At 44.9% G+C, this 115,343-nt stretch carries 98 protein-coding genes and 1 pseudogene (2 of these 99 only partly in view); 38 read left to right on the top strand and 61 right to left on the bottom strand.

The window, feature by feature from the left end; all coding sequences use genetic code 11:
- Positions 1 to 776 carry the 5' portion of a GntR family transcriptional regulator gene (locus C170_RS21410; protein ID WP_017688249.1) on the bottom strand. Its footprint begins 289 nt before the window's first position, so the window shows 776 of its 1,065 coding nt (coding positions 1-776); its start codon is at positions 774 to 776; its stop codon lies beyond the left edge, outside the window.
- A 260-nt stretch (positions 777 to 1,036) separates the two neighbouring features.
- Between C170_RS21410 and C170_RS21405 the strand changes: the two genes are divergently transcribed.
- From C170_RS21405 to ilvD, 12 genes are all read left to right on the top strand, one after another.
- Positions 1,037 to 2,374 (top strand): ABC transporter substrate-binding protein, encoded by a 1,338-nt coding sequence (locus tag C170_RS21405; RefSeq protein ID WP_036613888.1) that lies wholly within the window; start codon positions 1,037 to 1,039, stop codon positions 2,372 to 2,374.
- 84 nt (positions 2,375 to 2,458) lie between these two features.
- Positions 2,459 to 3,355, top strand: coding sequence for a carbohydrate ABC transporter permease (locus C170_RS21400; RefSeq protein WP_036613887.1), 897 nt, complete (start codon positions 2,459 to 2,461; stop codon positions 3,353 to 3,355).
- Positions 3,356 to 3,386: 31 nt separating this feature from the next.
- Complete coding sequence (locus C170_RS21395) at positions 3,387 to 4,205, top strand: carbohydrate ABC transporter permease (RefSeq protein WP_415841495.1); 819 nt, start codon at positions 3,387 to 3,389, stop codon at positions 4,203 to 4,205.
- Positions 4,206 to 4,233: 28 nt separating this feature from the next.
- Positions 4,234 to 5,217: a glycoside hydrolase family 43 protein gene (locus tag C170_RS21390; RefSeq protein WP_155985112.1), complete on the top strand. Its 984-nt coding sequence runs from the start codon at positions 4,234 to 4,236 to the stop codon at positions 5,215 to 5,217.
- Positions 5,218 to 5,907: 690 nt separating this feature from the next.
- Positions 5,908 to 7,884 carry a sigma-70 family RNA polymerase sigma factor gene (locus tag C170_RS21385; protein ID WP_036613885.1) on the top strand — a complete coding sequence of 659 codons (1,977 nt, stop codon included), beginning with the start codon at positions 5,908 to 5,910 and terminating at the stop codon, positions 7,882 to 7,884.
- Positions 7,885 to 7,981: 97 nt separating this feature from the next.
- Entirely contained in the window at positions 7,982 to 8,182 is a 201-nt protein-coding gene (locus C170_RS21380) for a hypothetical protein (RefSeq protein ID WP_036613883.1), read from the top strand.
- Positions 8,183 to 8,461: 279 nt separating this feature from the next.
- Positions 8,462 to 9,220, top strand: coding sequence for a formylglycine-generating enzyme family protein (locus tag C170_RS21375; protein ID WP_036613881.1), 759 nt, complete (start codon positions 8,462 to 8,464; stop codon positions 9,218 to 9,220).
- A 476-nt stretch (positions 9,221 to 9,696) separates the two neighbouring features.
- Complete coding sequence (locus C170_RS21370; protein WP_036613879.1) at positions 9,697 to 10,311, top strand: DUF2239 family protein; 615 nt, start codon at positions 9,697 to 9,699, stop codon at positions 10,309 to 10,311.
- 57 nt (positions 10,312 to 10,368) lie between these two features.
- Positions 10,369 to 10,569, top strand: coding sequence for a hypothetical protein (locus tag C170_RS31400; protein WP_051447336.1), 201 nt, complete (start codon positions 10,369 to 10,371; stop codon positions 10,567 to 10,569).
- Positions 10,570 to 10,735: 166 nt separating this feature from the next.
- Positions 10,736 to 11,365, top strand: coding sequence for an alpha/beta fold hydrolase (locus C170_RS21360; protein WP_036613877.1), 630 nt, complete (start codon positions 10,736 to 10,738; stop codon positions 11,363 to 11,365).
- Positions 11,366 to 11,877: 512 nt separating this feature from the next.
- Entirely contained in the window at positions 11,878 to 12,543 is a 666-nt protein-coding gene (locus C170_RS21355; protein WP_036613875.1) for a GntR family transcriptional regulator, read from the top strand.
- Positions 12,544 to 12,558: 15 nt separating this feature from the next.
- On the top strand, positions 12,559 to 14,250 hold the full coding sequence (ilvD, locus tag C170_RS21350; RefSeq protein WP_017688240.1) for a dihydroxy-acid dehydratase: 1,692 nt from the start codon (positions 12,559 to 12,561) through the stop codon (positions 14,248 to 14,250).
- 1,548 nt (positions 14,251 to 15,798) lie between these two features.
- On the opposite strand, the gene C170_RS21345 is transcribed toward ilvD, so the two are convergent.
- On the bottom strand, positions 15,799 to 16,707 hold the full coding sequence (locus C170_RS21345; protein ID WP_036613873.1) for an EamA family transporter: 909 nt from the start codon (positions 16,705 to 16,707) through the stop codon (positions 15,799 to 15,801).
- Between the two features lie 669 nt (positions 16,708 to 17,376).
- Here C170_RS21345 and C170_RS21340 point away from each other — a divergent pair.
- From C170_RS21340 to C170_RS21325, 4 genes and pseudogenes are all read left to right on the top strand, one after another.
- Positions 17,377 to 19,317, top strand: a complete 1,941-nt coding sequence (locus tag C170_RS21340) for a beta-glucoside-specific PTS transporter subunit IIABC (protein ID WP_036613871.1) — start codon at positions 17,377 to 17,379, stop codon at positions 19,315 to 19,317.
- A 14-nt stretch (positions 19,318 to 19,331) separates the two neighbouring features.
- The gene (locus tag C170_RS21335; RefSeq protein ID WP_036613869.1) at positions 19,332 to 20,780 is read left to right on the top strand and encodes a 6-phospho-beta-glucosidase; all 1,449 of its coding nucleotides are present in this window, start codon (positions 19,332 to 19,334) and stop codon (positions 20,778 to 20,780) included.
- Between the two features lie 877 nt (positions 20,781 to 21,657).
- Positions 21,658 to 22,234: pseudogene (locus C170_RS21330) on the top strand (helix-turn-helix transcriptional regulator); the annotation flags it as partial.
- A gap of 456 nt (positions 22,235 to 22,690) precedes the next feature.
- Positions 22,691 to 23,671, top strand: coding sequence for a patatin-like phospholipase family protein (locus C170_RS21325; protein ID WP_047843258.1), 981 nt, complete (start codon positions 22,691 to 22,693; stop codon positions 23,669 to 23,671).
- Positions 23,672 to 23,764: 93 nt separating this feature from the next.
- On the opposite strand, the gene C170_RS21320 is transcribed toward C170_RS21325, so the two are convergent.
- On the bottom strand, positions 23,765 to 24,058 hold the full coding sequence (locus C170_RS21320) for a hypothetical protein (RefSeq protein WP_162158985.1): 294 nt from the start codon (positions 24,056 to 24,058) through the stop codon (positions 23,765 to 23,767).
- Between the two features lie 94 nt (positions 24,059 to 24,152).
- On the opposite strand from C170_RS21320, the gene C170_RS21315 reads away from it, so the two are divergent.
- Positions 24,153 to 25,361: a hypothetical protein gene (locus C170_RS21315; protein WP_051447335.1), complete on the top strand. Its 1,209-nt coding sequence runs from the start codon at positions 24,153 to 24,155 to the stop codon at positions 25,359 to 25,361.
- Positions 25,321 to 25,599 carry a hypothetical protein gene (locus C170_RS21310; protein WP_036613867.1) on the top strand — a complete coding sequence of 93 codons (279 nt, stop codon included), beginning with the start codon at positions 25,321 to 25,323 and terminating at the stop codon, positions 25,597 to 25,599. Before C170_RS21315 ends, C170_RS21310 begins: the two co-directional genes overlap by 41 nt.
- Before the next feature lie 112 nt (positions 25,600 to 25,711).
- Here the strand turns inward: C170_RS21310 and C170_RS21305 are convergent, their stop codons facing one another.
- The 5 genes from C170_RS21305 to C170_RS21285 all read right to left on the bottom strand — a co-directional run bounded on the left by C170_RS21305 (position 25,712) and on the right by C170_RS21285 (position 31,638).
- Positions 25,712 to 26,110, bottom strand: coding sequence for an RDD family protein (locus tag C170_RS21305; protein WP_081746009.1), 399 nt, complete (start codon positions 26,108 to 26,110; stop codon positions 25,712 to 25,714).
- A gap of 314 nt (positions 26,111 to 26,424) precedes the next feature.
- Entirely contained in the window at positions 26,425 to 26,613 is a 189-nt protein-coding gene (locus C170_RS30865) for a hypothetical protein (protein ID WP_162158984.1), read from the bottom strand.
- A gap of 431 nt (positions 26,614 to 27,044) precedes the next feature.
- Positions 27,045 to 28,007 carry an ABC transporter substrate-binding protein gene (locus C170_RS21295; protein WP_235200811.1) on the bottom strand — a complete coding sequence of 321 codons (963 nt, stop codon included), beginning with the start codon at positions 28,005 to 28,007 and terminating at the stop codon, positions 27,045 to 27,047.
- Positions 28,008 to 28,093: 86 nt separating this feature from the next.
- Positions 28,094 to 29,842 (bottom strand): ABC transporter ATP-binding protein, encoded by a 1,749-nt coding sequence (locus C170_RS21290; RefSeq protein WP_036613862.1) that lies wholly within the window; start codon positions 29,840 to 29,842, stop codon positions 28,094 to 28,096.
- The gene (locus tag C170_RS21285) at positions 29,839 to 31,638 is read right to left on the bottom strand and encodes an ABC transporter ATP-binding protein (protein WP_036613861.1); all 1,800 of its coding nucleotides are present in this window, start codon (positions 31,636 to 31,638) and stop codon (positions 29,839 to 29,841) included. Before C170_RS21285 ends, C170_RS21290 begins: the two co-directional genes overlap by 4 nt.
- A gap of 431 nt (positions 31,639 to 32,069) precedes the next feature.
- Here C170_RS21285 and C170_RS21280 point away from each other — a divergent pair, with 431 nt between their 5' ends.
- Together C170_RS21280 and C170_RS21275 are read left to right on the top strand one after the other, a co-directional pair.
- Complete coding sequence (locus C170_RS21280) at positions 32,070 to 32,627, top strand: helix-turn-helix domain-containing protein (protein ID WP_036613859.1); 558 nt, start codon at positions 32,070 to 32,072, stop codon at positions 32,625 to 32,627.
- 55 nt (positions 32,628 to 32,682) lie between these two features.
- Complete coding sequence (locus tag C170_RS21275) at positions 32,683 to 33,156, top strand: YbaK/EbsC family protein (protein WP_036613858.1); 474 nt, start codon at positions 32,683 to 32,685, stop codon at positions 33,154 to 33,156.
- A 153-nt stretch (positions 33,157 to 33,309) separates the two neighbouring features.
- On the opposite strand, the gene C170_RS21270 is transcribed toward C170_RS21275, so the two are convergent.
- The 10 genes from C170_RS21270 to C170_RS21225 all read right to left on the bottom strand — a co-directional run bounded on the left by C170_RS21270 (position 33,310) and on the right by C170_RS21225 (position 50,039).
- Complete coding sequence (locus C170_RS21270; protein ID WP_036613857.1) at positions 33,310 to 35,817, bottom strand: WG repeat-containing protein; 2,508 nt, start codon at positions 35,815 to 35,817, stop codon at positions 33,310 to 33,312.
- Between the two features lie 172 nt (positions 35,818 to 35,989).
- Positions 35,990 to 37,405, bottom strand: a complete 1,416-nt coding sequence (locus C170_RS21265; RefSeq protein WP_036613856.1) for a DUF4179 domain-containing protein — start codon at positions 37,403 to 37,405, stop codon at positions 35,990 to 35,992.
- A 13-nt stretch (positions 37,406 to 37,418) separates the two neighbouring features.
- Positions 37,419 to 37,961 carry a sigma-70 family RNA polymerase sigma factor gene (locus C170_RS21260; RefSeq protein WP_036613854.1) on the bottom strand — a complete coding sequence of 181 codons (543 nt, stop codon included), beginning with the start codon at positions 37,959 to 37,961 and terminating at the stop codon, positions 37,419 to 37,421.
- 236 nt (positions 37,962 to 38,197) lie between these two features.
- Positions 38,198 to 38,476 carry a hypothetical protein gene (locus C170_RS21255; RefSeq protein ID WP_036613852.1) on the bottom strand — a complete coding sequence of 93 codons (279 nt, stop codon included), beginning with the start codon at positions 38,474 to 38,476 and terminating at the stop codon, positions 38,198 to 38,200.
- Positions 38,463 to 40,295 (bottom strand): hypothetical protein, encoded by a 1,833-nt coding sequence (locus C170_RS21250; RefSeq protein ID WP_036613851.1) that lies wholly within the window; start codon positions 40,293 to 40,295, stop codon positions 38,463 to 38,465. Before C170_RS21250 ends, C170_RS21255 begins: the two co-directional genes overlap by 14 nt.
- A 4-nt stretch (positions 40,296 to 40,299) precedes the next feature.
- On the bottom strand, positions 40,300 to 43,857 hold the full coding sequence (locus C170_RS21245; RefSeq protein ID WP_036613850.1) for a DUF4132 domain-containing protein: 3,558 nt from the start codon (positions 43,855 to 43,857) through the stop codon (positions 40,300 to 40,302).
- A gap of 19 nt (positions 43,858 to 43,876) precedes the next feature.
- Complete coding sequence (locus tag C170_RS21240) at positions 43,877 to 45,100, bottom strand: VWA domain-containing protein (RefSeq protein WP_235200810.1); 1,224 nt, start codon at positions 45,098 to 45,100, stop codon at positions 43,877 to 43,879.
- Positions 45,085 to 47,553 carry a DUF5682 family protein gene (locus C170_RS21235; RefSeq protein WP_036613849.1) on the bottom strand — a complete coding sequence of 823 codons (2,469 nt, stop codon included), beginning with the start codon at positions 47,551 to 47,553 and terminating at the stop codon, positions 45,085 to 45,087. The genes C170_RS21240 and C170_RS21235 overlap by 16 nt, the downstream gene beginning before the upstream one ends.
- A complete protein-coding gene (locus C170_RS21230; protein ID WP_036613847.1) occupies positions 47,541 to 48,641 on the bottom strand; it encodes an ATP-binding protein in 1,101 nt (366 codons plus the stop codon). Before C170_RS21230 ends, C170_RS21235 begins: the two co-directional genes overlap by 13 nt.
- Positions 48,642 to 49,061: 420 nt before the next feature.
- Positions 49,062 to 50,039, bottom strand: coding sequence for an aldo/keto reductase (locus C170_RS21225; RefSeq protein ID WP_036614009.1), 978 nt, complete (start codon positions 50,037 to 50,039; stop codon positions 49,062 to 49,064).
- Between the two features lie 189 nt (positions 50,040 to 50,228).
- Between C170_RS21225 and C170_RS21220 the strand changes: the two genes are divergently transcribed.
- The 4 genes from C170_RS21220 (at position 50,229) to C170_RS21205 (ending at position 53,679) form a co-directional block, all read left to right on the top strand.
- Entirely contained in the window at positions 50,229 to 51,428 is a 1,200-nt protein-coding gene (locus C170_RS21220; protein ID WP_036613845.1) for a cytochrome P450 family protein, read from the top strand.
- Between the two features lie 40 nt (positions 51,429 to 51,468).
- Positions 51,469 to 51,810, top strand: a complete 342-nt coding sequence (locus tag C170_RS21215) for a ribosomal protein L7/L12 (RefSeq protein ID WP_036613844.1) — start codon at positions 51,469 to 51,471, stop codon at positions 51,808 to 51,810.
- Between the two features lie 170 nt (positions 51,811 to 51,980).
- The gene (locus C170_RS21210) at positions 51,981 to 52,265 is read left to right on the top strand and encodes an ArsR/SmtB family transcription factor (RefSeq protein WP_036613842.1); all 285 of its coding nucleotides are present in this window, start codon (positions 51,981 to 51,983) and stop codon (positions 52,263 to 52,265) included.
- 229 nt (positions 52,266 to 52,494) lie between these two features.
- Entirely contained in the window at positions 52,495 to 53,679 is a 1,185-nt protein-coding gene (locus C170_RS21205; RefSeq protein WP_036613840.1) for an MFS transporter, read from the top strand.
- Positions 53,680 to 54,260: 581 nt separating this feature from the next.
- Here the strand turns inward: C170_RS21205 and C170_RS21200 are convergent.
- A complete protein-coding gene (locus tag C170_RS21200; RefSeq protein WP_036613838.1) occupies positions 54,261 to 55,568 on the bottom strand; it encodes a hypothetical protein in 1,308 nt (435 codons plus the stop codon).
- Positions 55,569 to 55,790: 222 nt separating this feature from the next.
- Between C170_RS21200 and C170_RS21195 the strand changes: the two genes are divergently transcribed.
- Complete coding sequence (locus tag C170_RS21195) at positions 55,791 to 56,429, top strand: hypothetical protein (RefSeq protein WP_036613836.1); 639 nt, start codon at positions 55,791 to 55,793, stop codon at positions 56,427 to 56,429.
- Complete coding sequence (locus C170_RS21190; RefSeq protein WP_036613835.1) at positions 56,429 to 57,412, top strand: HEPN domain-containing protein; 984 nt, start codon at positions 56,429 to 56,431, stop codon at positions 57,410 to 57,412. The genes C170_RS21195 and C170_RS21190 overlap by 1 nt, the downstream gene beginning before the upstream one ends.
- 695 nt (positions 57,413 to 58,107) lie before the next feature.
- Here the strand turns inward: C170_RS21190 and C170_RS21185 are convergent.
- From C170_RS21185 to C170_RS21145, 9 genes are all read right to left on the bottom strand, one after another.
- Positions 58,108 to 58,863 (bottom strand): SDR family NAD(P)-dependent oxidoreductase, encoded by a 756-nt coding sequence (locus C170_RS21185; protein WP_036613834.1) that lies wholly within the window; start codon positions 58,861 to 58,863, stop codon positions 58,108 to 58,110.
- Positions 58,864 to 59,186: 323 nt separating this feature from the next.
- Entirely contained in the window at positions 59,187 to 60,914 is a 1,728-nt protein-coding gene (poxB, locus tag C170_RS21180) for a ubiquinone-dependent pyruvate dehydrogenase (RefSeq protein ID WP_036613833.1), read from the bottom strand.
- A 257-nt stretch (positions 60,915 to 61,171) separates the two neighbouring features.
- Positions 61,172 to 61,933: an SDR family NAD(P)-dependent oxidoreductase gene (locus C170_RS21175; RefSeq protein WP_036613832.1), complete on the bottom strand. Its 762-nt coding sequence runs from the start codon at positions 61,931 to 61,933 to the stop codon at positions 61,172 to 61,174.
- Between the two features lie 152 nt (positions 61,934 to 62,085).
- A complete protein-coding gene (locus C170_RS21170) occupies positions 62,086 to 62,391 on the bottom strand; it encodes a Dabb family protein (RefSeq protein WP_036613831.1) in 306 nt (101 codons plus the stop codon).
- A 149-nt stretch (positions 62,392 to 62,540) separates the two neighbouring features.
- Positions 62,541 to 62,792 (bottom strand): type B 50S ribosomal protein L31, encoded by a 252-nt coding sequence (locus C170_RS21165; RefSeq protein ID WP_036613829.1) that lies wholly within the window; start codon positions 62,790 to 62,792, stop codon positions 62,541 to 62,543.
- 144 nt (positions 62,793 to 62,936) lie between these two features.
- Complete coding sequence (locus tag C170_RS21160) at positions 62,937 to 63,203, bottom strand: HPr family phosphocarrier protein (RefSeq protein WP_026081056.1); 267 nt, start codon at positions 63,201 to 63,203, stop codon at positions 62,937 to 62,939.
- 166 nt (positions 63,204 to 63,369) lie between these two features.
- The gene (locus C170_RS21155; RefSeq protein ID WP_036613826.1) at positions 63,370 to 64,437 is read right to left on the bottom strand and encodes an NAD(P)-dependent alcohol dehydrogenase; all 1,068 of its coding nucleotides are present in this window, start codon (positions 64,435 to 64,437) and stop codon (positions 63,370 to 63,372) included.
- Between the two features lie 86 nt (positions 64,438 to 64,523).
- Positions 64,524 to 66,671 (bottom strand): alpha-glucuronidase family glycosyl hydrolase, encoded by a 2,148-nt coding sequence (locus C170_RS21150; RefSeq protein ID WP_036613824.1) that lies wholly within the window; start codon positions 66,669 to 66,671, stop codon positions 64,524 to 64,526.
- Complete coding sequence (locus C170_RS21145) at positions 66,668 to 68,857, bottom strand: glycoside hydrolase family 52 protein (RefSeq protein ID WP_036613823.1); 2,190 nt, start codon at positions 68,855 to 68,857, stop codon at positions 66,668 to 66,670. The genes C170_RS21150 and C170_RS21145 overlap by 4 nt, the downstream gene beginning before the upstream one ends.
- Positions 68,858 to 69,076: 219 nt before the next feature.
- Here C170_RS21145 and C170_RS21140 point away from each other — a divergent pair, with 219 nt between their 5' ends.
- Positions 69,077 to 69,988, top strand: coding sequence for an AraC family transcriptional regulator (locus C170_RS21140; protein WP_036613820.1), 912 nt, complete (start codon positions 69,077 to 69,079; stop codon positions 69,986 to 69,988).
- A 79-nt stretch (positions 69,989 to 70,067) separates the two neighbouring features.
- On the opposite strand, the gene C170_RS21135 is transcribed toward C170_RS21140, so the two are convergent.
- The gene (locus C170_RS21135) at positions 70,068 to 71,471 is read right to left on the bottom strand and encodes an aldehyde dehydrogenase (RefSeq protein WP_051447334.1); all 1,404 of its coding nucleotides are present in this window, start codon (positions 71,469 to 71,471) and stop codon (positions 70,068 to 70,070) included.
- Positions 71,472 to 71,561: 90 nt separating this feature from the next.
- The gene (locus C170_RS21130; protein ID WP_017688208.1) at positions 71,562 to 71,864 is read right to left on the bottom strand and encodes an ArsR/SmtB family transcription factor; all 303 of its coding nucleotides are present in this window, start codon (positions 71,862 to 71,864) and stop codon (positions 71,562 to 71,564) included.
- Between the two features lie 271 nt (positions 71,865 to 72,135).
- Between C170_RS21130 and C170_RS21125 the strand changes: the two genes are divergently transcribed.
- The 5 genes from C170_RS21125 to C170_RS21105 all read left to right on the top strand — a co-directional run bounded on the left by C170_RS21125 (position 72,136) and on the right by C170_RS21105 (position 76,113).
- A complete protein-coding gene (locus C170_RS21125) occupies positions 72,136 to 72,813 on the top strand; it encodes a GntR family transcriptional regulator (RefSeq protein ID WP_026081054.1) in 678 nt (225 codons plus the stop codon).
- A 40-nt stretch (positions 72,814 to 72,853) separates the two neighbouring features.
- On the top strand, positions 72,854 to 73,921 hold the full coding sequence (gene uxuA, locus C170_RS21120) for a mannonate dehydratase (RefSeq protein ID WP_017688206.1): 1,068 nt from the start codon (positions 72,854 to 72,856) through the stop codon (positions 73,919 to 73,921).
- A complete protein-coding gene (locus C170_RS21115) occupies positions 73,918 to 74,781 on the top strand; it encodes an SDR family oxidoreductase (RefSeq protein ID WP_036613819.1) in 864 nt (287 codons plus the stop codon). Before uxuA ends, C170_RS21115 begins: the two co-directional genes overlap by 4 nt.
- A 205-nt stretch (positions 74,782 to 74,986) precedes the next feature.
- Positions 74,987 to 75,715, top strand: coding sequence for a DUF421 domain-containing protein (locus C170_RS21110; protein ID WP_051447333.1), 729 nt, complete (start codon positions 74,987 to 74,989; stop codon positions 75,713 to 75,715).
- Between the two features lie 26 nt (positions 75,716 to 75,741).
- The gene (locus C170_RS21105) at positions 75,742 to 76,113 is read left to right on the top strand and encodes a DUF4363 family protein (RefSeq protein WP_036613818.1); all 372 of its coding nucleotides are present in this window, start codon (positions 75,742 to 75,744) and stop codon (positions 76,111 to 76,113) included.
- Positions 76,114 to 76,228: 115 nt separating this feature from the next.
- On the opposite strand, the gene C170_RS21100 is transcribed toward C170_RS21105, so the two are convergent.
- The 6 genes from C170_RS21100 to rpmG all read right to left on the bottom strand — a co-directional run bounded on the left by C170_RS21100 (position 76,229) and on the right by rpmG (position 80,471).
- Entirely contained in the window at positions 76,229 to 76,930 is a 702-nt protein-coding gene (locus C170_RS21100; protein ID WP_036613817.1) for a M50 family metallopeptidase, read from the bottom strand.
- A gap of 42 nt (positions 76,931 to 76,972) precedes the next feature.
- A complete protein-coding gene (locus C170_RS21095; protein WP_036613816.1) occupies positions 76,973 to 77,455 on the bottom strand; it encodes a hypothetical protein in 483 nt (160 codons plus the stop codon).
- A gap of 165 nt (positions 77,456 to 77,620) precedes the next feature.
- Complete coding sequence (locus tag C170_RS21090) at positions 77,621 to 78,739, bottom strand: metal ABC transporter solute-binding protein, Zn/Mn family (protein WP_036613815.1); 1,119 nt, start codon at positions 78,737 to 78,739, stop codon at positions 77,621 to 77,623.
- On the bottom strand, positions 78,726 to 79,619 hold the full coding sequence (locus tag C170_RS21085; protein WP_036614002.1) for a metal ABC transporter permease: 894 nt from the start codon (positions 79,617 to 79,619) through the stop codon (positions 78,726 to 78,728). The genes C170_RS21090 and C170_RS21085 overlap by 14 nt, the downstream gene beginning before the upstream one ends.
- Positions 79,565 to 80,272, bottom strand: coding sequence for a metal ABC transporter ATP-binding protein (locus C170_RS21080; protein ID WP_036613814.1), 708 nt, complete (start codon positions 80,270 to 80,272; stop codon positions 79,565 to 79,567). The genes C170_RS21085 and C170_RS21080 overlap by 55 nt, the downstream gene beginning before the upstream one ends.
- A gap of 49 nt (positions 80,273 to 80,321) precedes the next feature.
- Entirely contained in the window at positions 80,322 to 80,471 is a 150-nt protein-coding gene (rpmG, locus tag C170_RS21075) for a 50S ribosomal protein L33 (protein WP_036613813.1), read from the bottom strand.
- Between the two features lie 234 nt (positions 80,472 to 80,705).
- On the opposite strand from rpmG, the gene C170_RS21070 reads away from it, so the two are divergent.
- The gene (locus tag C170_RS21070) at positions 80,706 to 81,740 is read left to right on the top strand and encodes a permease (protein WP_036613810.1); all 1,035 of its coding nucleotides are present in this window, start codon (positions 80,706 to 80,708) and stop codon (positions 81,738 to 81,740) included.
- Positions 81,741 to 81,823: 83 nt separating this feature from the next.
- Positions 81,824 to 82,807 carry a TIGR03943 family putative permease subunit gene (locus C170_RS21065; protein ID WP_051447332.1) on the top strand — a complete coding sequence of 328 codons (984 nt, stop codon included), beginning with the start codon at positions 81,824 to 81,826 and terminating at the stop codon, positions 82,805 to 82,807.
- 123 nt (positions 82,808 to 82,930) lie between these two features.
- Here C170_RS21065 and C170_RS21060 read toward each other — a convergent pair whose 3' ends face one another.
- The 6 genes from C170_RS21060 to C170_RS21035 all read right to left on the bottom strand — a co-directional run bounded on the left by C170_RS21060 (position 82,931) and on the right by C170_RS21035 (position 89,735).
- A complete protein-coding gene (locus tag C170_RS21060) occupies positions 82,931 to 84,232 on the bottom strand; it encodes a pyrimidine-nucleoside phosphorylase (protein ID WP_036613808.1) in 1,302 nt (433 codons plus the stop codon).
- A 241-nt stretch (positions 84,233 to 84,473) separates the two neighbouring features.
- Positions 84,474 to 85,181 carry a purine-nucleoside phosphorylase gene (gene deoD, locus C170_RS21055; RefSeq protein WP_017688193.1) on the bottom strand — a complete coding sequence of 236 codons (708 nt, stop codon included), beginning with the start codon at positions 85,179 to 85,181 and terminating at the stop codon, positions 84,474 to 84,476.
- 96 nt (positions 85,182 to 85,277) lie between these two features.
- Positions 85,278 to 86,456 carry a phosphopentomutase gene (deoB, locus tag C170_RS21050; protein ID WP_036613806.1) on the bottom strand — a complete coding sequence of 393 codons (1,179 nt, stop codon included), beginning with the start codon at positions 86,454 to 86,456 and terminating at the stop codon, positions 85,278 to 85,280.
- A 29-nt stretch (positions 86,457 to 86,485) separates the two neighbouring features.
- A complete protein-coding gene (locus C170_RS21045; RefSeq protein WP_036613804.1) occupies positions 86,486 to 87,673 on the bottom strand; it encodes a NupC/NupG family nucleoside CNT transporter in 1,188 nt (395 codons plus the stop codon).
- A 259-nt stretch (positions 87,674 to 87,932) separates the two neighbouring features.
- The gene (deoC, locus tag C170_RS21040) at positions 87,933 to 88,583 is read right to left on the bottom strand and encodes a deoxyribose-phosphate aldolase (protein ID WP_036613998.1); all 651 of its coding nucleotides are present in this window, start codon (positions 88,581 to 88,583) and stop codon (positions 87,933 to 87,935) included.
- Positions 88,584 to 88,796: 213 nt separating this feature from the next.
- Entirely contained in the window at positions 88,797 to 89,735 is a 939-nt protein-coding gene (locus C170_RS21035) for a sugar-binding transcriptional regulator (RefSeq protein ID WP_036613997.1), read from the bottom strand.
- Positions 89,736 to 89,975: 240 nt separating this feature from the next.
- Between C170_RS21035 and C170_RS21030 the strand changes: the two genes are divergently transcribed.
- Positions 89,976 to 90,602: an FMN-dependent NADH-azoreductase gene (locus tag C170_RS21030; protein ID WP_036613802.1), complete on the top strand. Its 627-nt coding sequence runs from the start codon at positions 89,976 to 89,978 to the stop codon at positions 90,600 to 90,602.
- Positions 90,603 to 90,883: 281 nt separating this feature from the next.
- Here C170_RS21030 and C170_RS21025 read toward each other — a convergent pair whose 3' ends face one another.
- From C170_RS21025 to C170_RS20965, 13 genes are all read right to left on the bottom strand, one after another.
- Positions 90,884 to 91,234, bottom strand: a complete 351-nt coding sequence (locus tag C170_RS21025) for a hypothetical protein (RefSeq protein WP_036613800.1) — start codon at positions 91,232 to 91,234, stop codon at positions 90,884 to 90,886.
- Between the two features lie 85 nt (positions 91,235 to 91,319).
- Entirely contained in the window at positions 91,320 to 92,507 is a 1,188-nt protein-coding gene (locus C170_RS21020) for an MFS transporter (RefSeq protein WP_036613798.1), read from the bottom strand.
- A gap of 82 nt (positions 92,508 to 92,589) precedes the next feature.
- Positions 92,590 to 93,807: a M24 family metallopeptidase gene (locus tag C170_RS21015; protein WP_036613796.1), complete on the bottom strand. Its 1,218-nt coding sequence runs from the start codon at positions 93,805 to 93,807 to the stop codon at positions 92,590 to 92,592.
- Entirely contained in the window at positions 93,800 to 94,645 is an 846-nt protein-coding gene (locus tag C170_RS21010; RefSeq protein WP_036613795.1) for an ABC transporter permease, read from the bottom strand. The genes C170_RS21015 and C170_RS21010 overlap by 8 nt, the downstream gene beginning before the upstream one ends.
- Positions 94,638 to 95,555, bottom strand: coding sequence for an ABC transporter permease (locus C170_RS21005; RefSeq protein WP_036613794.1), 918 nt, complete (start codon positions 95,553 to 95,555; stop codon positions 94,638 to 94,640). The genes C170_RS21010 and C170_RS21005 overlap by 8 nt, the downstream gene beginning before the upstream one ends.
- Positions 95,552 to 96,682, bottom strand: coding sequence for an ABC transporter ATP-binding protein (locus C170_RS21000; protein ID WP_036613793.1), 1,131 nt, complete (start codon positions 96,680 to 96,682; stop codon positions 95,552 to 95,554). Before C170_RS21000 ends, C170_RS21005 begins: the two co-directional genes overlap by 4 nt.
- 72 nt (positions 96,683 to 96,754) lie before the next feature.
- A complete protein-coding gene (locus C170_RS20995) occupies positions 96,755 to 97,891 on the bottom strand; it encodes an ABC transporter substrate-binding protein (RefSeq protein WP_036613792.1) in 1,137 nt (378 codons plus the stop codon).
- A 68-nt stretch (positions 97,892 to 97,959) separates the two neighbouring features.
- Positions 97,960 to 99,933 carry a hydantoinase B/oxoprolinase family protein gene (locus C170_RS20990; RefSeq protein ID WP_036613791.1) on the bottom strand — a complete coding sequence of 658 codons (1,974 nt, stop codon included), beginning with the start codon at positions 99,931 to 99,933 and terminating at the stop codon, positions 97,960 to 97,962.
- Complete coding sequence (locus tag C170_RS20985; protein WP_036613790.1) at positions 99,930 to 101,978, bottom strand: hydantoinase/oxoprolinase family protein; 2,049 nt, start codon at positions 101,976 to 101,978, stop codon at positions 99,930 to 99,932. Before C170_RS20985 ends, C170_RS20990 begins: the two co-directional genes overlap by 4 nt.
- 41 nt (positions 101,979 to 102,019) lie before the next feature.
- Entirely contained in the window at positions 102,020 to 102,754 is a 735-nt protein-coding gene (locus tag C170_RS20980) for an FCD domain-containing protein (RefSeq protein ID WP_235200809.1), read from the bottom strand.
- A 289-nt stretch (positions 102,755 to 103,043) separates the two neighbouring features.
- Positions 103,044 to 103,706 carry a class II aldolase/adducin family protein gene (locus C170_RS20975; protein ID WP_036613789.1) on the bottom strand — a complete coding sequence of 221 codons (663 nt, stop codon included), beginning with the start codon at positions 103,704 to 103,706 and terminating at the stop codon, positions 103,044 to 103,046.
- A gap of 69 nt (positions 103,707 to 103,775) precedes the next feature.
- Positions 103,776 to 105,266 (bottom strand): rhamnulokinase, encoded by a 1,491-nt coding sequence (locus tag C170_RS20970; RefSeq protein WP_036613788.1) that lies wholly within the window; start codon positions 105,264 to 105,266, stop codon positions 103,776 to 103,778.
- Between the two features lie 124 nt (positions 105,267 to 105,390).
- Positions 105,391 to 107,181, bottom strand: coding sequence for an L-fucose isomerase (locus C170_RS20965; RefSeq protein ID WP_036613787.1), 1,791 nt, complete (start codon positions 107,179 to 107,181; stop codon positions 105,391 to 105,393).
- 412 nt (positions 107,182 to 107,593) lie between these two features.
- Between C170_RS20965 and C170_RS20960 the strand changes: the two genes are divergently transcribed.
- Positions 107,594 to 108,610 (top strand): LacI family DNA-binding transcriptional regulator, encoded by a 1,017-nt coding sequence (locus C170_RS20960; protein WP_036613786.1) that lies wholly within the window; start codon positions 107,594 to 107,596, stop codon positions 108,608 to 108,610.
- Between the two features lie 228 nt (positions 108,611 to 108,838).
- Here the strand turns inward: C170_RS20960 and C170_RS20955 are convergent, their stop codons facing one another.
- The 3 genes from C170_RS20955 to C170_RS20945 are packed head-to-tail and all read right to left on the bottom strand — an operon-like array spanning position 108,839 to position 111,526.
- A complete protein-coding gene (locus C170_RS20955) occupies positions 108,839 to 109,732 on the bottom strand; it encodes an NAD-dependent epimerase/dehydratase family protein (protein WP_036613785.1) in 894 nt (297 codons plus the stop codon).
- Between the two features lie 21 nt (positions 109,733 to 109,753).
- Complete coding sequence (locus C170_RS20950) at positions 109,754 to 110,515, bottom strand: SAM-dependent methyltransferase (protein WP_081746007.1); 762 nt, start codon at positions 110,513 to 110,515, stop codon at positions 109,754 to 109,756.
- Positions 110,516 to 110,545: 30 nt separating this feature from the next.
- Entirely contained in the window at positions 110,546 to 111,526 is a 981-nt protein-coding gene (locus C170_RS20945; RefSeq protein ID WP_036613784.1) for a Gfo/Idh/MocA family protein, read from the bottom strand.
- 190 nt (positions 111,527 to 111,716) lie between these two features.
- Here C170_RS20945 and C170_RS20940 point away from each other — a divergent pair, with 190 nt between their 5' ends.
- Both C170_RS20940 and C170_RS20935 read left to right on the top strand, forming a co-directional pair.
- Positions 111,717 to 112,301, top strand: coding sequence for a bifunctional transcriptional activator/DNA repair enzyme AdaA (locus tag C170_RS20940; protein ID WP_200868514.1), 585 nt, complete (start codon positions 111,717 to 111,719; stop codon positions 112,299 to 112,301).
- Complete coding sequence (locus C170_RS20935) at positions 112,298 to 113,116, top strand: SPL family radical SAM protein (RefSeq protein ID WP_036613783.1); 819 nt, start codon at positions 112,298 to 112,300, stop codon at positions 113,114 to 113,116. Before C170_RS20940 ends, C170_RS20935 begins: the two co-directional genes overlap by 4 nt.
- Before the next feature lie 168 nt (positions 113,117 to 113,284).
- Here C170_RS20935 and C170_RS20930 read toward each other — a convergent pair whose 3' ends face one another.
- The 3 genes from C170_RS20930 to C170_RS20920 all read right to left on the bottom strand — a co-directional run.
- Complete coding sequence (locus tag C170_RS20930) at positions 113,285 to 114,391, bottom strand: Gfo/Idh/MocA family protein (RefSeq protein WP_036613782.1); 1,107 nt, start codon at positions 114,389 to 114,391, stop codon at positions 113,285 to 113,287.
- A 96-nt stretch (positions 114,392 to 114,487) separates the two neighbouring features.
- Positions 114,488 to 115,213, bottom strand: a complete 726-nt coding sequence (locus C170_RS20925; protein ID WP_036613781.1) for a ThuA domain-containing protein — start codon at positions 115,211 to 115,213, stop codon at positions 114,488 to 114,490.
- A gap of 69 nt (positions 115,214 to 115,282) precedes the next feature.
- Positions 115,283 to 115,343, bottom strand: the final stretch of a protein-coding gene (locus tag C170_RS20920; protein ID WP_036613779.1) for a Gfo/Idh/MocA family protein. It continues 1,112 nt past the right edge of the window; the window shows 61 of its 1,173 coding nt (coding positions 1,113-1,173); its start codon lies beyond the right edge, outside the window; its stop codon occupies positions 115,283 to 115,285.

Raw genomic sequence — 115,343 nt, 5'->3', positions numbered from 1 at the left:
TGCTCGCTGCGTAGAATGTCGAGAGGGATGTGACACCACAAGCTCTTGTCAATCGAGATGCCTTGATCTGTGTACGCCTGCTCAAAGCCGAGCGTGCGATCCTCGACGGCTGTATTGGCATTTTCAGGTGAGATGAGCGCAATCTGCTGATGACTCTTGGATAACAAATGGGATACAGCTTTATACGCACCGCCGTAATTGTCGGATGTAATGGTGTACGTCTCAATGTTGCGCAGATAGCGGTCGATGAACACACACGGGAATTTATCGAGCGACAGACGCAGTAATGATTCGTTATACTTCTCATCTTCTGTTGGAAAAACGATCAACCCCTTCACACCGAGCTCCGTTAGTGTACGAATGACGTTTGATTCGATAGAGGAGGACTCGCGCGTGATGCTTAGTACCATGCTGAGGCAGGCTTCTTGTAGGAAGTGTTCCGTGTAGTCAACGAGCTTCTGAATGACACGGGTTCTCATCGTCGGAATGATGAAGCCGATGAGCGGCATGGAGCACGCGCTGCTTGGGGATGGCGAGAAATTGATGCTAGAAACAACAAGACTAGAAGAGACGAATGAGCCTTTGCCTTGTACGCGTATAATTAATCCTTCGTCAGCTAGTAGGGTTAGGGCGTTCCTGACGGTTATTTTACTTACTCTGAATTCGTCCATTAGTTCTTGTTCAGAAGGAATGCGGTCCGTTGGCCGAAGCTGCCCTGATTTAATTTTCTGTATAATATTTTCTCGAATTTGTTTGTAGAGCGCCAGCTTTTTCAAAGAGTAGCATCTCCCCATAAACTTTATGATTTTATAATCAATTGGTTATATAAAGCTTATTTCATATATATTATAATACGGCATGTAAAGCGCTTACAATATGGAATCTGAAAATTGTTGCGAAGGGGTCTTTTCTTTGAAAGGTTAGAATTATGTTAAGGATGGTGGTGCCAAGATGGATTGTAACCGCTTAAATTAACAGAACTAACTAGTCAGCCGACTTTTCAAATGCATAACAAAAAAGAGAGGATGACGAACAAATGAAAAAACGTAGTGCTTTAATCTCCATCGTTACTCTCCTGATTATGTCACTTGTTTTTACTGCATGTGGTAATCCTTCTGGTTCAAAAACGGAAACACAGCAATTAGGCGCTAATGCCGGTGAGAATGCAACAGAATTATCATTTTGGACATTCGCAGATTTGCACGGCAAGCATTTGGATAAAATGCTGGGGTTATGGAACCAACAGAACCCAGACAAACAGATTAAGTTGAATGTAACGGTTATGCCTTACGATGATATGCACAACAAGCTCTTATTGGCAGTTACAAGCGGAAAAGGTGCTCCTGATATCGCGGATATTGAGCTTGGTCAATTCCCTAAATTCTTGGAAGGTGACAACGTTCCCCTGGAATCTTTGAATGATGTATTTGCACCATACAAAGACGTTGTTGTTCCTTCACGTGTCGAGATTTACTCCAAAGCCGATCAGGTTTATGGCTTTGATTATCACGTAGGTGCTACGCTTGCTTTCTACAACACTGAAATTCTCGAACAAGCAGGTGTTGACTACAAGACAATCAAAACGTGGGAAGATTACAAACAAGCAGGTATTAAGGTTTACGAAAAGACTGGCAAGTACTTAGGTACTGCTGATACATCAGCTTCGTGGCAAGCATCGCTGCTACTAGCTCAGCAAAATGCCGATTTTACAGATGAAAATGGTAATCCAAAAGTGAACTCGCCTGAAATGATTAAAGCGTATGAAATGTTAGTCGATCTGCAGAAGAACAATGTTATTCATACGATCCCTGGCGGACAACCCGACACAGAAGAAGCAAAAGGTGAATATAACAAAGGCAACTACGCAAGTGCATTGATGCCTGAGTGGTACATGTCCCGCTTTGTAAACGAAATGAAAGACCTTAAAGGTAAGTATGCAATAGCTCCATTGCCTGTATTCGAAGAAGGTAATCCTCGTTCCGTTGGTTTAGGCGGTACTGGCACAGTTGTTACTAAGAATGGTAAAGACGTTCTGTTGGCAAAAGAATTTGTAGCCTTTGCTAAGCTTTCGAAAGAAGCTACTACAGAAATCTGGAATACACTTGGATTTGACCCAATCAACATGGAAGTATGGAAAGATGATGCAGTTACGAAAAACCCTGAAAATGAATACGTCCAATACTTTAAAACAAATGCATTTGATACTTTGAATGAAATCAAAGACGAAATTAGAGCGATTAAGTCCGTTAAAGCTTCACCAACCATCGGCAATATATTCAATACGGTTACTTTGAATGCTATCTTTGAAGATGGCCAAGACGTGAAGGAAGCGTTGGATGAAGCACAAGCAGCAATTGAACAAGAATTGAAATAAATATAATAAGTAAATGATTTGATTAAACCTGTCGGCAGGTACAGTGGTCGGCAGGTTTAACCATAGTCAAGGGAGATTGAGAATATGATAAAGAAATTTGTATACTCTCAAAAAGTTGCACCTTATGTTTTTGTATTGCCATTTATACTCATATTTTTGATATTCTGGTTTTTTCCGCTTGTAAATTCATTCGTAATGAGCTTTCAAGATAGGATGCTGGGACAGGATCCTAAATGGATTGGTGAAGCAAATTATTCGAAATTACTTACTGATAAAGTGTTTTTGACATCTATTAAAAATAGCGTTGTGTACATGTTAGGAACCTTAGTGCTGTTGATTCCTTTTCCCATGTTATTCGCCGTTATGATCAACAGTAAGTTAATGATGGGAAGAGAGTTTTTTAAATCTTCTTTCTTTCTCCCTGCATTGACATCTGTCGCAGTTGCGGGTACCATTTTCCGCCTTACATTTGGTGAGATGGAAGGTTCATTAATGAACAGTTTCCTAGGTATATTTGGTGTAGAGCCTATCAAATTTTTGAAAGACGGAAATTGGAGTATGGCAGCACTGTTAATCCTCGCATGTTGGAGATGGACAGGCGTTAATATGCTTTACTATCTATCGGGTTTGAAAAGCATTGACAATGAATATTATGAGGCTGCTTCAATTGACGGTGCATCTGCTTGGCAGAAGTTTAGAACGATCACAATGCCATTATTGAAGCCGACCACGGTATATGTTACCACAATTAGTGTTTATGCAGGTTTAGCAATGTTTACTGAGAGCCTGATGATGTTCAACGGTAACAAATCACCCCAAAATATTGGCTTAACCATTGTTGGATACCTGTATAGACAAGGGATTGAGCAGAATAAGCTGGGTTACGCAGCAGCAGTTGGTATCGTTCTGTTAGTCATTGCTATGGTTATCAATTTAACGCAGTTGAAATTTAGTGGAATGTTCAAAAAGGAGGAGGATTAAAGTGGGCAGAAGTCAGACGAGGAGTGATTTCATCTCTAGAATAGTAATTATTTGTTTATTCATTATACTATTCGTTATAATTATGATCCCATTCTACGCAGTGGCCCTATCTTCCTTTAAACCAGGTGAATCATTAGTTAGATATGGTCTTAACCTAAGTTTGGATTTTGAAATCATGAGTTTTGATAATTTCATCTTTCTGTTTACTGGAGAACATGATTATTTTGTGTGGTTTTGGAACAGTATGATTTTAACAATCGTTCAAGTGGTTTTAACACTTTTTGTAAGCGCATTTGTTGCATATGGTTTTGCAGCATATCATTTTAAAGGTAAGAACTTCCTCTTTATATGTGTTTTACTCATTATGATGGTGCCTTTCGAAATACTGCTGGTTCCTTTGTACAGCCTAATTAATGATTTGGGAATGGTGAATAGCTATACGGCAATCATTCTGCCCGGTATAGCCAATGCCGCGACAATATTTTTCTTCAGGCAATATCTACGAAGCATACCCAAAGAGATTATTCAATCTGGGCGGGTTGATGGCGCAAACGAGTATGCGATTTATTTCAGACTAATTATGCCGATTATGAAGCCATCGTTTGCAGCAATGGCCATATTGAATGGTATGAATAGCTGGAATAATCTATTGTGGCCATTCATGGTGCTCGGAGATCAGAGTAAATATACACTTCCAATCGGTTTGAAAACGTTGTTAACTCCTTATGGCAATAACTATGACTTATTGATCGTGGGCTCCTTCTTCTCCATCATTCCAATTTTCATACTATTCATTGCTTTTCAGAAATATTTCATAGACGGTATGACTGCAGGCGCTGTTAAAGGGTAATCTATATTATGATGAAACAGGTGATAAGATGGAAATCCAACAACGAGCGTCACACGACATTCAACCATTAATTGAACAGAGAGCTGATCCTTTTATTTACAGACATTCGGATGGTTATTATTACTTCGTAGCATCCGTTCCGGAGTATGATCGGATTGAAATCCGTAGAGCCCAGAACCTTGAGAAGCTTGTTACATCAACTCCTGTAGTGATCTGGAGAAAGCGCGAGAATGGTATCCTTAGTACCAATATTTGGGCACCCGAACTGCATTTTATTGATGACAAATGGTACGTGTATTTCGCTGCCGCATACACGACGGAAACGAATGAAGGCTTGTTCGACCATCGGATGTACGTGCTAGAGAATGAAAATGACAATCCGCTCGAAGGCAGTTGGATGGAAAGAGGGCAGGTTCGTACCGAATGGGAAAGCTTTGCCCTCGATGCCACTACCTTTGAGCATAATGGCAGCCGTTATTACGTATGGGCACAAAAGGATCCGAACATCGGAGGTAACTCTAATCTGTATATATCTAAAATGAGCAATCCGTGGACGCTGACTGGGTCGCAAACGATGATTTCGATGCCGGAATATGACTGGGAGATCATTGGTTATAAAGTGAACGAAGGCGCGGCATTTCTTCGCAAGGGTAATCGGGTATTCCTCTCTTACTCGGCTAGCGCCACCGATTTCAATTATTGCATGGGCCTACTTGAAGCCGATGCGGATGCTGATTTGCTCGATGCCACCTCATGGCGCAAGTCGCAAACAGCGGTTCTCTCGACAGATGAGATCATCTCAATGTATGGTCCCGGTCATAATTCCTTCACGGTGTCAGAGGACGACGAAGAGACGCTATTTGTGTTTCACGCAAGAACGTACAAGAACATTATAGGAGATCCGCTGTACGATCCGAATCGCCATACATTTGTGACAGCGCTTTTGTGGACGGCTGACGGCAGACCCGATTTCCGCGGTTCTGTTGCAGCACTTGCACATTCTTTACAATGAACGAGTGTCCCAACAAGGTTGGTTGATGGATTTGAGTTCGTTTATCCAACTTGCCACAGAGAGACAGTAAGAACATCGAAGGCACCCTACTGGGTGCCTTCGATTTCGCTCTACAGGTAATACGACGAACCGTATCATAAGGGCAGGATAGTTTAACAAATAAGTCGAAGAGTTGAGTGGGACTAACCTTGCTTAAAGAGGAAAGAGATAACGTTAAATTATAAAAATGTTGTTCACACTTAAATTAACCATGAATTAACCAAAAGTGAGGAAAAAATACTTGTGATACTTTCGGGTTTTATCGAACAAATGGCTTTAAGTAATGATGTTGATGTTCGAAATGTTGTAAGTGTATCAGTTATGGCTCGGTTAGGCGACGATACAACAGTTCTGACTAACGAGTTGAAATATCTAGGGGAACAAACAAATGTATTGTCTAAAGAAATTGAGGCGAGTTGTCGAGGGACAAGAACATATTCCCATTGAAGTCGCTATTTTAGCGGCTTTTTTATTTTATCGGTACAAGTTCTTGTCCCAAGCTAAGGATAAGAACTTGTACCGATTGCCGAGTAGGTGTATATCTAAATAATCAGCATATGCACTTATTTGGGAACAACTATAAGAATAATGTTACATTAATTAAATCCAAACCCCCGAGTTAACTGTCTATATAACAGGAGGTGAACGACAATGATCGATGCACAGCAACAAATCAACGCCGCACAAAACGGAGATCACGATGCCTTCGTATCTCTTATAAAGGATCGAACGGATAAGCTGCACCGAGTGGCTCGCCATTATGTACGGGAGTCCAAAGATGCGGAGGATATCGTTCAGGATGCCTTGGTTAAGGCTTATGAGTCACTGCAAACGCTGCAGCAAGCCGAAGCGTTTGAGAGCTGGCTTACCAGAATTGTGGTGAACCGGGCGCTCAATCATTTGAAGAAATCCAAGCGTGTTCACCTGAGCGAAGACCCGCAGGCGCAAGAGCCATTGGTCGTTAATGATATCGATCAAACCCTGGATCTGGAGCGTGCATTGGCCAGTCTGAATCCGAAGCTGCGTCAGCTCCTGTTCTTAAAATATAAGAAGGACCTGACCCAGCAGCAAATCGCCCATCTCCTGGATATGCCATTAGGTACTGTAAAAACACAATTACGGAAGGGGCTGGAACATTTGCGCAAGGAAATGGCTCAAGATTTTCTCGAACGAGACCTGGATACATTACGTCTGCAGTTAAGACAACAGGCAGAGCACCAGTTTGCCGTTTCACCGGATTATGATCTGATCGTCAATGACTATCAAGAGAACACCGGGAGGGGAACAGGGAAGGGAGAAGCGGGATTCTTATGGGTTAAAACGGGGAGTGATGACGCCGTTTCTGCCACGCTCTCCAGGGACGGCAACTTGCTAGACTATGCCATTTCCTGGGCCTCATTGGACAACGAGACACGGATATCTGAGGAGGAGCTCAAACAGCAGGCAGAGCAATTCCTGGAAGATCATTATCCCGGCGCACTGCGTGATTTTCCGTATTGTGAGATGGAGTGGATGGAAGGGATGTTTGTGTACACACGACAGCAGAAGGCGATGGGGCTGCCGCTTCCTGAGACGGGATGCCTGATTATGGTTCATCCCAGCGGTCGCGTGGTCGGATTTAGGTACTATGGAACCGTTCCAGGGCCAGCACTCCCAACCATGATCACACCAGAAGAGGAACAGATGGCGTGTATGAAGGCGAATTTTTTGCTACATGTGGAATATTGCGTATTGGACAAAGCCGTGTACACGGATGGTGACGATCAGGTCCATCTTGTTTACGCCCCCCGAAGTAGAGGGCTAATCTATACTGCATCATCACAGGAGGAAGTTCCGACAGCCTATAGGGCAGAAGCTGTCCCCTCTGACCCAAGAACTCTGGACGAGTGGCCAGGTGAGTTCCCGCCCGCACGAAGCCTAGAAAAGTGGATTGGCGTAGACAACGACCAATTTCAGTTAGTACAAGACGACAATATTGGCTCGAACACCAAGTTGATGGTGTGGAAGCAACAGAATGAAGAGCGTCCAGCCAAGAATGACTGGTCTTGGAAGGCCTATTGGGCTGATCAGATGGAGGGAGCGGTCAAGGCGCGAGTAGACAGCCAAACCGGACAACTGATTGACTTTGTTTCGCATGGTAAGCCAGATCAACTAGCTCCATTAACCTGGGATCGAGACGCATGTATAAAAGTAGCTATGGACTATGTCCGAGGACTAGCAGCCGAAATGTTGCCGTATCTCAAGCTTCTAACTGAAGAGACCGACGACGAAGATCGTTTGGAAATCATTCGCTTTGGTGTATATGTTCAAGACGTATCTGTCAGGGATGAATGCTATCAACTAGCTGTTGACCGCTCTAATGGGAGGGTCAAAAGTTTGATGTCCCCCTCCATAAGGCCAGAACAGTTAAAGAAGCTGGAGACCGTGCCTTCATTTGATTACCAGACAGCCATCCTCCGATGGACGGCACAGGCCAAGCTGCGTCTGCAATGGGAACGGATGCACAATACTAGGGCGGAAGAGGCCCCGTACGAACTAGTGTATCGAATGATTGGTAGCGAGCACGAGCGGACGCCCGAAGTGCTTGATGCGCATACGGGGAAGTTATACGAAAATACTTTTTACTGACAAACAAAAACATCTAGCCCGAAACTAAGGGCTGGAAGGCATTCAAAAGCCTGCGGACGTAGAACAGCATTGGAAGGAGGTTGGTGTCCATTCCAGAATGCCCATCGATGGTTCCTTATGGAAAGACGATCCCATCCTTTCTTCCTATCCACCGTCCCGTGTATACAAGGTCATCGAGCGAGATCATGCAGGAAGAGCGATGGAGTTTTTTGAGAAAGCCAGAGAAGCGGTCTTTGCGTTCAACCGTAATATTGCTGTCGAGGGACAAGAACATGGTCTCATTTCTTACACACACTAACAACAAGTGGGCATGCCAATTATATAACTGTTCCAAACACCTTTAGCTATTGTGGACTAAGCTAACGGGAAACGTTAGCTCAATAAAACAAAAAAAAGCAGCCGATCATTGTGATTGGTTGCTTTATTCAACTAACAGATAGGATACTTTCAAGATTAGACGCGGTGAACCACACTAAAAGTATCGACGAGTTTATCGTCGTTAGCAACTATTAACCAGGATAATACAGTTTCTGGGTCGAATTTGGTTGGCGGTAAGTTAGAATGGGGGGGATAAGATATGGAAAAGTACGGAAGTGACAAGGCACGTTTTCTAAAAGAAATAATGGATTTGATGGTACCCATAGAAGGCGGATCAATTGAACTACGCGATTTTCTTAATACAGATAAATGGCTTAGCACTGATTACACTTTATCTAACCCAGGAAGTAGTAAAAAGACTATAACGTGGACTGAAGCTATAGAGCCATTCCATGTAATGAAGTATCCAGTAACACAGCAGTTATATCATTTTGTCATGCATGAAGAAGAAATAGAGCCGATTGTGAGTAAGCTGCCAATTACGAAAGTTTCGTGGATGGATGCTATTACTTTCTGTAATGAGTTATCGAGAAAGCTTGGCAGGATGGAATGTTACACAGTTACAAACGAAAGTGAGAACACAATATTTAACAAAATAGCGAATGGATTTCGATTACTGTCAGACGCTGAATGGCAGTATGCGTGTAAAGCAGGATCAACGGGATATCGGTATGCAAGAATTGATCATATTGCATGGTATCAAGGAAATTCCAATGGATCTGTTCATAAAGTAGGACAGTTGCTTCCTAATCCATGGGGACTTTATGACTTGATCGGTAACGTCTGGGAATGGTGCTGGGATCTATATGATGCTGAACGATATGGGAACTATAGAGTTTTCAGGGGAGGCAGTTGGGCTGAAGTGGAGAACAATTGTGGTTCTACGAGTAGAAGGAAAAGCATGCCCAATTTTAAAATAGATGATCTTGGTTTTAGAATAGCACTTACAAATCCTTGAGAAAACGACACATCGAGTATGCTCAAGTCGTTGAGCTGACGGTAGGTGTTCAACTATCCGAAAATATAACTTACTGATGACCAGAAGGCAAGATTATAGAATCACCAAATGTAGCGGGACACAAACATTGTTCCATTCAAAGTCGCTATTATAGCGGCTTTTTTGATTTAAGGAACCAAGTTCTTGTCCCATGTTGTGGACAAGAACTTGGTTCCTTTGCCGAAAAGGACAAGAACATTGTGTCATTACCGATTAGATTATTATCTAAATAGTATCACGAAGGAGATCATGTGACTAGATAAAAGCATACGAATATCAGTTGTGGTAAATAGCGTTGACCGACGCAATACTCACCCACGCGACGACCGTGGTCGTTCTTTTTGTCTATCTACGGGAATGAAAACTCCCCGTAATATTGATTTTTTATTTTTACCCGGGTAATATTATTGATAAGGGAACGAAAGAGGAGGAATTACATGCAGGTTTCACCTAATAATTCAATAAGCTGCACTGCCTTTGTAGAAAGAGATTGTTTCGCCAAAGGTACATTACAGCATGTTGTTATCACCGTGAAAGAGAATTTGGAGGACAGTAAATTTGTACAATTGCTTATTTTTAATGATTTGACGGGTAAACCAATAGATATTGATTTCCGTGGAAACACAGCTGAGGTGCTTGAGCGGTTAAACAGCCAAGCTGGACATATACCGGATACAAAAGAACACGAACAACCTGCTCGCAGGGTTGGCCGTCCCAAGCTAGGAGTGGTGTCTGGTGAAGTTACTTTGCTTCCTCGACATTGGGATTGGCTTAAAGCTCAACCCGGAGGAGCCTCCGTAACGCTGCGAAGATTGATAGATGAAGCTCGCCGCTCGGGGGAAAACGAAAATAAAGTTCGCACAGCACAGGAAGCAAGTTATCATTTTATGACTGCAATGGCGGGCGATTTCCCTCAATATGAGGAGGTTTTGAGAGCACTGTATGCCGGGAATAAAGATCACTTTTACGGATTAATTGATGATTGGATAACCGATATCAGAGACTATATTAAGACTTTAGCCAAGGGTGCATTCATACAGGAAGAGAGTTAATAGCCATGTAAACGATGTGCACAACAGCAGATAAAGAAGGAAAGTGGGGTATGGAACGTGACTGAATCATCTGGTTACATTGAACCGACTCAAAACAGTGGCATGAAACTTGTGTGGCGAAAGATCACCATTAGCGGAGAAGAAGCTTTCCAGCGTTATATTCAACACACGCTCCCGTTCCTACAAGAAAGTGGGGGCGAGATTGTTTTTATGGGCAAAGACGGAGAATACCTGATTGGTCCAGAAGCTGAACATTGAGATTTTATCATGTTAGTTCGTCAGAGCAGCATAGAGTCGTTCCTGGCCTTTTCGAATCATGTATCTTACTTGGAAGGGACTGGACACCCAACTGCCGCCATTGAAGATTCTCGACTATTGCCCATAACAGAGTTACCATAAAATTAAGTTTAAGGAGAACATAACAATGAATATGTTAAAAGTTAACGGCATAGAACTCATCTATGACAGTTATGGCAGTGAAACGGATGAAACCATTCTGTTGATCGTGGGGCTTGGTACCCAGATGATCCGTTGGACCGTTCCATTTTGTGAAATACTGGCGGCTCGGGGATATAGAGTTATTCGTTTTGACAATCGGGACACAGGTCTATCCACACACTTTAACCATCACAACACATTGGATTTTGAAGCAATTGCTAAAACACTCGTGTCGGGACAACTCCCGGTTATTCCATACACACTTGATGATATGACTGATGATACAATTGGATTGCTAGATGCCCTGGGGATAAAAAATGCACATGTCGTTGGACGTTCGATGGGCGGCATGATTGCCCAGCTTGTTGCCAGCCGATATCCGGAGCGTGTTCTCTCTCTTACTTCCATCATGTCAACAACAGGAAATCCCGAACTTCCACCAACATCGCCTGATGTAATGGCGTTAATGACTCGGCCAGCATGCGGAAAAGACACGGCTCATGCCATCTCTGGTGCAGAATTCATGTTACTTGAAGGCATGGGACATGATCTGCCGGCACAGTTGTTTGAAACTGTTGTTGATGGAATCGTACGGACAGCCCAACGCAAAGGATAGCATGGTGAAAAGAAAGCTTTGAGTTACGACAGATACCTCATTGAAAGTAGGGTGCTTTTTGGTAGGGAACTTTGTGTCAATGTATTACAGGAGATATGTTGTCGAGGGACAAGAACATTGTTCCATTCAGAGTCGCTATTTTAGCGGCTTTTTTGATTTAAGGAACCAAGTTCTTGTCCCAAGCCAAGGACAAGAACTTGTACCGATTACCGTAATAGACAAGAACATCGTCCGATTGCCGATTAGATGTGTACTTAAGTAAAAAGTACATAAGCCCTCATTAGTACCAAATAATTTTATATAAGAACATTCACATTAAAATATATTCCTTATGTAACATTTCTCAAAGAAAGACTTTTAAATTATAGTTCTCTTTTTTGTCTCAGACTCTCAATAAAAACAGGTAGTTATCTGGATAAACTTAATTGAGCGAATAAATGAAATAATAATTGCTTCTCGATCGTGTATGCGATATATTGCATATAAGAATAATTGTAATGAGGATGAAAACAATGCCAATACCTAAAGATTTTTCCTTACCAGTCCGTATGTCCGCAAAAGAAAGAGCGTTTTCTCAGATTCAGCGATGGATTATTGATGGAACACTGCAACCAGGTGAAAAGCTTATTGATGCGGAAATGGCTGAATCGCTTGGAGTCAGCCGGACACCGATTCGGGAGGCATTTCAGTTACTCGAAGTTCAAGGCCTAGTGTCCATGCATCCAGGAAAAGAAACAAAAGTAACGAATATTGAGAAAAACGATATTTTTAAGATGTATTCAACGATGGCTGCTCTTCAGGCCTTAGCTGCTGAAATTACCGCCAAAATTATTGTTCCAGAACAGATCGAGAAACTAAGATCCATAAATTTGGAATTCGCAAGTTCTATTAAAAATGGACAAGTTTATCAGGCTATGGAGGTGGATGAGCAATTTCATAATTATATTGTGGAGCTCTCAGATAATCCTTATGTAGCTACATTTAATACATCTCTTCAGATTCACATTAGGCGATTTAAATACGTATTTTTAAAACAACCTATTACGGCTACACTAGCTTCAGTTGAAGAACATGATCAGATTATTAAAGCTTTTGAAGGCAAAAATAGCGATAATGCTCACGTACTAATGAAACAAAATTTTATTCGACCGATGCAGGAACTGAACGAAATACTTTGAAATGAGGGAAGAAACATGGAAAATAAAAAAGATCTTCGCATTCGAAGCAAGGTAATCAGTGAAGGTGCTAACCGGGTACCGAACAGAGCGATGCTGCGTGCAGTTGGATTTCAAGATGAGGATTTTAAAAAGCCAATGATCGGAATAGCAAGTACTTGGAGTGAAGTAACACCGTGTAATATGCACATCAATGATTTAGCGGTGCAAGCTAAGCGGGGCGCACGTAATAACGGCGGTGCTCCACTAATTTTTAATACGATTACCGTTTCTGATGGGATCTCGATGGGGCATGGCGGGATGTTGTTCTCGCTACCAAGTCGGGAAGCTATAGCTGATTCGATTGAAATTGTGACCGGAGCCGAGCGTTTTGACGGCGTTGTTGCAATCGGTGGGTGTGACAAGAATACGCCTGCATGTTTGATGGCTATTGGACGGATGAATATTCCTTCTGTTTATGTATATGGAGGAACCATTCAACCTGGTAATCTCGACGGTAAAAAAGTGGATATCGTTTCAGCTTTTGAAGCCGTTGGGCAATATCAAGATGGAAAAATAACAGACGAACAATTGCATAAGGTCGAATGCAGTGTTTGTCCAGGTCCAGGGGCTTGTGGGGGGATGTATACCGCTAATACGATGGCCGCAGCTGCAGAAGCAATGGGTATGTGTTTGCCTGGTTCTTCTTCGACATCAGCTATCTCAGCGGATAAAGCATTGGAATGCGAAGCAGCTGGTAAGCAGGTCATCTCACTTCTTGAACAGGAAATCTACCCAAGAGACATTATGACGAAGAAAGCATTTGAGAATGCGATCACCGTTGTTATGGCTCTAGGGGGATCAACCAACGCATTTCTCCATCTGCTAGCTATTGCGCACTCCGTAGAAGTGGATTTAACCTTGGATGATTTCGAACGAATTCGCTTGCGTGTTCCTCATTTGGCAGATCTGAAGCCAAGTGGTCAGTATGTCATGCAGGATTTGAATGATATTGGTGGTGTTTCCGGGGTAATGAAGCTATTGCTCGCTGAGGGATTACTTCATGGGGATTGCCTCACCGTAACTGGTAAAACGTTGGCGGAGAATTTAGCGGAAGCTGCTCCACTACAGAATGATCAAGAGATTATACGTCCACTCAATAATCCGCTTAAACCAAATGGACCACTGGTTGTGCTTCGAGGAAACCTAGCTCCTGAAGGCGCTGTTGCCAAAATGTCAGGCATGAAGATACAACAGTTTTCCGGACCGACAAAGGTGTACGATAGCGAAGATGAAGCGACAGAAGCGATCATGAATGATGAAATTCAAGAAGGGGACGTATTGGTCATACGCTATTGTGGACCGAAGGGTGGACCAGGTATGCCTGAGATGCTTTCCGTTACAGCACTCATTGTAGGGAAAGGTCTCGGTGGGAAAGTTGCTCTCATAACAGATGGTAGGTTCTCGGGTGGCTCGCATGGATTTGTAGTCGGCCATGTATCCCCTGAGGCACAAGTAGGTGGACCGATCTCTTTGCTCCAAAATGGAGATATTATCACCATCGATAGCGACATTCAGGAAATTAAGGTTGAAGTGCCAGAAGAAGAGTTGGCCGCTCGAGCGCAAGCTTGGGTACAACCGCCACTGAAAGTGAAATCCGGTGTACTTGCCAAATATGCTAAATTAGTTTCCTCTGCTTCAAGAGGTGCAGTAACAGATTTGATGGAATAGACAATTAAACATTGATGCTACATATAAAATGGGAGGGGAGAAGCTACTACAAACAACGAATGCATGAAGCGTGCTAAACAAAAAAAACGCCAGCTTTAGAGATCAAGAATGTCGCAAGAAAAAGATGAAGAATTTAGTTTCATCATTTGAAAATGAAGTGTACCCCCTAGAATAGACATTGGAAAAACCCCTGAGTTTAGCCGATGAAATTCTAGGGGGGTGTATTTTTGCTTGTACCGTTTCTCGACTTTCATTAATTGGGGGTTCGCTACGAATAGCAGGCAGGTTCCGGCTAGTGCAGGAATGTTTGGATGGTCTAAATCTCGAATGAGTAAATATTGCCAATGCAGTCGCTAGCCCGTTAGGCAATCCAAACTAGCTGCTTTCAATTAAATTAAACTCTCGAAGAAAGGGAAACAGAAAAATGTCGAGGGACAAGAACATAGTCCGATTACCGATTAGATGAATATCTAAATAGTATCATGACAGAACTTATGGCGAGACAAAAGCACAATTCGCTTTCTGAAACCAAGAACTCAGTTCCATTGCTGAAAAAAATGACGCTGTCAAAGGTGAGTATAGTTATAAAGTTCTTGTCAAAAGAAACTTGGAGCCATGAAATTTATAAGGGTTACGGGTATACGAGCTCCTAAAACGAAACCCTTTTACTTATGTTCAAAATCTAATCTGAAATAACCCTGTATTCTGGTCCCAAAATGGAACAAGAGTTGTCGAGGGATAAGAATATGGCACGATTAGGAAAATAGCTAATCGGTTTTCCCTAGCTAATTCATGCATCTATCGCTCAGGATAGTGTAACTATGGCGATACGAAAAACTGGAACCGCAATCAATATATATTCGCAGATAAGGTTTCTTTTAAAACATCTTCAAATATAAAAAGAAAGTTATCTATTCTAAATAAGAATTAGTACTTTTTTGCAAACAATTTAATGACCATTCTTTATAAAGAATGATGCAAACATCAGTGATTGTTGGACAAGATTTAAATTTTTTCTTCTATTATAGATCTACTCTCATTTGTTCGTTAGTGCAGTTCAACATGTAGTGTTTTGATTCGGTCAGATAACAGGTACAGGAACATCAATTTGTACATTGCGATTGATCTCCTTAATGTACAAATTGTAGATAGGCGCTGGGGCACGTTTAATCTGTCAGCCATTAAACTATTTGAGCAGAAGAACTCGCATATACAAAACAAACATGAGGAGTTGCAACCGGGCAAAGTTCCTTAGAAGTATATAAAATGTTAGTGCGCGCTCCTCTGGTATCCTATACTTAGCAGCTATCATAACAAATTCTCGATGTTGGGTAGGATCACCCCCAGAAACAAGATTAAATTATTCTTCCACATATTACCTTGTTGATCGCTAGAAGGGAACCAAACGGTTCATTTTCGTTTACTAGTACAACTGGGCAAGTTCCAAACAGTCTTGTAATGCTCCAAGTCTTGTTCTGAAATTTTTGGATTATTGCTATATGTGTAACGATAGAATTCACAAATAGCTTTCTCTTTACATCTCTAAGTCTAAAGAGATGTATATTCCTTCATAGAAGATTGTGGTCTTAATCCTCTTTGTCTTATGCTACTAAATGAGATACCGCATAAAATAATAATCACTCCAAGCCATTGAGACCAACCTACAAATTCTCCTAGTACAAGAGAAGACATTATAACGGCCATGGGTAATTCAGATGCGGTCATAATTGTACCCATTCCTGAACCGATATGGGGCATACCTATGGAGTACAGAAGTGGAGGCAATACAACGCCAAAAACTCCGAGAACTAATCCATATGGACTCAATCCTGCCAGCACATCCAGGTTGAATAAGAAGGTTGGAGGGAAAACCACAAAGACAGTAATAACAGCTCCAGTTGAAAGAAGGGCGCTTTTCAATACGGGCGAAGTATCTTTCGCAACAGAACCACTGAGGAAAATAAATAAAGCGAAAGTTGAAGCAGCCAGTAGTCCCCAAATTGTTCCTTGCCACGATAACGAGAGATTTCCTTGAGAAAAGACGTTAGCCGCTAGTACGGAACCGAAAAGCAGTACACCAATCGAGATTAGTTTGCCCCCGGTAGGTTTTTTCTTCTGAAGGACCCATTCGTATAATGTTCCAATCCAAACAAACTGAAATAGTAAGACAATAGCTAGAGAAGCATTTATGCTCTGTAGTGATTGATAATAAAACATACCTGTCAGTCCAAAGGGGATTCCGGATAATAGAAGTTTTGTAATTTGCTTGAGAGTAAGGCTTCTCTTTTTGACAAAGATCACAAATATCCAACTTAAAACTGCACCAAAGAAATATTGTGCGCCAGTGACTTCTGGTGTTGAAAAGCCAGCGTTATAAGCCAGTTTAACAAATGTGGAAAGTATGCCGTAACAACAGCCTCCCAAAAATACAATAAGTGCATAATGCCATAATTTCATAAATATTCCTCCTTTTTTGCATACAAAAAAACCACACAAATGCGCATAGGCATTCGTGTGGCGAAAATAGAGATCACTCTCTAGAAAAATCCACATCCATCGGGTTTTAGTATTTCGTTCATTTCGGTATCAGTATAAAAGCAAAGGTTTGTTCTTGTCAATAACCTGTGACAGAGAATGAGGAGAAAAATTCAAAAGGAAACCTACACCTTCAGTAACAGTTGAGTACATAGTAATGTGCTTGTATAGCAAATATTCTAAAATTCATATGGAATATGTGAACTAAATTTTCTTTCATATATGAAATGTAAGTATGGTCATGTGAATACCTTTTTATAAGTCAAGTCCTAGTAAAAAAACACTTGCATTTTTTGAAAAAAGTGTTTTATTATTGTCCGCAAAGAGAGCTTGTACATCAACTGGGTTGTGACTGTTCAATCAGGCAATACCATTTCTGGCCAGAAAAGACGTACTTTTTGCTAACTTTTCACAAAATTTGAAGGCTGTTGACAAATTTGAAATTACTAAAATAGCCTTGCAGAATTGAGCGTCGTTGTGCAAAAAAACAGAACGCTGAACTTCAGCATGGAAATGATGTTTAGAGTCTATCCACTGGACAGCCATACAGTTTTTTTGATGCAAAGTCACAGCCAGAGAGGAAGAGCACTCATGAATTATGATCAGTTGGCCAAGGAGATTTTGTCTCGAGTTGGCGGTGTTGAAAACGTTAACAGCGTTGTTCATTGTATAACACGATTGCGATTTCAATTAAGGGACGAAGGAATGGCCCAAACAGAAGAATTAAAGAAACTGTCTGGGGTCATTACGGTCATGCAAAGTGGCGGTCAATACCAAGTTGTGATAGGGAATGAAGTTCCGGATGTATATAAGGCCATCACTAAACTTGGAAATTGGTCTGTAGAGGGTGAAGAGACTTTAAGTTCCGATGAAAATAAAACAGCCAAAGGAAATATCTTCAATCGTTTTATTGATATGATTTCAGGTGTTTTTCAACCATTACTTGGTTTGTTGGCTGCGACAGGAATGATTAAAGGGTTCAACGAATTGTTTTTGTCTTTTGGATGGATTTCGGAAACATCTGGAACGTATCAATTGCTAAAAGCAACTGGAGATTGCCTATTTTACTTCTTCCCCGTATTTTTAGGGTACACTGCAATGAAAAAATTTGGTGGGTCGTCCTTTATAGGAATGGCTATAGGGGCATCACTCGTTTACCCAACGTTATCGAATTTAAGTGAAGGGGACCCTCAATACATTTTGTTTGGAGGGACAATTTTTGAATCTCCAATTCATATTACGTTTTTGGGTCTGCCAGTAATTTTAATGACGTATTCCTCCTCAGTCATACCCATCATTTTAGCTTCGTTCTCTGCATCTAAATTAGAAAAAGTTCTAAAAAGAGTTACACCACAAGTGGTACGAACGTTCTTGGTTCCCTTTTTTACGATGCTTATCATTGTCCCTGCTACTTTTTTGGTAATAGGGCCCATATCTACATGGGCAGGAAATTTAATTGGAGCGGGCGCTACTGAAATTTACGGATTTAGCCCTATTTTAACGGGTATAATAATAGGCTCCATGTGGCAGGTTTTGGTTATTTTTGGACTTCATTGGGGAATCATCCCCATCGCGTTGCTGAATATTGGAACACTTGGATCAGATCCAATTATGGCGCTTTCTTTTGGAGCTTCATTTGCGCAAATCGGTGTGGTTCTAGCGGTTCTGATCAAAACTAAAAATCAAAAAATAAAAGCATTGAGTGTACCAGCATTCATTTCTGGGATTTTTGGCGTCACGGAGCCTGCTATATATGGTTTAACTTTACCCTTAAGAAGACCATTCATTATGAGTTGTATTGCCGGAGGTATCGGTGGAGGTCTTTTGGGGTATGCTGGGTCAAAATTTTACATTCTTGGAGGCCTCGGTGTGTTCGGCTATCCTAACTTTGTAAATAAGGTAGCCGGTATTGATTTCAGTTTTTATATGTCACTCATTGCAACTGCCGTCGCCTTTATTTTTGGGTTTGTCTTAACCTACTTTATTGGTTTTAAAGATCCAACAGAGACGATATCAACCAATATTGCTGAAAAACAAGAATTCGTTCCTAATACAAGTCTATTAAATGACCAACCCTTTGAAATCGTTAGTCCGATGACAGGTACTGTAGTTAGACTCCAAGATATTAAGGACGAAACTTTCGCAGGAGAGTATATGGGCAAAGGGATAGCCATCCTCCCTACAATGGGACGTGTTGTATCTCCAGTAAACGGCATTGTACAAACGATTTACCGTACGAAACATGCTATTGGCCTTATCAGTGATGATGGAGTAGAAATACTCATTCATATTGGACAAGATACCGTTCAGTTAAAAGGTCAGCACTTCAATTCATTCGTGAAAGATGGGGATCGGGTTAAGGTTGGGGATGTCATTGTAGAGTTCGACTTGCTGGCGATCCAGGATGCCGGTTATCAAATGGTAACCCCCATTGTTATTACAAATACGTCCATGTATCACGACATTGTAGGAATTGCAAATGACAGGGTAGATGAAAAAGAACCGTTACTCAAAGTATATGCACAAAAATAGGGAGGTAATTGGATATGTTTAATAAAATCAATAAATTTCCGGATGGTTTTCTGTGGGGTGGTGCTACGGCTGCCAATCAAATTGAGGGGGCATACCTAGCTAATGGTAAGGGACTAACGACCATTGATCTGATGCCGAAGGGGCCTAAACGTGATCAGGTTTCGATGGGTAACTTAAATTCGTTTGAACCCGAGGAAGGCGAGATTTATCCTTCACACGAAGCTATCGATTTTTATCATCGTTATAAAGAGGATATCGCTCTTTTTGCGGAAATGGGCTTCAAATCGTTTCGAATGTCGATTTCATGGGCTCGCATCTTTCCCAATGGTGACGATGTAACCCCGAATGAAGCAGGATTGCAATTCTATGATGACGTGTTTGATGAACTTCTGAAGTATAATATTGAGCCTGTCGTTACTATATGTCATTTTGATTTACCTGTGAACTTGGCGAAAACGTATGGCGGTTGGAAAAACCGAATTATGATTGAGCTATTTGAAAAATACTCCAAAACATTGTTTGAACGCTATAAAACCAAAGTGAAATACTGGATGACATTTAACGAGATTAATATGTTATTGCATCTGCCTTATACAGGAGCTGGCATTATTTTTGAAGAAGGAGAGAATAAACAACAAGTTCTGTATCAAGCAGCGCATCATGAACTGGTTGCAAGTGCTCTGGCGGTTAAGGCTTGTCATGAAATTATTCCTAACGCCATGATCGGATGTATGTTGGCAGCTGGAAATGTGTATCCATACAGTAGTAATCCAGAAGATTACTGGGAAGTTATGGAAATGGAACGAGAGTCCTACCTCTTGATTGATGTACAATCTAAAGGGGAGTATCCCGGATATGCAAAACGCTTTTTCATCGAGAATGGAATTCAACTTCAGTTTGAGCCTGGAGATTTGGAAATTTTGAAGAAATATACAGTGGATTACATTGGTTTTAGCTATTATTCGAGCCGTTGTACCAGTGCTGATCCTGAAATATTGAAGAATTACACAGATGGGAATGTGTTTGGTTCTGTAATAAACCCTTATTTGGAAACCTCAGAATGGGGATGGACAATTGATCCAAAGGGCATGCGGATTACTTGTAACCAGTTACATGAGAGGTACAATAAACCATTATTTATCGTAGAGAACGGACTTGGTGCAAAAGATACTCTTCTGGATAATGATACCGTTGAAGATGATTACCGCATTAAGTATTTAGATCTTCACTTTGCAGAGATTGCTGAAGCAATAAAAGACGGAGTTGATATTATAGGGTATACAAGTTGGGGACCGATCGATCTTGTGAGTAACGGTACCGGCGAGATGAAAAAACGGTATGGGTTCATTTATGTCGACAAAAACAACGATGGCTCTGGCACGCTTCGAAGAATCAGAAAGAAAAGTTTTCATTGGTACAAAGACATTATTGCTAATAATGGGGCAGGGTATTTCCTTGATTAATTGATCGGTAGTATTCGCGTGTTAATTTAATGAAGCAGTATGACAAAAACATTTCAAGTATGTGTGCTAAATAAATACTTGAGGGGAAACAAGGCAGGCCACATAAGAGAATCTCTATATGTGGTCTTCTTTTAACTCCAAAAGACTTTGAGATGTATAATTCAATGTCCTCAGATCAATGTCGGAGGACAAAAACATTGTTCCATTCAAAGTCGCTATTATAGCAGCTTTTTTGATTTAAGGAACCCAAGTTCTTGTTCCAAGCTGAGGAAATGAGCATTGTGTCATTTTGGATTAGACAGTCACCTAAATAGTATTATGATGGATCTTCTATTGCGAGATAAAAGCCACATTAATATAAGACCTCGCTTGATTAACTATTTGTATCCGGAACTCATCAAGTTCCATCGAATATCACTATTTAGAAAATGAAGAAGTGTTGGCTGACAAATACGTTTGCCCATATTAACATGAAAGCCCAAACGTAATATTTTATACACCTCAATCTGTTGCGATGCTGATCAGAAGAAGCATCCAGGATGATTAAAAGAAAGTATTACAAAAATCAGTTGAAGCATATGTGAAGAGATTAAATTTACAGAGCCGTTAATCAGTGCAATGATGATTAACGGCTCTTGGTTGTGGCAAAAAGATAAGAAGAGGAAGGCAATGGAACATTGTTCTTGTCCCGAGCCAAGGACAAGAACTTGTACCGATTGCCGTATTGGACAAGAACATGTTCTTAGGAGAAATTAATTAGACAAGATTTGTTGGGATTGGTCTTCAGGGGATGCGAACGATGCTGACAATTTGGTGCAGGAAATGCAAGGAAAGTTTTTTATTTACGATAGTATTTAACTCGAAGGGAGGGAGAACGATGGATTGGTTGGAGAGGATGAAAAGTTCAATCGATAATATCGAAACAAATTTGGAGAACAATATCTCATATGATGAAATAGCGCAGATAGCTTGTTGCTCTACCTATCATTTTCAACGAATGTTCCCTTTCATTAAAGGAATCACGTTATCCGAGCACATCCGACGTCGTCGTTTGACATTAGCGGCTTTTGAACTGCAGGCAAACGATGCGAGGGTAATCGATGTTGCTATGAAATATGGATACCAATCGCCGGAAGCGTTCGCACCGGCGTTTAAGAATCTCCTTGGGACTATGCCGATATCTGCGCGCGATAAAGGCGTTTCCTTAAAAGCCTATCCTCGAATGTCCTTTCATATCTCAATAAGAGGAGATGTCGAGATAAATTACTGGATAGAACAAAGAGGAGCTTTCGAGATGTTCGGCGTTTTGTCTTGTGAGTCAGGATTTACAAATGTCATTTACTGATGTTCCTCAGTTCCGTAAGAAATGTGATGAGGACGGCAGTATGGATCTAATGAACGAGTTACTATGGCGGTTTGGTAATACCGTGCTGCATGCTGCCTTATATGACCATATGTTAAACGTTAACGGTATTGATCTTGCTTATGACAGTTATAGCGATGAAAAGCATGGAACCATTCTGCTGATTGCCGGGCTGGGAACACAAATGATCCGATGGACTGTTCCATTTTGTGAGATGCTGGTGGCAAAAGGATACAGGGTAATTTTTTTTTAATCGGGACACAAACTTATCTACCTATTTTAGCCATCACACTACACTGGATTTTTAAGCCCTCGCCAGAACACTTATGTCAGGACAACGCCCGAAAATTCCTTATACGCTTGAGGGTATGTCTGCCATCACAGCTGTTTGAAGCCGTTGGGGAGGAATTGAGCGGATCGCTCGGCACAAGGGTTAACCGATTGAAGGGGGAAGCAAGCATAACAAACATATCCTCAACGTGAATAGTTTAATTTACAAAGCTAATAATAACCAGGAAATATTTCATTTTGTAAGGAGGAAATTCAGGTGAAGGCAGATGCAGTCTTTGAAGGCGGGGGGGTCAAGGGAATTGCTTTTGTGGGAGCCATAGAGGTGATGGAGGCTAGAGGCTATACTTGGAACAAAATTGCAGGTACTTCAGCTGGAGCGATTGTTGCGACATTGTTAGCCTGCGGTTACAACAGTGCTGAAATTCGGAATTTGATGAGCTCGCTAGATTATACTAAGCTGCTGGGACGGACAGGAATAAGCAGGTTGCCTCTGTTTAACAAGACCCTTCCATTCATATTTGACTCTGGAATCTATAGCAATCACATTTTAGAGCAAGTGATGACAGATTGGCTGAAACGTAAGAACATTGTAACGTTTGGAGATCTTCCAGAAGGAAAGCTTTCCATTATCGCCTCGAATATAAGTAATGGTAAGATCGTCGTTTTTCCTAATGATTTGCCTCATTACGGACTGAAAGCATCTGAATTTCCAATTGCTGCAGCTGTGCGAATGAGCACAACACTGCCTTTCTTTTTTAAACCTTATCTATGGCATACGCCATTACAGAAGAAACCGTATTATATGCTGGATGGAGGCATGCTCAGTAACTTTCCGATCTGGCTCTTTGATGTGGAGGGGATTCCACAGTGGCCGACCTTTGGCTTCCGGCTGTCAGAAAAGCGTACGTATGCCCAATCTATGGATATCAACGGTCCGGTTTCTTTACTCAAAGGAATATTCAAAACGATGTTACAGGCCCACGATCAAAGACATGTAGATGAACATACGGAAGAACGAACGATGTTTATTCCTACTGGAAAAGTAACAACGACGAAGTTCAATTTGACGGAAGAAGACCAGCGTTTCTTACTGCAATCAGGACATGTTACAGCAACGAAATTTCTGGAAAGTTGGAATTTTGAAACGTACAAGAATAAATTCAGACAAAATCATGCAATCACACCGATGGAACTTTACTTTGCAGAACAGCAGGAGGGACATAAAATTTACCAATAACTATGATTTTCCCATGATGTATAACATAAAGAAACCATCATGACCACTCGGTGAACGGGTGGTCATGATGACTTAACATTGCCTATATCCTGCCTATTTAGAATAACGGATAGGGGGGTCATCCAATATCATAGATCCCTTTTTGCTTAACCAACAGCCTTCTTTATTACCCAGTGTACATTGATCCCCTTTAGTTTGCTTCGCAATAACTGTACTAGCTAGACCCTCTTCAAGTTCCTCTATATTCATCGTCGCGCCTAATGAAATAAACTCATTTCCATCACGGAGAAGAAGTGTCGGGTAGCTGTTTACTCCAAGGCGGTGTACTTGGGCAAACTCTGCGTGTGCCTCGGCAATTGCCGCTGGATCATTCAGTATTTTCATCACTTCATCAGCATCAAGGTTTTGCTACAGCGCAATTTTAAAGTAGTCTGTGGATTGCTAAGGCTTAAGCCATCTTTGAGGAAAGGAAGCATTTTATATGGTTCTTGCTAGCTTTGATCCGCCAGGTAATTTGGATGACTATAACAATATTTTAAATCAGCTTGAGGCATGGAGTGAATACATCAATGAAGTATTCACTTCTGCTGTTCAAGAAAATGAAGATGTACTTAGCCAAGGCAAAAGTCAGTTCTATAATCCTTTGGGGGCAAGTATGTTTGATGCGTCAGAAGATGCGACCATTGCATGGCCAGCTTTCCCCAAAATCCTATCTGAAGATTCAATGTTAACATGGAGGCAGGCAATGGCAACTGCCGACAAACGTCCTGCACCAGGAGAGTCTCGAATTCATGACGAGTATTTGGAATGGTTTGTGGAATACGACGAAGAAAGTAATAAAATTAAAAGAGTGACATTTACGTGCGAGGGTCCAGAATATTGGCAGGCAATGGCGCATGGACACCCATTTTCATCTATGAATTGGAGAATTAACGCTCTTGGTGATAAACAGAAAGTTCTTGAATTATACCGCCAATATGTTTCTCCTAATGTACAGCACGATGATCTGTTCCCAGAAGGCCAATATGATCCTTTGAATAAATGGAATACGAGTCATGGAGCAATGACGCACCCTGCTAATACATTAAGTGCTGAGATTAACTTGGCAGCTGATGCGACCAAACTTCGGAAAAATGGTGAAGGAGCGATAATTAGCGATCAGAATGAACTAATACGTTGTGCTAAATATGGAATTGAGAAGCGGGCAAGTGACCCCCTGATCGGTGGCGAAGTTAATGCACTGGCACGACAGGGTGCACTGATTACTCTGAAGAATCCTGTCGGGCTCTACATGTCTGAGCCGAACACAAGTGGTTGGACTTCACCTGACAACAGCGATCCACTAGATTATTGGAAGGTAGTGCGTGGTGGTCCAGGGTTTGCGGTAAGAGCTGTGTATGAGGTGCCTTTGAACAAAGAGTTCCTTGTTGGTGATATTGAGATTGGAGGCAGACCTATTGAATTCGGTGGGCAAATTGCTGAGCACCTTTTTGTCAGATTGATCGGCTCATATTCCCGCCTGGGTGGAGAAGCCAGTGAGGCCCAAACGTGTACTAATCAGGGTATGACTTCCCAAATGATAGCTGAGTCGGATATGGGAGATGAAACACTAGGAATACTGAGAAACCGTAGGAGGGAGGTTGGTATAAATGGTAGACGGGCTGGAAGAACCATTACTGGATATCAATGAGATACAAGGTAATTCGGTACCTGGTTTTAATAAGGACTACCAGAGATTTCTATTCTTCGATATTTTTGAACCCGTATTGGCAAAGCGGTGGCTTAGTTATTGGACCCCATATGTCTCGACGGCACAAGGAGTAATTCAGTTCAACCGGCTTTATCAATTAATGCGGGAAAGACGTGGCGAAGAGCCTGACGGGATCATGGCAACGTGGTTGAAAAAAAGTAAAACTACTTATATATAAGAAAGGCCTATATACATATGTACAAAATACGAGTTTTGTGAAACAGTACTAATGATTTAAAAGCTGCACAGTGATTTTTACCCCTGTACAGCAATTCTTTATAATCTTCGAATTAGTCCCAAACTACTTCTGTTCCTGCTACAAAGTCATGAATCGCACGTCGATCCTCACGCAGACCGACCATAAAAGCACTCACAATAACTCCGATACCCAAAGTTAATACGTACACAAGTCCAGCTACAACAACTCGCATCAGCATCGTACCAATTTTTGGCGGTTCGTGTGTATCGTATTGGCGGATTCGAATTCCACATATGCGTTTTCCTATGGTTCGACCATACCAGTAAACTGGTAATAAAATTGAGTATAACGCACTAAGCAGTTTTGCAATCGGCTCATCCGTATCAAAGTTGCCCGTCAGCACACCTGCAATAATCACTAACGGAATTGAAATAATAAGACTATCCAATACACCTGCTCCTAATCTAATCCAAAAACCTGCTTTATACAAAATGCTTTCCTCCAAGCTACAATTTTAAACTAAACGGCTAATTTACTTCATGAACTCCCTTCATTAAAATATCTAACTTTATGTACACAACTCAAATAGTATAACAGAAAATTTTACCTTTTTACGATAAAACTCCTATTTCATTTTAATTGCATCCTTTGTGAATTTTATAACAAACTATCGAATTAACTTACTGCTGTACATGTTCACTATTTACTCTTACATAATCCTTTCTAAATATTGTATTTGGCTTCTGAACCACCAATGAAAACACCATAATAATTATGTAAACCAAGAAAGCTACTCAACATTTGTTAAGTAGCTTTCTGTTCGTTCTGCATCTGCCCTCTTCGCCAAATCTTATTCTCCACAATGGCGTAGACTAAACCGGCGATGGCAAATATCCATATCGATGTCATTCGGTTCAGATGGTATCCATTCACGAAATATGGATTGTACATGAGATCAAAAACCCACAGCCCGCCCCATCCAAACCCAATCATATAGATGAAAGTTCTCATCATAGGAAAGCATACATATTTCCGCAACAACCATGAGATCGGGCTAATAATAACAACATAAAAAGCGACTAAATAGTGACCGAATCCCAGGATAAGCGAAAGAATATATATTAATCCCCCTGCATTGCGTAAGCCGTAATACTCTGTCGTTGTAATGTGGTACCCTTCAATCCTTTCAAGAACGAGATATGCCGTCAAGCTTATCCCTATAAATATAAGTCCTAATACCATGTAACGTTGAACCGCGTTCACCAACATCAGATCACCCCAATGTCTAAACGCAGCCAGAACCGCTCAAGTTACATGATTTCGAACAAATTACATAATTACACATAGGCGTTATTAGGTTCTGTTAAATGTTAAATTTAATCTATCGTTTCAATGGCTCTAATCCAACGACTACTTCTTACTTCTTACTTCTGACCTTCCAGAATCATCGTACCCAAACGGTCCATAAGCTCCATTCTCCCCATCGCTGTGTACGAATAATTGTAATTATCGACATTAGAGATTTTATAGATCTTGCCATTCTTCACTGCGTTCATGTTATTCCACACCTTACTATCGACCATCTTGTTCTCACTATTCTCCATCAATAACAGACGATCCGGATTAACGGTAGCCAGAGCCTCCAGTGCGATCTGTTTACCGCCCCAGCCCTCTGGATCAGGGATCCCCTCTGTGCGCTTCTGGCCCCATTCACCGTATAACATCTCAGCTGCCCCTTTATTGGAATAGATGACCAGGTTGTTTGGATATGTCTCAATTACGGCAAAGGATTCACCATGTACAGCCGCCTCCAGCTTTTGTTTCCACTCTGCAGATTTCGCATCATACTTGGCCAGATATTCATCTTTCTTGCTTTCTTCTCCAAACGTATCTGCCAAGAATGTCAGGCGTTCTCTCCAATCATAGTAAGAGTAAGGCAATGCAATTGTAGGTGCAATTTTAGATAAAGTTTCATATTGATCCGTGTTAAAATCCTTTCCCAAGATGATCAGATCCGGATTGGCACCCGCTATAGCTTCAATACTGAACGGGAAACCATACCAGCCCAGATTAACGGTATCTGCACTCAGCTGATTCTTAATGGTTGGAGTGATTTCCTCCGGGTTACCGTAATCCGCACTCATCGTTGCAACAGGTGTTTTCCCAATAATCAGTAACTCTTCTGTAGAGCCGGATAGATCAACAATGCGCTCTGGATTCAAAGGGATCGTAATCTCTTCTCCATTTGGGTTGGTAATCAATTTGGTCGTTGCTTGTGCAGTCCCCTCTGGGGAGCTGGCCACTTCACTGGTGGTCTGGGTCGTTCCACAGGCCGCCAAGGTGAGCATACAGCATAGTGCAATCCATACAGGAATTCGTTTAAACATCGTTGTCATTCTCCTTTTATGTCAGTTCATTAGCCACATTAGGCTTATTTGCTTCAGTTACTTTATCTATCTCATCGAACTCATTATTATACGTTTACTTTTACCTGCCAGCCTTCTGCATCCTGTTGTAATTGCCACAACCGAGCGTAGATGCCTGAGTGATCTAATAAATGCGCATGAGTTCCTTGCTCTACGAGCTGACCTTGGTCCAATACAAGGATCTGATCGGCATTCTGAATGGTCTTTAGTCGGTGTGCAATCAAAATAACCGTCTTGTCCGCGACTAGCTCATTAATCGCTTGCTGCACTGCGGCTTCGTTCTCCGGATCAAGTGAAGCGGTGGCTTCGTCAAGCAAAACGATCGATGCATTTTTCAACAAAGCACGTGCAATGGAGACACGTTGCTTCTCCCCACCAGATAACGTCGATCCACCCTCGCCAACGAGCGTATCGTACCCTTGAGGCAGACTGGAGATAAACTCATGACAACAAGCTCTGCGTGCTGCTTCCTCAATCTCGAATTGCGAAGCGTCTTTCTTTCCTACACGAATGTTGTTGCCAATCGTATCCTGAAACAGATACACGTCCTGGAAGACCACAGAGATATCCTGCAACAGCTTCTCGGGGTCCATCTGATTAACGGGTCTGCCACCAATGCGAATGGTGCCTTGCTGTACATCCCAGAAGCGGGCAATGAGACGTGTGACTGTACTTTTACCACTACCGGATGGGCCAACCAAGGCAGTAATGGTATGCGGCTCAATCGTAAAGGACAAGTCTTTCAAGACCGGCTGCCGGTCATCATATCCAAAGGTCACATGGTCGAATGAAATCGCCTGATTGGGCTGTACATCTCCCGTTCCTGCCATCGGGGCCTCCTGCTGCACATCCATAATGCGTCTTGCACTATATGCGGAGTACCGCATCTCCCCATAACTCATCAGTACAACCGTTAACGGTTCGAATACCTTTGTACCTACCAGCAAAAATAACAGAAATACCGGTAAGGACAACTCACCACCTGCAAGCAAATAACTGCCCACCAGAATCATCCACGTCATCCCCGATCGTGCGAGCAACATCGCGCCCATGATCATCGGTCCCATGATACCTTCCAACCGAATGGAAGCTGATTTTAATTCGTCAAAAGAACGACGCAGCCGTTCAAAACGTTTGCCCCCCATATTGTGGGCCTTAATCTCACGAATACCGCTCAGATACTCCTGAAGTCGACTGGCGGCTTCGTTTTTGGCTCGAACATGGTTCTCACTCAGTCGTGCCTGAATGGAATCCGTAAGCCATAACAGAGCCACACCTAAGGGAACCGCAACAAACATGGCTACGGCCATTCTCCAATCCACCAACAGAAGTCCGCCAAAAGCAAGTACCGGAAGCACAATCGCACTGATCAGCTGCGACAGATTGTGAGAGATCGTATGCTCGACCTGACCATAATCACTCAGGATCAGGTTCGTCAGTTCCCCAGGATCACGTTTTCCGAAGAATCCTAGCGACAGATGGCGAATATGTTCGGCCAGCTTTAACCTTCCTGAGGCCGCGAGGCTGTATGCTGCCCGATAGGTCTTGTCATAGAGCGAAGCATAAGCTGCATACTCCACCAGAAGCCAGGCAAACAGGATGCAGCATACAACCCACATTCGGTTGATATCCAGTCCTTTGTCCGGATCAGCAAAAGACTTATATATCGTATTGAATATGTCCACAAGCAACGCCGCAGGAACAATCTTTGCAATCCCGTCCAGAATCGCTGCAATTACCGAAGGAAGCAGACTACGAGGGTTACCGCCAGATATATTGTATAAATAATTCTTCATCGTCCTGCACCTCTAAGCTTCCAGGAAGCTGCACTGATATGGGCTTGCCACATGTGCTCATACACTCCGCCTAATGCACGCAATTGATCATGTGTCCCACTCTCGGCAATCGTTCCCTTGCGGATCACGAGTATTTGCTCTGCTGCACGAATCGTTGTAAGACGATGAGCAATAATCAGTACCGTTTTGCCTTGAACCAATTGGGCCAGACCTTGCTGGATCTTGTGTTCATTCTCTGCATCCGCGTAGGCTGTCGCTTCATCCAGGACCAGAATGGGAGCATTTTTGAGCAACGCCCGTGCAATCGCAATTCGCTGTGCTTCGCCGCCGGACAGGTACGTGCCGCCTTCTCCGATTTTGGTGTCATATCCGGCATCCAGTTTCTCAATGAATTCATGACAGCAAGCAGTTTGAGCCGCAGCTATAACGTCCTGTCGTGAAGCTGATGTATTGCCCATCCGAATATTTTCTTCAATTGTATCGTAGAACAGATGTACATCCTGAAATACAAAGGACACGGTATCCATCAGTTTCTCCGTACCCATCTCCTGAATCGGAATTCCACCAATCGTAATCTCACCTTCCTGTACATCCCAGAAACGAAGCAATAGATTCGCTATGGTTGACTTTCCTCCACCAGAAGGTCCGACAAGTGCGGTCATCTCTCCTGCGTTGGCTACAAAATCAACCTGATCAAGTACAGGTTTATATGCTTCGCTCTCCTTACGTTCATAAGCAAAAGATACCTGACGAAAGGCAACCTCATATGTATCCGGAACTTTGGGCAACTCAGGTTCTTGTACAACCGGCTCGGCAAACACCGATTCTATCCGTTTCTGTCCTTCCACAATCTCGCGCATCCCACTACCCAGATACATTAACTTCAATAACGGAGCAGATAGACTCGGGGTAATGATCAGAAACAGAATAAACGTGATCGCAAACGACTGATTGCCTGCATTTCCACTCGACAGCAGAATACCCACCGGAACGATGAAGGTAAATAACGAGATCATGATTACAAAAAACAGCCCGTAGGATGTTTTACACAAATCAGTTATTTTCAACGAAATATCCCGGTACCGCGTCACCGCCTGTTTAAACGTTAGAAACGAATCAGCTGTAATGCCAAATACTTTCACCGCCGGCATACCTCTCACGTATTCAACACCCGTCGCATTCATCTCTTCGATGGCAAGTTGAAAATCACGATAAGCCTGACGGCCTTTTTCGCTGCGGAAGAGGCGACTTTGGAGCCAGAACCCGATTCCGATTGGAACCAAAAGCGTCAGCGCCATGCGATAATCGAGCCAGAACAGATATCCCAAGAGCATCAGTGGAATAACGATCGCACTTACCAGGTCCGACAACTGATGGGCGATAAATTTCTCGATTTTCTCCACACTGACTTCGATGATCTTCTTGAGCTCACCGGTTGCCGTCCGGGTATGATAACCCATGGGTACTTTGGCAACCTGTTCCGCAAGTCTCACTCTGAGCTGGTACAAAATGTTGAACGCAGCGATGTGTGAGCACATCCCTCCGATATAGAGCGCAATAAGCCCTGCTATCAGGGCTACGAATGCGACGATCCCCCAATAGATCAACAGATCTCTGTCCATCGCAGATGGTTGGCCCGCATGCGTTAGCAGTTCCTCGACGATCTTATACACTCCGACAAAAGGAACAATCTGCAACAGACTCGACAGGGTCGAGAAGATACTTGCTGTGATCAGCAGACCTTTACGCTCCTTCGTTACTTGCATTAGTCCGGACACTTCAGATGAGTTGTTCATCTCACCCCTCCTGATATTAATAATCATTCTCGATATAACGCAGTGTTATATACGCACATTAATATCTCATAGAGCCCTGAATGATCACTACCTCTTCACGGAGCAATAATACCTCATCACGGATTATTGTTGTCTGACAGCATCTTATAAGCCCTATTGGACATATGACCTCGTCGCGTAACTTGAGAATGACTGGTGAAGTATTTACATTCTCGCCAAGCAAAAGAAGTGTTGTTGGAGAAAGTTTTCGTTTTTTACTTGTATAGATAAATATGACTTCTTTGATCTGTAACTCCCGTAATATTTTCCATTTCGTATGGATAAATATGTGAAGGAGTTACTTACATCATTAAACTGCCGCCTATTGAAATCAATTGTTAGTATGTTATATTACACTTTAACATGTTATAACATACAAAAGGAGTGATGCAATGCAATCGCCAGTATTAACTATTGGAGAACGGTTAAAAGAAATACGAGCAACGAGAAATCTTACACTTGAAGATGTTTCTAAACTTACTGATGTAAGTAAGCCTATGCTTGGACAAATTGAAAGAGGACAGTCTTCACCAACGATTACAACTCTTTGGAAAATCGCAGTCGGCTTAAAAGTTCCTTTATCTTTATTATTGGAAGAGCTAGAAGATGAGTGCAATGTGGTTGATACACGGTCCAAAGACGCTATCATTGAAAATGATGGAAAAATGAGAGCATTTCCTGTTTTTCCTTTTGACCCTACCCGTAACGTTGAGATATTTTATATCGAATTTGATCCTGGGTGTCACCATCCATCTGAAAGGCACCTTGAAGGTGTGGAAGAATATGTTTTTGTGCTACAAGGTATGTTAGAGCTGGTAGTCAACACAAAAAAAATTGTTCTAAAAGAAAATCAAGCACTCCGCTTTCGTGCTAATGTTTTTCATTCCTATAATAATCCCTATCAAGAACCATGTGTCATTTACAACATGATTTTTTACCCAAGAACATAGGCAAGTTTCATCTATGATCTTCTAGAAAATATTTTAAAAATGAGGTGTGATGATTATGGCAATTGAAAAAGTAAAAGATTTTTTTAAACAATATGGTATGGATTCTCAAATTATCGAATTTGAAGTATCTAGTGCAACCGTGGATTTGGCTGCATCTGCATTAGGTTGTGAGCCAGAGAGAATCGCAAAAACACTTTCTTTTATGGTGAATGGACAAGCTGTTTTAGTGGTTGCTGCCGGGGATGCAAAAGTGGATAACAAAAAATTCAAAGAGTATTTCAAAACAAAAGCAAAAATGCTTTCTCCTGATGAAGCCATTGATATGGTTGGTCATGCCATTGGAGGTGTTTGTCCATTTGCTATTAAAAATGATGTTTCTGTTTATCTAGACATATCTCTAAAACGTTTTGACACAATCTATCCAGCTTGCGGGAGTAGCAATAGTGCTATTGAACTTACAATAGAACAATTAGAAAAATACTCTAGTTATTCAGAGTGGATTGATGTATGTAAAGGATGGAATGATTGATTTATAGTAGTTCTATATGGGGTAGCGCCAACATTTTGACTGTTTTATACGCTAAGTATCAGCGGACATTTGCTTAAAGCAGAAAAATCCGCTGTCTTTGCGCCTTAACGTCCTTAGCGTATATTTTCGTTAAAATGTTGGCTGTACCCTCAATCACTCATGGAAAGCTTTCCAGAACGAACCTTCTGTATTAATGATATCCTTGATCTGGACAAAAGGAATCGCAAACGTTGGAAACCCTGCCGCATAGGGTGCGATATCATACGGGTTGAAGTAGAGATGCAGAGCATCCGCTGTGACAAAAAACGGCTGATCCGCACTAATCCCCGTATAGGTGTCCGGAAACACATACGAGTATTGAGGATCATTTTTGATCTGATCCCCCACAATCTGGCTCAACACGTTTACATAGTCACTATTCGGTTTAAATAAATCCTTCAACTCATACAACTGACCATTCGTCAGATTAATGATTGCATAGATCATCGTAGGCATACCATGCGCTGCACCCGCCGGGTAGTTATAACCTGTGAGTTGCAGTTGCAGCAATTGCTGCTGATAGAACGTAATATCAAAATCCCCTGTATACGTGTAATCCAGCTGCTGATCAGCAGGAATCGGTTTAACCTGAGAGAGCTGCTTCAACTTGGCATTCAGCGCAATTTGCTCCGCTTGGTTCGTTAATCCCTCCACCTGCGGAAAATATACGAGATAGTCCCTGTTCGGCTTGTATTTCTCTTCGCGTACACGGTACGGCGGATGAAGTGGAACGATTGTATTTTGTCTCCAGATGATCTGTCCGGCCCGATTCACATACGATAAGCGCTGGTCTACATAGGCCTTAATCAGATCTGGTGCCACGACCTCCAGCGTACCCGAACCCTCTACATGTGGATACCCAGCGGCAGGTCTTCCACTCAGATCCAGCAGATAGGTTTGTCTGCCATCCGATGCGGAAGCAAGGCCGTTTTTGTAATTGCCTACTTCGCGATATAGGAACTCCGTAAGTCTTCTGCCATTGGTATCTGCAATCGCGTATACAGAGCCAATATACGGCTGCTCCGGATTAATTGCTTGCCCTAGCGCATAACGATGCTCGCCTAGTTCGCGGATGTCATTATAGGCGGGTTGAATGATAAACGATCCCTCCGTATTAATAACACCGTAGATCGATTTGTAGTCCTCTGCTGTATTAACAATCGCTTGCCCGCCGCTAAAAGGAAATGCCGATGAAAACTTGGGCTGAATGCGAATATTACCCCGTTCGTCGATGTAGCCATATTTGCCCGATGCTTCTTTTTGAAAAGCAAGCAATCCATCCCCCAGTGGTCCCACATAGGCATATGGATACGTTGCGAGCCGATGTCCATTGCGATTAATGAGCGCATATTCATTGTCCTTGATCTGCACAACCGCTTTGCCATCTTGAAAATCGTTCGCAGAAGCGAACTGTGCAGGTATCACCTCATTGCCCGACGCATCCAAATAACCATACCGACTCACCGATCCATCTGCCTGACCAGGATTAGAATCGTAAAACAACGCTCGACCGTCGTTCATATTTGAGATGTACGGGTACGCCCGTTTGGTCAGGACTGTACCTTGTTCATTAATCATCTTAAATCCTTGAGAATCAATTGTTATCGCCCGTTCTTCGGAAAAGGAATTGATGGAATCGTATACAGGTTGAACGACATACTGCCCCTGAAGATTAATAACGCCGGCACGACCGTCCTTCACAACCACAGCCAATCCATTGGGCTGAAACTCTTGCGCGTCATCCAGTACCGGTTCAAGCCGAATGTGGCCTTGTGCATCCATATACCCCCAACGCGTCCCACTCGTGGTTCGAACGGAGATTGGATATAACCATGTCGTTACCCGGGCATGGCTTATAGGGACCATCGCCTGCTTAATTTTCTTTTCCAGCTCTTGTAGTACCTCTCTGGAAGGATACGCTTCCGGGAAGCTGAGTGCTTTTTGAACGGAAGCAAGTGCTGCCGGATACTGGCCGGCATGGTACTGAGCATCCGCAAGGTAATACCAGTAAAAGATATAATCAGGATATTGCTGGGTTAGTTGCTCGTAATATTGCACCACTTTGGGATAATAGGTTGCATATACGTCCGGTGCAGGAACCCATTTCCCATTCTGCCATCGGATAATCTCCACACGATAGGCTTCCCCTGTGTCATGTATCCAGAGTGCAATCTCCACTTTCCCATCACGGCCATGTGGACCAGGCATATCTATAATCTCTGCATAGCTATAGTATAGATCGTCAGGCGCCAGATCTTTGAGCCCGGATTCCGTCCACTCATATACGGCAAGCTTAGACCAAATAGAACCAATCCGCCAACCGATAATGAGATTGTTCCTTGCCGTTGAAGTTACAGGGGCTGCAGTCATTAAAGTCACCCCATACCCCAATCCCTTAATTAGTGCCATCTTGATCCAATATCCTTGAACAAATTTCAGAATGAGCAAATACAGCTCACCATTCAACTGATAGACTGCAGCAATCTCCGGCATACCGTCACCGGTAAGATCTGCCGCATAGATCGCTGGATGTTGAACAGGTTTATCAATAGTGACGACCGTTGCACCAGCCGGAATATGTTGTTTCACAATTTGCGTTAACAGCGGTTCGCTCATGGACATCTCAGTTTCCTCCCTTATGACCGCATTCGCCTAATGGTATGCGTCATAAATCGGGATATGACATGTAATTCATTTTATATAAGTTGAACTAAAGAATACTCACACTTACCACTCTGATGACAGAACAAACTTCCGATCGCACTTATCCACCGATTTTTAATTCACTTTTTAATTATTCATCTTGTAAAGTTACTCTCTCCCCATTGATTAGCAGGTAGCTCACATCATTCACCGGAATGGTCTTAGGGGATATCCACTTAATGAGATCCTGATCCAGCTGGAGGAAACCGGATGCGCCAGACAACTTTGTACCATCCTTCAGGTGAACTTCAATACTCAAGTCCTCCACCCGAATCTTGCTCAGTGCCTCACCTGTAAGCGTGACGCCAACTGCGGAAAGAGTAACATTTGCCTGTGAGGCTCCATTTGCATCAAGCTGAACGTTTCCTGTTTTACTCAAACCATTTTCACTCAAGTTAAAGGTCGTTTTCCAATTCCCTTGTATAACTTCACTAATACTCGTAAAGTTGCCTTGAAGTCTCAGCTTATCTAATTCGTTAACAGCGGACAGATCATACACATACTCATCGTAATCCCCACCAATGTCTACTCCATTTTTCATGTATCTCCCGTAGCTAATAGAATATTGGGGAATATCGAGCTTTTGACCTTGCTCATCCGTGAAGTAGAAGTATCCATGATTATACTCGCCAATCTCATTATCCGGATTAATCTGAATGTGTAACTTGCCCTCCACAAAACCCATATTGGAAATATGCACCCAATTAATACCCTCAACAGGGATATTCGTTACATCCTGATGCAATACCGGAATTGGATCGGTTTCCATTTGAATATCAATTTCACCTCCCCAGCCACTTATACGATCTCGATCCAGGATATCATAGCTATTGATTTGCTTTTCATGTAGCAACTTCTCCCAGTCCACTTGTACGTTGTAACCATCTTGAAGAGATGTACCGGACATCAGCGTATTAATCTGAACGGTAATTCGATTTTTGCTCACTTTTCCTTGAATGAGAAATCGGACAATAGCCGTTTTATTAGCTTCATCATAATGAATAATCTGAGCGTTGTTTGCATTACCTCCGGTGACCCTGTAATCATATACATCCAGTGTATCGTCAATGCGATGACCCGTCAGATCCGATAATGAAACATAGATTTCCGTTGTATCTCCGTCCCTGACAGCACCTATAACCTCCATTCGAATCCCTTGATCTTCACTCACCTGATGAACAGGCTGAAGAATGCCAATCCGATCTACACCTAGAAAATGAAGAACAGTAGACAGATCAATGATGCCCACCGATGCAGCTGCCCCTGTAACAAGACATAACGATAACGCAGCGGTTACAGGAATATAGATGGCTTTGCGATACCTTTTTCTTTTATTCATGGACTTCTTGGTCTGTGCGGATGGAGCGGATGGATATAATATAGGTGGATAAAATGATGAATCTGATCTCGTAACGGTTGGTGGTTCATTCATCGCCAATTTATCATAGAACAACTTTTTAATATTAAAGAGGTTCTGCTCAGTGAATTCTTTTTCGGATTTTCGCATTTGATCGCCTCCTTTATTTCCTATTCATCCACCATGTCCTCAATCGTTGCCTGGAGCGATAAAGCTTGTTATGGACTTGCCTAACGTGTAGGGACAATGCTTCCGATATCTCATGGGGTCTCTGTCCTTCGTAAAACCGACGTTTCATAATCTCCCGTTCCGGTTCTGGAAAAGATTCAATCATTTGATTAAGTTCCGTATATGTCTCTTTACTGATCATCTGAACCAACAAATCATCCGTTTGCACCGAATGAATCTCCTCTTCATATGTAAGCTCAGTTCTTCGATTAAGTTTCCGGTAGCGATCAATCGCTTTATGTTTTGTGATTGTTGCAAGGTAATTTTTCAGGCTACTTCGCCTAGACTGGAATGCATCCGGATTCTGCCAAAAAGCAAAAAATGTATCTGCTACGCATTCTTCAATCTCTTCTGTCGATGCATGATGTAGGATGGAATGAGCAATCTTCCATAACAAACCTGCGTAGTGGTTCATCACCCATTCCATGGCTTCAGGATCACGATTCGCTACTGCCTTCCGTATCTGTTCTTCTTCCACGATTACATGTCCCCTCCCTTCCATGCTCATATGATCACGAGTGCTCGTGTTGATCCGTGCTTCCTACCTATATTCGTTTGGCAAATGACTTTTACTTACTCCACGATAAAAAAAGATTTGCAGTGACCTTGTGGTCTTCTACAAATCTTTTTTTATCCTATAATACATCTTGTAATACATCTTGTTTATTACATCATATCGCTCTCATGGGTCTTCGCTTGGAATACTAACCAATATTACGCCTCTTCTTGCACACTCAATTGTACATATTGGGTGAGACGACAATACTGAAATAACAGCAACTCTTCATTACCTTGTCCAAGAGCCACGCTACGCCCTTCCTTAATGAGGTGATTCAACAACTCATGCAGGAAACTCATCTGCAACCGCAAGGATTCCGCTGTGAGCTGCTCAAGTACCTCAATATCTCGGATCGTAAACTGAGATAACCCGCGCAGGAGCAACTCTTCTGACCAGCCGTTAATTTTCTGCATAAACTGATTATATTCTTCCAAGTCTGCCCATCCTCCCATTACCGATATCCAGTTTCAGACTGAGCACCGTTTTGCCTTTCAGGAAACTGATTGGGCTAATGCGTTTTGGTTCCACACGCACAAAGGCATAGAAGTGTTCAAGCGATTGGGAACCATATCCTGACTCCAGTCTTTGGATCATCGCCTGCCAGTCAGATGAATACGGGAGAGTGAGTGCCAATCTTTCCCCTTCGGTATTCTCAACCGTCAGGACAAGCTCCTGCGTTTGTTTGACAAAGCTATGGTCCACGATTCGAGCAACTTTGATTACAGCCAATCGTTCTTTGGGAGCAGCAAACAAGTCGAACGACCGCGATTCCTCTTGAAGTACAGTCGTTACATCTTGCATGGTTTTGCCCAGATTCAACGTTTCCACACCCGTTCGTGGCAAAATCGCAAGCTTGGCACCTTCCCCGGAAGAGATCCGGCGTTCTTCATTCACTTTAACTGTATGGAATTGAACTTCTTCACCCACGAACTGGCGAAAGGTCAGATTAGGCAACCATGGTGTGAATGCACCATAATGCTCTGTATACGAGAACTGCTGATCATCATAATATACAGCACGTACATCGCTATAAGTGTAGATTTCCTCATCATCGAAACAATAGAAATAATAGGTGATTCCACGGAAACCGGATCGTGTCTCCCACGCGTCAGCTCCCAGTCCATACAGATGAAGTGAAGGCACCGTATAGTATTTACTTCGAAAACTGCCAATGAGCTGACTCTGCTGAATGGCAGACACCTTTTCTTCTTCAAGAACCTGGAGTGCAAGATGCAGCTTGCTTACCCGATCCAACATGGATTGCATGGAGAAACGTATATGTCTGTTGAAAAACAACTGTAGTTCCCCTTGAATCCCTCGTAAACTGCGTTCTATGTCAGGCAGGTTGCCACTATGAGCTGCAATTGCCAGAGTCTCCAGTTGTGCCATATAGGACTGAGGAAGGCGGGCTAGTCCCGTCTTCAACAATCCTGCCAGCATAACCCGACATTCCTGCACTGTCTGAAGAGAGAACTTGGCTTCGTACACCCGTCCACTTAATGCATCCCTATCATCTAGGCCTTTTAGGTTCCGGTACCGTAACAAAGCTTCAAGCTTGGCCATTTTCCCGGCTGTCTGCTGCACCTTACATAGTGCTTTTGCAAGGTTCGCTTCCTCAGTAAAAGACACCTCGATATTCTGGGTGGTCAGATGAACCGTAAGAAGTGAATCTTCAAAGATCTTAATTTCCTCTGGGTATCTCAGTCGGAAAACAACTTCCTCAATCATGGAAGAACTATACGATTTAATTAACACGGGAAGGTCAGACTCTGTCATCCAGCGGAAGCGAGACTCGATCTCACGTGATACTGTATGCGGAATTTCGCTTGGATCGTCCACGTTTGATACTAAGTTTGATGCTGATTCTGTTACTGATACGTTTTTTGGTACGTCCAACGGATCATTATCCGATATCCCTGTGTCCTTATCCAGCGCATGCTTCTCGTCTGCATTCATTGAATCCTCTGCCGTATATTCCCGTTGATCATACAGAATTGCAATCAGCACATGCTTGCAGATATGATCGGCCGGGCAGGAGCATTCCCAATGATCCAGCGTATTTTCAAGCGTACAGTGTGTCCCGTCACTGAGCTGACAACTCACTGCTGCTTCATTCCATGTGTATGTTACACTTACACCGTTGTCCAACTCCTTCAAAGACCTTTTGTACAACCCCTTGTTGGCATACCGAATCAAATAATCCTCCGTACACAGCTTCGAAAAAATCCGGAATTTTTCCTTGAATCCACTCACGTCATCAACGCCCCGTTGCTCTCAGAATATCGTAGATCGTTTCACTGAACACGCGACCTGGAACATTGCCTAGAGCAATGGGTTTATTGTCCCCATAGTAATAATATTGCTTGTTATTCGGTTTGAAGAAATGTAGGGATTCCAGGGTAATGTCATCCAATCCCTCGTAATACGTGATGCTCGTACCACTGAATTGCAATTCCGCAACAAGATCTCCGTACTCTTTATAAAATTCATGAAACCAGCCGCCGTCCTGTGCCGGTCCTTTGATCCAACCGTATTTCTCCAGTGCTTTGGGGAAAGCCGTTGGTGAAAAATCAGACTCGGGCAGATGATCGTATTCATTCTTCGTTTTATCCTCATCTTCTGGTTGGTGAATCTCACGATTTAATTGCTCGAATGGCTGCTTGATCTCGTAATCCTCCAACTGCGTTGTCCAACCTTCAAGCGTCGCCTGATCCAGTTCCAGCGGGTGTATAAGTCCCACCTGCGCACCTGAAGGCAGATCAACCTCATCTTCATCCACAGAATTGAAGGTGCCATCCTCCATATAACGGAACGTGCTGATCAGAGCGCCATCCTCATACGTTCCCCAGATCAGACCAACAGCAAATTTTTGCATGATTACATTTTGTACAAACAATGCTTTCCACTCATCGGCAGACCACAGACGTTGCTTGGACAATGACTCTTCCAGACGCTGCGCCTGAATGTTAACCATGGATTTGAGATCTTTTTTCAGTTGTGTGAAACGTGCCTTGGACTGCGCTGCCAATTCAGGATCATCTTTCTGTGCAGGAGCAGGCAGACTCTTCACGGATTTTCCTGTTTCTTCATTTAAGACAACGACTTGTAAGTCTCCATTGACCTTAACCAGGAAGGAGCGCTCTCCGTAACTCAGCTGCATGGTTCCTTTTTCATCAAAACCAAGTGTAGTGACCAGCCGATCTTCGAGTTGTTCCGAGGTAAGTCCCATATTATCCGCTGCAAGCTGCAACGCTTCCTCGGCTGCACCTTTCACCTGACGGTTCTTCACCCCACGTTTGATTTTGTCAATCGCCATTAGAGCAGATGGATCTTTCAGGTAAGCGAGCACTTTCACAGCATCTGCTGCAATCGCGCCACGACTGTTTTCCGTCCATTCCTTAATTTGCGGAGCCAGAATATTCACAATGTGAATATCGCCAAAGAGTGCTGATACATACATCACCCATTTCTCTTTTGCAGGAGCACCTTCCTGAATCCAGACCTGAAGCAGTTCACTTGCAAAACGAGCGAGCGATGCCTCACTTACGTAATCTCGTAATTCATTCAACCGTTCATTAGGACCGGATGTATGATCCAATGATTGGACCAAAGCATACTGTTTAATCCGCTCATCTAAAGGCTGATTGTCTTCAATACGTATCAGTGAAGGGAGATCTTTCAAGGACAACCAGCTCAGTCTCGACAACTTTTTGGCATCCGCCTGATCAGCGAGTGCAGCATGGGCATACTCTGGACTTAGATCTGCGGTATCCAGCAGAATTTGGATCAAGCTCTTCCAATCGTCGGACTTCTCTTTCTTCAAAAGTTCACCGTACAGTTCCTTGCTGTTTTCCAGACTGCGGATTGCAGTCAGAGCCATTTCTTTGATCGCCACTTTTTTCTCCGAGAGGTATACGAGCGTATACAAGTCCTGATCAGGAATTCGGTTGAATTCCGCTAACGCCACGCCGTTGGCCTTTTTGGAAGAATCCTGCAATCCGGCACGAATCGCTTCGGCCAATATTTTCTTCGATAACTCATCACGCTGTTCAAAGGTAATCTCCAGAATTAAAATGCGTGTATCTGTTGGCAGTTTCTTGTACTGTGTCAGTGCATACTCCAGATTCTGCTGAATGATTCGGCGGTATTCGTCATGCGGCATCGATTTGTATCTGTAGTCGGTCATGCCATTAAGTGAGATCAGGCTGGTTAGCAATTTCTCACGTTGCACCTCAGGGTCTTGCCCGTAACGTTGAAGCAGCTGCTCTCCACTAAAAGCGTATGAATTGTACATGTCCGAGATAATATCCAATGTCCAATCGGGATGAGTAGTCAGGATTGCAAACCTGCGCATCGCCTCCGAATCCAAGGGCAGAAAACTAATACTAATGAGGTTGTGAACACGCTTCTTATCCCGATTCAGTTGATTAAACAACCCGCGACTATTTGGGTCCTCCCAATATTCCTCCAGGGTGTTTTCCCCACTTAAGTATCTTGCAATCGCAAGTCCTTGACGTCCCCCGTCCAAAGGATGCCGAAGAGCGTTAAATACCGCTTGCTCCAGTGACCCCTCCGCATTAGGCAATGTCAATCCTTGATCCTCCATGAATTTCTGAATGCAGAGTTTGAGGAATGGCGGTTTGATAATCTCGTATGCTCGAATCGCTTGTTCAGGACGATTCGCGATCGCGGATTGTAACATGTTCCAAGATACCGTGTACGAATTAAGCTCGTCCCGCAACATTTCAACCAACTGATAAGGTTCATCCAGAGGCACAAGTCCAGCAAGCAGATCATTTGGACTCTTGGCTCTAGGGTCCATACTCAGCAAGTAACGGCGAACTTCAAGTGGATAAATCTCATGTAATTGATGTACTGTGTGAAGCAAAACATGCCCAATCTCACTATTTGTATCAAGGAACCGTTGTTTACCTCCACTAATGTTAATCAGGTACAACAAGGCACCACTCACAAGTACCATAGTTTGATGGAATACTGTGTTTGAACATTGCTCTTTTGAAGAGAAAGACGTATTGGGATACAGTTCAGCTATGAGCTGACTACGCTTCTCCTTGAGGAATTCATCCTTCAATTCTTGGGAAGATCCGTTATGCTTTCCTTGAATATTACTGACCACTACAGGTTCAATCAACGTATGTAACTCGTCCCGCAACTTATCTGGATCATTAGCCATTACATGTTGAAACAACACTGGTAACGATTGAACAGAAGATTGAACCTCTGCAAGATGAGAAGCCGTGTCACTGAGTCTTGAATATAATTGCAGCAGCATTAATGCATTAATTACATCCCGGTAATCCCCTTGACTGTCCGCTTTTTTGGAATCAAAAAGCCACTGGGCACGCTTTAATTTACTCTTTAATTCAGTCAAAATTTCGTTCTCGCCTGCAAACTGTTTGATCTTCTCCAACCGGGACAACAATCCATCCATACGATCAGCACTTTTGCTCTTCCCGCTTAATCCGTAGGCTTCAGAGTCATTTCCCATACAGACAGTAAAGGCATCCGTTCTCCATGAATTTCTTTTGGAATAATTGGATTCCAGATATATCACAATAGCCCCGGCACGGTAAAAGATATCTCCATCGTCTTTTTTGGCAAGCTTCATGAGCAGATCAATCGTTTGATACACATAATGACTCGAATTTCCCATCATATCCGGAAACTTGTCTGTCGTTCCCAAGACGTAATCGATAATTTCGGAGCTTCGATCTGTTTTTAATGAATACTCGTTTGAACAGGTTACTGCGAATTTCTCCACCAAAGTTTCAACTGCGCGGTCTGCGGTAAGCATTACACATTCCTCCTTGAATTTAAGTGATAATCTCGCCAATCCAATCCGCGAGTTCGTTAGGCGTAATTGCTGCTACATGTGCCCCCATATTGGTTAATGTCTGTGCGGCATGTTTGTTATAGACTGAATCCCCGTTAAAATCGAGCGCGGTGAGAACCAGTAGCTTGCATCCTGCATCGATAATATCTTTACAGGCTTTATACATTTGCGCGATCGGGTACCCTTCCTCCAGATCACTGACCAGAATAAAGATGGTTTTGCCTGGATTATCGATTAACGTTTCGCCATATCGCAGCGCTTTGGTAATATGTGTGCCCCCGCCGAGCTGTACATTCATGAGCACGTCTACGGGGTCTTCCAGCCTGTCGCTCAGATCAACAACCTGCGTATCAAATATGAATAATTGGGTGCGCAACGCATTCAAACGGTAGAAGATGCTGGCCATCACCGAACTGTAGATGACTGAATCCAGCATACTGCCACTTTCGTCCACACCAATGACGATGTTCCACTTGTTATGAGGCTGTATACTCCCGTCGAAATACAGACGATCAATCACAAATCTGCGCTTGTTTTTATCGTAATTTTTCAAATTCTTGGTGATGGTTCGCTTGAAATTCAGATTGCGTAAGGATCGTACTGAACTGGAGGTATAGCGACTGCGCTTGCCCATGATACTGGCTCGGATCTGCGATTCCAGCTTGCTGCGGAGCTCTTCAACCACGGTTCGCACGATATCCTTGGCGCTTTTTAACACCTCACCTTTCATCCGTCCTTTGAACTGCATAATATTCTTGAGCAGATTCATGTTGGGTTCAAGGGATTCAAGCAGCTTTTTGTCCGTTAACAATTCTGTCAGCCCATAACGATCAAGCGCCTGTTTCTCCAATATTTCGACCGTTGGTTTGGGGAATAGGTCCCTGACTTTGTGCAGCCATTTTGGTACAGTCAGATTAGATGCACCGCGTCCTCCCTCTTTTCGATAACCTTGTTCTTCACCGTATTCACGGTTATACAGATACCCCAGAATCTCATCGATTTCCATATATTGAAATTCAGCCGAAGTGTATTGGTCTGTATTACACAACCCTTCTTCAGCGGATTCACCGAGAATCAGACGCCATCGATTTAAGGTTTCAGCAGAATGTTGATCCCCTCGGTTGTTTCCATCCGGATTGGAACTTTCATTGATTTCTCCGGTTTCGTCCGTTGTCCGATTCGCTTCATTCATATTAGCTTCCATGCGGCAAACTCCTTTCGAAGCGCTTCATCCCACGTCTTGGACTGAATCAGCATCTGTTCATCGACCGCAGGCCTCAACATCTCCTCTGGTTCAACCTGATGCAGACTCGCCACCCGTTCAGCAATCAAGCCCGTCTCCATTGGTGTAAAGTAGGTGAATGCCAACCGCAATTCCGGTACCATACTGATGAAGTCGTCGTATGACAGCTGTTCAATCAGATAATTCAACTCAGACAACAGCTGATCTTCATATAAAAAAGCGTCACGTGCTACAGTGAATACTCCCTGCAAAAAAAGTGCCGTTTGACGGGTCTGATCCGGTGTACCATGGATATACCCGCGAGCACGATCAACAATCTCATCCCTGGGCCTGTCACCTAGCCCTGAGGAAATAGCCACACACACACCCTCCAGCTGAGCCGGAAGCTGCTGATCCGACAGAAGCTCATTCAGGTGAATTCGGAATGTCTCATCCTGAAAATTCTCCTCTGATGACTCCGCGAGCATAGCTAACAGCTTCAATCCCTGAATAATAGCTTCATGTTCATCCGGATTGGCTCTGGAGAGCTGTAACAACTTGTCTACGGCATTCCTGTAAGCCTCGGATACTAGCTCAGGGAGTTGTTGCTCGTCAGATAGTCCCAGCAACCTGCGGTGCTGATGAATTCGGTTCAAGACATGCAGACTGTTACATAAGGAAAGGAAATTCCCGTCGGTTCTCAGCGCTGAGCGCACCTGTTCATAAAGTTTCATCGCTGTGTCCTGAAGTCCCATGAGCAGCGCTTGAAGCATGAGTCGGGCAAGTTCACCGCTATGATGATCCGGTACTTCCTGCATCTGTTCTTCCATTTTGCGTGTAGCCGCCCCGGCAAGTGTTCCACCATATAGAGAGTTCTCTATCAATCTGGCTTCAATGCGGGATGAGTACATATAAACCCAGGTTTCGCGCACAAGATTCATATCACGCTCTGCGATCCAGTCCGGCCCTGATTGCCGTTTCGCGAATTCCGGAACCAGATAGGTGATGCATTGAATCAATTGGCTTATCTGACGATGCTCCGGTTTCGCATACAGATCCAGCACTTTCTTGTGTTGACCTGTTGTACGAATCTGCAGTTTGTACTCTGTACAACGCGCCTTGAAGTCCTCCACGATGGGAATACTGAATGAATTGGGAGCCACGCTTCCAATGACGTCTCCTGTCAATAACCGCTGCAGCTCTTGCAGCGGTTTATCGGTCGCCAAGGTAAGCTCCCCCTTCACAAAGGAAGAGAGTGCTGCATCCATTAACTCATAGACGCCGCCTTCCCTTTTACCCCGAAGCCAGGCAAGACCTTGAATCATGCCGTACGCCTCAATCGCATCACTCGTTGATACATGCTCGAGTCCATCCCGTAATTGGCGCATCAGCCGAGATAACAAGTCCAGAGCCGTTAGATTATACGGTGTACTCTTTTTGCGAAGCAGCTGGTTCCAGATCTGATCGTAATAATTTACATAAGGCATGCCGCTCGCATATCCATTGAGCCGATCCGCTTCAGCAAAGGTATAGACCATTGGGTACATTTGTTGGTGAACCGTATCTGGATTAACCTCACTTTGTTGAGACGTTCCTGGTTTACCTTGTCCATCCAAACGTTGGTCTGTATGCCGTTTATCCATTTCTGGCTGTTCCAATTGGGATTCATGTTGCTCTGACATCAACAGTCCATACGTATGAAATCCACCTGTAATGACAAGCACACGGTCATGCTCCTGCACCGCTTGATTAATACGTTGTCTCATATGTGCTTCTCTTGCCAGATCACCTGAAGACTGTAATCGTTCCGTGGAATAACACATTCGGGATAAGGTACAATACGTGAATACATCCTGCACGAATGCCCGAGTGGATTTCTCCAGACCGCCAATTTCAAACACCTTTTCCCACAATTCATCAAAACTGCGGCAGTTTGTTTTTTGGCACAACCGGTTGATGAAATCAGACCCCGCAAGCAAGGTTTCGTCCTGAATGGAGATCTCCTTTTGTTCTGTCTGGCCGGATTTGGATGCACGAGTGGAGAAGTGTTGATAGTCCAGGTCAATAAACTTCGCCGGAATATCCAGCCGTTCTGCTTCTTTCAAAGCGACATATTCAGGCGAATAACGAAGCATCGGATAATAGCAAGCTTCTCTCTCCAATTCACTCTCATAGGTATAGTACAGACTGACAGGAGGTACCGTTGCCTCATCACTCAGCACCGAAATTAATGGATTACCACTCTCCGGTCCTTCAATCAAAATGATATCCGGCTTGTACTCCTCAATTAATCGTAACAAGTGATACGAACATGCAGGGCTATGGTGTCTAATAGGATAATAGACCGTATGATTACTCAGATTATATACCTGGGACTCGAACAAGGATTGTAACTGCTCAACATCAGGGTCCAGAACTGCTGTTAACCGATCCATTTTCTCTCCTCATAATAGTCCTTCCATATTCCCTCTTCTCTGGAACGCTCTTTTACGACCTTGGAGAAATAGGTTTTGAGAATGGACAGATCCTTGTCGTTTTCCTTTGCAATGGTGCCCAGCATGTTCTGCACCAACCGATCCAGTGCAATAGCTTTATTTTCGTAATAATAGGAAGTCATCGCACTCTGGACATAGACAGACACTGCTTCCGCCGTACTCATGGATGCTTGAGGGGTATCGAGCTTGTATCCTTCCCGTGTCATGCCGGTGCGCAGTTCCATGAATGTTGTAGCCAGCAATTCAACCACATCCGGGTTAATTTCAATATCAATTCCACTATGTAATAACAGGCTTCGTGCCTGGGACTCAATAATTTTGGCTTCCATCTTTACGTTATGAATGGGCTTGATCGTTTCAAAATTGAACCGGCGTTTCAATGCACCACTCATTTCGTTAACACCTTTATCCCGAATATTGGCTGTAGCAATAACGTTAAATCCCGGTTGGGCAAACAGTACACCACCGTCCAGTTCAGGAATGCTCATGACCTTGTCACTGAGAATACTAATCAGACTATCCTGCGCTTCAGCCGGACAACGTGTAATCTCTTCAAAACGGGTAAGAATACCTTTCTTCATGCCGTTATATAACGGTGATGGCACAAGTGCCGCTTCCGAAGGGCCTTTATCAAGCAGCATGGCGTAATTCCAGGAATACTTGATCATATCCTCTGTTGTGCCTGCTGTACCTTGAATCGTGTTTAGACTGGTACCGGAGATCGCTGCGGTCAGCAGTTCGCTAAGCATGGTCTTGGCTGTCCCGGGTTCTCCCACGAGCATTAATCCTCGATTGCCTGCCAGAGTAACCACTGCACGTTCAATTAACACGTCATTGCCATAGAATTTGCGGGTAATCGTGATCTCTTCTCCATTTAATAACGCAGGTTTATCCCTGCCAATAATAAAATCGCGCACATAGGCGGGAGATAACAGCCAGTTCGGGGGACGTTTCCCCTGATCTTCCTCTCGCAGCGCACGTAATTCAACCTCGTATAATGTCTCGGCGGGTGGTTTAAGCATCTCCATCGTCAAGGTGTCTCCTCTCACGTAAACAGATCGTATGTTCTTATTCCTATCATTTTATCACAGCACTCCAGCAACTACCCGGTAAAACGATAAAAATGGTTGAAACGTCCTTCTTATCAGCACTTCTTCTAAGTCCATGGACATAGCCTCTAGCGCAAATATGAAGGTGAAATATCCTTACAGCCGTGCCAACACACTGGTTTCGGATCAGAATCAGCATGCTTATTACCCATTTAAAAGCATTGTAGGCCATATGACCTTAGGAATCATTACACTTTCGATCGTGTGTTTCAACCAAATGAAGCCCATTATTACAAAGAAGACACAGGCCATCAGCAGCCTGTGTCTTCTTATATGTTCAAATTTCACCCAATATCTATGAATTTTGATCGAAACAACCAATCTCTTAGAAGTTCCTACTTACATTCTACGCCCGCATGAGGCGGAATACAGCTCGTACCACTCATAACGGGTAAGTTCAATATTCGTTGCATCACGACAGGCCAGAATACGTTCTGGTCGAATCGAACCAATGACAGGTTGAATCCCTGCTGGATGCTTCATTAACCAAGCCAGTACAATAGACTCCGGTGTAACTCCACGCTCCTTAGCCATTCGATCAACTAATTGAGCCGTATGCTCAAGTTCAGGACGCTGTCCCTCAACTACCCTGCCAGTAAATCGCCCTTGAGCAAGGGGACCCCAAGCTTGCAGTTGAATATGCTCTGCCTGACAATATTCCATCGTGCCATAGGGAAACACGTTGTCTCTGGCTTGAGGACGATTTACCGTCACACCAGCCTCTACGAATCCGATTTTATCCAGACTCATCTCCAGCTGGTTCACAATCAGAGGTACTTTACTATGAAGCTGAAGAAGGCGAATCTGTTCAGAACCCATGTTGGACACACCAAAATGGCGCACTTTACCGGAATGATGCAGTTCAGCCAGTGCTTCTCCAATCTCTTGCGGATGGGCGAGCGGATCAGGACGATGTAACAGCAAAATATCCAGATGCTCGATGCCGAGCCGTTCCAGGATACCGTCCACACTCGCCAGAATATGTGCACCTGAGGTGTCATAACGCTGCGGTCCTTCATCATCACCCACAAGACGTATACCACATTTCGACTGTATAATGATCTGTTCACGCAAGCCGGGAGTTTCGGATAAAACTCGCCCCAAGACATGCTCTGCCTTACCACGTGTGTAAATATCCGCCAGGTCAAAGTGATTAATGCCGATTTCAATAGCTGCTTCTACCGCTCGATGACCTTCTACGACAAGATCTGAAGTAATGGGGAACCCATCCCATTCACCCCCAAACCGCATACAGCCAAGAACCATTCGACTTGCCGGAATCTGGTGATGATGCAAAGGAAGTTGTGCGTAAGACATGTCAGCGTTCACCTCATTTTCATTTTTACCAAGCATAATAACCGATTCTCTCTACCATGTCTTCTTCCATCTTCCTCTATTTTCCTGCTCTATCATCCATATGGACCAAAAACAAGGTTTCAAAAGCTTGTGTATTGAATATATAGAGGGTGCAGGTATTATGCAGGAATATGAGAGGAGATTTTGCATTTGAATCCGAATGAATCCAACGAGTCCTCAAAGCCAGCGTTTTTCACGAAAGAATTCACGCATAACCCTTACTCGGTATATGAAATGTTAAGAAAAGAGGAGCCTGTTTTCAGAGTCATGTTTCCTCACGGGGAATTCGGCTGGATTATTACGCGATACGAGGATGCAGTTCAGATCCTGAAAGATCCTCGCTTCAGCAAAGATATGGTCCGACGTTACGGCGCTGACAATCAAAGCATCTTCTCCAATAATATGTTGTTCTCCGATCCGCCGGATCATAAACGTCTTCGGGGACTTGTGCAGAAAGCATTCACACCCAAACTGGTCGCAGACATGCGGAGCCATATTCAGGACATTGCTGATGAACTGCTGGACAACCTCCCGTCACAGGAAAAAATGAATCTGATCGATGACTTTGCCTTCCCGCTGCCCATCATTGTCATTAGTGAAATTTTGGGAGTCCCTCTTGAGGATCGTGACAAATTCCGCATCTGGTCCAATACGATAATTGATGCTTCCATAGCCAAGAGTGCCGAGCTGTTTGAGCAGCATGCCAGGGAGTTAACGGATTACCTGACGGCCTGGTTTGCAAAAGTTCGCCAAGATCCCGGCACTGATCTGATCAGCCAGCTCGTCATTGCGGAAGAATCCGGGCAGCAGTTAACTGAACAAGAACTGCTTGGCGTTGTCTCCTTATTAATTATTGCCGGTCATGAAACAACCGTGAATCTGATTGGAAATGGGATTCTCGCCCTGCTGGAGCATCCGGAGCAACGCGAACTGCTGATCAACCAGCCCGAGCTTATTCACAATGCCATTGAAGAGATGCTTCGCTATAACGGACCGGTGGAGTTCAGCACATCCCGCTGGGCTCTGGAAGATATTGAATTCCGTGGACAACGTATCGCTCAAGGTGATCTTGTCATTGTTGCGCTTGATTCCGCCAACCGGGACGAGCAGCAGTTTAAGGATGCTGATATTTTCGATATCACACGCGAGAAGAGTTCGCATCTGGCTTTTGGCAAAGGCATTCATCTCTGCTTGGGAGCACCGCTTGCTCGTCTGGAAGGTGAGATTGCAGTCAGCACACTTCTGAATCGTTTTCCAAATATACAGCTTCAGGCAGATGTGAATGAACTGGAATGGAGACCTGGTATGAATGTTCGTGGTGTCAAGGAAATCCCGGTTCAACTAAAATAATGGCTAAATATGAATAAATGAAAGTGAGGCACATTACATCATGGAAATGAACACCTTGGTATGGATCGTTTTGCTGCTTCTGATCTTTGTGTTACTGGTCAGAGTCACCAGCCTGCAACGCCAATTAAATGAATTGAAAAGAGATGTCGAGCGTCTGGAGAACGGTTCAACCGACAGCGTCCGATCCGACTTCAATTACACCTTGTCGCCGAAAGAAGCATCTCTTTCCCACACAAGCCAACCAACCCAAACGGATCTGGATCAGGAACTGCTCACACTGATACAACAAGGGAAAAAAATTATGGCGATCAAACGACTGCGTGAAGCCCGAGGTCTTTCGTTGAAGGAAGCCAAAGACTATGTTGATTCTCTCGATCGGTAATATACAACTCACATAACTCTCGGGGAAGTTACTACAGACTTTCGGCTGTTAACACAGACGCAGTAGAAAGTGTGGAATCTTCGTCCGAGAGTTTACTTTTCAAACGACATATGCTACTGTTATTTCTATATTACTAGAAATAAGAAATAAAGACGAAAGGACCGATCATTATGCAATCAAACTCAAATGAGATTGAACAAGTTGTCAAAATTCATAAAGCGCTGGGCGAACAAACACGCTACAAAATCATTCAGATTTTATCGGGCGAAAGCAACCTGTGTCCTGCCGATCTGGAGAGCCGCCTTGTTACGGTTGCCCTATCGACTCTGTCTCATCACCTGAAACAGCTGTCCGATTGTGGTCTGCTTACATCGCAAAAGAAAGGTACGTATATCTACTACAGCCTGAACACGGAGACCGCACAAAAGTTTGTTCCCTATCTGCTAAATAAATAAAAAAATTTGAGTCATATTTCTATATAATTAGAAATATTGAAACAACGCACAATATTTATTAGTAAAACTAGGTCACCTAAGTTTACGCTTATACCAATATTCATTATCTAGTTTGTAGCATTACCATTCGCGCAGATGGGTTGCATTCAGAGCATTCATGTCTTGTTCAATCGTCTTTATTTCTATATTTCTAAAAATATAATAATAATAAGAAAGAGGTTATGTTTCCATGTCTTCTACGCTCAAAATCTATGTTCTTGCCTTGGTCAGTTTCCTTGTAGGAACGTCCGAATATGTCATTGCCGGCATTTTGGATCGTATTGCAGATACGATGAATATCTCTTTAATCGCTGCCGGACAGCTCATTACGATTTTTTCGCTCGTATACGCGCTCGGTACACCTGTCATTATTGCACTGACTTCGCGCTGGGACCGTCGCAAGCTGTTGCTATACTTCCTCGGTCTATTCGTTGTGGCTAATGTTCTTGCCTACCTGTTGCCGGGTTATGGACTGTTCGTGGCAGCACGAGTGTTGATGGCTTTAGGCGCAGGCGTTGTTGTTGTCACGGCATTAACGGTTGCTTCCCAAATAGCGGCGGAGGGTAAACAAGCTAGTGCAATCGCCACAGTAATCACTGGATTTACAGCTTCTTTAATCGTTGGCGTTCCGCTGGGAAGGCTTGTAGCTGCATCTTGGGATTGGAAGCTTGTTTTTGCCGGTATCGCCGTTCTTGGAGTTCTCGCCATGCTGGTAATCGCGGCCGCCATTCCGCCTTCCAAAGCAGAAGCGCCTGTTCCGCTGAAGAAACAACTGTCTTTGCTCAAACAGCCACGAATTGTTTTGGCACTGCTGGTGACATTTTTCTGGTTAGGTGGTTATTCCATTGCCTACACGTACATTTCACCTTACCTTGTATCCGTTTCAGGAATGAGCGAAGCACTACTCAGTTCAGCTTTACTCGCATTTGGCATAGCAAGTCTGATCGGTTCAAAAGTTGGAGGGTTCAGTGCTGACCGATTGGGTGTCAAACGAACGCTGATCACAGGCATGACATTACATATCGTAAGTCTGGTCCTGTTGAATATAACGGCAAGCTCTCATCTCGCTGTCTTCCTTGTTCTGATTTTGTGGTCTTTTGCCGCGTGGTCCTCAGGACCAACTCAGCAATATAACCTGGTCACCATGGCTCCGGAATCCTCTGGCATCATGCTTAGTCTGAACAGTTCGGTGATGCAATTAGCCATGGCTGCCGGCGCAGGTATTGGCGGAATCGCGGTCAGCAGCGTTTCATTATCATCCATTACCTGGATTGGCGCTGTCGGGGTTGCTGTTGCCGTCATCATCGTTATAAGCTCGTATCGTTCAGCACCTGTCAAAAGTACACAAGCCAATACATCGCACAACGTTGCATGATATGAATTTGTAGTACAAAAAACAAACCAAAAAGAGAGGCACTGTACGTATACAGTGGCCTCTCTTTAAACATTTTAACAGCAATTTTTATTAGTCTCTGAATGATCAGATAATGGAGTTAACCTAGAACACAAAATGATCCACTGTTACGAGTGTATCCACACGGAACACTTCTAAAAAATGATTTTATTTTCTGTGCATTACTCTTTTTGTGATATAATACTTTTCTCAAATAAAAACGACTGCAGATAGATAAGCAAAGTTTGCAATGGGGTTATCTGAACTAAAAATTCATCTGTTAAAAACTCTTCTAACAAAAGAATGTTTCACCTCTTTTCTTTTGCGATGACAGCCAAACTCCAATCGAAATTATTTAGTAATGTTGTTCTTTTAATACTTGATCTTTCAATAAATATGTCCTTTTCATAATAAGAAAACAGGATGCGAATTTCACACATTATTCTCATCGTTATATTTCAAAAAGCTTATATATTGATTGACCCTCAAACTATGAAGATCGAAATTCTACTAAAAATTTATTGAATTCAGCGATCCATTTAAAAAGGTACGTAATCAGATTCTTAAAAGCCCCTTACGATGTTAGCTCCTTTTCTTAACCACTCTAAATAATCTTGATCGTCTAATATTTGTTTCTTAATGGATTCAAATAATTCGTCAGTTATATCAACATTGCTTGTTTGACTAACCTTCTCGTAGACTAAATTTCTTATATCAAGAAGGCAAGCATTCTCATCCAAGAATTTACCACAAATATATATACAAAATAAATTGAACCAGAACCATGTATCTTTATTGCTCCTTTTTAACTTAATACCATCTATATTAAATTCATGAACAAAACGTTTTAGTTCTTTTACATTAAGTTCAGAAGAAAAGCTGAGCATAAACAAATTATTTTTTACTGACTCCAAAAATTTTTTATGGTTAGAAGTTTTAGTACTCTCCATTTCCGCTAGTTTATTAGTTATCATTACTAATCTTGTTTTATATTCGAAATTTTGAAAATCACTCATAAGGTTTTCGAAACAAAAAATCTTATAATCAAAAACGTTCCCCTTACCTTCCAAAGGGAGCTCCTGAGAGAAAAAATAGCATTTACCCTGTTCCAAAATATTACCTAAATTAATCTGATACGCCGCTAACCCGAAGAAAGAAATATACACATAGAGAGAATCGTTAATTTTATTCCTGATAAGTAAATGACTACCTAATCTGCTTAGTTCCTTGATTTCAAGACACACTTTTTCGTCAGTTATTAGAGAAACCAGTTCGTTTTCACTTTCTTCTATGCCAGTTAAAATAAATTGAATAATGTCACTATAAATATCTAGACAAGTGTTTATTTTCTCTAATTTACAATGCCATTCATATGCTATTTTGGCCATCAATCTTTTTATTTCAATACTATAAAATATAGATATATCAATTTCCACTTGCTCTTCTATTTCAATATTGTTGAGGTCAACACATTTAATATTATCCTCATGAAAGTTCTTCATTCTGATCAACTGATTTATAGGTCCTAACAATTGCCTACCTGTATCATCTCTAAATATTTTTTTACCTAAAGTAGTTGATTTTGATATCACATTTTTGGCTGAATACGTTCTATCTTCAATTAAATATTTAGCTTTATAGGATGGGTATTTATTTCCTTTTCCTTTAATATTAAGATGGTTTCTTATAAAGGCCAACTCTTCAATGACCTTTGATTCAAACATATTGCTGAACTTATTGTTATGATCTATTCTGCAAACATTCTTGTTTTTGATTGTTTGGTTCGTTAGCCCATCAGGAATAATATCTGACTCTGATAATTCAATACCGTCTGCCTCTCCTCTTCCACAATAGATACAACAATTGCCCACAATCTTCTCTCCTTCTTAACACATTTTTATAATGTAAGTAACAATATTAGCTATAGTACGGATTTGTTTTAAGCAAGTTCTTGTCATACTCAATATCTCTCAGTATGATTAGTGAGGTATACCATTATTTAACATCAGAATTCTATACCTCTATCCTAAACTTCTAGATGGCTTGCTACAATATTTTTTATTAAATATGTTATTAAAGGAGTGTGAACGAGCATGACAAAAGAACTTGATTATTACATAAATCAGTACTTAGCAAATAACTCTAAGAAGCGATTTGATAGATTAATACAAGAGCTAGGCAGACATGACTTCCCTGCTGATAAGCTCGAATTATTATGTACATCAAAGGAAGTTCGTAATTTATACAATCTTGCTAAATTTTATGGTTACCTTGATCGACTTCTTGAAGCCCAGTTTTATTTAGAGATGTATATAAATGAACATCCAAAACATGTGTTTGCTCTTGTAGAGATGCAAACAATTGCTTGTCGTAGGAAAGATCTTCGCACCTCATACAATGTTCTGAAAAAAATTGAACAATATGGAACTTTGGTTGAGACGATTCGAGGTGTAGCACTCCATTCTATGGCCTCTGGACACTATGATCGACTTGAAAGTGTTATAACAGATCTACTTGAAACGAATGTTAATGATAAATTTACTCTATATGTCATTTACGAATCTATCATTCTTTTAAAAGATCCTTTTATTATGAGAAAATTTCTAAAATTAAAAAACAGTGAAATATTTATTTTTTCATCATCAGGAACACAGACTAAGATATTGAAGGATATTTTAACTAAAAGTCTTTTAAACTCATTAATTCAAATAAAGGTGGCAGAGAATATCTAATGAATAGGAAATTTTTAGTCGTGAGAGTTCTACATGGTGATGGAATCGTTTTCCCTTCTTCTCAGGCATATGGAGATGTTGAGATTTATAGTCACAGTGTTGACTTCACATTGGAAAAAGAAGCTATTAACCAGTCTCTCCAATCATTCAATATCGAAGAGAACCTTACGATTGCACAACGAATAAAGACAATCGTGGAATGTAATGAAGAAGTTGACGCAGACATAAAAGCAGAAGCCAAATTTCAACAAGTCTTAGATAACTTAGAAAGACGTTTGTATGGTTCAGGATCAGGAATACTTTTAGATCCAGGATACATTAAAGATCTAGAGTCAGGTATTATACAGCCGCGTTTGCCTAAAAAGAAACTTTCAATGGGGCCAATGTTTAAAGTTCATCGCCACTTTATTGAACCCATAGATACCGAGCAGGCTTTGTTCTTATGGGACAATTCCGAGCTTAGATCTGCAGTAATCCGATGTAATCATTGGTACAGAAACGCGAAGATTGAAACTAACAAACAACTAAGGTGTTTATTTCTTTGGTTTTCTATCGAAACCATTGCCAAAGAAGGCAATGAAAATATCATTCCACGTCTCCTTGTCTCACTTGGCTTTCCTGTAGGCAAAATTGGAGAATTCTTATCTAATGAGATTATTCAAAATATTAAAATTCATCCACAATATAATTTTGCTTATAGATACCTGAGCAAACAGTTTGAAAATATCCGAACACTCAGAAATAATATTGTACACTCAGGTTTCCGTACATGGGACGTACCTTTAGAAGATCTTGAAGAATATGAGAAAATTTTAACCTTAACCTCTTCAGGCATTTACCAGCTGGCTATCAAGGGTTTATTCGAGGGACTTGTTACAATAAAAGAGTTATGGGAATATACACCAATATTTTTCTCTTACCAAGAGGACTTAACTACAAATCTGCATGGTAATATTCTCTACAAATTTTCTCAAAATAAATGATTAAAATTTTGATCATAATCATACCGAGGCAATTCAGACAAAAAAAGTGCCGCCAATCAATTTTAGGCAGCACTTCCAACCCAATATGGAAGCGGATTGTAGATTAATATCTTCACTTAGGATTAGAATCAGTAAGTAATCATCTTATTTTAAAGAGGCTGTAAATCAGTCGGAAAATGGCCAAGCATCGTTGACGTGTTGACCGCTAGCTCTCATGTTGCGCCTAGTCGCGTTACGAATACGATAGATAAAGAGGCCTCTTCTAACCTAATGACGAGGCATTTGATTTTTATGGAAGACAAGACATTGCTCAGTTTCCAAAGATCTGGTCTGAAATGGATAACCAAATCCTGAAGCAGAAATTTATTCGCAGGGAGACTTAACTAGATTAATAACATATGGATGGCTACATTCTTCATTCATGTTCTTTGGATGGAGAGGTTGCAGTTCACCAATTCTCTATGTGAAAAATCCCAAATTAGCCCTTGCGGTTTAAATGCATCTTTGTCTTACCAATTTCTAACTAGTGCATTTCTACTGAAAGACTACCATAGACTTTTACACCGATGTGAGCTTCAGCTACATCATTATGACGAGACTCCATCGCATTTATTAATACCCAATATCGGAACTATCCCGCCTGTTAACTTAATCAATTAGCAGACTATAATTGATCTAGATGACCTGCTGAACTCTTATTGGGCCGTAACTGCACCATCGATCGGATATACTGCACCATTGATATAAGGCGCTTCATCTCCAAGCAGGAAGGAAACCAGGTTCGCGATCTCTTCCGGTCTGCCCAGACGTCCGGATGGAATGCTATCAACGGTTGCCTTGAATACTTCAGGGTTGTCTTTACCGAACTGAATGACCATCGGCGTCTCAATTGTACCTGGGGCAATCGCATTTACACGAATGTTGTCCTTGCCATATTCAATTGCAGCTGTACGCGTCAAGCCCACCACGCCATGTTTGGTTGCTGCGTAAGGTGCAACTGCAGGTACACCAACAATACCGGCTGTGGAGGCCGTGTTCAGAATGGAACCTCCACCTGTTTTGAGCATTTCAGTAATTACATACTTCAACCCGTAGAATACACTTTTCAGGTTAATATCAATGATCTGGTCAAACTGCTCAATCGTATGTTCAATCAGCTTAATACCAGGACCTGCAATACCTGCATTATTAAAGAACATGTCGATTCGTCCGAACTCTTCGACTGTTTTTTTCACATAATTCTCAACTTCAGGTGCTTTACTTACATCTGCTTGTACAAAAATAGCTTTACTTCCCAGCTTCTCAATCTGCTTAACCGTCTCAAGACCTGTCTCTTCGACAAGATCCACAACGACAATGGATGCACCCTTCTCAGCCAGCTTCAATGCTGCTGCTTGGCCCAATCCACTTCCTGCTCCAGTAATAATGGCTACTTTTCCTGCGTGACTCATGTTGATCTCCTCCATGTGTGTGTGTCATCTTGTGATTGGATCGATGAATACGATATGAAACGTACTTACATGCAATGATGCAATATGTAGGTCAAAAATGGCATAAAACCTTCCTGACTTTACCTATTCTAATAGACTTTCGACATAAAAACAAATCATATAATATGCATTCATACTATATCACCTGTCACATTTTCAGCATTTTAATTGAAGGAGCACACAACTATTACGTCTTGTTGCATGCTCCTCTTTTACATATACAATACTTTTTAAGTCGGTATCTCTACAACTTCAAACGGTACATATCCGCTTATCAAAACACTTTAACGTAGCAAATTCGTTTTTGCCAATTCAATAATTTCGTCCCCTCGTCCGTTGAGCACGGCTTTCATCATCCATAAGGTGAATCCTTCCGCCTGTTTGATATCAATCTTCGGTGGTAAGGACAATTCCTGACGATTCACCACCACATCAATCAGCACAGGACCATCATGCTGAAGCGCACGCTGTACAGCTCCTTCGAGTTCACCCGGATCCTCAACCCGAATACCTTCCATGCCCATGGCCTGAGCAACCATCGCAAAGTTGGGATTTACAAGCTCTGTTCCCGATTCAAGGAACCCGGCAGCCTTCATCTCCAGCTCAACAAAACCGAGTGCTCCATTATTAAACACCACAACTTTGATCGGCAGATTATGCTGTTTCAGTGTCAACAGATCACCCATCAGCATCGTAATACCACCATCACCCGACAACGAGATGACTTGTCTGCCCGGATAAGCGACTTGAGCACCAATGGCCTGTGGCAAAGCGTTTGCCATCGTACCATGACTGAATGAACCGAGCAACCTGCGATTACGAGACATCTCGATATAACGGGCCGCCCATACTGTCGGAGTACCGACATCACAGGTGAAGATGGCATTTTCAGCTGCGGCATCACTAATGACCTTGGTCAGGTACTGCGGATGGATGGGCTTTTTACCCGGTTTGCCAACGGCCAGCTCGTCCAGATCTTTGCGTACTTTCACATAACGATCCACACTTTTACGAAGATGTTTGTCACTGTGTTCTTCTGTCAGATAAGGAAGCAAAGTCTCAATGGTCGCTTTCACATCACCACATACGCCGTAATCCAACTTCGTACGCCGACCCAGATGGGAAGATTGAATGTCGACCTGAAGGACAGTGGCATCTTCGGGATAGAATTGACGATATGGGAAATCCGTTCCCAGCATCAATAGTACATCACAGTCCATCATCGCATGATAACCGGATGAATACCCGATTAGGCCGGTAAGGCCGACGGAATAGGGGTTGTCATACTCCAAATATTCCTTGCCTCGTAGCGCAATAACCATCGGGGATTTCAAACGATCACAGAGCTGCATAAGGGGTTCCCGAGCGCCTGCGCAACCTGCACCGCACAATAACGTAATTTTTTTGCCTTGATTCAGATACTCCGCCAGTTTAACGAGTTCAGGCTCAGAAGGATGTACCACGGGGTTGGTTGCGTGATACACATGCTCAGGTACAGGCAGATCGGCTGCTTCAAGTCCTGCTACATCCCCCGGCAATACAACGACGGACACACCCGAACGTGCAACTGCTGTCTGAATGGCCATCGTCAGAGAACGCGGCATCTGTTTGGCTGTTGTAATGACTTCACAATAATCGCTACATTCTTGGAACAGATACTCCGGATGCGTCGCCTGAAAATATTCACTGCCAATCTCGTCACTTGGGATATGTGCAGCGATAGCGAGTACAGGAACACGATTGCGGTGACAATCGTACAGACCATTGATCAGATGCATATTACCAGGACCACTACTACCTGCGCAGACAGCGATACTTCCACTGACCTGAGCGTCCGCCCCAGCAGCAAATGCAGCTACTTCTTCATGACGTACATGAATCCATTCAATCTTCCCAGAACGACGAATGGAGTCGAGTACCGCATTCAAGGAGTCTCCAACAATGCCATATATACGTTTGATGCCAGCGTTCAATAAGGATTCAACCAGAACGTCCGCTACTGTTTTTTTCATAATAGGTGAGTCTCCTTTAATTGCTCATTTTGATTATGTTTCCACTCGGTTAATATACCTATTCTTATACCCCAATCTTCTGAAACCCGAACCAACTCAATATGTATGTCTGGATATATGAAACAAAAAACTACCCCTTGAACCGTTATTTCATTGTTAGCAAAATGCCAAAAAATCCGCTTGTCGAATGACAAACGGATTACGGTTAAATTAGGTTTATTGTTATTTCATGTGAATTCCCTAATCCAAATCAGACATTAGATAGCAGGCATCACATTGCCACCACTTACCGGGATATAGGCACCTGTGATAAATGAGGACAGGTCCGAAGCGAGAAAAGCTACCGCATTGGCGATTTCCTGATCTTCACCCCTGCGCTTCAGCGGCACAGTACGTGTATATGCCTCATCATGTCCAGGCTCACTGGACCGATCACGTTCACTAATTGTCCATCCAGGTGCAACCTGGTTTACGGTAATCTGATACTCACCAACCTCCTTGGCAAGCACGCGATATACACCATCCATTCCACGCTTACCAGCGGTGTAGGCTGATTGATGAGTGAAATTTTGCATCGCACATTCCGTATTGATGCCAATGAACCGACCAGCTCTGATATTTTGCATATGTGGAATGAAAGCTTTGGCAAGATACACACTCTGCATGACACAGGATTCAAACTGGCTCGAGTAATCTTCAGGCGACTGCTCCAACACCGTTGTCCATTCATATTGAATGACTGCATTGGCAACAACAATATCCACTCCGCCGAGGACAGACTGAATCTCATCACGTATCCGAAATGCTGTATCCTGCTTTGTAATATCTCCCTGTACAATAACAGCCTGACGACCGAGTGCTTCAATCTCACCTTGAAGCTCCCGAGCCTTGGTATCATTATTTATGTAATGTAGAGCCAGATTGGCGCCACAGGCTGCCAACGTACGGGCGATGACTCTCCCCAGTTGTCCGGTTGCGCCTGTAACCAGAGCCGTTTTTCCTGAGAGATCCAATTGCATAACAGCGAAAACCTCCTTGTATTCATTTGCCCGAAAACGATTTCGGAAATATGTTACTTTTGTTCATTAATTACCGCGTTATTCAGAGAGATATACAGCATTGTTCAATGCTGTATATGATAGTTCAACTTTTTTACTATATGTGGAGACTATTAATTATGATGTTGAATGAGATCAATTTCCTGGAATCGACTGACTTCCTTTTCCCAACGCTCTGCTACATATTGACGGTGAACCGGGTGATTGTTGTATGCATCATACGCAACCTGATCCGCAAAGACCATCGAGAAGCTGTAATCGAACTCATTCTTCTCACTTACCTGTTTCAGAACCTGAAATTGCTCTACCCCAGGAATGACAGCCAGTGCATCCGAACTTTCCTTCAAAAAGGCTTCGGCCTCCGGTGTATCTTTACCCGCGTAAAGTGTAAACGTTACCATATGTGTGATGCTACTCATCTCTATTTCCTCCTCCAATATGTTCGTACTCGTTTCCTAGTGTACATCCGAATGTGTTGTAAGCGCAATAATTGGTTGAATTAATTTTTAATGTACACAAAAAAACCTCAGGATAAATCCCGAGGTTTTTTTGTAATGTATGGACAAACTTATTTGGTGATGTTGTATTTACGGTTAAATTTATCAACACGGCCACCGATATCCACGTTTCTTTGTTTACCAGTGAAGAACGGGTGGGATGCGGAACTAGTGTCCACACGGATTACTGGGTAAGAGTTACCGTCTTCCCATTCCATAGTTTCGTTAGAGAACTTCGTGGAAGAACTCAGGAATTTGAAATCAGCACTTGCATCGTAAAAAATTACGAGTTGTGTCTTTGGATGGATGTCAACTTTTGGCATAATCTATTTACACTCCTTTAATATGGGTACTTCTTTAGAATCAAACTACATTTTATTATACTCTTTTTTTGGACAAAGTACCAGCAGGTTTTGAGGAATAGCTAAAAAAAATATGATATCTGTGATTTTGCACCTAATCAGGTGTCACGCCGTCCCTTTCTCCAGTACATTCAACATGTACTCCAAAGCCTCCAGTTCATCCCTGCCTCTTGTCTGTAATCTGACAACACTACCATATCGAATGGGTAGTAACGCCATTCCAAGCAGGCTTTTGACATCTACACGATGCTCATGCTCAGACTCCATATACGACAAAATAATATCCGAGGAAAAACGCGACGCTTGAGAAGATACCGACATCAAATCATCCCGATGAAAATCAGCGTGTATCATAAATTCATGTACTCTCACAACCTTCAGTTCCTTTCGCTAAGTACTTATTCACCAATATGGTGTGTATCCATTTATATATTAAAATCATCATGAATTATACCATGTTATGGGAGCTTGACCCATACTTTTTTTGCAAAAAAAACAAAAAAAGAGTCCTGAACCGCAGGACTCTTCCAGGTTGTTCTTACATACCATTCGGATAAACCATGACCTTCAGACTGCCGCTTTTATTGTGTAATGCACGCTCCATCGCTTGCTGTGTCTCTTCGAGTGAATAACGATCTGTAATCAGGGACATCACGTCATGCTGGCCGGAGCTCAGAAATTCAATTCCTGCCGGATAAGTATTGGCATAACGGAATATGCCATAGATATCAACTTCATTGTCCGCAATAAATGGAACATTGAGTGCGATCTCGTCCTGTGCAGGCAGGCCCACAATCGCAAGTTTTCCTCCACGTCGAAGTGAATACAGAGCAGATTGTAGCGCCTTCGGATTCCCCGCTGTTTCCCATGCAGTATCAACACCCACACCACCTGTTAACTCGCGAATCACAGCCAGTGCATCTTCATTCCGCACATTAATGGTATGAGTGGCACCCATGCGGCGAGCTGCTTCCAGCCTAACTTCCTCCAGATCCGTTACAATGATCTTCTCTACACCGAAAGATTTGGCAGCAGCCACGGCCATGAGTCCAACGGGACCCATGCCCATAATCGCCAGGGTTGTACCCGGAGCCAACTTGCTGCGGCGTGCAGCGTGAATACCAACAGAGAATGGCTCGTTCATAGCTGCTTCCTCATAAGACAGGTGATCCGGGATCGGGAATACCATATCTTCACGTATCACCATGTATTGTACAAATGCCCCATCCACCGGAGGGGTCGCTAGAAATTGTACATCCGGACACAGGTTATAACGACCTTCCTTGCATGCCGAGCAACGTCCGCAAGTCACCCCAGGCTCAATAGCAACCCGATCCCCTGTTTTCAGACGTGATACGTTCGAGCCGACAGCAGCAATGATCCCCGCACACTCATGACCCAGAATGATCGGTTTCTCCACCACAAATCTGCCAATGCGTCCATGTTCAAAATAATGCACATCCGAGCCACACACCCCGACGGCCATTACCTGGATTAACACCTCATCCGCTGCCGGTTGCGGGACGGGTTGTTCCTCAATAATAATGTGTCCTGGCTCTGTCATGATAGCAGCTTTCATGGTCTCGGGCAGTTGATATTGTCCCATACGGTTCTCCTCCTCATGTATGTCCATGCTGTCTATTGTACATCAAAGAAAACAAGGTATCTTCTTTCTTCCTTCCTAATTACCAATCAATAGATTGTTCGACCTTGTTCATCCGCAATGCCGCTCTTGCGATAGAAGTACGTATTGATCATGTCCCCCCATTCCTTCGCATGTTCGGCCTGGTTGTCCTGTAAAGAAGCAACTTTGCTGAAAATGACTGGGTCGATTTTGCCCTCCAGCCCTCTCCATGTCTCGGCTAACGCCTCCGCCTGCGCAACACCTTCAAAGTGTGTATCATAAATATGCTGAATGACCGTTTTCCCCGAATGCAGAACATGGGTGTACGGCACGTGATGGAAAAATAATATCAGCTCATCCGGACAGGTGTCTACGGACTCATAACGATCAGCATTCTCAGGGTGATACTGTGACGTGTATCCTGTACCGCTGTTCACGGTTCGATCTACACCAATGCCATGACAATCGGCAAAGTGATACGTTCCCCATTTGGAATACTCGTATCCATCTACATTCGGCCCGTAATGATGTTCCGGATTAACCATCCAACCCACACCGAGAGGCGCAGTATAATTCTCATAGATATCTAATGAAGTCAAAAGCATGCCCGTAACTTGCCGCACAACTTCGTCTTCATGTCCAAAAGTGAGTCTCACCCACTCATCGGCAATCTCTTCCGCGGTCAGCTCCGGATTCCACGCAAGTCTTCCGTATCCATATAGATTCGCCTGCGCGAGTGGATGTCCTGTCCAACAGGCATCTGCACCAATATTGGATACTGCGGCGAAGCCACTGTATGGCCGTTTATACAGAGAACCGTCCGCGATTCGCTTGATCTCTGAACCTTCGCCTTTGGCGTATGTGTCAAAGTCCAATACTTCTTTCCACTGGGGAACCAGATAACAGAGATGACGTTGTTGCCCGGTATACTCCTGTGTGATCTGAAATTCAATCACCTGATTTGTATTTTCCATGGCACCGAACAGCGGGGATACCGCCTCTCTTACCTGAAAGTCCATCGGCCCGTTTTTGATCTGCAAAATGACATTTTCGGCAAAACGCCCGTCCAGCGGCGTAAAGTGGTCATAGGCTGCCCGCGCACGGTCAGTGGAACGATCCCGCCAGTCCTGCTTGCAGTTATAGACAAAGCAACGCCAGATGACCAATCCACCGAATGGCCGAAGGGCTTCAGCCAGCATGTTCGCACCATCGGCATGATCACGGTTATACGTGAACGGTCCCGGACGATTCTCGGAGTCTGCCTTGATCAGGTAACCGCCAAAATCCGGAATCGCTGCGTACACCTTGGCCGTTTGAATGTTCCACCATTCCCGTACCTGCGCATCCAGCGGATCAGCCGTACGCAATCCACCAATCTCAATTGGACTTGCGTAGTTGGCGCTCAGGAACAATCGAATGCCATACGCTCTGAATTCAGCGGCAACCTTCGCCACATCACTAAGATAACGTTCTGTCAGAAACAGACTCTCACGGCGGTGTACATTGACGTTGTTGATCGATATGGCATTGATTCCCGTGGAAGCGAGTAAACGTGCGTAATCCCGGATGCGTACCAAGTCCAGCGTAAATTCCCCGTTATCATAGAAAATGGAGTCTCCTGCGTAACCACGCTCAATGCTGCCGTCCACGTTATCCCACTGATTAATCATTCGTAGCGCATTGGTTGGCTGCTCTGTAATAAAGCTCCACTTATTCACAACGTCATCCGCCTTATGTGCACTCCCTTGATCCATTGTCAGCTCTCGAAGCAGATGGAATGCACCATACAGCACACCTTGGGGAGTCTCTGACCCAATGACCAGTACACCCTCGGTCTCGTTCTCACGAATGATGTACCCTTCCCCTTGAACAGTTGAACGCTCTGTCTCGCTGAACAACCCAGCCACGGAAGCGCTCCCTGTCCAAGTGCCGATTCGTATTGCGGGAGCGGAAGCATGATTGTCCCGTTCACTTTCCTGAGCATCAGACAGATGACTGACCGACGGTTTCACGCCATATAACCTCTCCAGTCCCCGTGAAAGTTCGGTCAGAGCTGTTGTAATTACTCCATGGTTCTCTTCCACCAATATCAGCTTGCTCCACGCAGGAGCCGTCTTTTGGGCAAGTCCATTCGCTCTTGGCAATTCAGAGTGATACCCCAGCCACGCATCGTACTGTGGACCCGACAAAGCAGATTGAACGACGGATTGGCTCATTGTACCGCCTCCTTGCTGGCATAGATCTGCCCAAGGTGATTCCCTTTTCCTTCGAGTAGCCATAGAATCGACGTTACACCACGCGGATAGTACTTGCTGCCAACCGCCACACCAGACAGGATCTGGTCACTCCAGCACCAGTAGGATTCCTCCGGATGCAGAAGCCAGTTGACATGAGCCGCGTCTGCTGCCTTGCCTGTCTCATTCCATTCCACACCCAGCAGCTCTCTAGCGATAAACTGGGACAAATAGATTTTGCTCAGCCACGAGTTATTGCTTGTTGAGGACAGTTTCCAGCCCCCATCTTCGAACAGACATGTTCCCGGTACAAGAACCGTCTTCAGATGAGTTTGGAGTGCTTTCAGATAAGGTCCAAAACGACCATTGACATCCAGTGCTGCTTCACAGCCTGTAAAGTACGGGAACACCAAACCTTCAATCGCCGGAATGATTCGAGAATCATTATTTTCTGCAATAACAGCTGGAATGTAGCCGCCATCAGTCAACTGTGCAGCAATACTGGCAGCGCAGCGATCCGCTTGAAGTCCAGCTTGATGGGACAGATCGGCCAACTTCTCAGTTGCGAACAGCTTCTCCAATGCAACATAGACCGCCCAACATTTACCCGCCAGATAGATATTATTGCGAGACTGACCAAGTGACACATCCAGGCTATCGTAGGTTGTAATCTCCGCTCCACCTTGGGTACGGCTACTATCCAGACCCATCAGACCGTTACGCTGCTCAGCGTCGGGATGGTCACGATTAAGCATGCTTTCGAAGCAATCCTGGATAACAGGCAACATGTTTTTCACAAAAGCTTGATCCTGTGTCTGTTCAATGTATACTGTCGCGCAGCAGAGCCAGTTCACCAGCTCCTCGTGGCTCATCTGTGAGAAACAGTCGTCAATGCCAACCAGCTCATATGCCGAGTGTCCAGGGCGTGAGAACACATTGGCAACACCAATATCATGGGTAAAGGTAATTCCGCCCGGATATAACTTCTCTTCCCCCGGGAAACGAACCTGATCCGTATAACTGTATCGTTTCACAAACCACTCCAGCTCATTACGCACCGTCCATGGATTCAAGGCAAGCTCGAAGTACAACTGATCAGCCGTCAGATCAAGTGTGTTCATCATCCGATACTCCCCTTCGTTCACCACCCAGAGTGGCTCACCATCGGCATCCAGCAGTTGAGTACTCGCATAATAGCTGTGAATGGAATGAGCAAGCATGAATGATTGATCTTCGGTCAAAGCAGCCGATCCAAGGCGTTGTTCAACCTCTCCACAGGATGCAGTCAACTCACTAAAGCGTTGTAGTGCATACTCTCCTGCTGCCTGAATATCGGAGAAATAGCGCGTATACCAATACGTTGTGTCCATGCCGGTCGTCACAATGCCCCCGCGATAGAAACATACTGCGAATTGATACGTACGTTTCTCTCCAGCCGGCACCTCCATCAGTAGTGCAGCGGTTGAGCCAAGTCCAAATGCCAGATTCTCCCGATGTTTCTCCTGCAACAGTTTCTCCAGCGTAAATCCGCGTGCGGGCCACAGTCCATCATCTGCTGACATAATCGCTGTAAGTCGACCTTGTCCCACACCTGTGATGGAGCCACCTTCCGGTCCTCCAATCAGACGCATCGCAGAGTACGGATCATTGCCCTGATAGCCAAAGTAGGCTTTGCGGGATTGTTGACCTTCCGTATTGTCAATCGTCATCTCAACCAATACGGCAGGTACGAGTGCATCCATTAATTCTTCACGATCCCCATTCGTTGGATCAGGTACTGGACGTACAGGCGAGTAGATACGGAACGTCAGATCTCCTGCAGTCCACGTATCCGTACCTGAGGTAAATTCACGGGTAATATCTTCATCGCGAAAAGCCGTAATAAGAGGTTGTGGAACTTTGGTCGCTGTTGTCGACGCAGGGTCCCCATTCTCCAGCTTCTCTACATCATAGCGGCTGCTCTCATCCTCGGAAGCTTCATAAAAAGGAAGCGCCTGATAATTGTCGCCATCGCGAGATTGTAATCCAATATATATATTCTGGTCAGCCGGCTTGCCGAGCTCAAGACCCAGCCCGCCTTTGGCTCCTTTGTAACCCAGTGTAAAACTCGCAAAAGCACCAATCGGTGCGTGATGTGCATTATAAAAGATGGATTTGGACGTATTCATGAATCATAACCCCTCTCAGAATGGTATGCATACGTTTTCATTAGCCCCATCCTAACACGTGGTTCCACCTCCGACCATGATCAAATCAATCGGATATTTACCCAAATCAAGCTGATAGACTATAATAGATTAAAGCGGTTACAAAAAAACATTCCAATTGATATACGTGCGTAATCCAAATCACATTTTTTGAACAACGTCTATGAAGGAGGATCTTCCATGTCTTCAACGTATTTGCCTCCTACTTTGGGAGAAAGTGTCCATGAAGTTTTTTATCCAGATGTGCAAACAACGGTTAATCTCTTCGCCATTCATTTACGAAGTGTGGGTATGGACTGGGATTATCCGGCGCATGAGCACCCTCAATATGAATTGAATTATGTCACTGAAGGCGAGCAACGCATGATGGTGAACGGTACCTTATATATTCAAAAGGCTGGCGAACTGCTCCTGATTCCTCCGGGAAGCATTCATTCCAGCCAGAGCCATAACCGCAAGGGATTCACGTATTTTTGCATGCATTTTGACATTGATGATCAGTTGTTCCTATCGTTGCTGGCTCGTATCAAACAAGTGCGATTCAGTGCGGATAGTCCGGTTACACAGCAGATTGAGCCGGTTTTGCGCAAATTGATGTCATCTGCGGATGATGAAACAGCAAATACGATGGTACAGCGTATGCAGTTGCAATCTGCGGTATTTGAACTATTTGGCCATCTGTGGGAGGCGGTCTCGAAAGAGGCAGCTCACTGGTTTACCGACGGACACGAGAAGATCGAACTCGCCCACCAGATTCGTAATCGGTTGCAAGGCCTGATGAGTCAGCAATTCAAACAGGGACACGAGTCCAACGGTCACTATGGCATTGATGATATTGCAGCAGAGCTGGGCATCAGTTCTTCTCACTGTAATCGCGTGTTCAAGCAGGTGTTTGGTCAGTCTCCTCGTGCTATATTATCCCAGTTGGTTTTGCATGAAGCGAAGCTTCTTCTGGGCAATCCGAAGCTGTCCGTTCAAAATATTGCCGCCATGCTTGGTTATAAGGATATTGCCCATTTCAGTCGTCAATTCAAGCGCTGGTCCGGCATGTCACCCTCCCGTTACCGACAGGAACAGCCTGCTCTGGAATAGGTCCAGTAGCAGGCTGTCGGGCTTGATTCAACTTTTTCATAATTCGATTCAAGATGTTCTCTGTATTTAATATGAAGTGTTATTTCAACAAACGCTTAATCAGCTTCAGCTTGTTATCATACGGTGGATACAGAATCGGCAGATTCAATTTGGTGCTTTTTTTCAGTACACTTTTGAGATGAGAGAAGGTTTCGAAGCTGTACTGCCCATGATACGAGCCAACACCAGAATGACCAACACCGCCAAACGGCAGACGTGGATTCGCTACATGCGTGATGGTATCGTTAATGCAGCCGCCTCCAAAAGAAACTTCGCGCAGCACTTTGTCCTGAACCTGGGTGTCGGAAGTGAACAGATACAAGGCGAGTGGTTTCGGCCGCTTTACGATTTCTACAATGGCTTCATCCAGGTTACGATAACTAATGATCGGCAGAATCGGTCCAAAAATCTCATCTTCCATCGTTGCTGCATCCCAGGACTCCGCATCAATCAGTGTAGGTTCAATAAAGCGATCTTCCTCATCCGAAGCTCCCCCATATATCACTTTGGCATGATCCCGTTCAATCAAAGTCGTCAGCCGTTTAAAATGTCCCTTGTTCACGATTCGCCCATAGTCCTTGTTGTGCTGAATATCCGATCCGAAGAAGGACACAATCGCTGCTTTCATCTCCGTAATTAACGATTCCTTCACGCGCTCATGCACAAGTAAATAATCGGGTGCGATACAGGTCTGTCCTGTATTGAGCAGTTTGCCCCATATAATGCGCTCAGCTGCTACTTTGATATCCGCCTGTTCATCCACGATGACAGGGCTCTTGCCTCCAAGTTCTAACGTAACGGGAACGAGATTTTTGGCAGCTGCCTCCATCACAATCTTGCCTACCGGTACACTGCCTGTAAAAAAGATATAGTCGAATGGCGCGTTAATCAGCGCTGTTGTTGTATCTTTTGCACCATCGAGCACTTGTACGTATGCCGGTTCGAACACACTCGCAATCATTTCACGTACAACAGCGGACACCGCAGGTGTATTCTCTGACGCTTTGAGCACGGCTGTGTTACCTGCTGCAATCGCACCTACCAATGGTTCGATTAAGAGTTGAAAAGGATAATTAAACGGTCCGATAATCAGAACCGCCCCGTAGGGTTCGGGTATGATATAACTTTTCGAACCCAGGAGCGCCATTTGCGTTTTCACTTTAACGGGTTTCACCCATTTATTCACTTTACGAATGGTGTGTGTGATGCTGTCCATCATAAATCCGATCTCGGTTGTGTAGGATTCGAACTCACTTTTGCCCAAATCCTGATAGAGAGCTTCTGTCAGTCTGGATTCGTACTTTTGAATGGCCTGCTTCAGTTGGGTCAGACGGGCAATTCGAGCTTCTGCCGATCGTGTTGCCCCGGAACGAAAGAATTGTCGTTGCTGCTCCAAAATCTGTTCAACTTCCTGACTGGTTACTTCCTGTATAGTCGTTGTCATATATACATACTCCTCTATTCATTATTGATCAAGTGTTTAAACTTACGAACCTATAAGACACATGCAAAAGCATGTTTGATCACTATTACTCTACAGACACTCTTCTTCCAAAGCAGCTACCAGTTCCTTCAGCAGTTCCACCGATGCATTCAATGAAGCCGAATAATAACGCTGTGTGCCCTTCTGCTCCACAGATATAAGTCCCTTCTCTAACAACAGCTTGAGATGATGAGATATGGCTGGCCGGGATAGGCTGGATTGTTCGGTAATTTCATTCACTGTCATTCTGCCTTTCTCGGTGAGTGTCAGCAAAATGGATTGACGATGGTTGTCACTTAACACCTGAAATAACGGAATACAGGTTTGAAAAACGCTAATTGCTTTTTGTCCCATGGTTTCACCTCTATACTATTTCTTCTTCATTATTTCTACGTATATTTCTCTGTTTGATGTCTGTTGGTTTAAACATTCGAACCTAATGACTGAATTGTACTCTTTAATCACTTGAACTGCAAGTGAACTATCAACTAAATTTAATATAATGCTTATAAAGCGCTTCCATACTACCATACAAGTATGGTAGTATGTCATTGAAGGAGTTGAAGTTGTGGAATATACCCCAAAGTTATCATCCAGAGCCGGTTTGTTGCCTGTTGCGAGCAATATGTCTTCCATGAATAATAAGCAATCTTACTCAACGCGAGATGTCGTTTACTTCACGCTGAAACAACTCATTTTGAGTTTGAAAATGCCTCCGGGAACAGCTATTTCTGAGAAGGAAATTTCGCTGGAGTTCCAGGTAAGCCGGACACCTGTTCGAGAAAGTTTTGTAAGGCTTGCACAGGAAGGTCTGCTGGAAGTGTATCCACAGCGTGGCACATACGTCTCTCTGATTCAGGTCGATCTCGTTGAGGAAGCACGGTTCATGCGTGAACAGCTCGAACGAGCCGTAATCAGGCTTGCCTGCGAGAACTTTCCGAACGAACAGATGGTCGCTCTTGAACAGAACCTTGCTTGGCAACAGGAATGCAGGGTCAAACCGGATGATGAACGAATGTTCCAATTGGATGAGGAATTCCATAGCACTCTTTTTGCAGGCTGCAACAAAAGCAACACCTGGACTGTTATCCAGCAGATGAATGTACATTTGAATCGAAGTCGCATGTTACGCCTGTCCTCGGACCACCAGTGGGATCACCTGATTGAACAGCACCGGTCTATGGTCAAGGCCATTCAGCAGCATGATGCCGACACAGCAGAGCGACTGATGCAGGAACATTTGCATTTAACTGTCACCGATTTGGCCGTCCTGCAGGATACATATCCGTCCTATTTTCAATGACTGAATTTTTCTTCCTACTATTCATGATGAGGTGAACGTGATGAGAATGGTTTTTCGCTGGTTCGGCGAAGGCAATGATACGGTAACGCTGGATCATATCCGGCAGATTCCGGGTGTTGAAGGTATTGTGTGGGCACTGCACGATGTTCCTGCTGGCGAGGAATGGCCGATGGACAAAATACTCGCTGTAAAAACAGCAGCGGACAAGGCCGGGTTACATCTGGATGTCGTTGAGAGTGTGAACATCCATGAGGATATCAAGTTGGGCCTGCCATCAAGGGATAAATACATTGCGAACTATATTAAAACGATGGAGAAACTGGCTCAAGTTGGTGTGAAGGTCATCTGTTACAACTTTATGCCAATCTTCGACTGGCTTCGCACGGATATGCACAAGGAAATGGAGGATGGCTCAACTGCCCTCTTCTATGAGCACAGTAAACTTGCAGATATAGAACCTCTAGAACTCGTTCGACGCATTACGGAAAACTCCGCACTCACCATGCCAGGTTGGGAACCAGAACGATTGCAGTATTTAACAGGTCTGTTCGAAGCCTACAAGGATGTAACCGAGGATCATATGTGGGAGCACGCACGTTATTTCCTGCAAGAGATTATGCCTACAGCCGAACGGCTGGGGATTCGAATGGCCATCCATCCGGATGACCCACCATGGCCAATCTTTGGATTACCAAAGATTATTACAAGTCAGGAGAATGTTCGGAAATATTTGAATCTTTATGATAGCCCTTACAACAGCGTGACACTATGCAGTGGCTCTTTGGGAGCGAATGCTGATAATGACATTATCGGGATGATACACGAGTTCAAGGATCGGATTCCATTTGCCCACATTCGTAATGTCAAAATCTACGAAAACGGCGACTTTATTGAAACGTCACATCGCAGTCAAGATGGAAGCGTCGATATTGCGGGGGTTGTTGAGGCTTATCATGATATCGGTTATGAAGGTTATGCAAGACCCGACCATGGTCGTCACCTCTGGGGAGAACAGTGCCGACCTGGTTATGGACTCTATGACCGGGCTTTGGGGATCATGTATCTCTGGGGCGTCTGGGATTCCCTGCAAAGGAGGGCAAAAGCATGAGTGAACACCAATATGAACGCTCATCTCGTCTCGAAGGCAGAACGGCTGTAATCACCGGAGGTGCTGGAGTATTATGCCGCTCCATGGCGGAAGAACTCGCTCGGCACGGTGCAAGTGTAGCCATCCTGAACCGCACGGTGTCCAAGGGACAGGAAGTTGTATCTGCGATAGAAGCTGCCGGTGGCAAAGCGATTGCTATTGCCTGTGACGTAACCCAGGCCGATAGTGTGCAAGCAGCGGCAGATGCGGTGCTGGAACAGCTCGGACCATGTGATATTCTGATCAATGGCGCCGGTGGCAATAACGCCAGTGCCAACACCACCAATGAAATTTTCAGATTGGAAGATCTGGAAAAGAGCGATGTCACTACATTTTTCGATGTAAGTGTAGAGGGATTTCGTCAGGTGATGGATCTGAATTTTGTCGGTTCTCTCATCCCTACTCAGATCTTTGCAAAACATATGATAGAGCGTGATGTTCCCGCTACTGTCATAAACATTTCTTCCATGAGCGCCCCATCGCCCATGACGAAAGTTCCAGCGTACAGCGCTGCGAAGGCAGCCATTAACAACTTCACGCAGTGGCTCGCCGTTCATCTGGCCGAATCCGGTATTCGTGTCAACGCTATTGCACCCGGGTTTTTCTTGACCGAGCAGAACCGTAATCTATTACTGCAACCAGACGGCTCACCTACGGAGCGTTCCAGTAAAATTATTGCTCATACACCCATGCGCCGCTTTGGCAAACCGGAAGACCTGCTTGGCACATTAATGTGGCTTGCGGATGAAAGACAATCCGGCTTTGTCACTGGCACAGTCATTCCGGTAGATGGCGGATTTATGGCGTACTCTGGTGTTTAACGATTAACGTGTAAATGAATCAGTTCAACTAATATAGGTATTTAATGAAACCGAAGCTCGGGATACATACCCAGGTTTCGGTTTTTTGCGTTCAAGCATAAGATCCTCCAGCGTAGGAAAAGCTTGTTATAATGCGTGTTCAAAGCAAACTTTTCAAACTAGCTCTTAATACAGCTACGGTGAACTAAAGGAAGGTGATACATATATGATGGAAGAAACATGGGTTGTTGCCGTACGGTCTATTATTGCCTTTCTGACCCTGATCATCTATACAAGGGTGCTGGGCAAACAGCAGATGGGTAACTTGACGTATTTTGATTACATTAACGGTATTACAATCGGTTCCATTGCGGGTACGTTTGCAACCGATCTCTCGTCCAAGGCGTGGATTCATTTTGTGGCCTTGACCATTTTCACAATCATTACGATCATCTTTCAGTATATTACGCTGAAGAATCGCACCATCTCCAAATTAATGGACTCAGACCCCACATTGATCATCCAGAACGGTAAAATTCTCGAACAGAACCTGAGTAAAATGCGAGTCAAATTTGACGAATTGACCATGATGCTGCGGCAAAAGGATGTATTTGATATTACGACGCTGGATTATGCGATTCTGGAACCGGATGGCAGCCTCTCGGTTGTTTTGAAACCTGAGAATCAGCCTGTAACCGCCAAAGACATGCATATGCATCCTCCAAAGAGTAAGCTGATGACTGAGATTATCATTGATGGCCTGCTGATTAAGCAAAATCTGGAGGAAAGACACAAAGATATTAATTGGCTCAGTGAACAGCTTAAGAAACAAAAGATCACGATACAGGATATTGCTTTTGCCGCCATATTGCCTAATGACAAATTGTATGTTGATCTGTTCAAGGATAAGATCACCGAAAAAATCGACATGGGCGATTATGAGGGGCCTTTCTAAACTCTTTACATCAAGGAGGCGGTTGAATGAAAACGCGTTTCTGGCTGTTATATGTGCTTCCGATCTTCCTCATTCTTGTGTTCGTTGCAATTATGGCTAGCGGAGCCTTTCTCAAAAAGCCCTTTGGCAACGATGATCGCTTGCTTGAATCTATACAAACGTTAGAGAAACAGGTTGAGGGTAAAAAATGGACTGAAGCCAAGTCTCAAGTTAATTACGCAATGAAGGCCTGGGATAAAGTCGTCAACCGCATTCAGTTCAGTGTGGAGCGTGAATCAATTTATGATATTCTGGGGACCCTCGCTCGGATGAAGGGCGGCGTTACCGCAGAGGACGATAAGGCGATTATGGAAGAGATTTATTACTTTTATGTGTTATGGGATAATCTTGGAGATTAGGTTCAATATCTTTAATATCAAGCTTGAATATCAGAAGTAAGTCCAAAAACAAAAGGCACTATCCTTTTATGAAGAAAGGAAGTGCCTTCTTTGCTTTGATATAACTTTATATCCATTACGCTCTTCGTAATCCCCGAGACCGTGACGATCGCGAAGTACCTTCTTTGCGGAAAAAGAGACCGAGTGCTCCCTTGGCACACCACAGTGCAAACAAAGCGAACAGCGTGCCCCAAAACAGCGCGGGAAGGAATGTCTGTTGAGCGAGATTCGCTGCATCCCCTGCCCGTGAAGGCTGAGTCCAGGACATAAATCCAACGTATACAGCACTAACAACCGACTCTTCCAGCGTAAGAAACGCCAGTAACAGATAATAGTACTTCACGATCTTGGCACCAAAAATCATAATGACAACGTTCAGTACGATGAACCCGGTCAGCCATAACATGCCGAACTCCCCTCTTACATATAACAGGAGCGACACCAGAGCGACAGCCGTCATAATACCAAGTCCCCACATGTGCAAGCCTTTGCGGTATAAGTAAAACAACAGCAAGGCGAACAGTGATGCACTGATATATCCCGCCAGAGAAACCAGGATCGATCTGCCTGGCGTCAGCATGGAAGAGTAAGTTACACCACTATGATCAGCGTATAATTCAATGCGCAGCACTTTACCGGACAATACCAGTGTCATTAGTGCATGACCGAATTCGTGAATCATCGTATCCAGGTTACGGAACAAGGACGAAAATGGGATGAATCGTGTAAGAAAGACGGAGCCTAGTAGAAAAAGTATCGTTTTGACCCACTTATTCAATCGTGTATACCTCCTTTACCTTCAAGTAAACAAGCCTATCCTTTATACTACGCTTTTTTCACTCGATTCGTTTCGGCTTCCGAACTGTACGGCACAGTGCTCCATCCACCAGCAGAAGCTCCGATTGTGTCCAATGAAAAAAGAAGATAGATCATAGCGGCCCTTTTCGGCCTCTAGCGTAACGAGAAGTCGATTCCGCATCCGACGGAGGGCATAGTGCACGAATTGATCTGCTACCTCACTTTGTATCAGGGTAACATAAGCATAAAGGGAATGATCGACAGGTTCATCAAGCGGACTCACCCCTGCACATGAAAATTCCGTCCTCACGCCCGCACTCTGAAGTATGGACAATGCCTTCACGAGTTCGGCATCAACTTCAACACCGTTCCAAATCTCTGTTTTCTTCGCGGATACTGTATGTTTATCACGTTCCGTCCAGTGCATCAGCTCCAGCTTACGCCGTCTCCACAGATGGGCAGGCTGTTCACTTAACAGCACTTCATGTTCCTCATTTAAACTCATGCAATGCGTCCTCCTGTTCTGCTTGATCCGGTCACCTTATTCAACAAAGAGAGAGCACATCACTGTGCTCTCTGCTTTGCAAAAAGGCAAAGGAATGGCGATCCATTCCTCAGCATGTTGTATTATTGTACCTTTTTCGGTGACAGGCATCAAACTGATTTTAAATTATTCGTTTAGTGCCAGTTTCAGAGCCTCCAGATTCTGTCTCATCACGCTAATGTAGTCCATTCCCGCCGCAATTTCTTCCTCGGTGAGTCCCTCAATCGGATTCAATACAGCCGTCTTGGCCCCCACTTCACTTGCGATTGTCTCAGACACTTTGGATGAAACCAGTGTTTCGAAGAAAATCATTTTCACCTGATGCTCTTTTGCAAAATCAATGACAGATGCCATCTGTGCTGCCGAAGGTTCTTGCTCAGGAGACAATCCTGCGATGGGCACCTGTTGCAATCCATATTCCTTGGCAAGATAACCAAATGCAGCGTGTTGTGTGATGAAATCCTTACGTTTGCTATCCGTCACAGCCGCCTTGAAGTCCTGATCCAGTGACTCCAGTTGAGCAATGTAGGCATCTGCATTCTGCTTGAACTGTTCGGCATGTTCCGGGGCAGCCTGCGCCAAACCTGCTTCAATATTGCGCACTTCCTTTACAGCCAATGCAGGTGACAGCCATACGTGGGGGTCGAGTCCACCGTGATCGTGATCATGTCCTGCTTCTGCCTCTGCGTCATGATGATGGTCGTGTTCTTCCGTAGTCGCTTCATCTGCATGATCGTGATCATGTGCTTCCCCAGCGGATTCATCGGCATGGTCATGCGTATCCGTTCCATCGGAATCTTCATGTCCATGATCATGCTCATCTTCTGTACCTTCAAGCAGGTTAATTCCTTTGCTCGCTTCCACCTGAATGAGTGAAGCATTGCTCAGACTTCCGGTGACCTGATCAATCCAAGATTCCATGCCCGCACCGTTGTATACAAGTACATCTGCTTTTTCAATGCTGGCAATATCTTGTGGTGTAGGCTCCCAATCATGGGGCTCCATTCCTGCTGGAACGAGTGTATGCACATCGGCCAGATCACCTGCCACATTTTTGGTGAACTCATACATCGGGTAGAAGCTGACCTGCACGTTTAATTTTGCTACTTCACTCTCTACGGGTACCGTATTACCGGCACCCGTAGAACTTGTATTTGCATCAGAAGCGGATTTTTGTCCGCAGCCTGCGACGATAAGTGTGAGGCTGAACAACAATCCGAGCGTAGCTTTTTTACTGAATTTCATGTGATGTATTCCTCCTAGAATGGTTGACCAGAATGAGGTGCTGTGATTTCGTTTCTTTGCGGTGACGCTTGCGGTTATATCGTGCAATCAGCTTTTGCGCTGATATTCCAGTTAATAGAATGACCAACAGGATGAGTGCAATTGTTCCTCCCGGTGGTGTATTTAGATGGTAAGATGTTGTGAGCCCGCTAAAAATACCGATTAATCCTGTAATTACCGCGACAATAATCGCTGCTGTAAAACTGCGAGACACTCTCAGTGCCAAGGCAGCAGGTAATACAATGAGAGCAGACACCAGCAACACACCGACGATCGGCATGGCTGAAGCTACAGTCATTCCTGTCAGAATGGCAAATGCAAACGATAAACCTCTTACCTGAACGCCTCCAATGGAAGCAGTCTCTTCATCAAACGTAAAGTTATACAACGGTCTTCGGAGCAGGATGAAAAAAAGTAAACCTATGACACATACTCCTGCCATCATCCACAACTGCATATCGCTAACCGCGACAATAGATCCGAATAAGTATGAGCTGAAGGTCTTGGACAGATTGGTTTTGAGACTCATCAAAACCACAGCAAGAGCCAGTCCCGAAGTCATGATGATCGCCACAGGTACCTCGCTGTAGGTTCGGTAACTTCGCCGCAGTTGTTCAACCAGTAATGCACCGATAATTGCAATCGCGAACCCGCAGATCACCGGGTTAAGATTCATGACTGAACCGAGCGCCACCCCTGCGAGTGAGACATGGGATAACGTGTCTGCCATAAGGACCTGCCGCCTGAGCATCAGATAAACCCCGAGAATTGGAGCGATGACTCCAATCAGTCCACCTGCCCAGAAGGCACGTTGCATGAATTCGTACTCAAACACTGCCATTCCTCACTTTCTTGCCGCTCCAGAGTAATCGTTCGGTCCAATCGATCCCCCATCTCTTCCAGTCCATGAGTAACCATAATAATCGTTATCCCATGAGCATCAACATAGTGGCGCATCAGATTGTAAAATCCCTCACGGCTGTGGTGGTCCATTCCCGTTGTTGGCTCATCCAGTACCAGAACCTGCGGTTGCCCAGCCATAGCTCTGGCAATACAGATCCGTTGCTTCTGTCCGCCAGACAGCTCACCGACGCGTGTATTCCGATATTCCCACATACCAACTTCCCGCAGACTGCGTTCAACGACGGCATCCTGCTCTGCTGTGAATCTGCGGAATAATCCCAGACTGGTGTAACACCCGGACCGGACCAGTTCATTCACCGTACTGGGAAATCCACTATTAAATGATGCCACCTGCTGGGGCACATAACCGATATTGGACTTGTTCCCACGTTTCAACTGCGGATTCATATGTATCGTGCCGCTCCAGGGCTTTAATAGCCCTAGCAGCAGCTTTAACAGGGTCGTTTTGGCAGAACCGTTGGGACCTGTGATGCCTATGAACTCTCCCACATGGATATCCAGCGACAGTTGATCAATGACCGGCTCTTTGCCATATCCAAATACAACATCACGCATGGAGGATAGTATCATGCCTTTCCCTCTTTTCGTAAATATTACGATTTAAAAATAACAAAAAAATTTACCTGGTTTCCCGGTGGATCGTCATTTTCTTCAAACGTGGGGAGTACTTCTTCATCTCAAGTCTCTCTGGATGGTTACGTTTGTTCTTGGTTGTTGTATAGTTGCGGTCCCCGCACTCGGTGCAGGCTAAAGTTACAATGACTCTCATGATTGTTGCCTCCTCTTATTTAATCGTAATTATTACTATTTAATGATAGTAGCCTATGCTTTTTCGTTTGTCAACTCCATGCAGGAAAAGGATCTTTCAGTTCACGCCAGTTCTACATATCGTTGAAGAATCTTGATTAATCGTAAAAATGTTGATTAGAACATAGGAATGATGTATGTTGCCGCACGTACAAGCATATATTTTAGCAAAGTCCTAGTTGTGGAGGTCTGTTTCATGAAAATGGCAGCCAATCTGAAGCTCCTGTCCTTCCTGATCCCTTGTGCATTTCTTGTTCCCGTGTTGATCACAATGGCTCCAGACTTGAAGGAAGCATGGAACAGTGAAGCTTTGCAAAATATGAAAACCGTATTCATAGGTATTTTCCTTGAAGCCGCACCTTTTCTGCTCATGGGTGTGCTATTGTCCTCGCTCATGCAGTGGTTCGTATCTGAAGAAATGGTCCGTAAACTCACGCCAAAAAATCCGATCGGTGGTGTGCTGGTCGCAGGGCTACTCGGTATTATTTTCCCCATCTGTGAATGTGGCATGATCCCGGTAGTGAGAAGGTTGATGCACAAAGGCATGCCAGCCTATATCGCAGTTACGTTCATCCTGAGTGGTCCCGTAGTCAATCCCATCGTATTTACCGCAACCTTGCTCGCCTTTCCCTCTCATCCTGAGATTACCATTGCCCGTATGGGACTGGCCTTTGCTGTAGCAGCTTCCATAGGCATGCTCGTATATGTGTTTGTCCGTCGAAATCCTCTTCGGATGCCAAAGGTCGCAGTGACAGAGGTCAAGACACATCCTGGGTTTAAAATGGTGCAACCTCACGCGCACGCAAATGCACATGATCATAACCATGTAAAAAACTGGCGTAGCTTCTTCATTCACGCCGGAGATGAATTCGTCGATATGAGCAAATATCTGGTGATCGGTGCCCTGATTACAGCCTGCATCCAGACATTCATTAGCCGCAGCGATCTGATCTCACTTGGTAATGGTCCTGTTGCCTCCTACGTGTTCATGATGGGTTTTGCTTATGTACTGTCTCTCTGCTCCACGTCCGATGCTTTTGTGGCTTCTGCGTTCTCACATACGTTTGCACTGGGGCCGCTGGTATCCTTCCTTGTACTTGGTCCGATGCTGGATTTCAAAAGCACGCTCATGCTACTCTCCACCTTCCGTACCCGATTTGTTATTGGTCTAAGTCTAGCGATTATTACGCTCGTTTTTGCCGGCTCGTGGTTGATTAACCTGCTGGTATAAAGGTTGAGCAACATACTTCATGGCCTGAATGGTTAATCACATGAACTTTCATACTAACTATGAATAGAGATGAGGTGATGATTATGAACCACACGGTCTATACGATGACCAAACCTCCTGTTCCAAGGTCACACGTCATCCAATGGCATAACCTGATCCGTGCAGGCTGGATCGGCGGGGTGGCAGTGTACATTATTCAGTTGAATTCAAGTGATTCGCTTCATTATTATTTGGCTCCTACCATGCAAAAACTGCTATTATGCTGTCCTGTTCCCTTATTGTTTATTGCCGTTATCATGGCTTGGCATGGACTGTTCGGTAGAAACGAGGTTCATTGCGACTGTGAGCATCCACCACCTTCCGGGTTCCTACGCAGCTCGTTGGTATATGGTCTGATTGCTATCCCCTTGTTGCTGGGATTTCTGTTACCTGATCGGGCTCTCGGTAGCTCCATGGCCAGTCAGAAAGGCATGTCTCTCACCTATGCCCCTCCCGAGATTCGTCGAAAAGAGCCTTTACCTGATCCAGCAACTCAATTGAATGTACAAGATCTCACACAAAAATCAACGACCGTTCAGCCTGCATCGGCCACCAAAGTACAGTTCATTCCCCCAGACGAGTATAGCCGCGAATTCGCTGAACTGGCTGAGAAGTTGTATGCAGAACAGGTCATCCGAGTCTATCCCGAGATCTTCTCTGAAACCCTCGGCACGATTGATATGTTCCAGCGACAATTTGCAGGCAAAGATATCTCCTTAACCGGATTCGTTTATCGGGACAAAAGCATGGATCATGAATCACATTTTGCACTGGGACGATTTCTCGTCATGTGTTGCCCAGCGGATGCGGCTCCCTTTGGCGTGATGATTCACATCCCAGAAGCGGATAGCTTCCCTACAGATAGTTGGGTGCAAATTGATGGCAGCATTGGCTCTGCACAGGTGAACGGTAAGGATACGATTGAGATTCGAGCAACAAAGGTGACACCTGTATCCGAGCCGTCTACGCCTTACATTTATACCAACGCAGATTCGGTGATGGCGTATGAGAAAATAAAGAGCCCATAGTTGCTCGCAATAACTAACAGCGTAATTTCAAACGACAAAAAGCCCCAAAGCTATGGATTACATCGCTTCGGGGCTTTCATGTTCAGTCAGATACGAGATTACATCTCGTCTTCTCTGATTGTATTATTCCGTTACGATATCATGAACCAATACAGGAGCATCAGCATGATCCGCAATCGTAATGTTTTCTTTGATCTTCGCGATGACGTCTGCTACGTCTTCACGATTGGCATGAATTGTTACGAGGGACTCACCAGCTTTGACTGGGTCACCCACTTTTTTGTTCAGCATCAGACCAACAGCGAGATCGATCTCGGACTCTTTTGTTGCACGGCCTGCGCCGAGCAGCATTGCTGCAGTTCCGATTTCGTCAGCAACGATTCCGGCAACATAGCCGTCTTTGTCTGCTGGGACTTCAACCAGATATTGTGCTTGTGGCAAACGATCTGGATGATCGACAACCGAAGCGTCTCCGCCTTGGTTTGCCAAGAAATCTTTGAATTTCTCCAGTGCTTTACCGTTCTGGATCACTTCTTTCAATTTCTCCTCAGCGTGCTCCAAGGAATCTGCCTTGCCAGCAAGGAATACCATCTGACGTCCAAGTGCCAGACACAGTTCTTCCAAATCTTTTGGACCTTTACCTTGCAGTGTGAGGATGGCTTCTTTCACTTCAAGCGCGTTACCAATCGCCAGACCTAGTGGTTGGGACATATCGGAGATAACAGCCATCGTTTTACGTCCAACATTGTTACCGATGCTTACCATGGCATGTGCCAATTCTTTAGCATCTTCCGTTGTTTTCATGAATGCACCAGCACCTGTTTTAACATCCAATACGATTGCATCTGCACCTGCTGCAATTTTCTTGCTCATGATGGAGCTGGCGATCAGTGGAATGGAGTTAACGGTAGCTGTTACGTCACGTAGTGCATAGAGCTTTTTGTCTGCAGGCGTAAGGTTACCACTTTGTCCAATAACTGCAACCTTGTGTTCGTTTACGAGACGAATGAACTCTTCTTTTTCAAGCTCTACGTGAAAACCTGCAACGGATTCCAGCTTGTCTGTTGTACCACCCGTGTGACCAAGTCCACGTCCGGACATTTTGGCAACAGGAACATCCAGCGCAGCAACGAGCGGAGCGAGTACCAGTGTCGTCGTATCGCCCACTCCTCCTGTGGAGTGCTTGTCTACTTTGATGCCTTCGATAGCGGACAGGTCGATCGTCTCACCGGAATTCACCATCGACATCGTCAGATCGGCGCGTTCCTTGTCTGTCATATCTTTGAAGAATACTGCCATCGCCCATGCGCTGACTTGATAGTCCGGGATTTCTCCTTGTGTGTATCCTTGAACAACAAAATCAATCTCAGCAGTTGTCAGTTCTTTTCCGTCGCGTTTCTTAGCAATAATGTCTACCATTCTCATGATGATCTCTCCTTGTGTGTGTTGATTGTATTGAACACTTTGTTGTTAGTCCGTTACGGCTCCGGATCGTTCCTCCGATCGCTGTTGTCTCCAAGTTTTTTTGATTCCATTTGCAATGGAGAAAACTCGGAGACAAAGGCGAACGCTAACGCTTCTTCAGAATCGGTTCCGGTTCCTTCACTTCGTGCTAAAACAAAAGTTTCGATCCAAATCAAATGATTATGAATATAAAATGCAACAATTACAGTGTGATTGCTGTGTCCAGGGCAACTACCATCATGTCGTTGAACGTTTTTTGACGTTCTTCGGCAGATGTTTCTTCGCCTGTCAGCAAGTGGTCACTTACCGTCAGGATGGTCAGTGCGTTAACACCAAACTTGGCAGCGATAGTGTACAATGCTGTTGTTTCCATCTCTACGCCGAGTACGCCGTGTTTCATCAACTTCTCGGTTACGGAACGGTCATCGCGGTAGAAAGAATCGGAGCTGAATACGTTACCAACGTGAATCTTCATACCTTTAGCTGTTGCACGGTCATAGGCTTCTTTCAGCAGGGAGAACGTAGCAATTGGTGAGAAGTCATAACCACCGAATACGTGTTTGTTCATGCTGGAATCTGTACATGCTGCTTGTGCAAGGATGACGTCACGTACACGTACATGCTCCTGCATACCGCCACAAGTACCCACACGAATCAGGTTTTTTACGCCATATTCGCTGATCAATTCGTTAGCATAGATTGCAAAGGACGGAATACCCATCCCTGAACCTTGCACCGAAATCCGGTGTCCTTGATATGTACCTGTGTAACCGAGCATTCCACGAACTTCGTTGTAACATACAACGTCTTCGAGGTACGTATCTGCGATATATTTCGCGCGCAAAGGGTCTCCTGGCAATAAAATCGTTTCTGCGATATCCCCGGGTTTTGCTCCAATATGTGTACTCATGAATGAATCTCCTCCAGTTATACAATTAGTCTATTATGATGGCAGGACCGGAGCAGCCAAGCTACTCCGACCTCCCCTATCCAGTTTTTGAAAAACTTATTTCAAATCCTTCAGGAAGCTGGTGCCGTATTCCGGCAATTTCACTCCAAAGTTCTCGGCTACGGTTGCGCCAAGGTCAGCAAATGTGCTGCGCAGATCAAGCTTTTTGCCCTCGCTGAAGCGCGGAGAGTAGGCAAGCAGTGGTACATATTCACGTGTATGGTCTGTACCGCGGTATGTTGGATCGTTACCATGGTCAGCTGTGATCAGCAGCAGATCATCATTGGTCATTTTGGCAAAAATCTCGGGCAGCCGTGCATCATAGTCTTCAAGTGCCTGAGCATAACCTTGCGGATCACGACGGTGACCGTACAGGGCATCAAAATCAACCAGGTTCAGGAAGCTGAGTCCAGTGAACTCTTCATCCATCGTTTCGGACAACTTGTCCATGCCATCCATGTTGGAGACGGTACGAACAGCCTTGGTCACACCTTCGCCATCATAGATATCTGCGATTTTACCCAAAGCAATCACATCAAATCCACCATCTTGCAGTTCATTCATAACAGTACGACCAAAAGGTTTGAGTGCATAGTCATGACGATTCGCAGTACGTTTCCAGTTACCCGCTTCTCCTACAAATGGACGTGCAATAATGCGGCCGAGCATGTACGGATCTTCAAGTGTAATTTCACGGCAGAACTCACAGATCTCATACAGTTCTTTCAGTGGAACAACGTCCTCATGTGCTGCAATTTGCAGAACCGAATCCGCGGATGTATATACGATGAGCGCGCCAGTTTCAACATGCTCTGCACCCAGCTCATCCAGAATTTCCGTGCCGCTGGCCGGTTTGTTACCAATTACTTTGCGGCCCGTTTTCTCTTCAATGCGTTGAATCAACTCATCGGGAAAACCATTCTCGAACACACGGAAAGGTGTATCAATGTAAAGACCCATTAGCTCCCAGTGACCTGTCATTGTGTCTTTGCCTCTGGATGCTTCCTGCATCTTGGTGTAATACGCTTTAGGTGCATCCGCTACAGGGACACCCTCGATTTCTTTGATGTTGGACAGTCCGAGACTGGCCATGTGAGGCATTTTCAGACCTCCGCGTTCACGTGCAATGTGACCGAAGGTATCTACATCAAAATCATCAAATTCTGCTGCATCTGGCGCTTCGCCGATCCCTACAGAATCCATAACGATCAGATGTACTCTTTTGAATGTTGACATAACCTAAGCACTCCTTCCAATAATCCGGTTTACAAGAACAGTCCAGTAATGATCGCTGACAGCACGCTGACAAGCGAAGCACCGTAAAGCAGTTTCAGACCGAAGCGGGCGACCACATTACCTTGCTTCTCATGGAGTCCCTTCACCGCACCAGCAATGATACCGATGGAGGAGAAGTTGGCGAACGACACGAGGAAAACAGATACGATACCCGTTGTTCTGGCAGACATTGCAGTCTCCTTCAAATTAAGCATAGCTACGAATTCGTTGGATACCATTTTGGTTGCCATAATACTTCCTGCCTGAATCGCTTCTTTCCATGGAACACCCATGATGAAGGCAAATGGTGCAAACACATAACCAAGTAGCTCCTGGAACGAAATGCCAAGCACCGCGCTGAAAATTCCGTTAACAAGTGCGATCAAGGCAACAAAACCGATTAACATCGCAGCTACGATGATAGCAACTTTGAATCCATCCAGGATGTATTCGCCGAGCATTTCGAAGAAGGACTGTTTCTCCTCTTCCTGTACTTCCAATATATCTTCTTCCTCTGTAACCTCATAAGGATTCACAATAGAAGCAATGATAAAACCGCCAAACAGGTTCAGTACAAGAGCTGTAACCACATATTTCGGCTCGATCATGGTCATATAAGCACCAACAATCGACATCGATACCGTGGACATCGCCGAAGCACACAAGGTGTACAGCCGATGTTTTGGCAACAACCCAATTTGTTTTTTCACAGAAATGAACACTTCAGATTGCCCCAATACAGCCGAAGCAACCGCGTTATATGATTCCAGTCTGCCCATTCCGTTGATTTTGCTTAATACCAGACCAATATATTTTATAACAAAAGGCAAGATTCGGATATACTGCAATATACCGATAAGGGCGGAGATGACAACAATCGGCATCAATACGCTGAGGAAGAACGGTGCCCCCCCGCTTTCGGCACCTACAGTAGTCAAACCCCCAAATACAAATGCGATACCTTCATTCGCATAGTCGAGTAAACTTTTAAATACGGTCGCGAAACCGCCAATTAAAAAAGTACCCACTCCTGTATTCAACAGAGCATAAGCTAATATAACTTGCAAAACAATCATGATAGCCAGCGGCCGGTAACGAATCTGCTTTTTGCCGTTGCTTGCGATATAAGCCAGTCCAAAAACAACGAGTAAGCCGATAATGGCAATTAGAAATTTCATTTGATTTCTCCTTTGAAGGTAGTTAAGCCGGATGTGAAAATTCAGCTCAAAGGTTTTTCATGCGTGTAATGAAATAAACCTTTCAGAAAACAAGTAAAGCGCTTACAATAAATTCGTTTTATATCAATTTTCAGGCTAAAAAATAAAAAGACTTTTTCAGGCTTGAATCTTGTTCTCCATATCAATGATTAACATGAAGAACAAGTCCAATCCCGTAGGCAAAGCCTAGATATTATCTAACGAGTCAGATTCCAACGAATTAATAAGAAGATGTAGACTGACCACCCTGCATAATCTTCACTCCAGAACTTGCACCGATACGAGTTGCACCCGCTTCGATCATTTTTTGCATATCTTCCAGGCTACGTACGCCACCGGAAGCTTTAACGCCCACATCAGGACCTACAGTACGACGCATCAAAGCGATATCTTCTGGCGTTGCTCCACCTGTGGAGAAACCTGTAGAAGTTTTAACAAAATCAGCTCCAGCTCGCACAGCTGCCTGACAAGCACGTACTTTCTCTTCATCCGTCAACAGACAAGCTTCAATAATAACTTTCACCAAAGCTTTACCCGCAGCCGCTTCAACGACAACACGAATATCTTGTTCAACGTAATCATCTTTGCCATCTTTCAAAGCACTGATGTTGATGACCGTATCGACTTCAGTTGCACCTTTAGCAATCGCATCTTTAGTTTCGAAAGCTTTTGTCTCCGATGTAGATGCTCCCAGAGGGAAACCAATAACGGTGCAGATATCTACGCCAGTACCCTGCAACTGCTCAGCAGCATAAGCAACCCAGCCTGGATTAACACATACGGAAGCAAACTGGTATTGTTTCGCTTCTTCGGTTAACTTGGCCATTTCACTTTGCGTTGCGTCCGCACGAAGCAACGTATGGTCGATCATTTTCGCTAATTGTGGTGTAGTCAATTGAATCTCTCCCTTATCTGAACTAGTTATTTTCTATACACTTACACTAACATGAACATATGTAAAAATCAACTTGAACTTTTGTTCATAGTTACACTTACATTTCTTCTTCGTTATATTTTCTTCCTAAAAAAGCAAAACATCCGCCCTTTTTACGTGGCAGATGTTGTCATCCATATCCATTTGAAATTAAAATCGAAGTAATGCCTGCGCTGTGTACTGATCCGTGACCAGAATATTTGCGTAATGACCTTTGAGCGCGGCGTGTATGGCTTCAATTTTGCGTTGTCCTCCAGCGACAAGGATTGATTTTTCCTTATTTCTCAACTCGGCTAGATCAATTCCAACGGTTCTGCTGTTAATCTCTTCACTGATCAACTGACCTTCCGCGTCGAAAAAGCGTGAACAAATGTCACCTGCACCGGAGTTCATCAGCAATTGTTGCTCTTCTTCATTGAAGTAACCGAGCCTGAACAATAATGCATCTTCCTTCACAGTACCCACGGTAAACAAAGCAATGTTGGCCTGTCTGCCAAGTTCCACGATTCTGCCGATATGTCGATCCGCTTCTACCATGTTTTTTACTTCAATGTTGTCGAAAATAACAGGCAGCGGCAGATACCTTGGTACCGTATGGAATGCCTCAGCGAACAAATGAACAATCTCAGCGGCATACGTATTGACATGGGAGTGGCTTACGCCCCCCTTCAATTGCACGACTTCGACACCTTTAACCTGCTTGGGACGAAGCTGGCGTGCTACAGCATGCATGGTTGTTCCCCAAGTCACCCCGATAATATCTGCATCCTGAACCGTCTCTTGTAGGTAGTCTGCTGCTCTTTTGCTGATATGCTTCTGTATTTCCTCATCACTCTTCAACGGGGTAAAACACACAAGTGCCGTATCCAGATCATATTTTGACTTAAGTTCTCCGGCAATGATGTCGATATCCTCCAGCGGGTCCATAATTTCAATCCGGACATATCCACGATCTTTGGCGTACTGAAGTAACCTTGATACGGTTGGACGCGACACGCCCAACCTTGCGGCAATATCCTGCTGGCTATAATCGGACTGATAATACAATTTCGCTGCTTCAATGCTTAATCGTTGCTTCTCCAGGTCCATTCCCATGTGCGCTCATCTCACTCATCCTATTGTCTTTGGAAAATAAATACTCGTCCTGTATATTATACATGGATTGAGTATCCGGTCACCATATAACATCCAATTCAGTATCATGATCGATCCATTCATTCATATCCCTTTCTGACGTATAAAAATGGGGAAACGATGCATACTACTGCGGTCGCTTCATCATTGCCAAGATCAATTCACCCCATTAATCGCACAGAGAGGAAGAACTACATGTCTACCTTATTGTATATTACTGCCCATCCTCATGATCATGAAACCTCCTTCAGCATGGCTACGGGCAAAGCATTTATTGATGCTTATCGTGAAAGTCACCCTTCTGATGAGGTAGTTCACCTCGATCTGTATCGTTCGGATATTCCGCATATCGATGCGGATGTCTTCAGTGGTTGGGGCAAACTGCAATCGGGCAGTGATCTGACTGCCGAAGAACAGACCAAAGTAAGCCGTTTGAATGAACTATCGGATCAATTTGCCTCAGCAGATAAATATGTTTTTGTAACCCCGATGTGGAACTTCTCATTCCCTCCTATTCTGAAGGCTTATGTCGACTCGATCTGCGTAGCTGGCAAAACATTTCGTTATACCGAACAAGGTCCTGTCGGACTGCTGTCTGATAAAAAAGCACTGCATATTCAGGCCCGCGGCGGCATTTATTCCGAAGGCCCAGCGGCTCAAATGGAATCCGGTCATCGTTACTTAAGCATTATCATGTCATTCCTCGGTGTGCCGAAGCTTGATGGCATTTTTGTTGAGGGGCATAATCAATATAAAGATCGTGCAGATGAGATCAAGCAACAAGCTATCGAACAAGCACGCACTTTCGCAAAACAGTTTTAATAGAAGTAGTTCAAAAAGTCCGCTTTTGATTACGAAGGATGCCTAATGGCATCATCAGCATCGAATATGGAATTCAGCCGAAATGTCCGTTGCTCACGTAGTTTTCCCTACGCTCCGCTACTCCATTTCTAGCTTCATCCCATCTTCTCGGTACTGAAAACCGACCTTTTTGAACACTCACTAAAGTGTAGTAAACAATAAAGCAAAAACAAAACCCGCGTGCGACCTAGGGGATAATCCCAGGAAACACGCGGGTTTTCAATGTATAATCAACCTAGAGCTTACTGATGTCCAGCACTGGCACGGCTCATGGTTTCAAGTTTACGTGTGATCGCATGACGGTCTACTTTCAATCCCCAGATCATTTCAATAATCTGTTCTTTCTCCTCAGGACTGTCGGCATGCTTCAATTGCATTAACAGATCATGCATTTGTTCATTAATGCCTTCAAATTGAATCCATAAATCCTGTCTTACCTCTTTGGAATCCAGATGATGATTCGCATCGACTTCTTCCTTCAATGCTTGCAGAATAGCATCTTTCCATTCGTCATCACCTAGCTGTTTCGCAATGTTCAGGAGATCCAGATAATCGTCAACAAGAAGTGAGTTCAATTCAGCATGTGTTTTCATCGTTTATTGCATCCCCTTTTCGTCTATTTACCAAGTATTATACTCGGTATTTCAGGATATGCAATAGCTGTCGGAAAAAGTTGATTTATGTAGCCTGTCCCTTCAACCTGTGAACAAGCAAATTACACAAGACAAAACCGATCAAAACATACACACCGATCATCCCCACAATGCCTATCCATCCAAGATGACTGTAAAGCAGTCCACCTCCTGTTCCACTTACGCTTGAACCAAGATAGTAGAAAAATAAATACAACGCATTGGCTTGAGATTTGTGCTGATTGGCCACGAGTCCAACCCAGCTGCTTGCGATGGAATGACCGCCAAAGAAACCGAAGGCAAACAGGGCGAGTCCGATAATTCTGACCCAAAGCGCTGGATGAACGGTACAGACTGCACCAGCCAGAATAATTCCCAGCGCGATTCCAAGCACATGTGACCTGCCGTACCGATCTGCCATCCTGCCCATCCAGGTACTGCTGACTGTGCCCATCAGATATACCACAAAAAGACTTCCAACGATAGACTGGCTAAGATGATAGGGTTCACCCGTTAATTCAAAACCGATATAGTTGAACAGGGTCACGAATCCCCCCATCAGGAGAAAACCGAGTCCATACAGGCATAACAGCCTTGGATTGCGACATTGTGACCACAAAAGAGGTATTGGATTTTTGAATCCGGGTGCAGCTTTGACAAAATGACGTGATGGCGGGATGACAAGCCAAAAAATAACGGCTGCACACAGTCCAAGAATACCAATGAAACCCACAGCAGCGCGCCAACTGAACCAATCTGTCACCACACCGCTGATGAAACGGCCGGCCATGCCTCCTATCGAATTGCCACTTATATATAGGCCCATAGCATAACCAAGACTTCTAGGTTCAATTTCTTCTGACAAATATGTCATAGCTATCGCTGGCAACCCCGCGAGTGCCACACCCTGGAGAATACGAAGTAGAAGAAGCTCCGTATATCCCGGGCTGAATGCGCTGAGCAAAGCAATAACAGAAGATATCACCAGTGCAGCTGTCATTATAAAGCGTCGGCCCACAGAATCAGACAAGGACCCGATGAACAGCATCGTCAGTGCCATGGCGATCGTTGTAACGGATAACGTAAGACTGGCGTGTGCCGGCGTAATGGAGAATGCGTTGCTAATCTCAGGCATCAGGGGCTGGAGGCTGTAGAGCAAAGCAAAAGTGACAAAACCTCCGGCGAACAGCGCAAGGCTAATGTTACGAAACGTCTTAGTTCCCTGCTGAATCATGGATGTTCCAACTTTCCCAGTAAGAAAGCTTCTTGGATCGACTGTGGTCTGATCGCCGGTCAGCGAAGCCTTCCATCTATCGTTATTTAGTGAACAAATTCCGCTCCATATGGGTTAAAAAATCATAACCATCTGGCGTTACAACAATTGTATCTTCGATTTGGAATCCACCAGCACCTAGCTCGTAATATGGTACCTCAACACATAACACCATACCGGGCTCCAGTATACGCTGGTCCCCAGGGGAGAGGGTTATATCGTCGTACAGTTCCAACCCGATGGCATGTCCGACATGCTGACGTCGGTAATGTGGAATCCCTTCACGCTGTACGCGAGATACTGCCGCATGGAATACTTCCGACGCCTTGACGCCAGGGCGCACCGTTTCAAGTGCCGTCTCCCATCCACTTTTGACCGCAGCAAAATGTTTTTTCATCCAAGCGGTAGGCTCCCCTGCAACAACCGTGCGGCCCGTATCTCCCCAGTATCCTTCCAGCTGCAGGCAAAGATCGAAACGGACCTGATCTCCAACCTCAATCATATGAAAATAATTTTCGATGAGTGGTAGCGCACTACGTGGCCCTGCCCCTACCGCTGTCATTGCCGGAGTTCCACCCGCTCTCATCACAGCCAGACGATAATGATCGGCAAGTTGCTTCTCATGAACACCTGCTGCAATCAGGTCAATTAGTTCCTGCTCAATCCGTTCATTTAATTGGGCAGCCTGACGCAGTTGCTCGATCTCAAAAGGGGTCTTGACCAGACGGATTTCTCGGAACAACTTATATGCGGGAATTACCGGTCTGTCAGGAACCTCCTCCTTGATTCTAGCCAGAATATCGGGAGCGATCCGCATCTCATCGATTCCAATCGGCTGATCTTCGATCTCAAGCTGTTTTAATGCGGCCTTGAGTGCTTCAACAGGACCCGGATGAATAACCGTCGTTTGCAGAAGAGAATAAAAGAGATCAATGTCGTCAGTGGAAGGTTTGCCTTCAATTGAACCTTCCACAAAGAAATCACTGTAGGCAAATATATCTACCCCCGTAATACCGAACTGAGCTACAACGCCTAACCGATTCGTTGGAATGACGATACAAGGCTTTGCAGATCTGTCGGCAGGTAAAACAGCATAAATCTGCATGGTCCAGTTGCTTGCGCGTAGCTGGGACCCGATGACATAGTGAATATTCTCCGGAGTTGTTGCGATCAGGGCGCTTAGCCCTTGAGTTTTCATCACTTCTTCCGCCCGGTCCCAGTTCAGACCTGAGCTATGGTATAGATGCTGTGAATTATTCATTTTGATCCAGACCTCCTTTTGTTTTCCTGCGACCAAACAAACTTTCAAGTCCTGGTACAGAGCGCAACACTAGTTTAATCGTCATAAACAGAGCCAGCGCAAACGCGATCAATACAACAGACACCACGGCTATCGTTGGGTCCTGCCATTTCTCCATATACAGGAATAGCTGTATTGGCAACGTGTAGCTGTCCTGACGGAGCAGCAACAGAGCAGCCTCTACCTGATCAAAAGTGAAGACAAAAGCGATTGACCCTGACAAAAGCAGGGATAGTCGGAGCTGTGGCAGCGTAATTGTGAAAAAAATGCGTATCGGCCCAGCACCAAGGTCCGCGGCAGCTTCCCGATGAGCCGGGTGCAGATTGGCTAACGCACTGCCAACAATAGTGAGCACAAATGGCAGCACAATGACCGCTTCACCCAAAATAAGTGCAAACAGTCCGCCTGCAATATGCATTTTTGAGAATAAAATCAGGTATGCAATACCCAGCGTAATTTTTGGCATGACCATTGGAGATACAAAAAATGCCCTTAAGATACCAGAGCCCGGGAAAGGGTATTGCACGATTGCTAACGCAGCAAGCGTACCTGTAATTAAAGCCAGCAGAACCGCACCTGTAGAAGCAATAAGGCTGTTCTTGAATGCATCGAGAAACTGGGTCTGCTCACTCAGATTGGCATACCACTTCAAGGTGAGACCTTCCGGGGGAAATTTGCTGGCTGAACCTGAGCCTACAGATGTCAACATAATCATCAGCAGTGGCAGCAGCAAATAAATCGCTACGGCACCCACAAAGATGTAGAGTAACAGCTTGGTGCCCCTGTTCGACTTAACCATACGCCTGACCTCCCTTACGGGAACGACGGAACATCAGCATTTCTGCTCCTTTATTCACAAGCAACGAGACGACAATGGAAGACACAAGTAAAAACAGGCTGGCAACCGCAGCCATTGGCCAGTTGGTGTCCAAGGTTCGCTGATATATAAACACCGGAAGTGTCATGACTCTTCCCCCACCGATCAGTTGAGGTGTGGTGAACGCGGTGAGGCATAGCGTGAACACAATCTGTACCCCGCTTGCAATACCTCTTGCCGATAAAGGCAGGGTAATGGTCAGGAATGTTCTCCAGCTGCCCGCCCCCAGATCCTTAGCAGCTGCCTTTAAGGAAGCGTCACTATGGGACAGTACATTCAGGATCGGAAAGACCATAAATGGCAGGAAAATATGGACAAGGGCCACGACAACACCTGTCTCGTTGTATATCATGCTGAACCCTTCCTCGGTTAGCCCCAGACGGATGAACAGCCAGTTCATGAAGCCCTGTTTGGACAACAAAAGCTGCCATCCGTAAGAACGCACAACGGCACTGACCAGTAGCGGAAGAAACGTGAGCAGCAGCAACAATTGCTTCATGCCAGGCTTCTTTAGACCCGCAATGCAATAGGCCAGCGGATAGGCAAGCAGAAGACTCCATAGCGTAACCTTGAAGGCAATGCGAAACGTTGTGCCAATCAGCTTCCAATAATAAGGGTCGGACAGAAACGCACGATAAGCTCCTAAATCCCAGCCCCGAATAAGCTTTCCATTCTCATACATATCAAAGCTATATCTGCCAAAGATCAGCAACCCACCCAGATACACGATGCCCATCAGAGCAAGCGCAGGCAACAGAAGCAGTAACCGGGTTACCCATGTGCGGTTTCCAAAGGAATACAGATTCACGATCCGTTCCGCGATCCGGTTCATATTCTTGCCCCCTGTACACGGTCATCAATGGGTTCGGATAACAAGAGCGTGTCCTCTGGATCAAAGCCAACCTGTATTGGCTCACCTGGACTATAACGTGAGGTTCCCCGCTGATGCAGCACACTGGCCTGAATTAGAAAACCCTCAGCAATCTGCACGTTGTATCGAATATTTGCTCCGCCATACACCGCTTCAATCACGTGTCCATCCAGCTTGTTCAGGCAATGAGTTGCATCTTCTCCAAGTCGAATATACTCATTGCGGATTGATAAGGAATGTCGTGCTCCCGCTTTCGGTACAGCATTGCCATCACTGACTTTCACCAGCAATGGCTTGCCGAAGCATTCCACCCGAATTCCATTCACATCATGTCCCAGTACTTCCGTCTCAAAGAGATTGGTATCTCCAATAAACTTGGCCACGAAACTATCGGTCGGTCTTTCATAGATTTCATCAGGGGTTGCGTATTGCAGCAGCCTTCCATCGCGCATAACGCCAATTCGGTCAGACATATTCATGGCTTCGCTCTGATCATGCGTTACAAAGATAAACGTTCCGCCGAATTCACGCTGGATGCGTTTCAGTTCACGCTGCATATCGAGACGCAGCTGCATGTCCAATGCAGAGAGAGGTTCATCAAGCAGCAGCACTTCGGGTCTGTTGATCAGTGCGCGAGCAATGGCGACGCGTTGGGCCTGCCCCCCGGACAGCTCGGATACAGCACGCCTGCCATAGTCTCCGAGCTGGACTAGATCAAGCATTTCACCTACCTGCCGTTGGATATCGGCTTTTGGTAACTTCTTCACCTTTAGCCCATAGGCAATGTTGTTGAATACATCCATATGAGGGAACAGCGCAAGCTGCTGAAAAATCATATTGCTATTGCGTCCATAAGCCGGGATGCCAGTAACATCCCGACCTCCCAGCATAATGGTGCCCTGATCCGGTTGCTCAAGTCCGCCAAGCATGCGCAGCAGTGTTGTTTTGCCACAGCCACTCGGACCAAGCAAGGAAACGAATTCGCCCTTTTTCACTTGGAGTGTTACTTGATCAACGGCGGCTCGCTCACCATAAGTCTTCGTGACTTCCTTTGTTTCAATGGATATGGTCTCTTGTCCGCTGCTCATCTCTGATTCCCTCCCATCCATTCCAGGTTCATAACAAGACCCGGAATCGTAGTGTACCTGGCAACAATCCTTTTATTGAAGCTTTGTTTTCACGAGTCGATCCCATAGTTCTTTCCAAGAAGAACTGTTCTGTGCAAGCACATCCCAGTCTGGATTAATGCCGTTACTTTGCGTTTCGACGGAGAATGAAGGATCATCCTTGTACTTGTCCGGAACTGCAGCTGTCGTACTGGTTATCGGCGTACCCGTTGCTTCTGCATATTGTGACAACGCCTCGGCGCTCAACAACTCGTTAATAATTTCATTTGCAACACGTGCTTGCTCAGGTGTTGAGCCCTTCACTACCTGAAGTGTGTACGGGAAGGAGATGGCACCTTCACTCGGATACGCTACGGCAAGTGGAGAACCACCATCAATCCATGTCTGTGCAACCTGTGCACTGAATGGGGCAATGAGCGCATCACCTGACTCCAGTAGTGCCTTCAGCTGATCATTGGATGAAACCAATGTGCCAATCTGGTCACTGCGATCTGCCCAGAACTGGAAGGCTGGCTCGGGATTTTCATAGGATGCGCCAATCTCTTGACCTTTGGTAGCAATAAGTGGGGAGATATAGGAATAGAACATGTAGTCCCAGAGCGCAGTTTTTCCTTTGAACTCCTCGTTATCCCATAGATCGTTCCAGCTGGTAGGTGGCGTTTTCACCAGATCTTTGTTATATACCAGGGCGAAGCTCGAAACGCCCCAGACCACACCTTTATTGTCTGGCTTGTGGAAGGACTCGGGAATATCCTTAATATTGGTCACGATGCTGGTATCCAGTGGCTCCCACATGTCATCATTCAAGCCTTTTGCCGTCGCATCTGCATTGAAGTAACCGAAGTTAACAATCGGATTGTTGGCATCAGCCTGTTTGCCTGCAACCATCTTGGGGTACATTACCGAATTGGAGGATTCCTCAAAGGTGACTTCAACGTTGGGATGTTCTTTCACATACTCGGCAACCACTTCTTTCGGAACGACATCCTGATTGGAGCCAGCCCAGATAAACATCGTCAGCTTAACTTTGTCTCCGCTTGCTCCTGAAGAGTCGCTCTCTCCGGCAGTATTACTTGAGCTGCCTGCTCCACCGCAGGCGGAAAGCACCAATGTACCGGCCAGTGTCAGAGAGGCGAGGCTGAGAAAGCGTTTTTTGTTGGATTTGAACATGCAAATTCCCCCATCCATGTAGTTGGTTTTACCGATAAGACAGAACTAGATATTCTCCATACACTTGATCAATGCAATCCTATTTGCTGGCGTAAACCTTCCATAATGTCGGATATCTCCCGTGGATCTACAGATAGGGAATCCTTATACTTCTCCTCTACAACGCCCATGGTCTGACGCTTCAGGTAGTCTCTTAGTGCAAGCGGAGCATTCAGCAAGGCCTGATTCAGTGTTACCTGCATCTCATCGCTCCATATGTCTTCAAATTGCTCCCGCGCCTTGCCAAAGGCGAATTCCTCCTGCTGCCGTGGTCGCTTGGCTCGCATTTGTTCGGTATCGCTCTCGTTCAGCTCCAGGCCGTCAATCACAACACCATATAACTCAAGAGCTTTCTCCGGGGATACCAGCCCACTTCTTACATCCTCCAGAACTAGGCGTGGTTCACGTTCAAGTGGATCACCATATCCGCCTCCGCCTTGCGACAGGAACGTAACCGTTTCTCCAGGTTGAAGCAGCAGCTCATCAATTCTTCCCAGATGATGCTCACTTGCACGTCCAGCATTAAGAATCGCTTCTCCATGTGAACCTACGCCACCACCGAGCCTGCCCCAGGGCTGGAACTCCATACGCTCCATGTTTCTGGCCGTCATCACGGTATCCGGTGTTAGAATTCTGACACATAAATCAATTCCGCTTCCGCCACGGAAGGTTCCTGCACCCGCCGAGTCAGCACGAAGACCATAATGCTCAATCAACACAGGCATCTCGGATTCCACCGTTTCCGCAGGAATATTCCGAAGATGACCGACCGCAAAATCCATGCCATCAATGCCGTCTTTCATCGGCCTAGCTCCCGAACCTCCGCAGATCGGCTGAATTACGCCCACCTTTTTCTTGCCATCGGATGCATCTGTCATCGCCATCATGACGATGCAGGCTTGTCCAGCTCCTGCCGCGGGAACCATGCTGCCCTGAGCTTTCCCTAGTGCTCCCGTGATAACGTCCATCAGCCGGATAAAGGTCGCAGCACGTGCCCCAACTGCTGCCATCGGCTCCGGGTTTAGTACGGAAGCAGGCGGCGCGTAATTTCGCACCATACGAATCATGCCCGAATTCCAAGGAATGGTCGGATCGAGCGTACGGAAATAACGAATGAGTGCGGGCACCAGCATGTAATGACCCTGTTGGTTGTGGGTAGGAATGTTGAATGAAGCCCTAACCTGAGGATCGGTGCCGCTAAAGTCCAGATGAATGTCACTACCTGCAATCGTCATCTTGCAACGCAACCGAATAGGATATCCCCCTGGTCCTTTCTCCAGATAGTCCCAGAAGTCATAGGAACCGTCCGGGACATCTTGCACGATAACACGTGCCTTCAGCTCGGCATATTCCAGCAAATGTTCGATGCCCTGCTGGATTTTTTCCACGCCATATCGTGCAATGAGTTCCTCAAGCCGTTGCCCTCCCCGATTCAATGCAGCCATAAGCGCTTTGAGATCACCGAGATTTTGCTCCGGAATTCGGCTGTTGTCCAGAAACATGCGCAGGATCTGCTCGTTCAGAACACCAGCTTCATACAGTTTGACTGGTGCAATTCGAATGCCTTCCATATGAATATCGTAGGCGCTGGGAGATACGCTCCCCGGTACCTTGCCGCCCACATCGGATGAATGAACAAAGCACATGCCGTAAGCGATGATTCGCCCTTCGTGAAAATAAGGCTTGATGAGATGAATGTCTGGAAGGTGTGTGACCATGCCTTTAGTGGAATAAGGATCATTACATATGACGAGATCCCCTTCTTTCCAGTCTTCTACACTGTTAATGGTCGCAGCAGCAGGGATGCCCAAGGACAGGTTGTAACCCGTCTCCAGCGGTGACCCAAACGTTTCCCCGGATGGAGATAAGAGGTAGGTTCCAAAATCGCCCGTTTCTTTGACAAAAGCGGTGAATCCTGTGCGCAGAACAACATTTGCCATTTCTTCCACGGCAGCTTGAATTCGGTTGTTAAAAATCTCAAGAAAGACCTTGTCACCGATCATGCTTCCACCTCCCCAATCACGTTCCCATGCACATCCCGGTATACCTTATATCCTGGCGGAATAAAGATCGTTGTATCATATTCCTCCACAATAATGGGCCCGGGGATGGGGGCATCCACCGATGGAATTTGTCCCCTTTTCAGTACCTTGGCAGTCTGCTGTACATGGTCAAAGGTGATGAGCCTTTCTTCCGCTACACTCTCATCAAATGGCAAATTTGCCGGATCTACCGTGTTATGGGTAGGTAAAACACCAACAATGGTTGCTCTGAGACTTACAAACATGACCTCTGCCTCTGGCTGACTAATGCCAAACACGTTTTGGTAAGACGTATGGAATTTAATCCCTGCCTTCTTGGGATCTTCAATTTCTTCCAATGTCAGCGTGACCTCAAGATCAAAGGCCTGTCCCTCATATCGCATATCCGCACTGTACAGGCAATAAATATTGTCCAGCTTGACACCACCACGGGCTTCCTCATCAACCCAGCTACGTCCCTGGTTTTCCAATTCAGCAAAAAGAGAGCTTAATTCACCAGACTCCAGAGTCTGGGTACTTTTGTGTAACGTATGAACGAAATCATTGCGGAGATTGGCGACCGTGCAGCCCATGGCACACAGTGTTCCCGGAGATGGCGGTATCAGCACTCTGCCGATACCTACCTCGCGTGCCATCAGAAAAGCATGCATCGGGCCTGCTCCACCATATGCGAGCAACGTAAAATCGCGGGGATCAACGCCCTTGCGAGCCATGAGGGGAGAAAACTGGGCATACATATTGGCGGTTGCCACATCAAGAATGGCTTGCGCAGTCTGTTCGGCATTCAGTCCAAGCTTCTCTCCCAGATTGCCAAGAGTACGCTCTGCAAGTTCGGGATACAGGCGCATTTGTCCGCCAAGGAAATGGTCAGCATGCAGGATACCGAGCTGTAGATAGGCATCTGTGGTTGTCGGCTCTTCTCCCCCGCGCTGATAACATGCCGGACCGGGATTGGCTCCCGCGCTGCGCGGTCCAACCTTGAGTACGCCTACGGAATCAAGCCAAGCAATTGAACCACCACCAGCCCCAATCGCTGTTACATCAACAGCGGGAATGATGACAGGAAAATCTCCAACCTTGTTCTCAGAAGAATAACTCGGTTCTTTGTCAATGAGGGCAACGTCAACACTTGTCCCACCCATGTCAAATGTGATGACCTGATGAATGCCCGCTCGTTCAGCAATATGCGTCGCGGCGATTACACCGGAAGCAGGCCCGGACAGAAGCGTACGTACCGGCTCATTAGCCGCTCTGGCAGCCGTCATAATTCCACCGTTGGACATGGTCGACAGCAAGTTGGCTTTGAGGCCGTATGCCTGAATCCCTTCTTGCAGACGCAGGAAGTAGGACCCCATCCGTTCACCTACATAAGCGTTCATGGCCGTTGCGAGTGTTCGTTCGAACTCACGCTGTTGTGGCCAGATGGCGCTGCTTCGGCAGATGAACAGTTGCGGATAACGTTCCCTAATCAGATCTTCCGCAAGCTGCTCATGAGCAGGATTCACATAAGCATGTAAAAAGCTAATCGCCAAAGCGGTAACGCCATCCTCCACCAGCTCATCCACCGATTGCAACAGTTGTTCCTCATTCAGTGGCTGGAGTATGCCCCCACTCGCAATGACCCGTTCATCGACTTCCTTAACGCGATGTCTCGGTACCAGCGCATCAGTCTTTTCACCATACAGATTGGTTGTATCCTCAAGTCGCAACCGGCGGATTTCAAGAATGTCACGGAATCCTTTAGTGACCAGCAGACCTGTAACTGCGCCATTTCGCTCAATCAACGTGTTGACACCAAGTGTTGTTCCATGCACAAACAGATCAATCTCATGAATATTCACACCAGTCGCCTTCAACTGATCAAGTGCGTTAAAAATCGCCTGTTCCGGAGCTACTGCAATCGATGGCGTCTTCAGCGCCGCAATCACCCTGCCCTGATGGTCCATCACCAGCGCATCCGTGAAAGTACCTCCGATATCTATGCCTAAACGGTAGATTGTGTCCACAAGCTCAACTCCTTTATCACCGGGTCTCATTCTAAGGAATGTTATTGGTTTTGGTTTTGCATGGCGAAATAACGTTTGACATCATCGATCATTTGGTTGATATGATTCACCATTGCCGCTTCAGCCTGCTCCGGAGAGCCCGCTACAATAGCATCCAGAATCTGCTGATGATCCACAACTAATTCACTTCCTACTCTCCGGCGAATATACGCGGTTTCCAGAAAATCGCGGCTTGTCTCCCATACCAGTTCAACCGCATGCAGAAGAATTTGGTTTTGCGCAGCATAAGCCAGCAATCTGTGAAACTCCCGGTCCTCCTCGTATGGTATAATATTCTTGGAAAGCAATTCATGCTGGTTGGCAATCGATGCTTGCAACAGTACTATGTATTCTTTCGAGGCACGTTGTGCTGCCAGGGAAGCGATCTCCCGCTCAAGTGCCCTTCTGGCAACGAGAACATCCAGCAGAGCCTTTTCCCCGGAATGGTTCAGCATCTGAATTAACTGTGAGTTCACGCTTTGTTGCTGCAAATCTTTTTCCAACGTCTTCATTCGATCCAGACCCTGTTCGGTCAAAGTTCTTCCCTTGCGACCTTCCAGAACTGTAAAACCTTCAACATCCATCTCCATAAGTCTTCTTCCGATGGTTGCCTGACTCAGACCATACGTTTTGCCCAAAGTATGAACCAACGTACTGGCCCCGATGGGAGCATTAGCGTCTCGAAGCTGCTTTAGCAGTTCGTATTCCAACTCCATTTCGTTTAGCTCAGGACCCACTGATCTCACCCCTCTTAGATACTTAATTGTTTTTTTATCTTTCTCGTAGTTGTTACTCACTGATGATTAACGTTAGTATACCTTGCAGACATCACAATTTCAACAATTCTCATCAAATTAGTGCGAATTATTCCCTCAGATATACTGTGCGCCTTTTCAATTCAAAATTAAAATTAAATAAGAGCATTTCACATCCTTTATTCCAGCGTTTATCTGGAGGATGCAATCTGCCCTTAACGTAGCAATCTTTTAAGATCACGAATGTAATCATTAATACTCAAATCAGGTATCAGGACTTGAGTTGTTGCAATAACTGCACACGGTAGGCTTCACTTTCAAGCGATTGAATTTCCTTATATTCTTCGGCAGTAAGCACTTTGGGTTCCCCGGCTGCTTTGGCGATCATATATACCTTCGCGCTTTCTTCCACCACTTGGGTGCGGTAATAGGCTTCGCGGAGGTTTTTACCGGTCGTAACCAATCCGTGATTGACGAGAATGAGTGCCGTATGTTCTTCTACCTTTGCTGAGACTGCATCGGCAAGTTGTTTCGTCGTTGGTAGAACATATGGAACAAATCCGATATCACCTACCAAGGCGGACTGATCAGGGAACAAGTGTGGCAATTCATCGAAAACGAGACTGAGTGCGATCGTATATGCCGGGTGCGTATGCACAATGGCTTGGATATCAGGATTCACACGATAACTGTACAGATGCATCAATACTTCGGAAGAAGGGCGTATTGCTCCCGCACGAGTCTCTCCTGTCTCGATATCAATGGCGATCCATTCGTCAGGCTCCAGATCCTCAAGTGCATAACCACTCGGAGACAACAACATCGTTCCCCCAGAGCGAGCGCTCAGATTCCCACCAGGTCCGACTACCAGTCCTTGAGCAACTGCTCTCTGAGCATACTTCGTTAACTCTTCCCTTACTTGTTGTTCAGACATGTTTTCTCCACTCCTCATACTTTTCTTTTTAGCATTTTGCGTCAATGCTCATTGCATTGAATCTATTTATTACCTTTTGATTTGATTCAGACTTTGGTAGTTTTCATAAGCTTCCTGCCACAGCTCTGTATCCTCAGGTTCATAGGTCTCAGGGGAAAAGGAAGCAGCCATGACCTCCCGTACCTCGGCCAAGCTACTCACTTCTCCATGCGCAAGGAATTGCAGCATGCAATTCCCGGCTGATGTCGCCTCTGCCGGGCCTGCCACTACCGCGACACCGGCTGCATTGGCTGTAAACTGGCATAGTAGTCGATTGTGTACACCACCACCAACCATATGAATGACACGAGGTCTTGTACCTGTAATCAACTGCAGTTCATCCAGCGTTTGTCTGAATTCTAATGCAAGACTTTCCAGAATGCAGCGCACAATCGCTCCAGTCGTTTCAGGCACAGTCTGTCCGGTGAGATTGCATTGTTGCCGTATTCGTTCAGACATATTTCCTGGCGCCAAATACACGCCATCTCCCGGCGATACATAACTTTGATGCGGCGTTGCCAAGGTAGCCAATTGAATCAGTTCTTCATGTGTAAAAGGTTGATTCTCCCGCTCCCATTGCCGTTTGCATTCCTGTAGCAGCCACAAGCCTGAACGATTTTTCAGGGTGCGTACTTTTCCACTTACCGTCCCTTCATTGGTGAATCCCAATGCACGACTTCGGTTATCCAATACAGGTGTATCACGCTCCACCCCCATAAGAGACCAGGTACCACAGCTGATAAAAGCGAAATCCAAATCATTCGCAGGTATTGCTGCCAAGGCAGATGCCGTATCATGTGAGCCCACAGAGACTACCTGCATCGGTCCAGTCCGTAACTCTTCGCACAACTCATTTGTTAAATCACCCAGCACGGTACCCGGTTGAACGAGTTTTGGAAATAATGTTTCCGGTATACCGAGACGCCCGATCAGATGTTCATTCCAACGCGCCTCGCCTGCATGCAACAGCCCGCTAGTACTTGCAATCGTATACTCACAAGCCTGCTGACCGGATAGATAATAGTGAAATAAATCCGGCATAAATAACATGCGCACATCCGTACGCAAACCTTCGGCCTGCTCTCGTACACTGCCTAGCAGTTGAAATACTGTATTGATCTGCTGCGGCAAAACGCCAGACATGGCATACAGTTCTTCATCTTTCACCATGTGCAGAACTTCTTCCATCCACTGTGCATTGCGTGCTTCCCGATAGTGACGTGGGTTCGAGCACAACCTTCCCGCACCATCCACCAGTCCATAGTCCACTCCCCACGTATCCACTGCTATAGAACGGACCGATGGAGAGAGGCCTTGCGTCCCTTTCACAATGCCTTGTTTTAATTCATGAAAAAGTCGCAAGAAATCCCAATACAGTCCATCCCCCAGTTGCACGGGTTCGTTGTTGAATCGATGCACTTCTTGTAACGAGAGTCTGTTTCCATCAAAAGAACCCCGGACTACGCGTCCACTACCGGCACCGTAATCGGCAGCAAGCACATGTGTTGCTTGATTGCCCATTCTTTCAAGCCTCCTTAACTCTTCGCGATAAGCCGTATTCGAGTTCTGAGCACAGCTTTCAAGAGAAAGCCATGTTACCTCATCTCACAAGGAACATGGCGTTTGACAGGAATGGAACTTTATTTTAACGATACAACGGGCCAAACACACTGCAAGCACGGTAGTCTGCACTCTCCGGCTCACTTGTGCCGAACAATCCCCATGCACGCGGACGGAAAATTTCTGTTTCAGGTACATTATGCATATTTACCGGAATACGAAGCATGGAAGCGAGAGTAATCAGATCTGCACCAATATGTCCGTATGAGATGGAGCCATGGTTGGCGCCCCATTGATTCATGACCTCGTATACGGAAGTAAACGCTCCCGATCCGGTTAGAACAGGAGCAAACCAGGTGGATGGCCAGGTTGGGTCTGTCCGCTGATCCAGCGTATCATGCACATCTTCAGGCAGATCGACCGTGTAACCCTGAGCGATTTGCAGCACTGGTCCCAGTCCTTTAACCAGATTCAGACGTGTCATCGTTACAGGCATGCCACCTTTGGTCAGAAAATCCGCTGAATAGCCGCCCCCGCGGAAATACTCTACGGATGCCGGTCTCCACGATGTTGCTTTTAGGCAGTCCTGAACTTCCTCATCTGTAATTTCCCAGAATGGCTTGAGTACAGGCTTACCATCTCTGGACTGTTGCCCAGTGCCATCCAAGGCTGCCGAACCAGAGTTGATCAGATGCAGAATTCCATCCTTTGCATTTCCTTCCAACTGGTGTCCCGTCACACGTTGTACTGAATCCGGACTCCAATACGTACGCACATCAGCAAAGATCTGTGCCGTATGTGTCAGCAGCGAACCGAACAACATGGACACGCCATTCAGGCTGTCATTCTCCGTTGCAACCAGATAAGGCGCACGTTTGCCATTCCAGTCAAAGGAAGAGTTTAATATCGACTCCAGAAAATCTCCGTTAGGTGAATGGTCCGTCCACTGCCGTTGTCCCTGGAAGCCGGATACAATAGCGTGGTGACCCATCGATTCCTCTGTAAACCCAAGCTCTGCCAATCTTGGGTTGCCCGCCATCAAGTCACGCACGATTTGGGTCATTTTCACAACGGTTTCCCATTCGTACTCTTTGCGTTTGCGATCCGTTTGCAGATGGGCAGCGTTGTTGTCCGGACCTTCGTTACAATTCTCCTTCACCCAGGCCAGTGCGAGCTTATACTCCTCAGGATCGTAGATTTCTTCTTCAATACGACGAGTGAGTTCGCTCATATCCACATATTCGTTGCGCATGCCCAGGTACTCCTGGAAAAATGAATCGTTCACAATCGAACCTGCAATCCCCATGGATACTGATCCAATAGACAGATAGGCTTGCCCTTTCAAGGTCGCAGCTGCAAGACCCGCACGGCTGAACCGGAGCAATTTCTCACGCACGTCCTCGGGAATCGTTGTATCTCCGCCGTCCTGCACATCTTCTCCATAGATCCCAAAGGCAGGAATTCCCTTCTGTGCATGGGCAGAGAGTACCGCTGCCAGATATACTGCACCCGGACGTTCAGTTCCGTTAAAACCCCAGATGGCTGTAGGAATGGATGGTGACATATCCATCGTTTCCGTACCATAACACCAGCATGGTGTCACGGTGATCGTTACGCCAACGTTCGAACGGCTGAACAATTTTGATGCTGCGGCCGCCTCGGCTACCCCGCCAATACAGGTCTCAGCCACAACACACTCCACTGCGGACCCGTCAGGATAACGTAGTTCTGCTGCAAGCAACTCGGCAACAGATGTCGCCATCCGCATCGTTTGTTCTTCCAGTGACTCCCGAACGCCTTTTCGTCTTCCATCAATCGTGGGACGAATACCAATCTTGGGGAAAGCCTGCTTATAACGATAATCCTGATGTGTCATACTGGAATGTCCTCCTTCAATTCGTTTCATAGGATTTGGGTTTAATTGAGAAACCTTCTGTCTGATCCATATGCATTGATTGGAATGAGATAATGACGGAAATACAACCGATACCCGAGTGGCACACAAGAGCTACATACACAGATTATCAAGAGCCTTATTTTAGTTTGAATACGTTTACATATTTAAAAAATAACAATAAACCACTTCATTAATTAGCTATGTATGTAGTTCCTCTATTCAAGAAAATGGAACGTGCATGAGCGAATTCAACGAAATGGTTTATGTAGTAAAGACGTTCAGAAACCTGTTAGGGTTATCGGTAACCCTAACATAGCATGAGCCTATCTTGCTGTCAATTGGCATTATCCTATAGAATGGTAAGACTATGTTGCGGAAAGGTTAGATTCTAATGATTACCATTTACGATATTGCCAAAAAAGCCAACGTCTCCGCCATGACGGTCTCCAAGGTCATTAATCATACAGGCCGTATAAGTTCCGCGACACGTGAACGTGTGCAACAGGTGATCGACGAACTGGGTTACATCCCGAACTCCAATGCACGCAGCCTTGTGCTTCAACGAACCCAGATGCTCTCCCTGCTTATTACGGATATTACCAACCCTTTTTATACAACACTGGCGCGTGGTGCTGAAGATGCAGCCCATCTTCGTGGGTACCGTCTTTTATTCGGCAATAGTGACGAGGATTACAAAAAGGAAAAGGATTATGTAGATGCGATTCTGTCTACTCGTGTGGATGGTGTACTCTTTGCCCCAGCGGGAGATCGTTCTCTCCAACATCTGAAACAGCTGCAGGAACGTCACATTCCGTTTGTCTTTCTGGACCGCACCGTACCTGGCATTACGTCAGATATCATTGCTGGAGATAGCCGGGAAGGCGCGATTGCTCTGATCCGATATCTGGTGCAATTGGGGCACCAGCGCATTGCACTGGTCAATGGTTCTTCGGAGGTTTCTACCGCCAGACTGCGGGAGGAAGGTTATATAGCGGGTTTACGAGAGGCCGGAGCTGATATTGATCCCGAGCTTGTGCTTCGAACCGGGTACCGGGATTTCAGTGATGTAGAGGGACTCGATCGACTACTCTCTCAACCAAATCAACCAACAGCCATTTTTGCAGCCAACAACATGCTGGCGATTGGGGTCATTCGGCTTTTGCGCAAACGGGGACTACGTGTACCAGAAGACATTTCTGTTGTGTGTTTCGACGATCTGGATCTGGCTTCTGCCTTCGACCCTTTCCTGACTGTAGCTGCACAGCCAGCATATGAATTTGGGTTTCAGGGTGTACAGATGCTGATTGACCGAATTGAGGGTAAGTCCCCTTCCGAAGCCCAAACCCTCATTCTACCGTCAGAACTGCGCATACGGGCTTCAGCTACTGCTCCACGTGAGCAAAAATAGAGTTAAGCGCGTGAGTTGACTAAATATTATCGTGTAATGATTAGTCCCACTTATCTGGATTAGGTCCCGTTCAAATTCGAAAAATGTACAACATAAACAGGGTGCAGCGGAGATTACGCTCTGGTTGCACCCTGTTTGATGTTCATTCGTTAGAATGACCCGTTCGTCCGAACTGGTTGGTTAGACAGGTTCATTCAGTTTCATTTCAGTTCCATCCGAGCCGATATTCTACCGCTCCGACTGTAATGCAAGAGCGACCTCACGAACGAGTCCCGGGAACCAGTCCATCAGAGGTTCGAACGTATATCCCGCTTGTTCAGCTTTGGTCGTCTCCATCGTCCATGATTGCTCAATTCCGAAGGGTGACATGTCCTCTTTCACCGTTTCCGTGAGGATCTGGGACTGCATGCCCGTGACCGTCTCGATCAGATGTATCATGGCTGACAGCGTAATCGCACCCTTGGAAGCTGCATTCACCGGACCGGTAATGGACGAATGTCCAAGCCAAGCGAGAAATCTTGCCGCTTCGGTGGAATTGATAAATCCAATCTCCGCATCCGGATTTGGCATACCGATCGGTTTTCCTTTTTGCACATGTTCAATATGAAAATGAAGTCTTCTCGTATAATCATCAATCCCGAGTACAATGGGAATGCGCATCGCCACAACCGGGAAATCAGCTTCCTGGAAAAATACAGCCTCCGCAAGCCGTTTGCCTTCTCCATACGAAAAATCCTCTGCACTTCCATACTGCAATGGATATGTATACGGGTCAAAATCCGTTTCCTTAAATCCAGGTCTGGGATCACCGTACACCGAGAGTGTGGATGTCAGAACGTATCTTTTGGTGCGCCCTGCAAAAGATTCACATGCCGCTTTCGCCGCATCTGGGGAATAACAGATATTATCGTACACAACATCCCACATGTCTGTCTGCGCAACCTCTGCCAGAGATTCCGGGTCTTCACGATCCATCTTGATTCGGTTTACTTCGGGTCCGAAGTCAACATCCGTTTTACCACGAGTTGCGACTGTGATCTGAGACTTCCCTTCCCACAGCAAGTGATCCACAAGACGTTTGCCAAAAAAACGTGTACCCCCAAGTATAAGTACTTTATTCATCCAAAAAACCTCCTATCATGTTCAATTATGTTTAACAATTTGAAGCATGGTGTGAGCATTCCGTTGAAACTCATATGAAGTTGGTTCTTCGGATACCGTGCACCCACGCTCTTCGAGTATTAATTTTAAAGCATCCATGTGTTTGTAACGTTCACCAGACAGATCCACTGTTGGAAAAATGCGAACCTCTTGTTTGGTCACGCGCAGCAACTCCATTATGGTTGCAACATGAAAATCAACATCCAATCGATCCGCATAAGTAAACAGGAAATGGGCGGATAACGTCAGATCGAATTGTTCATCTGCAAAGGGTAGATCCGGGAGCACAGACGCCACATAACTGTCAGGAAACATTCTCATATCTGCGATGCAATCTGTGATGGCACGAGTTCGTTCTTCCTTTAACCCCTGGATTGATCCAAATTGATCCCACACATATATCCCTTGCACGGGTTCCATCTGTTTCATCGTATGCTCAATGTCCTGAAATCCCTTTACTTCAAGCTCGTCGATCTCGTATTCGTAGGCAATATCCACGGCCACGGGATCAGCACCCAACTTGCGCGCCTGGCTACTGAACGAACATGCTCCACCTGGACAATCCAGAATAGACTTGCCATTAATCTCGTCCACCGTCAGGTTGAACATCTTCATATATTCTTCGAAGGTTCTTCCTATGAAAACGATCTGTTTCAGTTCCAAACCTCCAGAATCATTGGACTGCTGATCTTCTCTACTGTTCTTCTGCACTTCTTTACTGTTGCTCTGCTCATCTCTGCTCATCTCGTCTCAGCTTCCTTTCCTGCGCTTGAATCAATCGTTGGGGAACACAAGCCCAATCTGCTTCCGAATCTGATCCATGACTTGCATCGTCACATAAGAGCGTTCATACGTGTTCATGTCAGACTCTTTTTGGCCCTGCTCAACCAGATTCACGAACTCCTCCACTTCATAATACATCGCCGGATGGTTTTGTTCGACTGTGAGCTGCTCCACCGTACCGTCATTGTAACGTATCTCTGCATGTTCCGGTGAGCCAATCTTGTCAATGATGATGCTGCCCAGCTCACCCATGATTTCGCTTGGTAGATGAGAGTTGGAGATTTTGGAGTATGTAACGACCGCATCCATCCCATCATAGTCCAGCAGCACACTACCTTGTCCATCCACGCCAGATTCCAGCATCATCGCTTGGGATTGAACCCGGTTAGGTGCACCGAACAACGTAATCAATGGATAGAGACAATACACACCGAGATCCATTAACGCCCCATTAGCGAGTTCAGGCTTGAACGCGTTCAGGACAATCCCCTCTTTGTACTTGTCGTAACGCGAAGAATACTGAGAGTATCCTGCTACGTATTTGCGGACAGGACCGATTTTATGCAGGCTCTTCTGCACCATTTTGAACTGGGGAACAAGGGTCGATTTCATCGCTTCCATGAGCAGAACCTCGTGTTCTCGTGCTGTATCGATCATGCTCCGAACTTCGGCGCTATTTGCAGCCAGAGGTTTCTCGCACAATACATGTTTACCGTTTCTCAGAAAAAGCTCAGCCTGCTCTGCATGAACCGTATTTGGTGTTGCAATGTAGACTGCATCAATCACATCACTTGCCGCCAACTCTTCCAGATCGGTGAATCGGTGTTCAACATCATATTTATCTGCGAATGCATTAGCCTTATCTTCAGTTCTGGAATACACAGCGGTTAATTTGAATCCTTCAACCTGTGCTGCGGCTTCAAGAAGCCTTTCTGTAATCCAGTTGGTACCCACTACGCCAAAACGAACCATGCTTACCTACCTCTTTCATCTATAAATTTCATTTGAGATATAAACCACTTCCATCCTGTATATTGTAGCTCATATTTCGTTCAGATTGAAGGAAGGGGCCATATCCCCAAATATTGATATCTTGCTTTTTAAGTTAGAACTTCGTCAATCCCTTCGAATCAAGGGTATAATTAGAGATGAGGTGATCACCGTGGAAAGTCGAGATCAAGATCGCATACTGCCCGAATCTATAGATGAAAAATACTGGCACGCCATCATCCACAACGATAATTCTTATGATGGAACGTTCTTTTACGGTGTGCAGACAACGGGTATCTTTTGCCGACCTTCCTGTAAGTCCAGAGCACCCAAAGCTGAAAATGTGCTGATATTTCAACATGTTGAAGAAGCATTGGCACGAAAGTTCAGACCCTGCAAACGTTGTAAACCTACAGGCGAGCGGGTACCTGATCAGGAGTGGATATACGGGATCACGGATTACATCGAACATCATTACGCCGAACCTCTAACCTTGGATGTCCTTGCCACTGTAAGTCATGGCAGTCCTTATCATCTGCATCGTGTGTTCAAGCGGATTACAGGCCGCACACCGGTTCAATATATTCAGGATAAACGAATTACCGAAGCCCGGAAGTTGCTTGAACATACCGGACTTACCGTCACCGATATTGGCCGCCATGTCGGTATACCTAACTCAGCTTATTTCATTACTGTATTTCGCAAACACACAGGTCTCACACCTGCACACTACCGCGAAAGGCATGAGAACTTATGAAGACAAATCTTACTTACAAAGTACCCAAAACGTTACTCAACAAGGGGACAGGGTTCCTTAATGGCTATACACATACACTGAATCCTTACACAGGCTGCGCCTTCGGTTGTTCTTATTGTTATGTCAGACAGATGCCTGTCTCCCTATTTCGTAAAGAGGATTGGGGGAGCTGGGTGGATGTAAAACAAGAGGCCTCCCGGGTGTTCGCCAAAGAGTTGCAGCGTGCCCAGACCAAAGGGAAAGTCACTCTGTTCATGTCATCCAGTACCGACCCGTATCAACCCGCCGAATACAAGGAGTGTATCACGCGTTCATTGCTTGAAACCATGTTACAGCATCCACCCGATTTTGTATTAGTCCAGACCCGCAGTCCACTCGTTACCCGGGATATAGATCTGTTACAACAGTTAGGTGACCGGGTTCGGGTCAGTATGACGGTGGAGACAGATCTGGACGATATGCGGAAGCATTTCAGTCCTTCCGCTCCCCCAATTGCAGGCCGATTACGTGCACTGGAACAGTTGCGGGATGCCGGAATACCAACGCAGGTTGCGATTGCTCCCGTATTACCCAGCAGTGAACAGTTTGCTGCCATCTTGAGACCTCTGGTTCAGCGTGTATGCATTGACGATTATTTCATGGGTGATGGCAGCGAGGGCAAGCGAACCCGGCGACTCGGCATGGAGTCGCTCTATCAGCAAGTGGGGATGGAGCATTGGTATCATCCAGATGCGTATCAGACTGTAGTTCAGCGGATGAAAGACTATTTTGCCGAGGATGAGATCTGGATCAGTCAGGCGGGATTTGAGCCCTAAATGGATATATAAGTTGGACTAAAGAATATTTACACTGGACACTCCAATGACAGAACAACATTCCGATCGCTGTTATTCCCAGATTTTTTTGATTTAATAAAAAACAGCCCCTTTCCTTGTTCGAAAGAAAAGGGGCTGTTTATCATGATATAAGTCATAATGGCTATCTTATTTATCCAATGTATACAATGGCAGATCCACCGGCAATGCAGCCGGGCGCTGACACGAGCTTTTCATCTGGTAGAACGTCTGTTCATCTGATGAATCGTGGAATGCCCACATGGCCTCAAGTACGTGGTATGCCAGTTCCCCACTCGCACGGTGTGCACGTCCACTATGTGCTGCATAGGCCATATCTGCCACACCGATGCCGCGTGTATTTTCCTGATATCCTGGGAGGAGCGGAACTTCCGTCCATTCATGTTCACCCAGCAAGCGATAACGAACCGGACCACCAAAGGTGTTGGGGTCAGGTACCTGCAATGTACCGTGCGTGCCATATATCTCAATCGGTGGCAATGCACTTCCGCCAAATACGTCAAAACTTGTAATCAGTGTGCCAATGGCTCCCTGTTCAAACTGTAACAGACCGGTAACGTGAGTTGGAATTTCGACGGGAACCGTCTGACCTCTCTTTTTCTCACTCGTAATCGTCCGTTCTTCCATGGCTTTACCCGTCATGCCTGCAATTGACTTGATCGGGCCCATTAGTTGGACCAATGCGGTGAGGTAGTACGGACCCATGTCAAACATTGGCCCACCGCCTGACGCGTAATAAAACTCCGGATCTGGGTGCCAGTGCTCATGACCACGACTCATCATAAATGCGGTCGCCGCCACCGGCTTGCCGATTACCCCTTCCTCCACCAATTGAAGTGAAGTCTGGATGCCTGAACCAAAGAACGTTTCTGGTGCACAACCCACGAGCAATCCTTTACGCTTCGCTGTTTCGAGCACGGCCTGCCCTTCTTCACGGGTAACCGCGAGCGGTTTTTCTACATAAACATGTTTGCCAGATTCAAGCGCCCGCAAGCATACATTCGCATGAACGGAAGGAATCGTCAGGTTGATGATCAGCTCAATCTCGGGATCAGCCAAGATTTCGTCGACGCTGTATACGTTAGGCACGTTATAGGCTGCTGCCTGCTCCTCGGCACGTTTCCGGTCGAGATCCGCAACAGCAACAAGTTCCAGCACCTCGAACCGGTTACAGTTTTCCATATAAATACCGCTGATTTTACCGCAGCCAATAATGCCTACTTTCATTGTTTTCATACCTGGGGCTCCCTTCGCCGTGGATCAGAAATGGTTTATCCATTGAGGATGAATGGTTAACACTGAAGTTACGTTTGCAATCCAACTACAATCTCATTAGTTCTGGTTGTCCGCCATACCTGTGTACACTTCGGTTGCTGAACTTACTCGACTCTTGGCAAGTTCTTTGCCTGCTGCTGTCCATTTGAACCCACTGCGCATCATTTCAGTCACGGGTTTCATGTCTACAATGTCTGCATGATGTCCCAGGGAGTTGTAGAATACCCGTCCTGCGCCCCAGCGTTTCGTCCAGACAACAGGCATATCTACGGGCCCATTCGCTGCATGCGGACCAGTTACCACTGGGAAACGAGTTGTTGCCAGCACTTCCACTGCCGGGTCTACGTGCAGGTAGTACTGTTCACTTTTCACCTGAAAATCTTCAATATGATCCAATAACGGGCTAGAGCCACGCTTCATGTTCACCATATACTCCACACCATCGTTACCTGGATGGGCAACCCATTGTCCACCCGTCATAAACTGCCAGTCTACGTTATTTCGGAAGGCATCACACATCCCGCCATGAAGACCAGCCAAGCCCACACCGCTCTGAACAGCCGCTGATACGTTATTGACGAGTTCTTGCTCAATCTGTCCCATTGTCCACAAAGGCACAATCAGATCCAGACCCAGCAGCTTCTCTGCATCCGCATAAGACTCCAACGTATTTGAGACCTCAACCTCAAACTGTTCTTCCTTCAAAATACGCTCAAAAATCGCTGCTACCTGCTCCGGTTCATGTCCATCCCAGCCGCCCCATACAATCAGTGCTTTACTCATCGTTTATTCACTCGCTTTCGCCTAGTTTTATGTGTTCAACCTTATTTCTGACGTCACTGTCTTGCTTGCTCACATCTCTTCAAGCGTCACCCATCGCCGTTCTGTTACCGAACGTTCTACCGCTTCCAGT

Source organism: Paenibacillus sp. FSL H7-689 (assembly GCF_000517905.1).
In the GTDB taxonomy this organism is placed as follows: Bacteria; Bacillota; Bacilli; order Paenibacillales; family Paenibacillaceae; genus Paenibacillus; species Paenibacillus amylolyticus.
The sequence above is the reverse complement of the archived record's forward strand: the minus strand, read 5'-3'. Positions and strand labels throughout refer to the sequence as shown.

Coding starts and splice junctions, on each gene's coding strand:
- C170_RS21390 (WP_155985112.1), top strand. CDS start 4,234: ATGGAAATCCAACAACGAGCGTCACACGACATTCAACCATTAATTGAA.
- C170_RS21010 (WP_036613795.1), bottom strand. CDS start 94,645: ATGGTTAAGTCGAACAGGGGCACCAAGCTGTTACTCTACATCTTTGTG.
- C170_RS20965 (WP_036613787.1), bottom strand. CDS start 107,181: ATGACACATCAGGATTATCGTTATAAGCAGGCTTTCCCCAAGATTGGT.
- poxB (WP_036613833.1), bottom strand. CDS start 60,914: ATGAAAAAAACAGTAGCGGACGTTCTGGTTGAATCCTTATTGAACGCT.
- C170_RS21145 (WP_036613823.1), bottom strand. CDS start 68,857: ATGAATACGTCCAAATCCATCTTTTATAATGCACATCACGCACCGATT.
- C170_RS21265 (WP_036613856.1), bottom strand. CDS start 37,405: ATGCGAAAATCCGAAAAAGAATTCACTGAGCAGAACCTCTTTAATATT.
- C170_RS21400 (WP_036613887.1), top strand. CDS start 2,459: ATGATAAAGAAATTTGTATACTCTCAAAAAGTTGCACCTTATGTTTTT.
- C170_RS21085 (WP_036614002.1), bottom strand. CDS start 79,619: ATGGCAGTGTTTGAGTACGAATTCATGCAACGTGCCTTCTGGGCAGGT.
- C170_RS21135 (WP_051447334.1), bottom strand. CDS start 71,471: ATGACAACGACTATACAGGAAGTAACCAGTCAGGAAGTTGAACAGATT.
- C170_RS21385 (WP_036613885.1), top strand. CDS start 5,908: ATGATCGATGCACAGCAACAAATCAACGCCGCACAAAACGGAGATCAC.
- C170_RS21080 (WP_036613814.1), bottom strand. CDS start 80,272: ATGATACTATCCTCCATGCGTGATGTTGTATTTGGATATGGCAAAGAG.
- C170_RS21015 (WP_036613796.1), bottom strand. CDS start 93,807: ATGAATAATTCACAGCATCTATACCATAGCTCAGGTCTGAACTGGGAC.
- C170_RS21280 (WP_036613859.1), top strand. CDS start 32,070: ATGCAATCGCCAGTATTAACTATTGGAGAACGGTTAAAAGAAATACGA.
- C170_RS20995 (WP_036613792.1), bottom strand. CDS start 97,891: ATGTTCAAATCCAACAAAAAACGCTTTCTCAGCCTCGCCTCTCTGACA.
- C170_RS21115 (WP_036613819.1), top strand. CDS start 73,918: ATGAGTGAACACCAATATGAACGCTCATCTCGTCTCGAAGGCAGAACG.
- C170_RS21270 (WP_036613857.1), bottom strand. CDS start 35,817: ATGTCCATGAGCGAACCGCTGTTAACGCAAATTGTGAAACAACATATT.
- C170_RS20930 (WP_036613782.1), bottom strand. CDS start 114,391: ATGAAAACAATGAAAGTAGGCATTATTGGCTGCGGTAAAATCAGCGGT.
- C170_RS21355 (WP_036613875.1), top strand. CDS start 11,878: ATGCCAATACCTAAAGATTTTTCCTTACCAGTCCGTATGTCCGCAAAA.
- C170_RS21045 (WP_036613804.1), bottom strand. CDS start 87,673: ATGAAATTTCTAATTGCCATTATCGGCTTACTCGTTGTTTTTGGACTG.
- C170_RS21185 (WP_036613834.1), bottom strand. CDS start 58,863: ATGAGTCACGCAGGAAAAGTAGCCATTATTACTGGAGCAGGAAGTGGA.
- C170_RS21285 (WP_036613861.1), bottom strand. CDS start 31,638: ATGAACAACTCATCTGAAGTGTCCGGACTAATGCAAGTAACGAAGGAG.
- C170_RS21335 (WP_036613869.1), top strand. CDS start 19,332: ATGTTTAATAAAATCAATAAATTTCCGGATGGTTTTCTGTGGGGTGGT.
- uxuA (WP_017688206.1), top strand. CDS start 72,854: ATGAGAATGGTTTTTCGCTGGTTCGGCGAAGGCAATGATACGGTAACG.
- C170_RS21020 (WP_036613798.1), bottom strand. CDS start 92,507: ATGATTCAGCAGGGAACTAAGACGTTTCGTAACATTAGCCTTGCGCTG.
- C170_RS21000 (WP_036613793.1), bottom strand. CDS start 96,682: ATGAGCAGCGGACAAGAGACCATATCCATTGAAACAAAGGAAGTCACG.
- C170_RS21140 (WP_036613820.1), top strand. CDS start 69,077: ATGTCTTCAACGTATTTGCCTCCTACTTTGGGAGAAAGTGTCCATGAA.
- C170_RS21340 (WP_036613871.1), top strand. CDS start 17,377: ATGAATTATGATCAGTTGGCCAAGGAGATTTTGTCTCGAGTTGGCGGT.
- C170_RS21370 (WP_036613879.1), top strand. CDS start 9,697: ATGCAGGTTTCACCTAATAATTCAATAAGCTGCACTGCCTTTGTAGAA.
- C170_RS21375 (WP_036613881.1), top strand. CDS start 8,462: ATGGAAAAGTACGGAAGTGACAAGGCACGTTTTCTAAAAGAAATAATG.
- C170_RS21095 (WP_036613816.1), bottom strand. CDS start 77,455: ATGAGTTTAAATGAGGAACATGAAGTGCTGTTAAGTGAACAGCCTGCC.
- C170_RS20960 (WP_036613786.1), top strand. CDS start 107,594: ATGATTACCATTTACGATATTGCCAAAAAAGCCAACGTCTCCGCCATG.
- C170_RS20955 (WP_036613785.1), bottom strand. CDS start 109,732: ATGAATAAAGTACTTATACTTGGGGGTACACGTTTTTTTGGCAAACGT.
- C170_RS21090 (WP_036613815.1), bottom strand. CDS start 78,739: ATGAAATTCAGTAAAAAAGCTACGCTCGGATTGTTGTTCAGCCTCACA.
- deoB (WP_036613806.1), bottom strand. CDS start 86,456: ATGTCAACATTCAAAAGAGTACATCTGATCGTTATGGATTCTGTAGGG.
- C170_RS21230 (WP_036613847.1), bottom strand. CDS start 48,641: ATGGAGATGCTTAAACCACCCGCCGAGACATTATACGAGGTTGAATTA.
- C170_RS21125 (WP_026081054.1), top strand. CDS start 72,136: ATGTCTTCCATGAATAATAAGCAATCTTACTCAACGCGAGATGTCGTT.
- C170_RS21315 (WP_051447335.1), top strand. CDS start 24,153: ATGGTTCTTGCTAGCTTTGATCCGCCAGGTAATTTGGATGACTATAAC.
- C170_RS21190 (WP_036613835.1), top strand. CDS start 56,429: ATGAATAGGAAATTTTTAGTCGTGAGAGTTCTACATGGTGATGGAATC.
- C170_RS20990 (WP_036613791.1), bottom strand. CDS start 99,933: ATGATCGGTGACAAGGTCTTTCTTGAGATTTTTAACAACCGAATTCAA.
- deoD (WP_017688193.1), bottom strand. CDS start 85,181: ATGAGTACACATATTGGAGCAAAACCCGGGGATATCGCAGAAACGATT.
- C170_RS20935 (WP_036613783.1), top strand. CDS start 112,298: ATGAAGACAAATCTTACTTACAAAGTACCCAAAACGTTACTCAACAAG.
- C170_RS21035 (WP_036613997.1), bottom strand. CDS start 89,735: ATGGACCTGGAGAAGCAACGATTAAGCATTGAAGCAGCGAAATTGTAT.
- C170_RS21175 (WP_036613832.1), bottom strand. CDS start 61,933: ATGCAATTGGATCTCTCAGGAAAAACGGCTCTGGTTACAGGCGCAACC.
- C170_RS21170 (WP_036613831.1), bottom strand. CDS start 62,391: ATGAGTAGCATCACACATATGGTAACGTTTACACTTTACGCGGGTAAA.
- C170_RS21070 (WP_036613810.1), top strand. CDS start 80,706: ATGAAAATGGCAGCCAATCTGAAGCTCCTGTCCTTCCTGATCCCTTGT.
- C170_RS21210 (WP_036613842.1), top strand. CDS start 51,981: ATGCAATCAAACTCAAATGAGATTGAACAAGTTGTCAAAATTCATAAA.
- C170_RS21295 (WP_235200811.1), bottom strand. CDS start 28,007: ATGTTTAAACGAATTCCTGTATGGATTGCACTATGCTGTATGCTCACC.
- C170_RS21155 (WP_036613826.1), bottom strand. CDS start 64,437: ATGGGACAATATCAACTGCCCGAGACCATGAAAGCTGCTATCATGACA.
- C170_RS21110 (WP_051447333.1), top strand. CDS start 74,987: ATGATGGAAGAAACATGGGTTGTTGCCGTACGGTCTATTATTGCCTTT.
- C170_RS21245 (WP_036613850.1), bottom strand. CDS start 43,857: ATGCTTACCGCAGACCGCGCAGTTGAAACTTTGGTGGAGAAATTCGCA.
- C170_RS21380 (WP_036613883.1), top strand. CDS start 7,982: ATGCCCATCGATGGTTCCTTATGGAAAGACGATCCCATCCTTTCTTCC.
- C170_RS21275 (WP_036613858.1), top strand. CDS start 32,683: ATGGCAATTGAAAAAGTAAAAGATTTTTTTAAACAATATGGTATGGAT.
- ilvD (WP_017688240.1), top strand. CDS start 12,559: ATGGAAAATAAAAAAGATCTTCGCATTCGAAGCAAGGTAATCAGTGAA.
- C170_RS21240 (WP_235200810.1), bottom strand. CDS start 45,100: ATGGAAGCTAATATGAATGAAGCGAATCGGACAACGGACGAAACCGGA.
- C170_RS21150 (WP_036613824.1), bottom strand. CDS start 66,671: ATGAGCCAATCCGTCGTTCAATCTGCTTTGTCGGGTCCACAGTACGAT.
- C170_RS21005 (WP_036613794.1), bottom strand. CDS start 95,555: ATGAACCGGATCGCGGAACGGATCGTGAATCTGTATTCCTTTGGAAAC.
- C170_RS21165 (WP_036613829.1), bottom strand. CDS start 62,792: ATGCCAAAAGTTGACATCCATCCAAAGACACAACTCGTAATTTTTTAC.
- C170_RS21060 (WP_036613808.1), bottom strand. CDS start 84,232: ATGAGAATGGTAGACATTATTGCTAAGAAACGCGACGGAAAAGAACTG.
- C170_RS20975 (WP_036613789.1), bottom strand. CDS start 103,706: ATGTCTGAACAACAAGTAAGGGAAGAGTTAACGAAGTATGCTCAGAGA.
- C170_RS20970 (WP_036613788.1), bottom strand. CDS start 105,266: ATGGGCAATCAAGCAACACATGTGCTTGCTGCCGATTACGGTGCCGGT.
- C170_RS21030 (WP_036613802.1), top strand. CDS start 89,976: ATGTCTACCTTATTGTATATTACTGCCCATCCTCATGATCATGAAACC.
- C170_RS20925 (WP_036613781.1), bottom strand. CDS start 115,213: ATGAGTAAAGCACTGATTGTATGGGGCGGCTGGGATGGACATGAACCG.
- C170_RS21195 (WP_036613836.1), top strand. CDS start 55,791: ATGACAAAAGAACTTGATTATTACATAAATCAGTACTTAGCAAATAAC.
- C170_RS21345 (WP_036613873.1), bottom strand. CDS start 16,707: ATGAAATTATGGCATTATGCACTTATTGTATTTTTGGGAGGCTGTTGT.
- C170_RS21065 (WP_051447332.1), top strand. CDS start 81,824: ATGAACCACACGGTCTATACGATGACCAAACCTCCTGTTCCAAGGTCA.
- C170_RS20945 (WP_036613784.1), bottom strand. CDS start 111,526: ATGGTTCGTTTTGGCGTAGTGGGTACCAACTGGATTACAGAAAGGCTT.
- C170_RS21360 (WP_036613877.1), top strand. CDS start 10,736: ATGAATATGTTAAAAGTTAACGGCATAGAACTCATCTATGACAGTTAT.
- C170_RS21025 (WP_036613800.1), bottom strand. CDS start 91,234: ATGAAAACACATGCTGAATTGAACTCACTTCTTGTTGACGATTATCTG.
- C170_RS21235 (WP_036613849.1), bottom strand. CDS start 47,553: ATGGATCGGTTAACAGCAGTTCTGGACCCTGATGTTGAGCAGTTACAA.
- C170_RS21130 (WP_017688208.1), bottom strand. CDS start 71,864: ATGGGACAAAAAGCAATTAGCGTTTTTCAAACCTGTATTCCGTTATTT.
- C170_RS21205 (WP_036613840.1), top strand. CDS start 52,495: ATGTCTTCTACGCTCAAAATCTATGTTCTTGCCTTGGTCAGTTTCCTT.
- C170_RS21405 (WP_036613888.1), top strand. CDS start 1,037: ATGAAAAAACGTAGTGCTTTAATCTCCATCGTTACTCTCCTGATTATG.
- rpmG (WP_036613813.1), bottom strand. CDS start 80,471: ATGAGAGTCATTGTAACTTTAGCCTGCACCGAGTGCGGGGACCGCAAC.
- C170_RS21215 (WP_036613844.1), top strand. CDS start 51,469: ATGGAAATGAACACCTTGGTATGGATCGTTTTGCTGCTTCTGATCTTT.
- deoC (WP_036613998.1), bottom strand. CDS start 88,583: ATGATCGACCATACGTTGCTTCGTGCGGACGCAACGCAAAGTGAAATG.
- C170_RS21105 (WP_036613818.1), top strand. CDS start 75,742: ATGAAAACGCGTTTCTGGCTGTTATATGTGCTTCCGATCTTCCTCATT.
- C170_RS30865 (WP_162158984.1), bottom strand. CDS start 26,613: ATGATTGGGTTTGGATGGGGCGGGCTGTGGGTTTTTGATCTCATGTAC.
- C170_RS20950 (WP_081746007.1), bottom strand. CDS start 110,515: ATGAGCAGAGATGAGCAGAGCAACAGTAAAGAAGTGCAGAAGAACAGT.
- C170_RS21310 (WP_036613867.1), top strand. CDS start 25,321: ATGGTAGACGGGCTGGAAGAACCATTACTGGATATCAATGAGATACAA.
- C170_RS21290 (WP_036613862.1), bottom strand. CDS start 29,842: ATGAAGAATTATTTATACAATATATCTGGCGGTAACCCTCGTAGTCTG.
- C170_RS21225 (WP_036614009.1), bottom strand. CDS start 50,039: ATGTCTTACGCACAACTTCCTTTGCATCATCACCAGATTCCGGCAAGT.